Genomic DNA, 115343 nt, shown 5'->3' with positions numbered 1-115343 from the left:
GGCGCTCGAAACCGGCGCCCGCCTGCGGCTCTTCGCCCAGGACGTGCGCGCCGGGATGACCGAGCGCGAGATCGAACTCAAGGACGCGCTGGGCCTGGAGGCCGCCGAAGGGGACCTCCCCGGGCAGCGCCGGGCCGCACTCGACGCACCGCAGCCGCTCCCGCAGCAGTCACACCCCCAGAAGTCCTACAAGCAGTCGCACAAGCAGTCGTACAACCGGAAGGACAATCACTGATGGAGTCGGCAGAAATCCGCCGCCGCTGGCTGCGCTTCTTCGAGGAGCGCGGGCACACGGTCGTGCCCTCGGCGTCCCTCATCGCCGACGACCCGACGCTGCTGCTGGTCCCGGCGGGCATGGTCCCGTTCAAGCCGTACTTCCTCGGCGAGGTCAAGCCGCCCTTCGAGCGCGCCACCAGCGTGCAGAAGTGCGTGCGGACGCCCGACATCGAAGAGGTCGGCAAGACCACCCGGCACGGCACGTTCTTCCAGATGTGCGGCAACTTCTCCTTCGGCGACTACTTCAAGGAAGGCGCCATCAAGTACGCCTGGGAGCTGCTCACCAGCTCCGTGGCGGACGGCGGCTTCGGCCTGGAGCCCGAGAAGCTCTGGGTCACCGTGTACCTGGACGACGACGAGGCCGAGCGCATCTGGCGCGAGGTCGTGGGCGTCCCCGCCGAGCGGATCCAGCGCCTGGGCAAGGCCGACAACTACTGGTCCATGGGCGTCCCCGGACCGTGCGGCCCCTGCTCCGAGATCAACTACGACCGGGGCCCGGCGTTCGGCGAGGAGGGCGGCCCGGCCGTCAACGACGAGCGCTACGTGGAGATCTGGAACCTGGTCTTCATGCAGTACGAGCGCGGCCCCGGCCAGGGCAAGGACGACTTCGAGATCCTCGGCGAGCTGCCGTCGAAGAACATCGACACCGGCCTCGGCCTCGAACGCCTCGCGATGATCCTGCAGGGCGTGCAGAACATGTACGAGACCGACACCCTGCGCGTGGTGATGGACACGGCCACCGAACTCACCGGTGTCCGGTACGGCGCCGAGCACGGCACCGACGTCTCGCTGCGCGTCGTCGCCGACCACATGCGCACCTCCGTGATGCTCATCGGCGACGGGGTCACCCCCGGCAACGAGGGCCGCGGCTACGTGCTGCGCCGCATCATGCGCCGCGCCATCCGCAACATGCGGCTGATGGGCGCCACCGGGCCGGTCGTCGGCGAGCTCGTGGACACCGTCATCAAGACGATGGGCGAGCAGTACCCGGAGCTGGTCACCGACCGCAAGCGCATCGAGACCGTCGCCCTCTCCGAGGAGGTCGCCTTCCTCAAGGCGATCAGCGGCGGCACCAACATCCTGGACTCCGCCGTCAGCGAGACCAAGGCCGCCGGCGGCACCGTGCTCTCCGGCGACAAGGCGTTCCTGCTGCACGACACGTGGGGCTTCCCGATCGACCTCACCCTCGAAATGGCCTCCGAGCAGGGCCTGTCGGTGGACGAGGAGGGCTTCCGCCGGCTCATGAAGGAGCAGCGGGACCGCGCCAAGGCCGACGCCCGCGGCAAGAAGCAGGGCCACGCCGACCTCTCGGCCTACCGTGAGGTCGCCGACCGTTCCGGCACCACCGAGTTCACCGGCTACAGCGCCAACCAGAACGAGGCCACGGTCGTCGGGCTGCTCGTCGACGGTGTCCCGTCGCCGGCCGCCCACGAGGGCGACGAGGTCGAGATCGTCCTGGACCGCACCCCGTTCTACGCCGAGGGCGGCGGCCAGCTCGCCGACACCGGCCGGATCAGGATCGACACCGGCGCGATCATCGAGATCCGCGACGTGCAGCAGCCGGTGGCCGGCGTCAGCGTGCACAAGGGCGTCGTCCAGGTCGGCGAGGTCACCCTCGGCGCCGGCGCGCTCGCCCAGATCGACCTGGTGCGCCGCCGGGCCATCGCCCGCGCCCACAGCGCGACGCACCTGACGCACCAGGCGCTGCGGGACGCCCTCGGCCCCACCGCCGCCCAGGCCGGTTCCGAGAACTCCCCGGGCCGCTTCCGCTTCGACTTCGGTTCGCCCGCCGCCGTACCCGGCACGGTGCTCACCGACGTCGAGCAGAAGATCAACGAGGTGCTGGCCCGGGAGCTCGACGTGACCGCCGAGGTCATGAGCATGGAAGAGGCCAAGAAGCAGGGCGCCATCGCCGAGTTCGGCGAGAAGTACGGCGACCGGGTCCGGGTGGTCACCATCGGCGACTTCTCCAAGGAGCTGTGCGGCGGTACGCACGTCGGCAACACCGCCCAGCTCGGGCTGGTCAAGCTGCTCGGCGAGTCGTCCATCGGCTCCGGGGTGCGCCGGGTCGAGGCGCTGGTCGGAGTGGACGCGTACAAGTTCCTGGCCCGTGAGCACACGGTCGTCGCGCAGCTCACCGAGTTGGTGAAGGGCCGTCCCGAGGAGCTGCCCGACAAGATCTCGGGCATGCTCGCCAAGCTCAAGGAGGCGGAGAAGGAGATCGAGCGCTTCCGCGCCGACAAGGTCCTGCAGGCCGCGGCCGGACTGGCGCAGGGCGCCCAGGACATCAAGGGCGTGGCGCTGGTCACCGGCACCGTGCCGGAGGGCACCGGCGCCGACGACCTGCGCAAGCTCGTGCTGGACGTGCGGCAGCGCGTCGGGGGCGGCCGGGCCGCCGTCGTCGCGCTGTTCACCGTGGCCAACGGCCGCCCGCTCACCGTGATCGCCACCAACGAGGCCGCCCGCGAGCGCGGTATCAAGGCCGGCGAACTGGTCAGGTCCGCGGCCAAGACGCTCGGTGGCGGCGGCGGTGGCAAGGACGACGTCGCGCAGGGCGGCGGCCAGAACCCGGCCGCCGTGGACGAGGCCGTCGCCGCGGTCCAGCGCCTGGTCGAAGAGAAGGCCTGACGGTGCGCAGAGGCAGGCGTATCGCCGTCGATGTCGGGGATGCCCGGATCGGGGTCGCCTCGTGCGACCCCGACGGGGTCCTCGCGACACCGGTCGAGACGGTTCCGGGGCGGGACGTCCCGGCGGCGCTGCGCCGCCTCGCGGCGATCGTCGAGGAGTACGAGCCGATCGAGGTCGTCCTGGGACTGCCGCGCTCGCTGAGCGGGAACGAGGGTCCCGCGGCGGTCAAGGTCCGGGCGTTCGCGCAGGATGTGGCAAAAATCATCGCCCCCGTCCCGGTGCGGCTGGTGGACGAGCGGATGACCACGGTCACCGCCACCCAGGGCCTGCGGGCGTCGGGCGTCAAGGCCAAGAAAGGCCGTGCGGTGGTCGATCAGGCCGCCGCGATCGTCATCCTGCAGAGCGCCCTCGAGACCGAACGGGTGTCGGGGAAACCAGCCGGGGAGAGCGTCGAAGTGGGCAGCTGATCGCGGTACGGTAACGTTCCGCGCGACACGGCGGCGCCACCTGGCGCCGCCCGTTTCGCAAGGGGCGGCCAGTTCGGACGATGCGATCGCCCCGCGTCCGACGCGTACCAAGGGGATCGATGACTGACTATGGCCGGGGCTCCGGCTCCGAACCGTGGCATCCCGAGGACCCGCTCTTCGGTGACCAGGGGTACCAGCAGCAGCCGCGCCAGCCGCAGCCGCAGGACGACTGGGACCCCTACGCCACCGGGCAGCAGCCGCAGTACCCGTACAACGGTCAGCAGGCTCCCCAGCAGCAGAACCCGCAACAGCAGCAGTACCCCCAGAACCAGCAGCAGCAGTACCCGCAACAGCAGCAGTACCCCCAGAACCCGCAGCAGCAGTACCCGCAGCAGCAGCAGTACCCGCAGCAGGGGTACCCCCAGCAGCAACAGCAGTACCCGCAGCAGCAACAGCACCCCCAGCAGGGCCAGCACCAGGGCCAGCAGCAGTACAACGACTGGGACACCTCCGGGGGTTCGTCCGCCCCGTACGGTGCCAACCCCGGCGACCCCTACGGCGGCCAGCCGCCGGCCGATCCCTACGGCGCCCAGCAGCCCGACTTCTACGGCCAGGGCGGCTACCCGCCCCCGCAGCAGCCGCAGCACCGGCAGCCGCCGGAGCAGCAGCCCCAGCAGCCGATGCGGTCCGCCCCGGACAACACGGGCGACTGGGAGGCCGAGGCGGAGCCGGAGACGCACGCCTTCTTCGCCGACGACACGGACGACGAAGAGCCGGCAGAGGACACCCCGGCCGGCCGCGGCGGACGCAAGCGCGGCGGCAAGGGCGGCAAGAAAGAGGGCAAGAAGCGCCGCAGCGGCTGCGCCTGCCTGGTCGTCCTGCTGGTCCTCGGCGGCGGCGTCGGCGGAGCCGGCTACTTCGGCTACCAGTTCTACGAGAGCCACTTCGGCGCGGCGCCCGACTTTTCGGGCGAGGGCACCGGAGACGTACAGGTCGAGATCCCCAAGGGCTCGACGCTGACGGACATGGGCAACATCCTCAAGACCGCGGGCGTGGTCAAGAGCGTCGACTCCTTCACCGCGGCGGCCGGCAAGAACCCCAAGGGCAAGAGCATCCAGGCCGGCATCTTCATCCTCCACAAGGAGATGTCGGCCGCGGCGGCGGTCACGATGATGACCGACCCGTCCAAGCAGAGCGCCATAATCCTCCCCGAGGGGCTGCGGGCCACCGAGATCTATGCCGCCATCGACAAGCGGCTGAGCGTCAAGGCGGGCACCACGCAGGCCGCCGCCAAGGGCGCCGATCTGGGCCTGCCCGCCTGGGCGCAGGGCAATGTCGAGGGCTTCCTCTTCCCGTTCCGGTACAGCGTCGGCAAGGCCACCAAGCCGCTCGACCTGCTCAAGCAGATGGTCCAGCAGGCCGAGGCCGAGTACAAGAAGGACAACATCGAGGAAGAGGCGGCGAAGGTCCACAAGACGCCGCTGCAGATCATCACCATCGCCAGCCTCATCCAGGCCGAGGCGCAGGAGGACGAGGAGTTCGGCAAGGTCTCGCGGGTCATCTACAACCGCCTCGACAAGGACATGGCGCTGGGCTTCGACTCGACGATCAACTACGCCATGGGCCGCTCCACGCTGAACACGTCCACCAAGGACACCAAGTTCCCGTCGCCGTACAACACCTACCTCCACAAGGGCCTGCCGCCCGGTCCGATCGGCAACCCGGGACACCAGGCGATCGACGCGGCGCTGCACCCGACGGCGGGCAACTGGCTGTACTTCGTCACGGTCAAGAAGGGCGATACGCGCTTCACCGACAGCTACACGGAGCACCAGAAGAACGTCCAGGAGTTCAACAGGAACAAGGGCACCGGCTGATGCGGGAACCACGCCGGGCCGGAGTCCTCGGCTCGCCGATCGCCCACTCGCTCTCACCGGTGCTGCACCGGGCGGCGTACGCCGAGCTCGGTCTCACCGGCTGGCGCTACGACGCCTTCGAGGTGGACGAGGCGGCGCTGCCCGGCTTCCTGGCCGGGCTCCGGGACGGCACGGGGGAGCCCGGCAGCTGGGCCGGGCTGTCGCTGACGATGCCGCTCAAGCGCGCGGTCATCCCGCTGCTGGACGAGGTCAGCGCCACCGCGTCCTCCGTCGAGGCCGTGAACACCGTGGTCTTCACCGCGGACGGCCGGCTGACCGGCGACAACACCGACATCCCCGGGATCGCCGCCGCGCTGCGCGAACACGGAGTGACGAGCGTGGAGTCCGCGGTGGTGCTCGGCGCCGGGGCGACCGCCTCGTCCGCGCTGGCCGCACTCGCCCGGATCTGCGCCGGCGAGGTCACCGTGTACGTACGCAGCGCCGCGCGCGCCGCCGAGATGCGCGAGTGGGGCGAACGGCTGGGCGTGCGGGTGCGCACCGAGGACTGGGGCGACGCGGCGAAGGCGTTCGAGGCGCCGCTGGTGATCGCCACCACCCCGGCGGGCGCCACCGACGGCCTCGCCGAGTCCGTGCCGGAGCGGCCGGGCGCGCTCTTCGACGTGCTGTACCACCCGTGGCCGACCGCCCTCGCGGTCGCCTGGACGGCCCGCGGCGGCGAGGTCGTCGGCGGTCTCGACCTCCTGGTGCACCAGGCCGTGCTCCAGGTCGAGCGGATGACCGGCCGGACGCCGGGGCCGCTCGCCGCGATGCGCGCCGCCGGCGAAGCGGCACTGGGCGTCTGACACCGGCGGCGTCCGCCCGTTCCGAGCCCATCACACCGCCACGTCCACAACCTGGACCGGAGGCGGGACGTCCGCCCCGGCCGTGGGAGGATCGGTGGTGGCGGGCCAGGGCCGCGCACCCGGCCGTGCCGTTGAAATTCGGACGTTCGAGGCGCGAGCAAAAGGAGCACCGTTGAGCAGGTTGCGCTGGCTGACCGCGGGGGAGTCGCACGGCCCCGCACTCGTCGCGACGCTGGAGGGACTGCCCTCCGGCGTACCCGTCACCACGGCGATGGTGGCGGACGCGCTGGCGCGCCGGCGGCTGGGTTATGGCCGCGGTGCCCGGATGAAGTTCGAGCAGGACGAGGTCACCTTCCTCGGCGGCGTACGGCACGGCCTGACCATGGGCAGCCCGGTCGCGATCATGGTCGGCAACACCGAGTGGCCCAAGTGGGAACAGGTCATGGCGGCCGACCCCGTCGACCCGGAGATCCTGGCCGGTCTGGGGCGCAACGCGCCGCTGACCCGCCCGCGCCCCGGCCACGCGGACCTCGCCGGCATGCAGAAGTACGCGCTCGACGAGGCCCGGCCGATCCTGGAGCGCGCCAGCGCCCGGGAGACCGCCGCCCGCGTCGCGCTGGGCGCCGTCGCCCGCTCCTACCTCAAGGAGACGACGGGCATCGAGATCGTCAGCCACGTCGTCGAACTGGCCGCGGCCAAGGCCCCGTACGGGGTCGTGCCGGTGCCCGCCGACGAGGCCCGGCTCGACGCCGACCCGGTGCGCTGCCTGGACTCCGACGCGAGCGACGCGATGGTGGCCGAGATCGACCAGGCCCACAAGGACGGCGACACGCTCGGCGGCGTCGTCGAGGTGCTGGCGTACGGCGTTCCCGTCGGACTCGGCAGCCACGTCCACTGGGACCGCCGGCTCGACGCGCGGCTGGCCGCCGCCCTGATGGGCATCCAGGCGATCAAGGGCGTCGAGGTCGGCGACGGCTTCGGCCTGGCCCGGGTGCCGGGTTCACAGGCGCACGACGAGATCGTGCCGAGTCCCGAGGGCATCCGCCGCTCCACCGGCCGCTCCGGCGGAACCGAGGGCGGCATGAGCACGGGTGAACTGCTGCGGGTCCGGGCGGCGATGAAGCCGATCGCGACGGTGCCGCGCGCCCTGGCCACCGTCGACGTCACCACCGGTGAGGTCGCCGCGGCGCACCACCAGCGCTCGGACGTCTGCGCGGTGCCGGCCGCCGGGATCGTCGCGGAGGCCATGGTCGCGCTGGTGCTCGCCGACGCGGTCGCGGAGAAGTTCGGCGGCGACTCGGTGGGCGAGACCCGGCGCAACGTCCAGGGGTACCTCGAGAACCTGGCGATCCGTTGACCGGGCCGCTGGTCGTCCTCGTCGGCCCGCCCGGCGCGGGCAAGAGCACCGTCGGCAAGCTGCTCGCCGCCCGGCTCGGCACCACCTACCGGGACACCGACGCGGATGTCGCGCGGACCGCGGGCAAGTCGATCCCGGAGATCTTCATCAACGACGGTGAGGACCACTTCCGGCAGCTCGAACTGGCCGCGGTCACCGACGCCCTCGCCGAACACACCGGCGTACTGGCGCTCGGCGGCGGAGCGATCATGTCGCCGGTCGCCCGCAGCCTGCTGCGCGGCCGTCCGGTGGTCTTCCTGGACGTCGGAGTCAACGACGCCGTCAAGCGGGTCGGCCTGGACGCCCCGCGTCCGCTGCTCGCCGTCGCGCCGCGCCAGCAGTGGCGCGAGCTGATGGAGAAGCGCCGTCCGCTGTACACCGAGGTCGCCCGCGCGGTCGTCCCCACCGACGACCGCACCCCCGAGGACGCTGCGGAAGCGGTCCTCGACGCACTGGAATTGAAGGACGCATGAGCGAGAACCACACCCGTATCGCGATCGCCGGCACCGCGGGTACGGAACCCTACGAGGTGCTGGTCGGACGCCAGCTGCTGGCCGAGCTGCCCGCCCTCATCGGGCCGGCCGCCAAGCGCGTCGCGGTGCTGCACCCGGAGGCGCTCGCCGCCACCGGCGAGGCACTGCGCGCGGACCTCGCCGAGCAGGGCTTCGAGGCCATCGCGATCCAGCTGCCGAACGCCGAGGAGGCCAAGACCGTCGAGGTCGCCGCCTACTGCTGGAAGGCGCTGGGCCAGACCGGCTTCACCCGCACCGATGTGATCGTCGGCGTCGGCGGCGGAGCCACCACCGACGTCGCCGGCTTCGTGGCGGCGACCTGGCTGCGCGGGGTGCGCTGGATCGCCGTCCCCACCACCGTGCTGGCCATGGTGGACGCGGCGGTCGGCGGGAAGACCGGCATCAACACCGCCGAGGGCAAGAACCTGGTCGGGGCGTTCCATCCGCCGGCCGGGGTGCTCTGCGACCTCGCGGCGCTGGACTCGCTGCCGCCCAATGACTACATCAGCGGCCTCGCCGAGATCATCAAGGCCGGATTCATCGCCGACCCGGTGATCCTGGACCTGATCGAGGCCGACCCGGCCGCGGCCCGTACGCCGCAGGGCGCGCACACCGCCGAGCTGATCGTGCGCTCCATCCAGGTCAAGGCCGACGTGGTCTCCGCCGACCTCAAGGAGAGCGGCCCGCGCGAGATCCTGAACTACGGCCACACCCTCGCGCACGCCATCGAGAAGAACGAGCGCTACAACTGGCGGCACGGCGCCGCGGTCTCCATCGGCATGGTCTTCGCCGCCGAGCTGGGCCGGCTGGCCGGCCGGCTGGACGACGCGACCGCCGACCGGCACCGCACCGTCCTGGAGTCGGTGGGACTCCCGCTGACCTACCGCGGGGACCAGTGGCCGAAGCTGCTGGACGCCATGCGCGTCGACAAGAAGTCCCGCGGTGACCTGCTGCGCTTCATCGTGCTCGACGGGCTGGCCAAGCCCACCGTCCTGGAGGGCCCGGACCCGGCGGTCCTGGTGGCCGCCTACGCGGAGGTCTCCAAGTGACCGGCGTGACCCGCCGCGTGCTGGTGCTGAACGGGCCGAACCTCGGCCGGCTCGGCTCCCGGGAGCCCGACGTGTACGGCGCCACCTCGTACACCGGGCTGGTCGAGGCCTGCACCACCCTCGGCAAGGAGCTCGGCTTCGACGTCGAGGTCCGGGAGACCAACGACGAGGGCGAGCTGATCCGCTGGCTGCACGAGGCCGCCGACGGACGGATCCCGGTCGTCATCAACCCGGGCGCGTTCACCCACTACTCGTACGGGATCAGGGACGCGGCGGCGCAGCGCACCGCCCCGCTCATCGAGGTGCACATCTCGAACCCGTACGCCCGTGAGGAATTCCGCCACACCTCGGTCATCGCGGCCGTCTCCACCGGTACCGTCGCCGGCTTCGGCATCGGCTCCTACCGGCTGGCGCTGCGCGCCCTGGCGGAGGAGATCACCGGCTGACATCGTCGTCCGGGCACCTGTGCCGCTCCCCGGCCGTTCACACAAGTACCTCCGGGGACGGTACGGTTCGGTTCGAACGGCCTGTTCCCGGCCGTCACGGAAGCAGAACCTCCGGCACGAGATGGAGTGGGACGGGATGCAGCACGCTGTGGGGGCACCGCAGCCCGGCCGGCCGGGACCTCAGCCGGCCCCCAGCACCACCGGCCACTTCCCCCTGCCTGCCGCCGGCCCGGTCCAGCTGCCCGCACCTTCCGGCGGCTCGCTGCCGGGCGGCGGCTCAGGGCCCGTGGCCGTCCTGCTGATCGGCGCGGCCGGGGCCGGCAAGACCACCATCGCCCGGCACTGGGCCGACAACCGCGGGGTACCGACCGCCCACATCAGCCTCGACGACGTCCGCGAGTGGGTCCGCTCCGGTTTCGCGGACCCGCAGGCCGGCTGGAACGAGCACTCCGAGGCCCAGTACCGGCTGGCCCGCCGCACCTGCGGCTTCTCGGCCCGGAACTTCCTGGCCAACGGCATATCGTGCATCATCGACGACGCGGTCTTCCCGGACCGGCCGGTCGTCGGCCTCGGCGGCTGGAAGCGGCACGTCGGCCCCGGCCTGCTGCCCGTCGTCCTGCTCCCGGGCCTGGACGTGGTCCTGGCCCGCAACGCCGCGCGCAACGGGAACCGGCGGCTCTCCGACGAGGAGGTCGCCCGGATCCACGGCCGGATGGCCGGCTGGTACGGATCAGGGCTGCCGATCATCGACAATTCGCAGCTCGACGTGGTCGCGGCGGCCGCGGCGCTGGACCGGGTCGTGGCCCGCAGCGTCCAGGGCCCGCCCGTCTGGTAGCCGACGGGAACCGGCCGCCGCGCGGAAGACGGCCCGACCCCGGTCGGACGCGCTCGGGCGGCCCCCCGGACGGCCCGCACGTACGCTCGCGACATGTCCGACGTGCACGCAGCCCGCAGAGAACGCCTGCGCGACCGATGCGCGGCGTCAGGAGCGGCGGCGGCGCTGGTCTCCCGCCCCGCGAACGTCCGCTATCTGACCGGCTGCGCGCCGGCCGGCGCGGTCCTGCTGATCGGCCCCGGCGACCAGGACGCACTGGTCCGCAGCCGCCCCGCGGTCGGGGACCTGTCCGAGGCGCAGCCGCCGGAGGACGTACGGACGGTCGTCCTGACGAGGTCGGACGGCGATCCGGTGGTGGCGGCCGCCGGACTGGTCCTCGAACGGCGGGGCGACACGCTGGCCGTCGAGGAGCACCACCTCACGGTCAGCCGGCACCGGGCGATCGGCTCGGTCGCGCCCGGACTGCGGCTGACCGACCTCCGCGGGGCCGTGGAGCAGCTGCGGGTGGTCAAGGACGAGCAGGAGATCGCCTCGATCCGGATCGCCGCCGAGCTCGCCGACCAGGCGCTCGGCGAGCTGCTGGAGTCGATCCTGGTCGGCAGGACCGAGCGGCACCTCGCGCTGGAACTGGAGCGCCGGCTGGTCGACCACGGCGCGGACGGCCCGGCCTTCCCCACCTGCGTGGGCACCGGCCCGCACTCGGGGGCCGCGCGGCACGTCCCCACCGACCGGCGCGTCGAGGAGGGCGACTTCCTCACCGTCCGGCTCGGCGCCTGCTACCGCGGCTACCGCTGCGAGGTCGGCCGCACCTTCGTCGTGGGGACTTCTCCCGCAGACTGGCAGATCGAGCTGTACGAGCTGGTCTTCGCCGCCCAGCGGGCCGGCCGGGAGGCCCTCGCACCCGGTGTGGCCTGCCGTGATGTGGACCACGCGGCGCGCTCCGTACTGGCCGCCGCGGGCTACGGGGAGGCCCTCGGAGAGGTGACGGGACATGGCGTGGGACTCGAAATCGACGAGGACCCTCGGCTGTCACCTGCGGCCATGGGTAAACTGGACGCTTGCGTGCCGGTCACCGTCGAACCGGGGGTCCACCTTCCGGGCCGCGGCGGTGTCCGCATCGACGACACACTCGTCGTACGTCCCCCGACGGACGGCGGGCCCGAGCTACTCACCATTACGACCAAGGAGCTGCTCGCCCTGTAAAAGGGCGCGCCCCCTCGGTCTCCGAAGCTGCACTTTCAGGAGATTCCGCAACCGTGGCATCCACGAACGACCTCAAGAACGGCCTCGTGCTCAAGCTCGACGGCGGCCAGCTCTGGACCGTTGTCGAGTTCCAGCACGTCAAGCCCGGCAAGGGCCCCGCCTTCGTCCGCACGAAGCTCAAGCACGTGCTGTCCGGCAAGGTCGTCGACAAGACCTTCAACGCCGGCATCAAGGTCGAGACGGCCAACGTCGACAAGCGCGGTATGCAGTTCTCCTACAAGGACGGCACCGACTTCGTCTTCATGGACACCGACACCTTCGACCAGGTGTACATCACCCCCGAGGTCGTCGGCGACGCCGCCAACTACCTCCTCGAAGGCTTCGAGGCCGTCGTGGCGATGTACGAGGGCGCTCCGCTCTACATCGAGCTCCCGGCCTCCGTCGAGCTGGTCATCGAGTACACCGAGCCGGGTGTCCAGGGCGACCGGTCGACCGGTGGCTCCAAGCCGGCGCGGCTCGAGACCGGCTACGAGATCGGCGTTCCGCTCTTCATCACCACCGGTGAGAAGATCAAGGTCGACACCCGTTCGGGTGACTATCTCGGCCGGGTGAACAGCTAACGTGGCTGCTCGGAACAAGGCCCGCAAGCGTGCCTTCCAGATCCTCTTCGAAGCGGATCAGCGGGGTGTCGACCCGAAGACCGCCATGGCGGACTGGATCCGGCTCGCCCGGACCGACGACCGGCAGCCGCCGGTCACCGAGTACACCATGCAGCTGGTCGAGGGATACGCCGCCAACGCGCCCCGCATCGACGAGCTGCTCGCGACCTACTCGGTGGGCTGGACGCTGGACCGGATGCCGGTCGTCGACCGGAACGTCCTGCGGCTCGGCACCTATGAGCTGATCTGGGAGGACGAGACCCCGGACGCGGTCGTGCTGGACGAGGCGGTCCAGCTCGCCAAGGAGTTCTCCACCGATGAGTCGCCCGCCTTCGTCAACGGGCTGCTGGCCCGTCTGAAGGACCTCAAGCCGACTCTCCGGCGATAGCGTCACCCGCACCGACCAGGCCCGGAGCAGAAGCTGAACAATCTTCTGCTTTGGGCCTGGTGTGTTTCCCGGACGGTGGCCTAGTTTCGCTGGCATGTCCGATCAGGAGACCGATCAACAGATCATCGACCGGCTGACGGCGCTGCGGTCCCAGGACCTCCCGGTGCGCGGCGGCCGCACCATGGCCTATGTCTACGACTCCGGGCTGGACGGTCTCGACGACCTCGCGGAGCGGGCCCAGGCGGCCTTCGCCGGGGTCAACGGCCTGGACATGACGGCCTTTCCCAGCGTGGTGGCCCTGGAGAACGACATCGTCGGCCGGGCCGCGGGGCTGCTCGGCGGGGACGGCGGGACGGCCGGCACCTTCACCAGCGGCGGCACCGAGAGCTGTCTGCTCGCCGTGCTGACCGCCCGGAACCACGCCCGTCGCACCCGGGGCGTCACCGCCCCGGAACTGGTGCTGCCCGCCACCGCCCACGCGGCCTTCCGCAAGGCCGCCGCCCTCTTCGGCCTGACCGTCGTCACGGTCCCGGTGGACCCCGGGACGTTCCGCGCCCGCCCGGAGGCGATGGCGGCCGCCATGACCGACCGGACGGCCCTGGTGGTGGCCTCGGCGCCGTCCTACGCCCACGGGGTGATCGACCCGGTCACCGAGATCGCCGCCGCGGCGGCCGGGCGCGGGGTGCTGTGCCACGTCGACGCCTGCATCGGCGGCTGGTACCTGGCGCACCTGCCCCGGACGCTGCCCCGGCCGCCCGCGTTCGACCTGGCGGTGCCGGGCGTCACGTCGATCGCGGTGGACCTGCACAAGTACGCGTACACCCCCAAGGGCGCCTCGGTGCTGCTCTTCCGGGACGCCGAACTGCGCCGGCACGGCTGGTTCGCGGACGCCTCCTGGCCGGGCTACCCGGTGGTCAACGCCACGCTCCAGGGCACCAAGTCCGCCGGGCCGCTGGCCGCCGCCTGGGCGGTCCTGCGGCGGATCGGCCCCGCGGGCTACGCCGAGCTCTCCGGGCGCGTGCACGAGGCGGTACAGGCCCTCGTCGGGGGCATCGGCCGGATCGACGGGCTGCGGGTGCTGGGCATCCCGCAGGCGTCGCTGGTCGCCGTCGCCTCCGACGATCCGGGGCTCGACCCGTTCGTCGTCGCCGATGAGATGCGGCTGCGCGGCTGGTTCCTGCAGCCGCAGCCCGCCTTCGGCGGCTCCCCGCCCAACCTGCATCTGACCGTCACGGCGGCGGTGGCGTCCCCCGAACGGATCGCCCTGCTGCTGGAGGAGCTCGGCGGCGCCGTACGGCGGGCCCGCGAGCTCGGCCCGGCCGCCGTCGACGAGGGGCTCGCCGGGCTCGCCGCCCAGCTCGATCCCGACACGCTCGGCCCCGAGGAGATCGCCCTGGCCCTCCAGCTCGCCGGCATCTCCGACGACGGGGCGCTCCCGGAGCGGATGGCCCCGGTGCTGGCGGTCCTGCAGGCGCTGCCGCCCCGGCTGACCGAACGGCTGCTGCCGGAAGTCATCGGCCGGCTCTACCGGGCGCGGACTGGGCCGTACGGGTGACGGAGACCCCCGCGGGCCCGTTCCGGGCTCCGGGGCAAACGGAACCGCCCGGGGCGGTGTCCCTGCGGACACCGCCCCGGGCGGTACGTTTCTGCACTTTTGTTTGTCGGCTGTTTGTTCAGCCGTCCTCGTGCTGGACCGCGCGGCGCGCGTCCGCGTCGAGGACGCCCCAGCCGATGAGCTGCTCGGTGAGGACCGACGGCGACTGGTCGTAGATCACGGCCAGCGTGCGCAGGTCGTCCTGGCGGATCGACAGCACCTTGCCGTTGTAGTCCCCGCGCTGGCTCTGGATGGTGGCGGCGTAGCGCTGCAGCGGACCGGCCTTGTCCGGCGGGACCTGGGACAGTCGCTCCAGGTCCAGGACAAGCTTCGGCGGCGGCTCCGCGGCCCCGCCCGGCGTGGTGCCGGGCAGCAGCTCCTGGACCGGAACTCCGTAGAAGTCCGCCAGCTCGGCCAGTCGCTGTACGGTCACGGCGCGGTCGCCACGCTCGTACGAGCCGACGACGACGGCCTTCCAGCGGCCTTGGGACTTCTCCTCGACGCCGTGGAGGGAGAGACCCTGCTGCGTGCGGATGGCGCGGAGCTTGGCTCCGAGCTGTTTGGCGTAATCGCTGGACATAAGGCTCCCCGGACGGAAACTCGGTGACTCACTGTGAGGTTACGCAGCGTAATTTGACTTCGTCAAGCCGAATGGTCCGGACCGGTCTCCCTGTACTGCGCGAGCGTCCGATTCGTACCGGTGTGCCTATCGTGCGGGTGACCGCCCGAGAACGCGACCTGCGCGCCTGGTAACGTGAGGCCGTATCCCTGGCGTCCTTTAAGACCCGTCCCGTGAGGCGGGGAAGGAGAGCCCTTCATGGCTGAAGACCGCAGTACATCCGCACGCCCGGTGCTCGAAGCACCGGACATCGCACGGGTCCTGACCCGCATCGCCCACGAGATCGTCGAACGCGCCAAGGGCGCCGACGACGTGGTGCTCCTCGGCATTCCCACCCGCGGTGTCTTCCTCGCCCGCAGGCTGGCCGACAAACTCGCCGACATCACCGGCCGCAAGGTCCCGGTCGGATCGCTCGACATCACCATGTACCGCGACGACCTGCGGCTGCACCCGGCCCGCGCACTGGCCCGCACCGACATCCCCGGTGACGGCGTCGACGGCCGGCTGGTGATCCTCGTCGACGACGTGCTCTTCTCGGGCCGCACGATCCGCGCCGCCCTCGACGCGCTGAACGACATCGGCCGGCCGCGAGCCGTACAGCTCGCCGTCCTCGTCGACCGCGGCCACCGCGAACTCCCGATCCGGGCCGACTACGTCGGCAAGAACCTCCCCACCTCGCTGCGCGAGACCGTCAAGGTCCACCTCACCGAAGAGGACGGCCGTGACACGGTCCTCCTCGGCGTGCGCGAGGGCTCCCCGGCGGACGAATAGCGCAAGCACGACCCGGACCCCCGCGCGGTCCGGGCCCACGAGCATGCCCTCCGCCGCCCCAGTACCCCCTTCGGAGTGACCCGATGAAGCGCCACCTGATCTCGGCCGCCGACCTGACCCGCGACGACGCCATCCTCGTCCTCGACACCGCCGAGGAAATGGCCCGCGTGGCCGACCGGCCGATCAAGAAGCTGCCGACCCTGCGCGGCCGCACCGTCGTCAACCTCTTCTTCGAGGACTCGACCCGCACCCGCATCTCCTTCGAGGCCGCCGCCAAGCGGCTCTCCGCCGATGTCATCAACTTCTCCGCCAAGGGCTCCTCGGTCTCCAAGGGCGAGTCCCTGAAGGACACCGCGCTGACCCTGGAGGCGATGGGCGCCGACGCCGTCGTCATCCGGCACGGCTCCTCCGGCGCCCCGCACCGGCTCGCCACCTCCGGCTGGATCGGCGGCTCGGTCGTCAACGCCGGTGACGGCACCCACGAACACCCCACCCAGGCGCTGCTCGACGCCTTCACCATGCGCCGCCACCTGGCGGGCGCGAAGGACGGCGGCCCGACCTTCCACCGCGGTCCTGGCGACGGCACTGGCCGCGACCTCGCCGGCCGCCGGATCACGATCGTCGGCGACATCCTGCACAGCCGGGTCGCCCGCTCCAACGTCCACCTGCTCAACACGCTCGGCGCCCAGGTCACCCTGGTCGCCCCGCCGACCCTGCTGCCGATCGGCGTGGACAGCTGGCCCTGCGACGTCTCCTACGACCTGGACGCGGTGCTCGCCAAGTCCGACGCCGTGATGATGCTGCGGGTGCAGAGCGAACGGATGAACGCCGCGTTCTTCCCCACCGAGCGCGAGTACTCCCGCCGCTACGGCCTCGACGGCGGCCGGATGGCCGCCCTGCCGGAACACGCCATCGTGATGCACCCCGGCCCGATGAACCGCGGCATGGAGATCACCGCCGAGGTCGCCGACTCCGAGCGCTGCACCGTCGTCGAGCAGGTCGCCAACGGCGTCAGCATCCGGATGGCCGTCCTGTACCTGCTGCTCGGCGGGAACGAACCCGCCATCGCCACCGCCGCCCCCGCCGCCCGCACCGAGGAGAACGACCAGTCATGAGCAAGACCCTGATCCGAGGCGCCAAGGTGCTCGGCGGCGACCCGCAGGACGTCCTGATCGACGGTGAGACGATCGCCGCCGTCGGAACCGCGCTGGACGCCGACGGCGCCACCGTCGTCGAGGCGGACGGCATGATCCTGCTGCCGGGCCTCGTCGACCTGCACACCCATCTGCGCGAGCCGGGCCGCGAGGACTCCGAGACGGTCCTGACCGGCACCCGCGCCGCCGCCATCGGCGGCTACACCGCCGTGCACGCGATGGCCAACACCTTCCCCGTCGCGGACACCGCGGGCGTCGTCGAGCAGGTCTGGCGGCTCGGCCGCGAGTCCGGCTACTGCGACGTGCAGCCGGTCGGCGCCGTCACCGTCGGCCTGGCGGGCAAGCAGCTCGCCGAGCTCGGCGCGATGGCCGACTCCGCCGCCGGTGTGCGGGTCTTCTCCGACGACGGCAAGTGCGTCGACGACGCGGTGATCATGCGCCGCGCGCTGGAGTACGTGAAGGCCTTCGACGGAGTCGTCGCCCAGCACGCCCAGGAGCCCCGCCTCACCGAGGGCGCCCAGATGAACGAGGGCATCGTCTCCGGCGAACTGGGCCTGGTCGGCTGGCCGGCCGTCGCCGAGGAGTCGATCATCGCCCGCGACGTGCTGCTCGCCGCGCACGTCGACTCCCGCGTGCACATCTGCCATCTGTCCACGGCCGGCTCCGTCGAGATCGTCCGCTGGGCCAAGTCCAAGGGCTGGAACGTGACCGCCGAGGTCACCCCGCACCACCTGCTGCTCACCGACGAGCTGGTCCGCTCGTACAACCCGGTCTACAAGGTCAACCCGCCGCTGCGCACCGAGGCCGACGTCATGGCGCTGCGCGAGGCGCTGGCCGACGGCACCATCGACTGCGTCGCCACCGACCACGCGCCGCACCCGCACGAGGACAAGGACTGCGAGTGGGCCGCGGCCGCCATGGGCATGGTGGGCCTGGAGACCGCGCTGTCCGTCGTCCAGCAGACGATGGTCGACACCGGCCTGCTCGACTGGGCCGGCGTCGCCGACCGCATGTCGGCGCGGCCCGCCGTCATCGGCCGGCTGGCCGGCCACGGACGGCCGGTCGCCGCGGGCGAGCCCGCGAACCTCACTCTCGTCGATCCGGCTTACCGTGGAGTGGTGAATCCCGCGGGCTTCGCCTCCCGCAGCCGCAACACCCCGTACGAGGGCCGTGAGCTGCCGGGCCGGGTGATCGCCACCTTCCTGCGGGGCAGGGCGACGGTCGTGGACGGGAAACTCGCGTGACAACTCTGACTCTCCTGCTGGCGGCGGACCAGAAGTCCCAGCAGGTCACCGACTGGTCCGCACGGATCGGCTGGATCGTGGGCCTGGGCCTGTTCGTCGCGCTCGTCTACTGGCTGATGCGCGAGGGCTGGAAGTGGCGCGGCACCCTCCAGGGCGGCCTGCCCGAGCTGCCCACCGTCCCCGAGGACGGCGCCGAACCGCTGCTGACCCTCAGGGGCCGCTACCACGGCAGCACCACCGCGGGTCAGTGGCTGGACCGCATCGTCGCCCACGGCCTCGGGGTGCGCAGCATGGCCGTGCTCACTCTGACGGAGCAGGGCCTGCACGCGGAACGGACCGGCGCGCCGGACTTCTTCGTCCCCACCGCCGCACTGCGCGGCGCCCGGCTCGACAAGGGCATCGCCGGCAAGGTCCTCACCGAGGGCGGCCTGCTGGTGATCACCTGGGAGCACGGCGGCCGGCTCATCGACTCGGGTTTCCGCTCCGAGCACGCGGCCGAGCACGCCGGCTGGGTCGACGCGGTCGGCTCCATGGCATCAGCATCCGGGGCCGCCGCATCCGCGGCGGGCGCCCCCGTACCCGACCAGCACCCCGGCGACAGTGCCGTCGCCGCCCCGCTCCACCAGGAAGGCCCACGATGACGACCTCCACCCAGCGGGCAGACAGGACCCCCGCCGTACTCGTCCTGGAGGACGGCCGGATCTTCCGCGGCCGTGCCTACGGGGCGGTGGGGGAGACCGTCGGCGAGGCCGTCTTCTCCACCGGCATGTCCGGCTACCAGGAGACGCTGACCGACCCGTCGTACCACCGCCAGGTGGTCGTCATGACGGCTCCGCACATCGGCAACACCGGCGTCAACGACGAGGACCCGGAGTCGTCCCGCATCTGGGTCGCCGGCTATGTGGTCCGCGACCCCGCCCGGGTCTCGTCCAACTGGCGCGCCCGCCGCACCCTCGACGAGGAACTCGTCAACCAGGGCGTCGTCGGCATCAGCGGCATCGACACCCGCGCCCTCACCCGCCATCTGCGCGAGCGCGGCGCCATGCGGGTCGGCATCTTCTCCGGTGCCGCCATCGGCACCGACGCCGACCTGCTCGCCAAGGTCCTCCAGGCACCCCAGATGAAGGGCGCCGACCTGTCGGCCGAGGTGGCGACCAAGGAGTCGTACATCGTCCCGGCGATCGGCACCAAGCGCTTCACCGTGGCCGCGATCGACCTCGGCATCAAGGCGATGACGCCGCAGCGGATGGCCGAGCGCGGCATCGAGGTCCATGTGCTGCCCGCCACCGCGACCGTCGAGGACGTGTACGCCGTCGCGCCCGACGGGGTGTTCTTCTCCAACGGCCCCGGCGACCCGGCCACCGCCGACCACCCGGTCGCGGTGATGCGGGGGGTGCTGGAGCGGAAGACCCCGCTCTTCGGCATCTGCTTCGGCAACCAGATCCTGGGCCGCGCGCTCGGGTTCGGCACCTACAAGCTCAAGTACGGCCACCGCGGCATCAACCAGCCGGTCCAGGACCGCACCACCGGCAAGGTCGAGATCACCGCGCACAACCACGGCTTCGCCGTCGACGCGCCGCTCGACACGGTCTCGGACACGCCCTACGGCCGGGCCGAGGTCAGCCACGTCTGCCTGAACGACAACGTGGTCGAGGGACTCCACCTCCTCGACCAGCCGGCGTTCAGCGTCCAGTACCACCCCGAAGCAGCCGCCGGCCCGCACGACGCCGCGTACCTGTTCGACCGTTTCGTCGAGCTCATGCGAGACAACAACCAGCACAGCGCAGATCTGATGGAGGGCCAGCGTGCCTAAGCGCACCGATATCCAGTCCGTCCTGGTCATCGGCTCCGGCCCGATCGTCATCGGCCAGGCAGCGGAGTTCGACTACTCCGGTACCCAGGCCTGCCGGGTGCTGAAGTCCGAGGGCCTGCGGGTCATCCTCGTGAACTCCAACCCGGCCACGATCATGACCGACCCCGAGATCGCCGACGCCACCTACGTCGAGCCGATCACGCCGGAGTACGTCGAGAAGATCATCGCCAAGGAGCGCCCCGACGCGCTCCTGCCGACCCTCGGCGGCCAGACCGCGCTCAACACCGCGATCTCGCTGCACGACAACGGCGTCCTGGACAAGTACAACGTCGAGCTGATCGGCGCCAACGTCGAGGCCATCAACAAGGGCGAGGACCGCCAGCTCTTCAAGGGCGTCGTCGAGGCCGTCAACGCCAAGATCGGCTACGGCGAGTCCGCCCGGTCCGTCATCTGCCACTCGATGGACGACGTCATCTCGGGCGTGGACACCCTCGGCGGCTACCCCGTCGTCGTCCGCCCGTCCTTCACCATGGGCGGCGCCGGCTCCGGCTTCGCCCACGACGAGGAGGAGCTGCGCCGCATCGCCGGCCAGGGCCTCACGCTCTCGCCGACCACCGAGGTGCTCCTGGAGGAGTCCATCCTCGGCTGGAAGGAGTACGAGCTGGAGCTGATGCGCGACCGCAACGACAACGTCGTGGTCGTCTGCTCCATCGAGAACTTCGACCCGATGGGCGTCCACACCGGCGACTCCATCACCGTCGCCCCGGCGCTGACGCTGACCGACCGCGAGTACCAGAACCTGCGGGACGTCGGCATCGCGATCATCCGCGAGGTCGGCGTCGACACCGGCGGCTGCAACATCCAGTTCGCGATCAACCCCGAAGACGGCCGCGTCATCGTCATCGAGATGAACCCGCGGGTCTCGCGCTCCTCGGCGCTCGCCTCCAAGGCCACCGGCTTCCCGATCGCCAAGATCGCCGCCCGGCTCGCCGTCGGCTACACGCTCGACGAGATCCCGAACGACATCACCGAGAAGACCCCGGCGTCCTTCGAGCCGACGCTCGACTACGTCGTCGTCAAGGTGCCGCGCTTCGCCTTCGAGAAGTTCCCGGCGGCCGACGCGACCCTCACCACCACCATGAAGTCGGTCGGCGAGGCCATGGCGATGGGCCGCAACTTCACCGAGGCGCTGCAGAAGGCGCTGCGCTCGCTGGAGAAGAAGGGCAGCCAGTTCACCTTCACCGGCGAGCCCGGCGACAAGGACGCGCTGCTGGCCACGGCGGCCGTGCCGACCGACGGCCGGATCAACACCGTCATGCAGGCGATCCGGGCCGGCGCCACCCCGGAGGAGATCTTCGACGCGACGAAGATCGACCCGTGGTTCACCGACCAGCTCTTCCTGATCAAGGAGGTCGCCGACGACCTGGCGGCCGCCGACCGGCTCGGCCCCGAGCTGCTCGCCGACGCCAAGCGGCACGGCTTCTCCGACGTCCAGATCGGTGAGATCCGGGGTCTGCGCGAGGACGTCGTCCGCGAGGTCCGGCACGCGCTGGGGGTGCGCCCGGTCTACAAGACGGTCGACACCTGCGCCGCCGAGTTCGCCGCCAAGACCCCGTACTTCTACTCGACCTACGACGAGGAGTCCGAGGTCGCCCCGCGCGAGAAGCCCGCCGTGATCATCCTCGGCTCGGGCCCCAACCGCATCGGCCAGGGCATCGAGTTCGACTACTCCTGCGTCCACGCCTCGTTCGCGCTGCACGACGCGGGCTACGAGACCGTGATGGTCAACTGCAACCCCGAGACCGTCTCGACGGACTACGACACCTCCGACCGCCTGTACTTCGAGCCGCTGACGCTCGAGGACGTGCTGGAGATCGTGCACGCCGAGTCGCTGGCCGGCCCGATCGCGGGCGTCATCGTCCAGCTCGGCGGCCAGACCCCGCTCGGCCTGGCGCAGGCCCTCAAGGACAACGGGGTGCCGATCGTCGGCACCTCGCCCGAGGCCATCCACCTCGCCGAGGACCGCGGCGCGTTCGGCCGGGTGCTGGCCGAGGCCGGACTGCCCGCCCCCAAGCACGGCACCGCGACCACCTTCGACGAGGCCAAGGCCATCGCCGACGAGATCGGCTACCCGGTCCTGGTCCGCCCGTCGTACGTGCTCGGCGGCCGCGGCATGGAGATCGTCTACGAGGAGGCCCGGCTCTCCTCGTACATCGCCGAGTCCACCGAGATCAGCCCGACCCGCCCGGTCCTGGTCGACCGGTTCCTCGACGACGCCATCGAGATCGACGTCGACGCGCTCTACGACGGCACCGAGCTCTACCTCGGCGGCGTCATGGAGCACATCGAGGAGGCCGGTATCCACTCCGGCGACTCCGCCTGCGCACTGCCCCCGATGACGCTCGGCGGCTACGACATCAAGCGGCTGCGCGCCTCCACCGAGGCCATCGCCAAGGGTGTCGGCGTCCAGGGCCTGATCAACATCCAGTTCGCGCTGGCCGGGGACATCCTCTATGTCCTCGAGGCCAACCCGCGCGCCTCGCGCACCGTCCCCTTCACCTCGAAGGCGACCGCGGTGCCGCTGGCCAAGGCCGCCGCGCGGATCTCGCTCGGCGCGACCGTCGCCGAACTGCGCGCCGAGGGCATGCTCCCGAAGACCGGCGACGGCGGCACCCTGCCGCTGGACGCGCCGATCTCCGTCAAGGAGGCCGTCATGCCGTGGAGCCGCTTCCGCGACATCCACGGCCGCGGCGTCGACACCGTGCTGGGCCCGGAGATGCGCTCCACCGGCGAGGTCATGGGCATCGACTCGGTCTTCGGCACCGCCTACGCCAAGTCCCAGGCCGGCGCGTACGGCGCGCTGCCCACCAAGGGCACCGCGTTCATCTCGGTGGCCAACCGCGACAAGCGCAACCTGGTCTTCCCGGCCCGCGCACTCGCCGACCACGGCTTCGAACTGCTCGCCACCTCCGGCACCGCCGAAGTGCTGCGCCGCAACGGCATCCACGCCACCATCGTGCGCAAGCAGAGCGAGGGCACCGGCCCCGACGGTGAGCCGACCGTCGTCCAGCTGATCCACGACGGCAAGATCGACCTCATCGTCAACACCCCGTTCGGCACCGGTGGCCGCCTCGACGGCTACGACATCAGGACCGCCGCGGTCTCCCGCGGTGTCCCGTGCCTGACGACGGTGCAGGCGCTGGCCGCCGCCGTGCAGGGCATCGACGCGCTCAACCGCGGCGACATCGGGGTCAGATCACTGCAGGAACACGCGGAACGTCTGAACGCCGCCCGCGAGGGATAGGTCGTGTCGTCGCAGTCCCGTCTGGTCGGCGGGGCCTGGCACGACACTCCCTAGCGCCAGGAGGGGACACCGACCGGTGTCCCCCTCGCCATGTGACCGCCGCCCCGCAGAATCCCGTAGAAGGCTCCGCATGTACTCCCTCCTCTTCCGACTGCTCTTCCGGCGCATGGACCCCGAGCGGGCACACCACCTGGCGTTCGGCTGGATCCGGTTCGCCGCCCGCGTCCCGGTCCTGCGCACCCTCGTGGCGGCCGTGCTCGCGCCCCGCCACACGGCGCTGCGCACCGAGGCGCTGGGCCTGCGCATGCACGGCCCGTTCGGCCTCGCGGCCGGCTTCGACAAGAACGCCGTCGCGATCGACGGCATGGCGATGCTCGGCTTCGACCACGTCGAGATCGGCACCGTCACCGGGCAGCCGCAGTCCGGCAACCCGAAGAAGCGGCTCTTCCGGCTGGTCCAGGACCGCGCGCTGATCAACCGCATGGGCTTCAACAACGAGGGCTCAGCCGCGGTCGCCGCCCGGCTGGCGGCCCGCACGCCGGCCTTCAGGACGACCGTCGGCGTCAACATCGGCAAGACCAAGGTGGTCCCCGAGGACGAGGCCACCGCGGACTACGTGACCTCCACCGAGCGGCTCGCGGCCCACGCGGACTACCTCGTCGTCAACGTCTCATCGCCCAACACCCCGGGGCTGCGCAATCTGCAGGCCGTCGACCAGCTGCGCCCGCTGCTGACCGCGGTGCGCGAGGCCGCCGACCGCACGGTCACCACCCGCCGGGTGCCGCTGCTGGTCAAGATCGCCCCGGACCTGGCCGACGACGACATCGACGCCGTCGCCGACCTCGCCGTCGAGCTCGGCCTGGACGGCATCATCGCCACCAACACCACGATCGCCCGCGACGGCCTGGGGCTGACCTCGGACCCGGCGCTGGTCCAGGAGACCGGCGGCCTGTCCGGCGCCCCGCTGCGGACCCGCTCGCTGGAGGTGCTGAGCCGGCTGTACGCCCGGGTCGGCGACCGGATCACCCTGGTCGGGGTCGGCGGCGTCACCACCGCCGACGACGTCTGGGAGCGCATCCTGGCCGGTGCCACCCTGGTCCAGGGGTACAGCGCCTTCATCTACGAGGGCCCGTTCTGGTGCCGCGCCCTCCACCAGGGCCTCGCGGCACGGCTGGCCGCGAGCCCGTACGCCACCCTCGCCGACGCGGTCGGCGCCGAACACCGGAAGGTGAGCTCATGAGCGCGGAGAACCTGGAACCCTTCGGCGCGCGGCTGCGGCACGCGATGGACACCCGCGGTCAGCTCTGCGTCGGCATCGACCCGCACGCGGCGCTGCTGACCTCCTGGGGCCTCAACGACGACGTGGCCGGTCTGGAGCGCTTCACGCGCACCGTGGTCGACGCCCTCGCCGACCGGGTCGCCGTCCTCAAGCCGCAGAGCGCGTTCTTCGAGCGCTTCGGCTCCAGGGGCATCGCCGTGCTGGAGCGGGCCGTCGCCGACGCCCGCGCCGCCGGCGCGCTGGTGCTGATGGACGCCAAGCGCGGTGACATCGGCTCCACCATGGCCGCCTACGCCGCCACCTTCCTCGACAAGGACTCCCCGCTCTTCTCCGACGCGGTCACCGTCAGCCCGTACCTCGGCTTCGGCTCGCTGCGGCCCGCGCTGGACGCGGCGCGGATCTCCGGCGCCGGGGTCTTCGTCCTCGCCCTGACCTCCAATCCGGAGGGCGCCGAGGTCCAGCGGGCCACGGCCGCGAACGGCAGGTCGCTCGCCCAGGTGATGCTCGACCACATCGCGGCCGAGAACGCCGGCGAGCGCCCGCTCGGATCCGTCGGCGCCGTGGTCGGTGCCACCCTCAGCGAGGCCGGCGCGGACCTGGACGTCAACGGGCCGCTGCTGGCCCCCGGCATCGGCGCCCAGGGCGCGACGCCGGCCGGTCTCCCCGGGCTCTTCGGGTCCGCGGTCGGCAACGTCCTCCCGAGCGTGAGCCGCGATGTGCTGCGGCACGGCCCCGACGTGGCCGGACTGCGGGACGCCGCGGCCCGGTTCGCCGACGAGGTCCGGGCCGCCCTGGCGGGCTGAGCGCCACCGGCCCCCTCGGGACCCCCTGTCGGGAGCCGCGACGGCGTCAACCGATGCCGTTATGTCCTAAAAATCCCAGCGGATCGAGTCTGACCAGGACTTTTCGTCTGTTCTCGCTGACTTGAGCCGCCGTGACCGCTAGTCTCCGACGAGAGCGAGCACGCAAGTGCTTCGTTCGTTGCCCTGCAGGTGGGGGCGACTAGGTTCCACAACCGGTCCGTATCCGACAGTTCGATATCCGAGGTGACGTAGGCGTGGCTCTTCCGCCCCTTACCCCTGAACAGCGCGCTGCCGCGCTCGAGAAGGCCGCCGCGGCCCGCCGGGAGCGCGCCGAGGTCAAGAATCGGCTCAAGCACTCCGGCGCTTCGCTGCATGAGGTCATCAAGACGGGCCGAGAGAACGATGTCATCGGCAAGATGAAGGTCTCGGCCCTTCTTGAGTCCCTGCCCGGTGTGGGCAAGGTCCGTGCCAAGCAGATCATGGAGCGGCTCGGCATCTCCGAAAGCCGCCGGGTGCGGGGTCTCGGCTCCAACCAGATCGCATCTTTGGAGCGTGAGTTCGGCGGCGGCGCCGCCTGACGGTCCCCAGCACCTCCGGGAACCGGGATAATCGCTTCATGGCTGCAACATCCCGGGGGACGTCCCCCGTGCCCCCGGACGTACGTCCGCGGCTGACCGTGCTCTCCGGCCCCTCCGGGGTCGGCAAGAGCACGGTCGTCGCTCATATGCGCAAGGTCCACCCCGAGGTATGGCTCTCGGTGTCGGCCACCACTCGCCGGCCACGGCCGGGCGAGCAGCACGGAGTGCACTACTTCTTCGTGGACGGCGACGAGTTCGACAAGCTCGTCGCCAACGGTGAACTGCTGGAGTGGGCCGAGTTCGCGGGCAACCGCTACGGCACCCCGCGCAAGGCGGTGCTGGACCGCCTCGACGCGGGTGAGCCCGTGCTGCTGGAGATCGATCTGCAGGGCGCCCGGCTGGTCCGCCAGTCGATGCCCGAGGCGCAGCTCGTCTTCCTGGCCCCGCCGAGCTGGGACGAGCTGGTCCGCCGGCTCACCGGGCGGGGCACCGAATCGCCCGAGGTGATCGAGCGGCGGCTGGCCGCGGCCAAGGTCGAACTGGCTGCCGAATCCGAGTTCGACATGACCCTTGTCAATACCTCGGTCGAGGATGTAGCACGCGAGCTGCTAGCCTTGATGCGAGTTGTATGATCCACTTCCATTCTTTTCCACAAAGTAGGGGTAGGTAGAGAATGTCCTCTTCCATCACCACGCCCGAGGGCATCATCAACCCGCCGATCGACGAGCTGCTCGAGGCCACGGACTCGAAGTACAGCCTGGTGATCTACGCGGCCAAGCGCGCGCGCCAGATCAACGCGTACTACTCCCAGCTCGGTGAAGGCCTGCTGGAGTACGTCGGCCCCCTGGTGGACACCCACGTCCACGAGAAGCCGCTGTCGATCGCGCTGCGCGAGATCAACGCGGGACTGCTGACCTCCGAGGCCATCGAGTCGGCCGGCTAGCAGTACCCGAATCCTTGTCACCACGGGCCCGGCAGCACCGCTGCCGGGCCCGTGGTGTGTGATGGACGCAAGAGAATCCACAGCTCGGCGGGAGAGACGATGGGCCAGCCACAGGTCGTCCTGGGGGTGAGCGGCGGGATCGCCGCCTACAAGGCGTGCGAGCTGCTGCGGCGGCTCACCGAGTCCGGGCACGGCGTACGCGTGGTCCCCACCGACTCGGCGCTGCACTTCGTGGGAGAGGCCACCTGGTCGGCGCTGTCCGGCAATCCCGTCTCGACCCGGGTGTGGGACGACGTCCGGGAAGTCCCGCACGTCAGGATCGGCCAGCACGCCGACCTCGTGGTGGTCGCGCCGGCCACCGCCGACCTGCTCGCCAAGGCCGCGCACGGCCTCGCCGACGACCTGCTCACCAACACCCTGCTCACCGCACGATGTCCGGTGGTGTTCGCGCCGGCCATGCACACCGAGATGTGGGAACACCCCGCCACCCAGGAGAACGTCGCCACCCTGCGCCGCCGGGGCGCGATCGTGATCGAGCCCGCCGTCGGCCGGCTGACCGGCGTGGACACCGGCAAGGGCCGGCTGCCCGACCCCGCCGAGATCTTCGAGGTCTGCCGCCGGGTGCTCACCCGCGGCCCGCGGGGGCTCGCGACCGATCTCGCCGGGCGCCATGTGGTGATCAGCGCCGGCGGCACCCGTGAGCCGCTGGACCCGGTGCGCTACCTGGGCAACCGCTCCTCGGGAAAACAGGGCTACGCGCTGGCCCGTACGGCGGTCGCCCGCGGCGCCCGCGTCACCCTGGTGGCCGCCAACACCGACCTCGCCGACCCGGCGGGCGCCGATGTGGTGCGGGTCGGCACGGCCGTGCAACTGCGCGAGGCGGTGCTGAAGGCGGCGGCGGACGCGGATGTGGTCGTCATGGCGGCGGCCGTGGCGGACTTCCGGCCCGCGCACTACGCCGCTGGCAAGATCAAGAAGAAGGACGACCAGGAGCAGCCGCCACTGGAACTCGTCCGCAACCCCGACGTCCTCGCAGAACTCGCCACACAACGTTCACACCCCGGACAGCTCATCGTGGGCTTCGCCGCCGAAACCGACGATGTACTGGCGAACGGTCGGGCCAAACTGCTCCGCAAGGGCTGTGACCTGCTGGTTGTCAACGAGGTCGGGGACCACAAGGCCTTCGGCTCCGAGCAGAACGAGGCCGTGGTGCTGGGTGCGGACGGCAGCGAGACCCCGGTACCGTACGGTCCGAAGGAAGCCCTCGCCGACCAGGTGTGGGATCTCGCCATCGCCCGGTTGACGTGAAATCGTTCCTCCGGGTGTACCAAAACCGGAATTCTGCGGCATTCCGCCCGTGCCACGGGCGGATCGTCGTACCGGCGCCAGTGGTGTCGCAGGTCACGGCATATCCACGTACCGAGATGCCTTGTCGGTCCGGCCGAAGCGAACGATAAACTAGCCACGGAACGCCGGGCGCAGCCCCGCGCGTCCCACCCATGATCAGCCAGCAGCCGCTGCAACCCCAGGGAGCAATGTGTCCCGCCGCCTGTTTACCTCGGAGTCCGTCACCGAGGGACATCCCGACAAGATCGCTGACCAGATCAGCGACACGATCCTCGACGCCCTCCTCAAGGAGGACCCGACCTCCAGGGTCGCGGTCGAGACGCTGATCACCACCGGCCAGGTGCATGTCGCCGGTGAGGTCACCACCAAGGGATACGCGGACATCGCGACCCTGGTGCGCAACAAGATCCTCGAGATCGGCTACGACTCGTCGAAGAAGGGCTTCGACGGCGCCTCGTGCGGCGTCTCGGTGTCCATCGGCGCACAGTCGCCCGACATCGCCCAGGGTGTGGACACCGCTTACGAGCAGCGTGTCGAGGGTGACGAGGACGAGCTCGACAAGCAGGGCGCCGGCGACCAGGGCCTGATGTTCGGCTACGCCTGCGACGAGACCCCCGAGCTGATGCCGCTGCCGATCCACCTGGCACACCGGCTCGCGCGGCGGCTCTCCGAGGTCCGCAAGAACGGGACCATCCCGTACCTGCGCCCGGACGGCAAGACCCAGGTGACCATCGAGTACGACGGCGACAAGGCCGTCCGCCTCGACACCGTGGTCGTCTCCTCGCAGCACGCCTCGGACATCGACCTCGAGTCGCTGCTCGCGCCGGACATCCGCGAGTTCGTCGTCGAGCACGAGCTCAAGGCGCTGCTGGGTGACGGCATCAAGCTGGAGACCGAGGGCTACCGCCTGCTGGTGAACCCGACCGGCCGCTTCGAGATCGGCGGCCCGATGGGCGACGCCGGCCTCACCGGCCGCAAGATCATCATCGACACCTACGGCGGCATGGCCCGGCACGGCGGCGGTGCCTTCTCGGGCAAGGACCCGTCCAAGGTCGACCGGTCCGCCGCGTACGCCATGCGCTGGGTCGCCAAGAACGTCGTGGCCGCCGGCCTCGCCTCGCGCTGCGAGGTCCAGGTCGCCTACGCGATCGGCAAGGCCGAGCCGGTGGGTCTGTTCGTCGAGACCTTCGGCACCGCGTCGGTGGACGTCGAGAAGATCGAGCAGGCCATCGCGTCGGTCTTCGACCTGCGCCCGGCCGCGATCATCCGCGACCTGGACCTGCTGCGTCCGATCTACTCCCAGACCGCCGCGTACGGCCACTTCGGCCGCGCGCTGCCGGACTTCACCTGGGAGCGCACCGACCGTGTCGAGGCGCTGCGCGCCGCCGCCGGTCTGTAGGACCCGGCAGCAGACACACCCGCACCACGCGTACGGCCCCGGACCTCGCGGTCCGGGGCCGTCGCGCTGTCCGAGACGTCTGGTAGGACTGGGGCTGTGAGCAGCGAGGACGAGCGGACGAACCCACCGGCTGGGGAGCAGCTGGCGCTCATCCGCGAGTCCGTGCGCAAGGCGAAGGAACCCAAGGCCAGGCGCGGCACCTGGCGTGGCGCCGACCTCGCCGAGGGGCTGCCCGTCGCCCGCGTCCTGGTCGACAAAGGGGTGCTGCACCTCGACAAGTACTTCGACTACGCGGTGCCCGCCGCGATGGACGCCGACGCGCAGCCCGGGGTCCGGGTCCGGGTCCGGTTCGGGGCCGGGGCGCACAACGTCGTCAGCGGACGCCGTGAGGGCGGCGGGCTGATCGACGGGTTCGTCGTCGCCCGGCTCACCGAGTCCGACTACGCCGGCCCGCTCGCCGCGATCGCCCAGGTGGTGTCCCCGGAGCCGGTGCTCAGCCCGGCCCTGCTGCGGCTCTGCCGCGCGGTCGCCGACCGGTACGCGGGATCGCTCGCCGATGTGATCCAGCTCGCCGTGCCCGCCCGGCACGGCCGGGTGGAGAAGAAGCCGTCCCCGGAACCGCCCGCCACCCCCGCCCCGCCGGAGCCCGGCACCTGGTCGCGCTATCCGACCGGACCCGCCCTGCTGCGGGCGCTGGGCCGCGGCGACTCCCCGCGTGCGGTGTGGACCGCGCTGCCCGGTCCGCACTGGCCCGCCGAGCTGGCCGCGGCCATCGCCGCCACCCTCGCCTCCGGCCGCGGCGCGCTCGCCGTGCTGCCCGACGGCCGGGCCGCCGCCCGGGTCGACGCGGCACTCACCGCACTGCTCGGCGAGGGCCACCACGTCCTGCTCACCGCGGATTCCGGCCCCGAGGCGCGCTACCGGCGCTGGCTGGCGGTGAGCCGGGGCGCCGTCCGGGCCGTCGTCGGCACCCGGGCCGCGATGTTCGCCCCGGTGCAGGACCTCGGCCTGGTCGCGCTGTGGGACGACGGCGACTCCAGCCACGCCGAGCCGCACGCCCCCATGCCGCACGCCCGGGACGTGCTGCTGCTGCGGGCCACGGAGGAGCGGGCCGCCTTCCTGCTCGGCGGCCTCATCCGCACCGTCGAAGGCGCCCAGCTCGTCGAGACCCAGTGGGCGCTGCCGGTGGACGCCTCCCGCGAGGCGGTCCGGGCGGCGGCGCCGCTCGTCCGCACCATCGGCGACGGCGACCAGGCGCGGGACGGGGCGGCCCGCGCCGCCCGGCTGCCGAGCCTCGCCTGGCAGGTGGCCAGGGAGGCACTGCTGCACGGGCCCGTCCTCGTCCAGGTCCCGCGCCGCGGCTATGTGCCGCGGCTGGCCTGTGAACGCTGCCGGGAACCCGCCCGGTGCGGAAAGTGCGCGGGACCGCTGGAGCTGGCGGACGGGAACAGCGCGCCGCAGTGCGGGTGGTGCGGCCGCCCCGAGGCGGCGTGGCACTGCCAGGAGTGCGGCGGGTTCCGGCTGCGCGCCCAGGTGGTCGGCGCCCGGCGTACCGCGGACGAACTCGGCCGGGCGTTCCCGAAGGTCCCGGTCCGTACCTCAGGGCGGGACGGCATCCTCGGAGCCGTCACCGGCACACCGGCGCTGGTGATCTCCACCCCGGGCGCCGAGCCGGTCGCGGAGGGCGGCTACGCGGCCGCGCTGCTGCTGGACGGCTGGGCGCTGCTCAACCGGCCGGACCTGCGCGCGGGGGAGGAGGCGCTGCGCCGCTGGACGGGCGCGGCCGCCCTGGTCAGGCCCGCGACCGAGGGCGGCACGGTGCTGGTGCTGGCCGAGCCCACCCTGCGGCCGGTCCAGGCGCTGGTGCGCTGGGATCCCGCCGGGCACGCGGCCCGCGAACTGGCCGAGCGGGCCGAACTGGGCTTCCCGCCGGTCTCGCGGATGGCCTCCGTGACCGGCGGCCCGGCGGCGGTGGCCGCACTGGTCGAGCTGGCCCGGCTGCCCGAGGGCGCGGCCGTCCTGGGGCCGGTGCCGGTCTCCGGCGACCGGCCGGGCGGACCGCGCAGGACCGGCGACGCCCCGGCGGGGGAGCACTGGGAGCGGATGCTGATCAGGGTCCCGCCGGGCAGCGGGGCGGCGCTGGCCGCCGCTCTCAAGGCCGCCCAGGTGGCCCGTACGGCGCTCAAGCAGACCGATCAGGTCCTGGTGCGCATCGACCCGCTGGACATCGGCTGACGGTCCCCAGGGGCCGGCTCCGGCCGCGCAGCCGGCCGTCCGGCTCTCCAGCCGGTTGGTCCGGGACATGGCGCCGCCCCGGCGTCCGACCTGTCGGCGTGGCGGGCGGCGGGGCGGCTGGTCCTGCGGAAACGCACCGCGGGCGGTGCGGTGATGCGGTGGTGCGGGTGGTGCCGGGGCTCAGCCGCTGCGCGGACCGGGCAGCGCGCCGGGGAAGGCGTCCTCCCGGGCGTTCACCGGCACATGTCCGGGCGCATGTCCCGGCATCTGCTGCGGCAGCTGCGCGGGCAGTGGCCCGGACCCCTGCGAGGGCAGGTGCCCGGACAGCGGCCCGGACAGCGGCCCGGACAGCGGTGCGGACATCTGGTCCGGCATCGAGCGAGCCGCCGGCACACCGGCCATCGGGGGAGCGGACGCCGCGGCGTGCACCGCCGTGGTGTCCGGGTGCGAGGACTCGTCCTCCGTGCCGTGGACGGCATGGCGGCGCGCCCCGTACCGCCGGTGCACCGCCTGTTTCGTCACCCCGAGGGCGGAGCCCACCGCGTCCCAGGAGAACCCCAGCGAGCGGTCGAACTCCACCGCCGCCGTGACCAGGGTCTCCACACTGTCGCGGAGCTCCTGGGCGAGCCGCACGGTGGGTGCGGGAGCACGTCCGTAGACGACGAATCCGGCGGCGGGACCGCTGCGCCGCGGTCGGTACACATTGCCCAGCTGGGCGGTCAGGGTCCGTAGCGCGTCCACCTGTCGGCGGACCCTTTCGATGTCCCGCACCAGTAGGTGCAGGCTTGCCCGGGCCTGGGCGTCATGGGTTGCGTGGTCGGGCATCAACAAGCCTCTCCAACCGGCGTTGATAAGGATCGGGCCGTGTCCGTGGTGTGATGGCCCTTTTTCGGTCAATCTCTCTTGACCAACGCTCCAGCGGGCCATCGAGTCACGCATCAGGGGGCGTGCTGATGTTTCCGGGGGGCGCGTAAGACCGCGTACACCCCCGAACGGGTCGGCCCCTAGAATTGGACGGCCCCCAGCCACCGCTGGGAGGTGCCCCCACCGTCACCTCCCCCGAACTCCGTCCGGAGGTGCCCCGGGGGTGTCTCCAGATCCGTCCGACCACGGGAGCCCGCCAGCCGTGTCCGTCACGCCCATCCGCCTCTTCGGCGACCCGGTGCTGCGCATGACGGCGCAGCCAGTCACCACCTTCGACAAGGAACTCCGCATTCTCGTCCAGGATCTGACCGAGACCATGCAGGCGGCGCCGGGCGCCGGTCTCGCGGCCCCGCAACTGGGCGTCTCGCTGCGGGTCTTCACCTACTTCGTCGACGGCGAACTGGGGCACCTGGTCAACCCGGACCTGACGCTGAGCGAGGAGGAGCAGGACGGTCCCGAGGGCTGTCTGTCGCTCCCCGGTCTGACTTACGACTGCGTCCGCTCCTACGGTGTCGTCGCCAAGGGCTTCAACATGTACGGCGACCCGGTCACCATCGAGGGCACCCAGCTGCTGGCCCGCTGCATCCAGCACGAGACCGACCACCTCGACGGCATCATCTTCATCGACCGGCTCGACGCCGAGCAGCGCAAGGCGGCGATGAAGGCGATCCGGGAGGCGGAGTGGGCGGACCTGGGCGTGCCGCAGGTGAAGGTCTCCCCGCACAGCACCTTCGGCAGCACGCTGTGAGTCCGGCCGCCCGAACGGCCGCCCCCGCCACCCGACCCGCCGCCGCCCGACCCGCCGCCGCGCGAACCACCGCCCACGGCCGTCCCCCCTGCCAACGAGAGGCACAGAACCCACGATGAGGCTCGTCTTCGCAGGCACTCCCGAGGTCGCCGTCCCCGCCCTGGAGGCGCTCCTGGCGTCGGACCGGCACGAGGTCGTCGCCGTCGTCACCCGTCCCGACGCGACCGCGGGCCGCGGCCGCAAGCTGGTCTCCAGCCCGGTCGCCCAGCGGGCCGGGGAGGCGGGCATCGAGGTGCTCAAGCCCGTGAAGCCGCGGGACGAGGACTTCCTCGCCCGGCTCCGGGAGATCGCCCCGGACGCCTGCCCGGTCGTCGCGTACGGAGCGCTGCTGCCCAAGGCCGCGCTCGAGATCCCGGCGCACGGCTGGGTCAACCTGCACTTCTCGCTGCTTCCCGCCTGGCGCGGCGCGGCTCCCGTGCAGCACGCGGTGATGGCCGGTGACGAGGTCACCGGCGCCTCGACGTTCCTCATCGAGCAGGGGCTGGACTCCGGTCCGGTCTTCGGCGTCGTCACCGAGGACGTCCGGCCCACCGACACCAGCGGTGACCTGCTCACCCGGCTCGCGCACAGCGGCGCCGGGCTGCTCACCGCGACGATGGACGGCATCGAGGACGGCCGGCTGGTGCCCCGGACACAGCCCACCGAGGGCATCACCATCGCCCCCAAGATCACCGTCGAGGACGCGGCGGTGGACTGGAACGCGCCCGCGCTGCGCGTCGACCGGCTGATCCGCGGCTGCACCCCGGCGCCCGGCGCCTGGACGCTGCTCGACGGCGAACGCTTCAAGCTCGGCCCGGTGACCCCGCTGCCCGGCCGCGAGGACCTGGCGGGACTGGCGCCCGGCGAGCTCTCCGTCGCCAAGAACGCGGTGTACGCGGGCACCGGCAGCCACGCCGTGGAACTCGGCGAGGTGCAGCAGCAGGGCAAGAAGCTGATGCGCGCCGCCGACTGGGCGCGCGGCGTCCGGCTCGCCTCCGGTACCCGCCTGGGCGGGTAGCCCGGTTCGACGAGGAGCGGACGTCCCGACGAGGAGCGCCGTCCCGCCGGACGGCGGCGTCCCGAGGGCGGCCCCGATCGCCCGGGTGGGCGGTCGCCGGGCCGGCGGCCGTACGCTTTGTTCACGCCCTGTTTGCGGGAGGGGGCATCCCGCCGCCCGGGCGCAGCAGTTTTTTCCGACCGAGTCCGGAGCACATTGATCGTGAACGACCAGCCGCGCAGCCGACCGCAGGGCACCTCGCAGGGGAAGTCCCAGGGCAAGCCGAAGGGCAAGCCCTACCGCAGGCCCCAGCGGGATCCGGTCCGGATCCTCGCCTTCGAGGCGCTGCGGGCGGTCGACGAGCGCGACGCGTACGCCAACCTCGTGCTGCCCTCGCTGCTGCGCAACGCCGAGGCGGAAGCGGTCAAGAAGGGCGGCGAGTTCGACCGCCGGGACGCCGCCCTCGCCACCGAGCTGGTCTACGGCACGCTGCGCCGCCAGGGCACCTACGACGCCGTGATCGCCGCCTGTGTTGACCGGCCGCTGCGCGAGGTCGACCCGCCGGTGCTGGACGTGCTCGCGCTCGGCGCGCACCAGCTGCTCGGTACCCGCATCCCGCCGCACGCCGCCGTCTCGGCCACCGTCGAGCTGGCCCGCTGCGTGCTCGGCGACGGCCGGGCCCGGTTCGTCAACGCGGTGCTCCGCAAGATCGCCGCGCAGGACATCGACGCCTGGGTCGCCCAGGTCGCCCCGCCGTACGACGACGACCCCGAGGCGCACCTCGCCGTGGTCCACTCGCATCCGCGCTGGATCGTCTCCGCGCTGTGGGACGCGCTCGGCGGCGGCCGGGCCGGTATCGAGGATCTGCTGGAGGCCGACAACGAGCGGCCCGAGGTGACGCTGGTGGCCCGCCCCGGCCGTTCCACGGCCGAGGAGGTGGCCGCCTCGCTCCCGGAAGAGGTGACCGAGCCCGGCCGCTGGTCCCCGTACGCGGTCCGGCTCGCCGAGGGCGGCGACCCGGGCGCCGTGGACGCCGTCCGTGAGGGCCGGGCCGGGGTGCAGGACGAGGGCAGCCAGCTGGTCGCCGCCGCGGTGGCGGCGGCCCCGCTGGACGGCCGGGACGAGCGCTGGCTGGACGGCTGCGCCGGCCCCGGCGGCAAGGCCGCGCTGCTCGCCGCACTCGCGGCGCAGCGCGGGGCGCTGCTCGTCGCGTCCGAGAAGCAGCCGCACCGGGCCCGGCTGGTGGAGCGCACACTGGCCGGCAACCCCGGCCCGTACCAGGTGATCGTCGCCGACGGCACCCGTCCCGCATGGGCCGAGGGCTCCTTCGACCGGGTGCTCGTCGACGTGCCCTGCACCGGACTGGGCGCGCTCCGCCGCCGCCCGGAGGCGCGCTGGCGCCGCAAGGCCGAGGACGTCGCGGGCTTCGCGACGCTCCAGCGCGGACTGCTCACCGAGGCGCTGCGCGCCGTCCGGGTCGGCGGCGTCGTCGGCTACGCCACCTGCTCGCCGCACCCGGCGGAGACCCGCGCCGTCGTCGACGACGTGCTGCGCGGTCGCGGGGCGGACGAGCCGCTGACCGCCGAGTGGATCGACGCCCGCCCGCTGATGCCCGGTGTCCCCGCCATCGGCGACGGCCCGGACGTCCAGCTCTGGCCGCATCTGCACGGCACCGACGCCATGTACCTGGCCCTGCTGCGCCGCACCTCCTGAACCCGCGGGACAGGCGTCAGGAGCGCTGCGCCAGGTCGTCCCGCTGCTGGGCGGCGGCCTGCGGCGGGGCTCCGGGGGAGTCCAGCCTGCTGGGCCACCAGACGTGGTGGCCCAGGTCGAGGGTGATCGCGGAGACCAGGATCGACCGGACGACGAACGTGTCGAGCAGGACGCCGAAGGCGACCGCGAACCCGATCTCGGCGAAGCCGACGAGCGGCAGGGTGCCCAGGGCGGCGAACGTACCGGCCAGCACCAGGCCCGCGGAAGTGATCACGCCGCCGGTCGCGGCGAGGCCGGTGAGCGTTCCGGTACGGGTGCCGGAGTGGGCCGTCTCCTCGCGGATCCTGGTCATCAGGAAGATGTTGTAGTCGATGCCCAGCGCCACCAGGAACACGAAGACGAACAGCGGGAACGAGGTGTCCTCGCCCTCGAACCCGAACAGGTGGTGGAAGGCGAACGTGCTCACCCCGAGCGCCGCCGCGAAGGACAGCACCACGGTCGCGATGAGGATCAGCGGGGCGACCAGCGCCCGCAGCAGCAGCCCGAGGATCAGCAGCACGACGGCGAGGATCATCGGGATCAGGAGCAGGTTGTCGTGCGAGGTCGCACGGTTGGCGTCCTGGATCACCGCCGTGCCGCCGCCGACCTCGGCGTCCGCGCCCGGCACCGCGTGCAGCGTGTCACGGGCCCGGTCGACGGTCTGTTTGGCCTGCGTACTGTCGGCCGCCGACGCCAGCGTGGCCTCCAGATAGACCCGGCCGTTCTTCTCCGCGGGGACGCCCGGTGGAGTGATGACGGAGCCGGGCGCGACGCCCTGGACCGAGCCGAGGGCGGTCCGCACCTGGTCAGCGGCCCCGGCGTTCGCGATGACGACGAGCGGCTGTCCGGCGCCGGCCGGGAAGTAGCGGCCCGCGACCTGCTGGCCCACCACGGAGTCGGGGGTTCCGGTGAAGCCCTGGGCGGTCGTCAGGCCGTCCGCCTTCAGCCCGATCAGTCCGAGCGAGAGCACGCCGAGAACCACCGCAGTGGTCACCCAGACCGTCCGCGGCCCCTTGGCGATCCGCCCGCCCACCCGCGCCCACAGCCCGCTGCGGGTCGGCTCCTCGGAGCCCCTGTGCGGCACGGCGGGCCAGAACACCCAGCGGCCGACGATGACGAGCAGCGCGGGGAAGAGGGTGGTCATCGCGAGCAGGGCGATGGCGACACCGATGGCCGCGACCGGTCCGAGACCCGAGGTCGAGTTCATCTCGGCGGCCATCAGGCACAGCATGCTGACCGCGACCGTCGAGGCACTGGCCAGCACCGCGGGCCCGGCCCGGTGCAGGGCGAGGGCCATCGCCTCGTGCCGGTCCTCGTGGCGGCGCAGCTCCTCGCGGTACCGGGCGACGAGCAGCAGCGCGTAGTCCGTGCCGGCGCCGAAGACGAGGACGGTGAGGATGCCCGCGCTCTGCGCGTTGACCACCAGACCGGCGTGCTTGGCCAGCAGATAGATCACCGCCTGGGCGGTGAAGAGCGCGCCGACGACGGAGATGATCGGCAGGAAGAGCAGGCTGACGCTGCGGTAGGTGAGCAGCAGGATCACCACGACCACCGCGAGCGCGGCGAACAGCAGGGTGCCGTCGAGCCCCTTGAACGCCTCGGCGGAGTCGGAGGCGTAGCCGCCGGGGCCGGTGATGTGCACTTCAAGACCGGCGGTGTTGGCGTCGGCGGTGGTGCGGATGTCCTTCACCGCGTCGGCCAGACCGTTCCAGCCGCCCGCGTCCACGCTGACCGGGACGATGATCTGGGCCGCGCGCGGATCGCCGGTCTTCTCCAGCACCGGTCCCACGGCGCGGGCGCCGAGGATGCCGTGCCGCGTCATGGCCTTGATGGACGCCGCGTCCTGGGTGATCTTGGCGCGGTCGGTCTCGGTGAGGCCGCCCGGCCGGGCGTAGACGACGACGGCGGGAGCGGTGTCGGGGAGGAAGTCCTTCTGGAGATTGAGGACTTGGGTGGACTCGGCGCTGCCGGGAAGCCAGGTCGAGGAGTCGTTCTTCTGCTCGTCCGTCAGCTTCTGCGCCAGCGGCGAGACCACCACCAGCAGCACCAGCCACAGAACGAGCACGACCCACTTGCTGCGCCGGCCGCACACCAGGTGCGCCCACCGTCCGGTTCCGCCCACGACGAGTCTCCCCGCTTTGCGTACGCTCCGTCGGCCCTCCCGAAATCCTGGGGGGAGAGCGGTTCGTGATCCAGCATGGCACCGGTGTTCGAGATCGTTCCGGCATTTTACGGAACGGGCGCGTTCCTTGCACGGGCGGTGCTCTGGGACCCTCCGGCATCTGGTTTGCTGGACATATGAGCGTGCAGATCAACCCCAGTATTCTTTCCGCCGATTTCGCCCGGCTCGCCGACGAGGCGAAGGCCGTGGAAGGCGCCGACTGGCTCCATGTCGACGTCATGGACAACCACTTCGTGCCCAACCTGACGCTCGGTGTGCCGATCGTGGAGTCGCTGAGCAGGGCGTCGGACATCCCGCTCGACTGCCATCTGATGATCCAGGACCCGGACCGCTGGGCCCCGGCCTATGTCGAGGCGGGCGCCGGTTCCGTCACCTTCCACGTCGAGGCGGCGGCCGCGCCGGTGCGGCTGGCCCGGGAGATCCGGGCGAAGGGCGCGCGGGCGTCGATGGCACTCAAGCCCGCCACCCCGATCGAGCCGTACGAGGACCTGCTGCCCGAGCTCGACATGCTGCTGATCATGACGGTGGAGCCCGGCTTCGGCGGTCAGGCGTTCCTCGACATCATGCTGCCCAAGATCCGCCGGACCCGCGCCCTCATCGACAAGCACGGCCTGGAGCTGTGGCTGCAGATCGACGGCGGGGTGTCGGAGCGGACCATCGAACGGTGTGCCGAGGCGGGCGCTGACGTCTTCGTCGCGGGTTCGGCGGTCTACGGTGCGGACGACCCGGCGGCGGCGGTGCGGGGGCTGCGTGAGCTGGCCTCGGCGGCCTGTACCCACTGACGGTCCGGCTACGCGTCCGTAACACCGCGCCATCTGCGAGGATGAGCGCGGAGCCGATCAGATGGGCAACTGGGGAGAGCAACGTGACCACAGGCCGCACACAGGTGCGCATGGGCCCCGGCGAGATGGTCCAGGCCGCAGCGATGGCGCGCCGTTTCTACCTCGAGGGCAAGTCCAAGATCCAGATCGCCGAGGAGTTCGGCGTGAGCCGCTTCAAGGTGGCCCGGGTGCTGGAGACCGCCCTCGAACGTGACCTGGTACGGATCGAGATCCGGGTCCCGGCCGAGCTGGACGCCGAGCGCTCCGACGCGCTGCGCGCCCGCTACGGCCTGCGGCACGCGGTCGTCGTCGAGACACCGCCGGAGCAGTCGGACGCGCCCGACCCGGAGAACCTGGGCAAGGTCGCCGCCGACCTGCTGGGCGAACTGGTCACCGAGGGCGATGTGCTCGGCCTGGCCTGGGGCCGCTCCATCATCACGATGGCCAACGCCCTGGACCGGCTGCCGCCGTGCACCGTCGTCCAGCTCACCGGTGTGTACGACGTGGGCACCGCCGAGCGCGGCTCCGTCGAGGCGGTGCGGACCGCCGCCGCGGTCTCCGGCGGCGAGGCGCACCCGCTGTACGCGCCGATGGTGCTGCCGGACCCGGCGACGGCCGCCACGCTGCGCGCGCAGAGCGGAATCGCCGCCGCGATGGGGTACTTCGACAAGGTCACGGTCGCGGTGGTCTCGATCGGCTCCTGGGCGGCCGGCATCTCCACCGTCCATGACGCGCTGACCGACGCCGAGCGCGCGCACTACGCGGGGCTCGGCGTCGCCGCCGAGATGTCCTCGCACCTGTTCGACGCCGCGGGGCGCCGGGTCGGCCGGGACCTGGGCGAACGCTGCATCACCATCGAGGCGGACCGGCTCCGCCGGATCCCCGAGGTGCTGGCCATCGCGGGCGGGCTGCGCAAGGCCGCCGCGATCGACGCGGTGCTGCGCTCCGGGCTGGTCACCAGCCTGGTGACGGACACCGCCGCCGCCGACCACCTGCTGTACTCGACCGGCGCCGCCCCGCGCCCCGCCCTGGACCGCGCGGACCCCGACGGACCGTAGTCCGCCGGGGTCGCACGTGCCCGTGTCCGGCTGGGGGTAACTCCCAGCGGTAACTGTGCGGCACCTCCCAGCGGTAGCTGTGGGGGCACCTCCCAGTGGTAGCTGGGGGACTCAGCGGGTGAACCAGGGGTTCCCGCCGAGCGACCACACCGAGACCTTGGTGACGCCGAGGCCGGTGAGGACCTGCAGCTTGCGGTCCATCGACGTCTGGTCGACGTAGTCGTAGAGCTTCCCGCCCGAGGTCCAGCGGATCTCGCCGGACCCGCTGTCCCGGCGCTGCTCGATGGTGGACGCGTTGCCCGACCAGCCGGGCTTGCCGCGCATCACGCTGAACGGGATGTTGCCCTCGATGGCCGAGGTGTCGCAGGACGCGGGGGCGCTGTAGCCGTACGAGGGCAGCCCGATGACCAGCTTGTCGTGGTCGGGCACCTTGCTCCGCGCGTACTGGACGACCTGCTTCAGCCAGGCGTACGGGGTGATGGGCTTGCACTTTCCGCCGGCGGCGGAGTCGTACTCGTCGTCGTACGCCATGATCGCGAGCTCGTCGACGCCCGTCGCGACCACCGCCGCGTAGTCGTAGTAGGGCGCGTCCTCGGTCATCGCCGGGGCATCCACCTGCAGACGCTTGCCGGAGGCGTGCAGCGATGTGGCGAGCTGGGTGAGGAAGGTGCGGTAGTCGGCGAAGTCGCCGGTGGACCAGGACCAGTAGTCCTCCATGTCGACGTCGATGCCGGTCAGCCCGGCGTTGACGGTCATCGCCGTGAGCTGCTGGACGGCCTGGCCGCGCCGGGCCGAACTGCCCACCAGGGCGCGGACGGTGGGGGTGTCCATGCCCGAGACGGTCGGGTACTGGTACGTCGAATGCGCTTTGAGGTCGGCGACGTCGGCCGCGCTGTAGGCGTTGCACAGGCCCTGGGCCGCGGTCTCCAGGAGCAGGGTGCCGTTGGGCTGGACCGCCCAGTACTCGGGCTTGAGCGCGCCGCTCCTGAGCCGGTTGTCGGCGTACTCCGCCTGGCCGGCGCACTGCGGCTCACCGGCGGAGCCGGGGTAGAGCCAGCCCTGCAGCTGCACACCGGACGGCACGGCGGGGACGGCGGCGGGGGCGGCGGCGGGGGCGGCGTGGACCGGGGCGGGTGTGCGGCCCGCGGGAGAACCCAAGGCCGATCCCGCGGTGAAGGCCGCGACCGTACAGGCGGCGGCCGCGGCGGCGGCGGTGAGAAGTCGGCGATTGCGCATGGTGCTGGCCTCCGGTGACGGTGGTCGGAATCCTGACCAGTGGGGGGATGGCGCTGGGGTGATGGTGGACCAGGAACCGTCAATTGGTCAATAAGTGGTCAGTTTATTTACGCCAACCTGTCTGCTGACCTAAGCTGACGGCACAAGATTGGCCACTGTGTGCTCACTGCGCGGGAGCGGCGTACCCGATGACTGCCGGACTGAGAAAACGCGATCTGATCCGCGAGCACCTGATCTCGCTGATCGAGGCCCGCGCGGTGGGGCAGGCCATCCCGGCCGAACGGCAGCTGTGCGTCGAACTCGAGACCTCCCGGCCGACGTTGCGCGCCGTGGTGGACGAACTGGTCAAGGACGGCTGGCTGGTGCGCGAGCACGGGCGCGGGGTGTTCGTCGGCACGCCGAAGATCTCCCAGCGGATCGTGACCGCGCCGGCCGCCGATCAGTCCGGCTACCCGGCGGCCCCGGGGACGTGGACCAGCCGCGTCCTCGACCACTCGGTGATCCCGGCCGGCATGAGCATCGGGAGCCGGCTGCGCGTCGAGGCCGGCACCCCCGTGCTGCGGGTGGCCCGGCAGCGGCTGGTCGACGACGAGCCGATGGCGCTGGAGACCATCCACGTCCTCAGCGAACTGGTGCCCGGCGCCACCGCGGACGACGTCGAGAGCGGCTCCTTCTACTCCCTGCTGCGCGACCGCTACGGCATCGAGCCCTCCGCGGCCGAGCAGATCCACGAGGCGCTGTCCGCCGACACCGTGCAGGCGTCGCTGCTCGGCATCAGCGCCGGAGCGGCGGTGCTGTCCTCGGAGCGCGTCACCCGCGACCAGCACGGCCGGCTCTTCGAGTACACGCACGCCATCTACCGCGGCGACCGCTACCGGCTGGTCTCCCAGCTGGCCCTCGGCGGTCCGCCGGACGCCGCGAGTCCCCAGGTCACGCCCACGGTCTGACCGCGCGCGCCACCGTGCTCCGGCCGGGGCCGTGTGGCAGCATCGGCCGCATGCTGCTGCGGTCCGCCACGCGCGCGGCCGCCGCCGCGCTCCTGATGTGCCTCGTCGTGCTCCTCACCGGCTGTTCCCCGCCCACCGGGAGCCACACCGGGGCGGGCACCGGGACGCCCACCGGGACGACGGGTACGGGGACCGCGACGCGCTCCCCGGCGTCCCCCGGCAGTGGCTACGGACCCACCGCCACCGTTCCCGGCTGGGCCGCCGGCCGCGCGACGGTCGCCGCCGGCCGGCTGCCCGCCGAGGCGCGGAACACCCTGGCGCTGATCGACCGGGGCGGCCCGTACCCGTACCCGAAGGACGGGGCCGTGTTCAGCAACTTCGAGAAGGAGCTGCCCCGCGAGAAGGCCGGCTACTACCACGAGTACACCGTCACGACCCCGGGCTCACGCGACCGCGGCGCCCGCCGGATCATCACCGGCGAGGGCGGCGAGTTCTACTACACCGACGACCACTACCAGACCTTCAAGGCGGTGCTGCGGTGACGGCCACCGTGCTCGACCTCGCCGGTGTCACCACCCGGCACGAGTTCATGGACCGCTGCGTCCGGTCGCTGTCCCTGCCGGAGTACTTCGGCCGCAACTGGGACGCCCTGGCGGACTGCCTGACCGACCTGTCCTGGTGCCCGGCCGCCACCCGGCGCCGGCTGCGGGTCACGGGCTGGCAGGAGTATGCCGCCGCCTCGCCCCGCGAATGGCGCATCGTCACCCAGATCCTCCGGGACGCCTCCGACTTCTGGCAGCACACCGACACCCCCCTCCACGTGATCGTGGAGGAAGCCACAAACGAGGCCTGAGCCCCCTGGCGGAAGGCACAGAACGGGGGGCGCCGGTTCGCCAGAACTTGGTCGCATCGGCGATGATGGCGTAGGAGCCGCAGCCTGGACGGCGCTGGTTCGGTGCTGACTCCCCACCCGCCCCAGACGTATAACCGCAGGTGAGGCAGCCAGTATGAAATTCCTCAATGATGTGAAGCCCCCTTACGACCTGACGTACGACGATGTCTTCATGGTGCCCAGCCGCTCCGCGGTCGGGTCCCGGCAGGCGGTGGACCTCGCGTCCCCCGACGGCACCGGCACCACCATCCCGCTGGTCGTCGCGAACATGACCGCCATCGCGGGCCGCCGGATGGCCGAGACGGTCGCCCGCCGCGGCGGTCTCGTCGTGATCCCCCAGGACATCCCGATCGATGTGGTCGCGGACGTCGTGGCGTACGTCAAGAGCTGCCACCTGGTGCTCGACACCCCGATCACGCTGGCTCCCCACCAGACCGTCGCCGACGCGCTGTCGCTGCTGCCCAAGCGGGCGCACGGCGCGGGCGTCGTCGTCGAGGACGGCCGTCCGGTCGGCGTCGTCACCGACCACGACCTCACCGGCGTGGACCGCTTCACCCAGCTGTCCGAGGTGATGACGCGCGACCTGCTGCTCGTGGACGCCGACATCGACCCGCGCGAGGCCTTCAACCGCCTCGACGCCGCCAACCGCAAGCTGGCCCCGGCCGTGGACGCGGACGGCCGGCTGGTCGGCATCCTGACCCGCAAGGCCGCGCTGCGCGCCACCCTGTACACACCCGCCACCGACGCGAACGGCAGGCTGCGCATCGCCGCCGCCGTCGGCATCAACGGCGATGTCGCGGTCAAGGCCAAGCAGCTGCTCGACGCGGGCGTCGACACGCTCGTCGTCGACACCGCGCACGGCCACCAGGAGTCGATGCTCACCGCGGTCAGGGCCGTACGCGCCCTCGACCCGCAGGTGCCGATCGTGGCGGGCAACATCGTCGCCGCCGAGGGGGTGCGCGACCTCATCGAGGCCGGCGCGGACATCATCAAGGTCGGGGTGGGCCCCGGCGCGATGTGCACCACCCGCATGATGACCGGCGTGGGCCGCCCGCAGTTCTCCGCGGTCCTGGAATGCGCCGCAGAGGCGAAGAAGTACGGCAAGCACGTCTGGGCCGACGGTGGCGTCCGGCACCCGCGCGATGTCGCCATGGCGCTGGCCGCGGGCGCGTCCAACGTGATGGTCGGCTCCTGGTTCGCCGGCACCTACGAGTCCCCGGGCGACCTCCAGCAGAGCGCCGACGGGCGGCTGTACAAGGAGAGCTTCGGCATGGCCTCGGCCCGCGCGGTGCGCAACCGCACGAGCGAGGAGTCCGCGTACGACCGGGCCCGCAAGGCGCTCTTCGAGGAGGGCATCTCCACCTCGCGGATGTTCCTCGACCCGACGCGTCCGGGCGTCGAGGACCTGATCGACTCGATCATCGCGGGGGTGCGCAGCTCGTGCACCTACGCGGGCGCGGGCTCGCTCGCCGAGTTCGAGGACAAGGCCATCGTCGGCATCCAGAGCGCCGCCGGCTACGCCGAGGGCAAGGCCCTGCACGCCAGTTGGAGCTGATGACGCAGCACGCCGAGCGCCGGACCGGCTGGGACTCCAGCCGGTCCGGCGCTCTCGCGTTCACACCCTCACAAAGCGGACAACGCAACGACCTGTCGCAGCGGGGGCAATGATTCGGCGCACTCCGGCGGTTTCGCGCAACGATCATCCGCAGATGCGCAATAGACCCGCATTACCGCCACTCGTCATACCTCGTAAGGTCATGCCCTGTACGTGGAGCGGTGGCGACCCCAAGCTCGGCGGTTCCCACCGGTAGTGCGCCGGGACGCGCACTCCCGTACGGTGCCGCCGCGACCTCGCCGCCGCCGTCCGAGCCGGCACGACCAAGGAGCCCCCGCAGTGGCACGAACTGGCGCAGCGCCGTCCACCCTCGACCGGACCGGGGCGCATCCCGCCCCCGGCGGCCCCACCCCCGGCGGCGGCTTCGGCGGCAGGCTGATGCGGCGCAAGCCCGTCGACCGGCTCGTCGCCGAGGGCGGCCACGGTGACGGCGGGGAGCTGAAGCGCTCCCTCGGCATGTGGCAGCTGACGATGATCAGCATCGGAGCGACCCTCGGCACCGGCATCTTCGTGGTGCTGGGCGAGGCCGTTCCCAAGGCCGGCCCCGCGGTCGTGATCTCCTTCGTCATCGCCGGGTTCACCGCGCTCTTCTCGGCGCTCTCCTACGCCGAACTGGCGGGCAGCATCCCGGTCTCCGGGTCCTCGTACTCCTACACCTACGCCACGATGGGCGAGTTCATCGCCTGGCTCTGCGGCTGGTGCCTGATCCTGGAGTACGGGGTGTCGGTCGCCGCGGTCGCGGTCGGCTGGGGCCAGTACCTCAACGAACTGCTGGACGGCACGATCGGCGTCACCATCCCCGACGCGCTCGCCAACCCGCCGGGCGCGGGCGGCGTCGTGAACATCCCCGCGCTGCTGGTCGTGCTGCTCTCCATGGTGTTCCTGCTGCGCGGCGCCCGGGAGAGCGCCCGCGTCAACACCGTCATGGTCGTCGTGAAGATCGCCTCGCTGGTGCTGTTCTGCGCGGTCGCCTTCACCGGCATCCGGGCCGGCAACTTCCACCCGCTGATGCCGCTGGGCATGGCGGGCGTCAGCGCCGCCGGCGCCACGCTGTTCTTCTCGTACATCGGCTTCGACGCCGCCTCCACCGCCGGCGAGGAGGCCAAGAACCCCAAGCGCGACATGCCGCGCGCGATCATCCTGTCGCTGCTCATCGTCACGGTGCTGTACTGCCTGGTGGCGCTGGTCGCCGTCGGCGCCATGCCGTGGCAGCAGTTCAGCGACGCCGACGCCGCCCTCGCGCAGATCCTCCGCCAGGTCACCGGCCAGAGCTTCTGGGCGGTGCTGCTCGCCGCGGGCGCCGTCATCGCGATCGCCAGCGTGGTGCTGACGGTGCTCTACGGACAGACCCGCATCCTGTTCTCGATGTCCCGCGACGGCCTGGTGCCCAAGATCTTCTCGAAGGTCGACCCGAAGACCGGCACCCCGCGCGCCAACACCGTGATCGTCTCGCTCTTCTGCGGCATCCTGGCGGCCCTGGTGCCGCTCGGCGAGCTCGCCAACGCCACCAGCATCGGCACGCTCTTCGCCTTCGCCCTGGTCAACGTCGCGGTGATCATTCTGCGCCGCACCCGGCCGGACCTGCCGCGCACCTTCCGCGTCGCGTTCTCCCCGGTCACCCCCGCCATCGGCTTCCTGCTCTGCCTGTGGATGATGACCAGCCTCGGCGCCCAGACCTGGAAGTGGTTCGGAATCTGGATGGCCGGCGGACTCGTGCTGTACTTCACGTACGGCATGCGCCGGTCCCAGCTCGCCCGAGAAGAAGTGTGAACCACCCGCTGTGCGCCTGAATGATCTCGACGAACGCATCGTCCATGCCCTTGCCGAGGACGCCCGCCGCTCCTACGCCGACATCGGCACCCAGGTCGGGCTCTCCGCCCCCGCCGTGAAACGCCGGGTGGACCGGCTGCTGGCCTCCGGCGCCATCACCGGCTTCACCGTACGGGTGGACCCGGCGGCGCTCGGCTGGGAGACCGAGGCGTTCGTCGAGATCTACTGCCGGCGCAACACCGGCCCCGGCGACATCCTGCGCGGTCTCGCCCGCTACTCCGAGGTCGCGACCGTCTCGACCGTCACCGGCGAGGCGGACGCCCTCGTCCAGGTCTTCGCCTCCGACGTGCGGCACTTCGAGCGGGTGCTGGAACGGATCGCCGGGGAGCCGTTCGTCGAGCGGACCAAGTCCGTCCTGGTGCTGTCGCCGCTGCTGCGCCGCTACACCTCGGGCTCGCCGACCTAGTGTCGTCCCGGGCTGTGGCCTGGAACACATGCGCAACAGATCGCCGCGGGCTGGCTCCGAGACGCAACGGATCGCTGGTAGGTGCGCAAGATTCAGATCTTGTTGCGCGGGTGGCCGGAAACGTACCGTCTAGGAGACCCCGAACAGACCATCGAGCGACGAAGAGGATCCATGCCGCCGCTGCGCATCGCGCTGTACCAGGGCCCCGGCGGCGTTCCGGATTCCACCGGCGCCGCCCTGGCCGCGCTGGACCGCGCCGCCCGGCGGGCGGCGGCCTCCGGCGCCCGGCTGCTCGCCACCTCCGAGATGTACCTGACCGGGTACGCGCTCGGTGACCGGATACCCGGGCTGGCCGAGCCCGCCGACGGTCCCGGCGCGCTGCGCGTCGCGGAGATCGCCGCCGAGCACGGCATCGCGATCGTGTACGGCTATCCCGAGCGGGCGGGCACCGCGGTCTACAACGCCGCGCAGCTCATCGGCCCGGACGGCACCGCGCTGGCGAACTACCGCAAGACCCATCTGTTCGGCGGCTTCGAGCGCGAGCACTTCACCCCCGGCGACACCGCCGTGGTCCAGGCTGACCTCGACGGCACCCGGATCGGGCTGCTGATCTGCTACGACGTCGAATTCCCGGAGAACGTCCGGGCCCATGCCCTCGCGGGCACCGACCTGCTCGTCGTCCCCACGGCGCTGATGCGCCCGTACGAGTTCGTCGCACAGACCCTCGTCCCGGCCCGCGCGTACGAAAGCCAGCTGCATCTGGCCTACGCCAACCGCTGCGGCGCCGAGGGCGAGTTCCACTTCACCGGGCTCAGCTGTCTGGCCGGGCCCGACGGCACCGTCCGCGCCCGGGCCGGCACCGGCGAGGAGCTGGTGATCGCCGACGCCGACCCGGAGCTGCTGCGGGCCGCGCGGGACGAGACCCCGTATCTGCCCGACCGGCGGCCCGAGTTGTACGGCACGCTCGTCTGACGTTCGTCTGACCCCTTTTTTCGCGAGGAGACACCCCCCGATGACGTCCGTGCCCACCGCGGTCCATGACGAGCAGCACGTCCAGGCGCAGGCCGAGCCCCCGATCACGATGTTCGGGCCGGACTTCCCCTACGCCTACGACGACTACCTGGCGAGCCCGGCCGGGCTCGGCGCCGTACCGGCGACCGAGCACGGCACCGAGGTCGCGGTCATCGGCGGCGGGCTCTCCGGCATCATCACGGCCTACGAGCTGATGAAGATGGGCCTCAAGCCCGTCGTCTACGAGGCGGACCGGATCGGCGGCCGGCTGCGCACCGTCGGCTTCGAGGGCTGCGACGCCGACCTGACCGCGGAGATGGGCGCGATGCGCTTCCCGCCGTCGTCCACCGCCTTCCAGTACTACGTGGACCTGGTGGGCCTGCAGACCCGGCCGTTCCCCAACCCGCTGTCGCCCGGCACCCCCTCCACCGTCGTCGACCTCAAGGGCGAGTCGCACTACGCCACGTCCGTCGACGACCTGCCCGAGGTCTACCACCAGGTGATGCACGCCTGGAACGCGTGCCTGGAGGACGGCGCGGACTTCTCCGCGATGCAGCGCGCCCTGCGCGAGCGCGACGTCCCCGTCATCCGCGAGATCTGGTCCGCGCTGGTCGAGAAGCTCGACAACCAGACGTTCTACGGGTTCCTCTGCGACTCCCCGGCCTTCAAGTCCTTCCGGCACCGGGAGATATTCGGCCAGGTCGGCTTCGGCACCGGCGGCTGGGACACCGACTTCCCCAACTCCATCCTGGAGATCCTGCGGGTCGTCTACACCGGCGCCGACGACGACCACCACGGCATCGTCGGCGGCAGTCAGCAGCTGCCGCTGCGGCTGTGGGACCGCGAGCCGGACAAGCTCATCCACTGGGAGCGCGGCACGTCGCTGTCGTCGCTGCACGGCGGCACACCGCGCCCGGCGGTCACCCGGCTGCACCGCACCGCGGGCAACCGGATCACGGTCACCGACGCGGCGGGCGACATCCGGACGTACCCGGCGGCGGTCTTCACCGCGCAGTCCTGGATGCTGCTGTCCAAGATCGCCTGCGATGACTCGCTCTTCCCGATCGACCACTGGACGGCGATCGAGCGCACCCACTACATGGAGTCGTCCAAGCTCTTCGTGCCGGTCGACCGGCCGTTCTGGCTGGACAAGGACGAGCAGACCGGCCGTGACGTGATGAGCATGACGCTCACCGACCGGATGACCCGCGGCACGTACCTGCTCGACGACGGCCCGGACCGGCCGGCGACCATCTGCCTGTCGTACACCTGGTGCGACGACAGCCTCAAGTGGCTCCCGCTGAGCGCCAACGAGCGCATGGAGGTCATGCTGACCTCGCTCGGTGAGATCTACCCCAAGGTCGACATCCGCTCGCACATCATCGGCAACCCGGTGACCGTGTCGTGGGAGAACGAGCCCTACTTCATGGGCGCCTTCAAGGCGAACCTGCCGGGTCACTACCGCTACCAGCGGCGGCTGTTCACCCACTTCATGCAGGACGCGCTGCCGCAGGACAAGCGCGGCATCTTCCTCGCGGGCGACGACATCTCCTGGACGGCGGGCTGGGCCGAGGGCGCGGTCCAGACGGCGCTCAACGCGGTGTGGGGCGTCATGCACCACTTCGGCGGCGGCACCGACGCGACCAACCCCGGTCCTGGCGACGTGTACGAGGACATCGCGCCGGTCTTCCTCGACGAGGACTGAGCGCCGCCGGGCACCCCGTGCGGCCAGCCGGGTTGACGTCGTAACGTGACCGGGGCTTAAGGAGACGTATAGCGGGACGCCAGCCGCTCGCGGTGCAATCCTCCGAGTAAGCGGCCCGCCCCACGCGGGCCGCCGGATCCCGGAGGTAGCGCATGAGCCGTCGCCTGCCCGTAGTCCTGGCCCTTCCGGCCGCCGCCCTGATCGCCGTCGCCGGCGCCGCAGTTCCGGCGTCCGCGGCACCCGCCGACAAACCCCAGGTCCTGTCCAGCTGGACCCAGACCAGCGCCTCCAGTTACAACGCCTTCATCTCGGCACGCAACAACCAGGGTGCCTGGTCCGCCTACGGCTTCGACTGGTCCACGGACTACTGCTCGTCGTCGCCCGACAACCCGCTGGGCTTCCCGTTCAACCTGGGGTGCGCCCACCACGACTTCGGCTACCGCAACTACAAGGCGGCCGGACAGTTCAGCGCCAACAAGCCCCGGCTGGACAGCATGCTGTACGAGGACCTCAAGCGGGTCTGCGGTTCGCACGGCTACAACGTCGTGACGAAGGCCGCCTGCAACAGCCTCGCCTGGACGTACTACCAGGCCGTCAAGCAGTTCGGCTGACCCCCGGTCCCGCCCCGGTCCCGGGTCACCGGCCGGCCAGCGGAGTGAGCAGGAACCGGCCGACGAGCCCCACGCCCGCGTCGAGCCGGTCCACGCACTCCCGGTACATCTCACCGGTGTGCCGCAAGGACCAGAGCAGGCGGGACGCGGCCCAGGCCGCGTCCCGCGCCCGTTCCAGGCTCCAGGAGCCGACCAGATGGGTCAGCGGGTCGGCGACGTCCAGCAGGTCGGGCCCCGGCATGAGGTCCTCGCGGACCCGCTCCTCGATGGCCACCAGCACATCGCCGATCCGCTCGAAGTCCCGTTCCATCGCGAGGGGTTCACGGTCCAGGGCCCGGCAGGTGTCGACCAGCGCGAGCGCCAGGTCATGGCCGATGTGCGCGTTGATCCCGGCGAGTGCGAACTGCAGCGGCCGCACCCCGCGGTGCCCGCGCAGCTGCAGCAGCGGACGCCAGCAGGCGGGGGCCCGGCGCCGGGAGGACACCGCGCCGACCGCCGCCAGATAGCGGCCGGCGAAGCGGACGTCCAACTCGGCGGCGGCGTGCGGGTCGTCGAAGACCCCCGCGGACATCAGCCGCCGCATCTCCTCGGTGACGGAGAGATAGACCCGGTTGAACACCGCGACGCCGTCGTGCGGCGGGAGCGCGGCATCCAGCGCGCGCATCCGCGCCACCACTTCGTCCACGTCACCGGGGACCGTCCGCCGCACCGTCGTCATGTGCCCAGCGTCCCAGCCGGCGGGCACCGGGCACGGCCGCGCGCCGGTGCGTCCCTGAAACGGGTGATGCCGGACCGCCGGGTCACAGCGCGCCCGCGTCCCACGCGGTCCACACCGAGGGGTAGCGGGGGCCGAACCCCAGCTCGTCGCGGATGCGGGCGGTCGACACCACGCCCTCCCACGGGTCGTCCAGCGGCCGGCCCGCCATGCCGGCGGGCAGCTCCACCCCGTTGAGCTGGTGCAGCTCGACCGCGGACACCGGGGCGTCGTCGGCGATGTTGTAGACCCGCCCCGCCGCTCCCGGCGCGCGCAGCAGCCGCAGCAGCCCCTGGGCGACATCGGCGTGGTGCACCATCGTCAGCCGCCGGTGCCCGGCCCAGCCGCCCGCCCACCGCAGGGACTGCGCCAGATGCGGGTCGCCCTCCCCGTAGACGAAGGCGAGCCGGCCGATCCGCACATCGAGACCGTGCTCGCGGTGCAGCGCCAGCAGACCGCGCTCCGCCTCGGACTTCGAGGCGGGGTAGGCGCCCCACATCGGGGAGCCGGGCAGCGGCTCGTCGTCCTCCACCGCGGGGCGGCCGCGCCCCGCGCCGTACACCAGGTTCGTGCTGACCTGGACGAAGCGGCCGGCGCCCGCCTCGACGGCGCCCCGGCCCAGCTCCAGGGCGGCGTCACGGTTGACCGCCCAGGCCTCCTCGTCCGGCACACCGCGGAAGGCCGCCGCGATGTTCAGCACCGTGTCCACCCCGGCCAGCGCCTTGCGCACCGCCTCCGGGTCCCGCAGCTCGCCGACCGCGACCTGCGCCCCGAGCGCGGCGGCGGGTGCGCCGCGCTCCTCGTCCCGTACCAGCACCCGGACGGCGTCGCCGGGCGCTGTCCGCGCCAGCAGCCGGGGGACGAACCGCCGTCCGACCTCGCCCGTCGCACCCGTCACCAGAGTCAGCATGTCCCGCTCCTCGCATCTGCCGTGTCGGCCGTGCCGGCGGATCGTGCCCGCCGTGCCCCAGCGTGCGGCGGAACGCCGTGCGGCGGGAGAGACCCGTCGATCCGGGGATCAGCAGTCCCTGGATACCGTCCGGCCGCGGCCGCATGCTGGAGGGGTGGACAGAACCGAACTCGCCGACTTCCTGCGCCGCAGCCGCGCGCGCCTCAGCCCCGCGGACGTGGGCCTCACCGGGGGCGCCCGCCGCCGTACCCCGGGGCTGCGCCGCGAGGAGGTGGCGCAGCTGGCGGGGATGTCCGCCGACTACTACGCGCGCCTGGAGCAGGCCCGCGGCCCGCGGCCGTCCCGGCAGATGCTGGCCGCGCTGGCCCGCGCGCTGCGGCTGACGGAGGACGAGCGCGACCATCTGTTCCATCTGGCGGGGGAGGAGCCCTCGCCCGCCCACCGGCGGGGCGACCCGGCGTACGACCGCGAGGGCGCCGCCCATGTCAGGCCCGCGCTGCTGCTGATCCTGGACCGCCTGCACGACACCCCGGCGCAGGTGATGAGCGACTTCGGCGACGTACTGGCGCAGAACGCGCTGGCCGCCGCGCTGGTCGGCGATGTGTTCTCCGGCCCGCCGGGGCAGCGCAACATCGTCCGCCGGATGTTCACCGACCCCGCGGCGCGCGAGCTGTTCCCGGCCGAGGACCGGGACGGGCTCGCGCGCGGCCAGGTGGCGAATCTGCGGGCGGTGCTCGCGGCCCGGCCCGACGACCCCCGGCCGGCCGCCCTGGTGGCGGAACTGCGCGCCTCCAGCGCTGAGTTCGCGCGGCTGTGGGAAGCCCACGAGGTGGCCGTCCGGCGCTCCTCGTCCAAGCGGTTCCAGCATCCCGTGGTGGGGTTGCTGGAGCTGGACTGCGAGGTGCTGCTGAGCACCGAGCACGACCAGCGGCTGATCGTCTACTCGGCGCGGCCGGGCACCGACTCCTACGAGCGGCTGCGGCTGCTGCGCGTGGTCGGGCTGCAGGACCTCACGCCGAGCGGCCTCGGCTGACCGCTACGGCGCTCCAGCTCACCGCGACCTCACCGGGACCTCACCGCGACCTCACCGGGACAGCCGCTTGCGGACCTTGCGCTTGACCATTCCGGCGAGGCCGCGCCAGTTGGTGACGATCAGTTCCGCCTGGCTCTCCGGGTCGCGGGAGAGCCAGACCAGCATCGGGCGGAGGCCGGAGACGAACCGCCGGCGGCCGCCCGCGCCCGCCGGGAGCCTCGTTCCGGGGAAGCGGACGGGGAAGTCCTCGGACCGCTCGCCGTAACTCAGCCGGAGCAGTATTTTCCAGGCTCCGGGCCGCCGGACCTCGGTGCCGAGATGCGCGACGTCGAAGACGGTCCTGAAGGTCAGCGCCGACTCGTCGCCGCCCGGATCCGTGGTGGGCACGACGACCTCGTGCCCGTCGCCCACCCGCTGGAGCACGAAGTGGTGTTCCAGTTTCCCGGGGCGGCTGGCGGCCCGCAGCCGGGTGCGCAGGGTGGCCGTGAACCGCCGGTTGTCGGGCAGCCAGGCCATCTCGGTGATGTCCGCCCAATCGGACTGCTCGAACCGGGCGAGGGCGATGAGTTCATCCAGCTGACCGCCGCGGAGCAATTGGCCGCGGGTCTGGTGGAGCGGGGAGAGCGGGGCGAGGACCTCCTCAGGGATGAAGTCCTCGAGGAGTTCGGAAGCCAGCCGCACATAGGCCTTCTGCTGATCCTCCGGCCAACGCGGGAAATTACGGCCGAACTTGCCGAGAATCTCCACCTGGCCCCAGCGCAGGAGCAGGCTGTTGCGCCGGGCGCCCGGTTCGGTCTTCTCGACCACCGTCTCCAGGACCTTGCGGATGCCCGCGTAGAAGACCTCGGGATCGGGCCCCTGCTGGGTGAGATGGGGGAATCCGTCCCGCATCATCAGGTAGTAGCAGTCGTAGTCCGCGACCACCGAGATCGCCCGGGCGGCGAAATAGGCGGGCACGATGAAGATCTGCTCCTCGGCCAGCCGGACACCCTCCGCGAAGCGCAGTCCGTGCTCGGCCACCAGCGAGCGGCGGAACAGCTTGTGCGCGGTCAGGCTCCAGACCGCCTTGGTGCTGTAGATGTCGCCCCGCTCGACGTTCTGCTTGAACGGTCCTGCGGCCGCGGTCCTGCCGACCCCGCGGATACGTCCGAGCACGACATCGGATTCGTCGCGGCGGGCCGCCCCGACCAGACGCTCGAGCGCCTCGGTGCCCAGATAGTCGTCGGGATCGGCGAAGAAGAGGAACTCTCCGGTGGCGGCGTCGATGGCGCGGTTGCGCGGGCCGCCGGGAGCGCCCGAATTCTCCTGGTGCAGAACCCGGATCTCCGGATGCCGGGCGGCCCAGCTGTCGAGCAGCTCACCACTGCCGTCCGTCGATCCGTCATTGACGGCCACGACCTCGATACGGTCGATTCCGATCGTCTGGTTGACCACGGATTCCAGACATTCATCCAGAAAGTCGACGGCGTTGTAGACCGGAATGATGACGCTTACCCATTTCTCGGGCACGGTCGCGGTCGCCTCCTTGGTAATGGCCGCAGCAAAGAGAGGGGGAGTTCTGATCCGGTCGGCGATGTGGGGCACTCCGGCGCCGAGGAAGGGCAATCTAGCGTAAGCCCGGGGTGGAGGAACCTCCGCCCGGCGGTTGGTGCCCGCCCGGTGGACCTCCGCGGTAATTGATGTCATCCATGGCTTTTCTCCCCCTTCTGTTCTCATCCGTGAATCGTGTGCGGGGCGTTGTCAAGCGAGAAGGGCTGTCCTACGCTCACACGGTCGTCAGCGTGAACACAATTCATGTATGTGATTGGAGTCTTTGATGAGCGGAAGACGTTGGGGCCGGGGAGCGCTGCTCGCCACCGTGGCCGGGCTCGCCGCCCTGCTCGTGCCCATGGCATCGCCGGCGTCCGCGGCGCCCGCGCCGGCGTACACCCGGGCCGCGCCGAAGGCACCGCGGACCGTCGTGCTGGACGGTGAGCAACTGCGGCGGACGAAGGCGCGCCTGGCGAAGGGCGACCCCGCGCTGCGGCGGGCCGTCGCCGACCTGCGGACGCAGGCCGACGGCTGGCTGAGGCAGGGGCCCTGGACCGTCACCGACAAGGACCGCACGCCGCCCGGTGGAGACAAGCACGACTACCTCAGCCAGGCCCCGTACTGGTGGGCGAGCCAGCCCAGGACGGCGGACAACCCGATGGGATGCCCGTACGTCCAGAAGGACGGGCAGCGGAATCCCGAAGTTGACGAACTCACCGACCACGACGAGCGCGGTGAGGTGTTCGCGTCCGCCTACACCCTCAGCCTCGCCTGGTACTACACCGGCGACCCGGCCTACTCGCGGCACGCGGCCGAGATCCTGCGCACCTGGTTCACCGATCCGGCCACCCGCATGAACCCGAACCTGGACCACGCGCAGATCATCCCGTGCAAGTACGACGGCCGGGCGATCGGCATCATCGACTTCTCCCAGGGCTTCACCAGCGTCCTCGACGCGACCGCGATCCTCGACACCGGAGCCCCCGGCTGGACCAAGGGCGACAGCGGCGGGATGCGCACCTGGTACGAGGGCTTCCGCGGCTGGCTCGGCGGCGCCTTCGGCAAGGAGGAGGCGGCGGCCGCCAACAACCACGGCACCTTCTTCGACATGCAGCTGGCCGCACTCCAGCTCGCCACCGGTCACGACAACCTGGCCCGGCAGACGGTGCTGAAGGCCGGGGCCGGGCGGATCGACCCGCAGATCGCCGCCGACGGCAGCCAGCCGGGCGAGATCTCCCGCACCCGCAGCTGGCACTACTCCACCTTCAACCTGGTGGCGTTCACCCGGCTCGCGGCGATCGGCCGGCACGTCGGCGTGAACCTGTGGTCCTACCGGGGTCCGGCCGGGCAGCGGCTCTCCGCCGCGGTCGACTACCTGCTGCCCGCCGCGACCGGCAAGGCGCCCTGGCCGCACCCGGAACTGGACTTCCGGGCCTACGCGGCGAGCGACATCGTCCATGCCGCCGCCGACGCCGGGGACCCGAAGGCCCGCGCGGCGGTGCCCTCGCTCCAGGCCCCGCCCGGCGGCGATCTGTGGGCGCTGCGCCCCGCGGCCGAGCAACTGGACTCGATCACCGGCTGAGCCCCCGCTCATCCGCCGGACGGGGCGGCGACGGCCCGTCCGGCGGCCGGGCGCAGCACCCCCGCGCCCACCACGAGTCCCGCCGCGAGCAGCGTCACGAGGCCGAACGACGCCGTCAGGGAACTGGCGTTGGCGATGACCCCGATGGCGGCCGGGGCCACCAGCCCCGAGGTGTACGTCACGGTCGCGACACCGGCGATGGCCTGGCTGGGCACCGGGCCGGCGTGCCCGGCCGCGGCGAAGCAGAGCGGTACGACCACCGCGATGCCCACGCCGAGCAGCGCGAAGCCGGTGATGGCCAGCGGCTGCGCGTCGGCCGCGACCACCAACAGCCCGCCCACGACGGCGAGCAGACCGCCGGCCCGCACCGTCCGCACCGGGCCGAGCCGCCGGACCACCGCGTCCCCGGCGAGCCGGGTCGCGGCCATGGTGCAGGCGAAGGCCGTGTAACTGGCCGCGGCGACACCGGCCGAGGCGCCGGTGACATCGCGGAGGTAGACCGCGCACCAGTCCATGCTCGCGCCCTCCGCGAAGACCGCGCAGAAGCCGATCGCCCCGATGACCAGGGCGGAGCGCGGCGGCAGGGCGAACCGCGGCGGCGCCTCCGCCTCCAGCTCCGGGTGGATGTCGGGTGCGCCGGCGCAGGCGACGTAGCCGAGCGGTACCAGCACCACGGCCATGACCGCCAGATGCAGCCGGGCGTCGACGCCGCCGTGTGCGGCGGCCACGCCGATCGCCGAGCCGGCCAGGGTGCCGGCGCTCCACATGCCGTGCAGCCCCGACATGATCGACTTTCCCTTGCGCTGTTCGACGTCGACGCCCAGCGCGTTCATCGCCACGTCGGCCATGCCGGACGTGGCGCCGTAGACGAAGAGCAGGCCGCAGAGCCAGACCAGCCCGGGGGCCGCGGCGGGCAGCGCCAGCGCCGCGCACCACAGGGCCAACAGGCCGCGCAGCGCCGCCCGGGAGCCGAACCGGTGCATGATCCGTCCGGCCAGCGGCATCGCCAGCGACGCGCCGACGGCCGGGAAGACCAGCGCCAGGCCGAGCTGGCCGGCGCTGAGGTCCAGTTGGTCCTTGATCCAGGGAATCCGGGTGGCGAAGTTGCCGGTGACGGAGCCGTGCACGGCGAACACCGTCGCGATGGCTATGTGGGCCCGGCGGAGCCCCGGTTCGGCCTTCCGCGTCACTGCACTTGTCATGGCGCGTAAACTATCAGGGAGCCTGCCTGATAGAAATGGCTTTTCGGATGCCTGTTCCACGGCCCGTGTCTGGAAGGATCCCGGCATGACCGCCACCCGCGCGCACACCGGCCCCGTGCTCCCCGGCCCCACCGCCTCGCCGCGCACGGCCCGTGTCATCAACGACCGGCTGGCGCTGGGGCTGCTGCAGAGCGAGGGGCCGCTGACCGCCGCCCAGTTGAAGAACCTCACCGGGCTGTCCCGGCCCAGCGTCGCGGACCTGGTCGAGCGGCTCCAGGACGCCGGGCTGATCGAGGTCGTGGGCACGTCGGGGGACGACCGCCGCGGTCCCAACGCCCGGCTCTACGCGATCGTCGCCGACCGCGCGTACATCGCCGGAGTGGACATCCGCACCTACAGCATCGGCATCACCGTCGCCGATCTGCTCGGCCGCACCGTCGGCACCGCGGCCATGCCCGTCGGCCCGACCGACGACCCGCGGGAGGTGACACGGCGCGGCACCGCACTGCTGGAACGGACCGCCCGCGAGGCGGGCGCGGCAGCGCTGCACACCGTCGCCTTCGGGGCGCCCGGCCTCGTCGACCCCGCCACCGGCCAGCTCCGCGCCACCGGCGCGCTGCCCGCCTGGCACGGCGACCTGGTCACCGAGGTACGCGGCCGGCTCGGCATCCCGGTCCTGCTGGAGAACGAGTGCAACCTGGCCGCGATCGCGGAACAGCGCGTCGGCGCGGCCCTCGGCCAGCACACCTTCGTCCTGCTGTGGCTCGGCGCGGGAGTCGGGGCGGCCGTCGTCCTCGACGGACAGCTGCGGCGCGGCGCCTCGGGCGGTACCGGCGAGATCGGCTTCCTGCCGGTGCCCGGCACCTCGCGGCTGCCGTCCGTCACCGACTGCGAGGGCGGCTTCCACTCACTGGCCGGCTCCGCCGCGGTCTGCGCGCTCGCGCGCCGGCACGGCTTCCCCGACCCGGGCGACGGCGTCGACACGGCCGAGGCCGCCGTCCGCTGGGCCCGCGGACCCGGGCCGGGGGAGCGGAACGCAGTGTTCCTGGACGAGCTCGCCGACCGGATCTCGATCGGCACCGCGGCGGTCTGCGCGGTGCTCGACCCCGGCTGCGTGGTGCTGGCCGGAGAGATCGGCCGGGCGGGCGGCGACGCGCTGGCCGGGAGGGTCGCGGAGCGGCTCCCGCTGATGTCGCCGCTGAGCACCGACGTACGGGCCGGCACGGTCACCGGCAGCGCGGTGCTGCGCGGCGCCGTGCTCTCCGCCATGGACGCCGCCCAGGAGGACCTGTTCGTCCCCGCACCGTGACCCGCACCCCGGTTGCCCCCGTGGAACCCCCTCCCGGACTGTATTCCGGACCCTCTCGTGAGTCAGAGCACAGTCGCCTCTCTACCGGTGCTGTGATCGGACGTGGCAGACTGAGAGACGTATCAGTGACGTTTGCGCACTCCGGGGTCGGTGTAATTCCGAACCGGCGGTTACAGTCCGCGACCCGTCCGCAGCCAGCGGGCGGTTGACCAGGTGAAACTCCTGGACCGACGGTGAAAGTCCGGATGGGAGGCAGTGCGCGGCGGGCTATCACCGGTGCGCCGCTGCTGTCGGCTCGTCCTTCGGGCGAACCGTTTACCGGCCTCGGCGTCTCCTGGTGCATCGTCCGCTTCCTGTCCTTCGTGACAGCCCCGGAGTCCGTGCCCTATGAGGCAGGAGGACCCGGTGGCCCCAGCAGTTCCGGCCCACATCGCGGCAATGCGCCGAGCCATCGAGCTCGCCGCCCGCGGGCTCGGCTCCACCAGCCCCAACCCCGTCGTCGGCTGCGTCGTCCTGGACGCCGCGGGCCGCACCGTCGGTGAGGGCTGGCACCAGCGGGCCGGCGGCCCGCACGCCGAGGTCCACGCGCTGCGCGCGGCGGGCGAGTCGGCCCGCGGCGGCACCGCGCTGGTCACCCTCGAACCCTGCGACCACACCGGCCGGACCGGCCCCTGCTCCCAGGCCCTCATCGAGGCCGGCATCGCGCGTGTCGTCTACGCGGTCGCCGACCCGAACCCCGACGCCACGGGCGGCGCCGCGACCCTGCGCGCCGCCGGGGTCGACGTCGAGGGCGGACTGCTCGCCGCCGAGGCCGCCCGCGGCAACGAGGTGTGGCTGACCACCCTCGCCCGCCGCCGCCCGTTCGTGCTGTGGAAGTACGCGAGCACCCTCGACGGCCGGATCGCCGCCGCCGACGGCACCAGCCGCTGGATCACCTCCGCGGAGTCCCGCGCCGACGTCCACCGGCTGCGCGCCGAGGCCGACGCCGTCGTCGCCGGCTCCGGCACCCTGCGCGCCGACGACCCGCACCTCGCGGTGCGCGGCCGGGACGGCGCCACCCAGCCGCTGCGGGTCGTCGTCGACACCGCCGCCACCGTCAAACCCGGCGCCAGAGTGCTCGACGACGCCGCGCCCACCCTGATCGCGGTCGCCCAGGACACCGGAACCGCGCACCTGGACGGCCTCGCCGAGACCGTCCGGCTGCCCCGCGCGGCCGCCGGCCCAGGACTGGACATCCCCGCCCTGCTCACCGCCCTGTACGAGCGCGGGGTCCGCTCCGTGCTCCTGGAGGGCGGCCCCACCCTGGCCGGCGCCTTCGTGGCCGCGGGCGCCGTCGACAAGGTCGTCGGCTATCTCGCACCCGTCCTGCTCGGCGCCGGACCCGCCGCGCTGGCCGACGCCGGAATCACCACCATCACGCAGGCGTTGCGGCTCGATGTGACCGAGACGGTACGCATCGGTCCCGACCTCCGCATCACCGCTTATCCCCACGCCGAGGAGAACTGAGTGTTCACCGGAATCGTCGAAGAACTGGGCGAGATCACCGCAGTCGAGGAGCTGGGCGACGCGTCCCGCTTCCGGGTGCGCGGCCCTGTCGTCACCGAAGGCGCCAAGCACGGCGACTCGATCGCCGTCAACGGCGTCTGTCTCACCGTCGTGGACTTCGGGGACGGCGAGTTCACCGCCGACGTGATGGCCGAGACCCTCAGCCGCTCCAGCCTCGGCGCGCTCGCCGCCGGCTCCCGCGTCAACCTGGAGCGCCCGATGGCGCTCGGCGGCCGGCTCGGCGGCCACCTCGTCCAGGGCCATGTGGACGGCACCGGCACCATCGTCGAGCGCAAGCCCGCCGAGCACTGGGAGATCGTCAAGGTCTCGCTGCCCGCCGAGCTGACCCGCTACGTCGTCGAGAAGGGCTCGATCACCGTCGACGGCATCAGCCTCACCGTGGTCGACGCGGGCCCCGACTACTTCACCATCAGCCTCATCCCGACCACCCTCGCGCTCACCACGCTCGGCTTCAAGCAGCCCGGCGACCCGGTCAACCTCGAGGTGGACGTACTCGCCAAGTACGTCGAGCGGCTGCTCGGTGCGAACCGGACGGAGGCCACGCCATGAGTGCGCTCGACTGGCTCAACAGCGAGGCGTTCACCGCGTTCGACCAGCACATCCTCTGGTCGGACATGGCGGGGAACCTGCTCGGCCTGGGCGCCCTGGCGCTCGGCTGGCGGCGTTCGATGCTGACCTGGCCGGTACAGCTGCTCTCCGGCCTCGTGCTGGTCGCCGCCTACGCCTCCGCGCACCTCAGCGGCGGCATCGGCAAGCAGATCGTGGTCGTCACCGTCGCGGTGTGGGGCTGGGCGCAGTGGCGGCGCGGCGGCGCCACGAAGGGCCGGCTGGCCATCCGGTTCGCCACCTGGACCGAGCGGGCCTGGCTGGTGGCCGGCACCGCCGCGGGCACCGTCGCCCTGGCACTGCTCTTCACCGCCTACCCGAAGCTGTCCTGGGACCCGTGGCCCGACGCGTACATCTTCGTCGGCACGCTGACCGCCATGGTCGCCCAGGCCCGCGGCTGGGTGGAGTTCTGGTTCGCGTGGCTCGCCGTCGACGTGGTCGGCGTCCCCCTCGCCTTCAACAACGGGCTGGCCTTCTCGGGCCTGGTCTATGTCATCTACTTCGTCCTGGTCGTCCTCGGTCTGCGCGCCTGGTGGCTGCAGACCCGGACGGACAGGGCGCCGAGCGGGACCGTCCCGGATGGAGCCACAGCATGACCGCGCTGCAGAGTTGGTACGCCGACCACGACGGTGATCTCGCGCTCGACCCGGTCGAACGGGCCATCGCCGACATCGCCGCCGGCCGTCCCGTCGTCGTCGTCGACGACGAGGACCGTGAGAACGAGGGCGATCTCATCATCGCCGCCGAGAAGGCCACCCCTGAGCTGGTCGCCTTCATGATGAGCGAGTGCCGCGGGCTGATCTGCGTGCCGATGGAGGTCCCGGAGCTCGACCGGCTGGAACTGCCGCAGATGGTCGAGGCCAACACCGAGTCGATGAAGACCGCGTTCACCGTCTCGGTCGACGCGAGCGCCGCGCACGGCGTGACCACCGGCATCTCCGCCGCCGACCGGGCCACGACCATCCGGATGCTCGCCGACCCCACCTCCGTCGCGGGCGACTTCGTACGCCCCGGCCATGTCTTCCCGCTGCGCGCCCGCGCGGGCGGCGTCCTGGTCCGCAACGGCCACACCGAGGCCGGTGTCGACCTGGCGCGGCTGGCGGGACTGCGGCCGGCCGCGGCCATCGTGGAGATCGCCCGTGAGGACGGCACCATGGCCCGGCTCCCCGAGCTGGTGCCGTTCGCCCGCAAGCACGGCCTGTCGATCATCTCCATAGAGGATCTGATCGCCTACCGCCGGGCGTCCGAGCCCACCGTGCGCCGCGAGGCCGCGACCCGGCTGCCCACCGCCTTCGGCGACTTCCGGGCGTACGGCTACCGCAGCACCACCGACGGCATCGAGCACATCGCGCTCATCGCCGGCGACCTCGACGCGGACGGCGCCCTCGCCGACGGCGACGACGTCGTGGTGCGGGTGCACTCCGAATGCCTCACCGGCGACGTCTTCGGCTCGCAGCGCTGTGACTGCGGACCGCAGCTCCAGGCGTCGCTCGAAAGGGTGGCTTCCGAAGGCCGCGGTGTCGTCGTCTATCTGCGGGGCCACGAGGGCCGCGGCATCGGCCTGCTGTCGAAGCTGCGCGCGTACGAGCTCCAGGAGCGCGGCCGCGACACCCTGGACGCCAACCTGGAACTGGGCCTGCCCGCCGACGCCCGCGACTACGGCGCCGCCGCGCAGATGCTCGCCGACCTCGGGGTGCGGTCGGTGCGGCTGCTGACGAACAACCCGGAGAAGGTCGACGCGCTCACCCGCCACGGCCTGAAGGTCCTCGCCCGCGAGCCGATGGCCGTCGTGGCGGGGGAGCACAATCTGCGGTACCTGCGCACCAAGCGGGACCGGATGGGCCACGACCTGCCGTGGCTCGACCCGGTCGTGACCAGCCCCTGCGGCAACCAGTAGCCGTCGGAACACCAGCAGCACGACCCCGTACGACCCGCACCACCCCGTACGACCCGTACGACCCGTACGACGAGCACCGGAACTGAGGAGAGACGTGAGCGGTAAGGGCGCCCCCGAGCTGACCGTGAAGAACTGCGGTGACCTGCGCGTGGCAGTGATCGCGGCCCAGTGGCACGTCCAGGTCATGGACGGCCTGGTCGAGGGCGCGCTGCGCGCCCTGGCCGAGCTGGGCATCGACGAGCCGACCGTCCTGCGGGTGCCCGGCAGCTTCGAGCTGCCGGTCGTCGCCAAGGTGCTGGCGGGCCGCGGCTACGACGCGATCGTCGCCCTCGGCGTGATCATCCGCGGTGGCACCCCGCACTTCGAGTACGTCAGCCACGGTGTCACCGCCGGCCTCACCCAGGTCAGCGTGGACACCGGGGTGCCCGTCGGCTTCGGCGTGCTGACCTGCGACACCGAGGAGCAGGCGCTGGACCGGGCCGGCCTGCCCGGGTCGAACGAGGACAAGGGCCACGAAGCGGTCACCGCCGCGGTGGCCACCGCGACCATCCTGCGTTCAGTATCCGAACCCTGGCGCTGAGCGTCCGGCACTTCCGCGTAGGGTGTGAGCCACCATGGCCAAGAAGACATTCGAGGAGCTCTTCACCGAGCTCCAGCACAAGGCCGCCACCGGCGACCCCAGTACCTCCCGCACCGCCGAGCTGGTGGGCAGCGGTGTGCATGCGATCGGCAAGAAGGTGGTCGAAGAGGCCGCCGAGGTGTGGATGGCCGCCGAGTACGAGGGCGCCGACCGCACCGCCGAGGAGATCTCCCAGCTGCTCTACCACCTGCAGGTGATGATGGTCGCCCGGGGCATCTCCCTGGACGACGTCTACGCTCATCTCTGAGCCGGCACCCGCACGCACCGCCGCTCGCGTCCCGAACACCCCGAACCGCAAAGGAAGCTGCCCTCATGCTGCGCATCGCCGTTCCCAACAAGGGTTCACTCTCCGGGCCTGCGTCGGCGATGCTCCATGAGGCCGGCTACCGGCAGCGCAAGGAGTCCAAGGAGCTCGTCCTCGTCGACAGCGACAACGAGGTGGAGTTCTTCTACCTGCGGCCGCGCGACATCGCGATCTACGTCAGCTCCGGCCGGCTCGACATCGGCATCACCGGCCGTGACCTGCTGCTGGACTCGGGCGCGGACGCCGAGGAGATCCTCCAGCTCGGCTTCGCCCGCTCCACGTTCCGCTACGCCGCGGAGCCGGGTACGGCGGAGTCGGTCAAGGACCTCGGGGGCATGACGGTCGCCACCTCCTACGAGGGCGTCGTCGAGAAGCACCTCGCCGACAACGGCATCGCCGCCTCCGTCGTGCACCTGGACGGCGCCGTCGAGACCGCCATCCAGCTGGGCGTCGCCCAGGTCATCGCGGACGTCGTCGAGACCGGTACCTCGCTGCGCAACGCGGGGCTGGCGGTCTTCGGCGAGCCGATCATGGAGTCCGAGGCGGTCGTCATCAGGCGCACCGGCGTGGAGGGCGAGGACCCCAAGGTCGCGCAGTTCCTGCGCCGGCTGCAGGGCGTCCTGGTCGCCCGCCGCTACGTGATGATGGACTACGACATCCGCGTGGAGCAGGTCGAGCGGGCCGTGGCCCTCACCCCGGGCCTGGAGTCGCCGACCGTCTCGCCGCTGCACCACGAGGGCTGGGTCGCCGTCCGCGCCATGGTCCCCAGCCGCGACGCCCAGCGGATCATGGACGAGCTGTACGAGCTCGGCGCCCGGGCGATCCTCACCACCGGCATCCACGCCGCCCGCCTGTGATGTCCGGCAAACCCGGCCCGTCCGCCGCGGCGGTCCCGCCCGAGCTGCCCGTCACCTTCCGTCCGGTCCGCACCCGCGTGGTGCTGCTGACGGTCGGGGCGGGTCTGCTCGTCGTGCTCACCGTCGTCGCCCTGATGATGCCCAGCGGCGGGGCGCAGCCCTGGGGCCCGGGGGACCGGGCCACCATGATCATCACCGGCCTGCTGATCTTCGCCCTGCTGGCGGTGCTCAGCCGGCCCAAGGTGGTCGCGGACGACGACGGGATCACCGTGGTGAACCTGGTCGCCAGCCGCCGGCTGGAATGGGCCGAGGTCGTCAAGGTCAATCTGCGGACCGGCGACCCGTGGGTCTATCTCGACCTCACCGACGGCACCAGCCTGGCCGCGATGGGCATCCAGCCCGGTGGCGGCCGGGACCAGGCGGTCCGCGCCGCCCGCCAGTTGCGGGCGCTGGCCGAAGCGCGCGGCACAGGGCAGCCCGGCACCAGGTAGGGCTGCCGACCGAGCCCCGCTCTTGATTACTCTGGAGTCGGGCAGTGCTTCCGCAGACTGCCCGCGGGGCCCCACCGACCCAAGGAGTGACACCCAAACGACGATGTCCAAATCGTCTGGTAGTACCTGCGCCGCCCCTCCCTCCAGCGGAGTTCCCGTAACTTCCGGAGCGGCGGCATGAGCACCTCGTTGTTGCTGCTGTGTGCGGCATTCGTCCTGATCCTCGCCAACGGCTTCTTCGTCGCCGCCGAATTCGGTCTCGTGACCGTCGACCGGCCGGCCGCGGAACGCGCCGCCGCCGAGGGCGACCGCCGGGCCCGGAGCGTGGTGGCCGCGCTGCGGAAGCTGTCGTTCCAGCTCTCCGGCACCCAGCTCGGCATCACCATCACCTCGCTGGTGGTCGGCATGCTCGCCGAACCGGCGCTGGCCCAGCTGCTCACCGGCCCGCTCACCTCGGCCGGACTGCCCGAGCGCGCCGCCCCCGGGGTCGGCGTCGTCATCGGCATGATGCTCGCCTCGGCCGTCCAGATGGTCGTCGGCGAGCTCGTCCCCAAGAACTGGGCGGTCTCCCGCCCGCTGCAGGTGGCCCGGTTCGTGGCCGGCCCGCAGCGGGTGTTCTCCACCGCCTTCCGGCCGGTCATCGAAGTGCTCAACCGGATCGCCAACCGGCTGGTGCGGATGCTCGGCGTCGAGCCCGCCGACGAGCTGGCCTCGGCCCGCACCCCCAGCGAACTGGTCTCCCTCGCCCGGCACTCGGCGCAGGCCGGCACCCTGGAGCAGGACACCGCCGACCTGTTCGTCCGTACCCTGTCGCTCGGCGACCTGACGGCCGCCAACGTGATGACGCCACGGGTACGGGTCAGCGCGCTGGAGGACACCGCCACCGCCGCGGACGTCCTCAACCTCACCCGGGCCACCGGCCTGTCCCGCTTCCCGGTCTACCGGGAGCGGCTGGACGACATCATCGGGATGGTCCACCTCAAGAACGCCCTCGCCGTCGCCGCCCCGCTGCGCGACCGCACCCCGGTGGGCCGGATCTCGGTCTCGCCGCTGCTGGTCCCGGAGACGCTGGCGGGACGGCAGCTGCTGCAACTGCTGCGCAGCCAGCAGCCGATCGCCGTCGTCGTCGACGAGTACGGCGGCACGGCCGGTGTCGTGACCCTGGAGGACATCATCGAGGAACTCGTCGGCGAGGTGCGCGACGAGCACGACGCCGTGGACCTGCCGGAACTGGCGCAGGCCGCGGCCGAGGACGGCCTGCCGGCCTGGGACGCCGACGGCGGCTGCCGGGTGGACACGCTCGCCCGGATCGGGCTGCAGGCCCCGGAGGGCCCGTACGAGACGGTCGCCGGGCTCGTCGCCGACCTGCTGGCGCGGATCCCCGAACCCGGTGACACCGCGGTGCTGCCCGACTGGGAGCTGCGGGTCCGGGAGGTCTCCCACCACCGGGCGGAACGGGTGCGCATCGTGCGCACCGGCACCGGCGCCGGCACCCAGGACGACCAGGGGGCCGCCCGATGAGCGTCCTCCAGCTGCTCTTCGCCGTCCTGCTGGTGCTCGCCAACGGCTTCTTCGTCGGCGCGGAGTTCGCCCTGGTCTCGGTACGCCGCAGCCAGATCGAACCGCTCGCCGCGGAACACCGGCGGGCCCGTACCGTCCTGCACGGGCTGGAGAACCTGCCGCGCATGATGGCGGCGGCCCAGTTCGGCATCACCGTCTGCTCGCTCACCCTGGGCGCGGTGGCCGAGCCGACCATCTCCCATCTGCTGGAACCGCTCTTCGAGGCCGCGCAGATGCCCGAGGGGCTGGCGCACGCGGTCGGGTACGTCATGGCGCTCGCGGTGGTGGTCTCGCTGCACCTGGTGATCGGCGAGATGGTGCCGAAGAACCTGGCGATGGCCGCCCCGGAGAAGACCGCGCTGTGGCTCAGCCCCGGACTCGTGGCCTTCGCCCGGGTGTTCCGGCCGGTGATCACGGTACTGGGCAGCTGCGCGCGGCTGATCCTGAAGCTGTTCCGGGTCGAGCCCAAGGACGAGGTCGACTCCGTCTTCACCAGCGAGGAGCTGACGGTGCTCGTCGAGGACGCCCGGCGGGCCGGGCTGCTCGACCACGACGAGCAGGAACGCCTGGAGGACGCCCTGGAGCTGGGCACCCGCCCGGTCATCGAGGTGCTGCTGCGCCCCGCCGAGCTGATCACGGTGGATCCGTCGGTGACCCCGCGCCAGGTCGAGGAACTCACGGTGCACACCGGGTACTCACGGTTCCCGGTGGCCGGCCCCGACGGCGCCTATCTCGGCTATCTGCACGTCAAGGACGTCCTGGACGTCGAGGACGGCAGCCACCCGGTGCCGCAGCGGCTCTGGCGCCCGATGGCGACGCTCCGCGCCGACCTGCCGCTGGACGACGCGCTCACCCAGATGCGGCGCGCGGCGTCGCACCTCGCGGCGGTCGCGGACGCCGAGGGCCGCCCGATCGGCCTGGTCGCGCTGGAGGACGTCCTGGAGATGCTGGTCGGCGAGGTCCGCGACCCGGCGCACCGCGAGCTGCCGACGATCGCCGGACGGACCTGACGCCTGTCGCCTGCCGCCGTGGCGGACCGGTCTACTCGGCCGGTTCGCCCGGCGGCACCCCCGGGCCGCGTCCCGACAGCACCTCGCCGTAGGCCTGCATGAGGTCGGGGAGCCGCAGCGTCGACAGATCGTCGCGGTTGGGCGAGCCGGGGTAGTCCGACAGCCGCAGATCGCGGTAGGCACAGCTCTTCTCGTACAGGGTGCGCAGCAGCCGGCCGTTGCCCAGTTCGTCTATCCAGCCCTGGTCGACGACATGGGCGCTGATGGCCCGCAGTTCCTCCAGTGCCTCCTCGTCCCAGTGGTCGCCGTTGTCCGCGGCGAGGACCTCGCCGATCCTGGTCAGCTCCAGCGGCCGGTAGCTGGGGAAGTCGACCCGGGTGGTGAAGCGGGAGCTGAGCCCGGGGTTCACCGCCAGCAGCCGGTCCATGCCCTCCGGGTAGCCGGCGAGGATCACCACCAGGCGGTCGCGGTTGTCCTCGGCGCGCTTGAGGAGCACCTGGAGCGCCTCGTCGCCGTAGGCGTCGCCCTTGGAATAGCCGGAGTTGGACAGGGCGTACGCCTCGTCCACGAAGAGCACCCCGCCGAGCGCGGAATCGATCAGCTCGTTGGCCTTGACCGCGGTCTGCCCCAGGAACTCGCCCACCAGGTCGGACCGCTGGGCCTCGACGAGATGATCGCCGCCGAGCAGCCCGAGCGCGTAGAAGACCCGGCCGAGTATCCGGGCCACGGTGGTCTTGCCGGTGCCGGAGGGGCCGGAGAAGACGAAGTGACGCTTGGGGGGCTGCACGGGCAGCCCCTGGCCGGCCCGCAGCCGGGCCATCCGCAGCTGCGCCGACAGCGCCCGCACCTGCCGCTTCACCGGCTCCAGGCCGACCATGCGGTCCAGTTCGGCGAGCGCCTGGCCGAGCAGCATCGGGTCCGGCGCTGTCATCGACAGTGGCGGCGGCAGCGCCATGGACGCCACCCCGGCCTTCTCCCGTACATCGTCGTCCGGCGGGCCGAGCGTCAGCGCGGGCTCCTCCAGTTCGGTGCCGGGGCCGCGGCCGTCCATCGGCTCACCGGTCAACAGGGCGGAGTCCGGGCCGTCCAGCACATCGGGGGAGGCCTGGCCGAGGCCGGACAGCGAGACGGCCGCCAGACCGGCACCCGCGCCCTCGTCGAGCCCGTCGGACTCGTTGATCGCCGCCAGCCGGGCGGCGGTGTCCATGAACGCCGGGTCCACCCGGTGCACGGCCCGGTACAGCGGCAGCGCCGCGGCGGTGCGGCCGGTGCCCTCGTAGGCGCGGGCCAGCCAGTACCGCAGCTCCTTGCGCTGCGGCTGCTCGCTGCGGCAGCGCATCAGCGCGGCGGCCAGCAGCGGTTCGGCCTGCCCGCACAGCTCCAGCCGGACGCGGGCCATCCCGCCGAACAGACCCGCCTCGATGCCGAGCACCGGATCGCCCAGCAGCGGCTCGGTGTTGCGGACCAACTGCTCCCAGTCCTTGACCAGATAGGCCCGGCAGGCGTGCAGGAAGCGGACCTGCCGGTCGGTGTCGACGGGCGGGCACTCGGCCAGCGCCCGGTCCAGCTCGGCGACATGCCGGCCGTCCAGCCAGTGCGAGGCGTGCGCGAGCAGCAGATCGCGGTCCGACTCCAGCACCGGCTGCACCCACCAGCCGAGCCAGTACCAGGAGTTGATCGACCGGCGGTGCGCCCTTCGCTCCTCGCCGAAGCGGTCCCGGTGGCGGTACATCTGGAGCAGCGCCGTCGAGGTGTCCGCGCGCAGCGCGTGCAGGCCAAGCCAGGCGTCCGCCATGCCCGGATCGAGCCGCACGGCGGCCCGGAACTCCTCCTCGGCCTGCGCGTACGCCCCGACGGTGTAGGCGTCCACGGCGCGCAGCCAGGCGAGGCCGGCGGGGGCGCCCGAGCGCTCTGTCCCGAAGTCCATCAGGTCCCCACCAACCGTTCCCCCGCGGCTTGCTGCGTACCCCGTCCCAACCCTGAGGACCGGGACGGGAGTTGGCGCAGGGGAGTGTTGCCCCCGCCTGCCACCGCACCCCGTTCGCATCGTACCTGCGATGACGGCGGTGCCGTAGAGCGGCGCAGCGGTCCCCTCGGGCCCGCGCCGTTCGACGCACGGACTCCAGGTGGTGACAGTGGGTGAGGGAAAAAGGGCCCGACGGGCCCGCTGGACCGGGCCGGGACGCAGCGAAGCCCCCGGTCACGGGGGAACAACCGGGGGCTTCGGATCATGGGAGCGGCCCGCACTGACCGCTTATTGAGAACGTAATTCCTGTACACCCCCCCGGTCAAGCCGCTCCGGAGGGCTCCGTGGGGGCCATCGGGAAGTGGCAGCGCACCGGCGGTAATCGGTCACCGTCCGTGAGGGATCATGGTGTTCGGGAGCGCCTCCCGGGCCCCGGAAGCATCGTGTATCCCTCTGGTCTCAGCAGTACCAGATGGTCCGCGAAGGGCTGTGAGGGATCGGACACGAAGTGCGCGTCCTGCGCCCGCATCCAGGAGGACCAGAACGCGCCCATCTCCGGGCCGTCCCGCAGCTGTCCGCGGTCCCTGGCCGTCTCACGGGAGACCTCGAGCCACAGCAGGTGCGACAGCAGCGGTCGGAGGGCGGCCCGTCCGCTCCCGACGCCCTCCAGGAGGACGACGGGTGCCGGGGGTACCGCACGGACGCCGTCGAAGCGCCGCCGCGTCCAGTCGTAGACCCCGTGCCGGGCGGTCCGGCCGGCCGCCAGCGGCTCCAGGACCTGCTCCCGCAACCGCCCGGTCCACGCGAACAGTTCGTCATGGGTGGCCAGATCGTCCAGATGGACGACGGGCGCCCCGCCGAGCGCGCCGGCGAGCCGGGCGGCGTACGTGGTCTTGCCGGAGCCGGCGTGCCCGTCCACGGCGACGATCCGGACCGGGCCGCACGACGGCGGCAGCTCCCGCAGATGCGCGGCGAACTCCGCGAGCGGGTCACTCGGGGCGGGGGCGGCTTGATCGTTCATCGGGCCCAGCGTAGCGAGCCCCGGGCACGGCGCGGCCGGGGCCGCGACGCGTCCTGCCGGCCGCCCTCCGCCGGACACCAGGGGCGTCTACCGTGTGACGCGTGACCGACTCCTCAGCTTCCGCCGCCGACTCCGCCGGGCTGTATCCGGCCGAGCGCCTCGAACTCGCCCGCAAGGCCGCCGCCGGCGCGGGTCTGGACGCCCTGCTCATCTCGCCGGGCGCCGATCTGCGCTATCTCACCGGCTATCAGGCGCTGCCGCTGGAGCGGCTCACCTGCCTGGTGGTGCCCACCGAGGGCGACGCGTTCCTCGTCGTCCCCGCCCTGGAGCGGCCGGCCGCGCTGGCCTCGCCCGTCGGCGGCCTCGGCATCGACATCACCGGCTTCGCCGAGACCGACAACGCCTACGAGCTGATCGCCGGCCGGCTGCCGGCCGGCGTCCGCCGGGTCGCCGTCGACAACCACATGTGGGCCGAGAAGCTGCTCGCCTTCACCGCCGCGCTGCCGCGGGCCGAGGCGGTGCTGGCCGGCGAGGTGCTGCAGGAGCTGCGGATGCGCAAGAGCCCGGCCGAGGTGGCGGCGCTGCGGCGGGCCGGGGCCGCGATCGACCGGGTGCACCGCAGGATGGGCGAGTGGCTGCGGCCCGGCCGCACCGAACGCGAGATCGCCCGCGACATCGCGGACGCGATCCTCGCGACGGACCATGTCACCGTGGACTTCGTCATCGTCGCCTCGGGACCCAACGGCGCGAGCCCGCACCACGAGGTCTCCGACCGGGTCGTCAGGACCGGCGATCCCGTCGTGGTCGACATCGGCGGCACCACCGAGGACGGCTACTGCTCCGACTCGACACGCACCTACGCCGTCGGCGAGCCGCACCCCGACTTCCGGGAGCTGTACGACGTGCTGCAGCGCGCCCAGCACGCGCAGGTCGAGGCGGTGCGCCCGGGGATCACCGCCGAGGCGCTGGACGCGGTCGGCCGCGACATCATCGCCGGCGCCGGGTACGGCGAGCACTTCATCCACCGCACGGGGCACGGCATCGGCCTGGAGACGCACGAGGAGCCGTACATCGTAGCGGGCAGCGAGCGCCCGCTGGAGCCGGGCATGGCCTTCTCCATCGAACCCGGCATCTACCTCCCCGGCCGGTTCGGCGCCCGCATCGAGGACATCGCGGTCTGCACCGAGAACTCCGGCGAGCGGCTGAACCTGACGGGCCGTGACCTCGTGGTCCTGCCGGGATAGCGCCAGTGGTCTGATCCAATGTTGGTCGGTGGCACGCGCCGGAAACCCTGGCAGAAAGGCCGGAGGAGCCGCGATAGTAAGGCGCATCCGCCGCGTGCCCGCCGACACGGCAGGACCGACTCCGTCGTTCACAGCGAGGGGAACACCGCCATGACCAGACCCGCTCCGCGGCGCACCGTCCTGGCCGCCGCGCTCGCCGCGGTGGCCGCCACCGCGGCCGCTCCCGCGACCCGGGCGGCCGCCGCCCCGCGAGCCGCCGGGAGACCGGGAGACGCGGTGGCCGCGGACCGGGGCGCCCCCGCCCACGGCACCCCGGCCGACAGCGCGCCGGTGGACTACACCGGCTGGACCTCGTACACCGACTGGCGGTGCGGCGAACGCGGCGGCACCCGCCCGGTGCCCGGGGTACGGCCCGGCCTGGTCATCGACCGGCCCAGCGGCTCGCTGGACTACACCGACCCGCACACCGGCACCACCTCCACCTGGGACTCCGCCACCTGGACCTCCCCGGTGCACACCCTGCGGCACCCCGCGAGCGAACTGATCTCCTCGTGGAACGCCCGTACCCCGGCCGGCACCTGGCTGCAGGTCGAGCTGCTCGGCACCTACACCGACGGCACCGCCACCCCCGCCTACGTGATGGGCCGCTGGGCCTCCGGCGACGGTGACATCAAGCGCACCTCGGTCGACGACCAGACCGACGGCAGGAGCAGCATCTGGACCGACACCTTCTCCATCGACGACGCGGCGGCCGGACCGCTGCTCGCCTCGTACCGGCTGCGGGTGACCCTTTACCGCAAGCCCGGCAGCCGGCTCACCCCGACGCTCTGGCGGCTGGGCGCGATGGCCTCCACCATCCCCGACCGCTTCACCGTCCCGGCCTCGGTCCCCGGCGCGGGCGCCGGGATCGAACTCCCGGTGCCGCGCTACTCGCAGAACATCCACAAGGGCCAGTACCCGGAGTACGACAACGGCGGCGAGGCCTGGTGCAGCCCGACCTCGTCGGAGATGGTCATCGAGTACTGGGGCCGCAAGCCCTCGGCGGCCGACCTCGCGTGGGTGAACCCGGCCTTCGCCGATCCGCAGGTCGACCACGCGGCCCGCTTCACGTACGACAACCAGTACCAGGGCTGCGGCAACTGGCCGTTCAACGCCGCCTATGCCGCCACCTACCCTGACCTGCAGGGCGTCATCACCCGTCTGCACTCGCTGAACGACGTCGAACGGCTGATCCGCGCCGGCATCCCGGTGATAACGTCCCAGTCCTTCCTCGCCACCGAGCTGGACGGCGCCGGCTACGGCACCTCCGGCCACCTGATGTGCATCGCCGGCTTCACCGCGGAGGGCGACGTGGTGGCCAACGACCCGGCCAGCGCCGGCGACGACGTGGTGCGCAACGTCTACCGGCGGGCCCAGTTCGAGACGATCTGGCTGCGGACCAAGCGCTACAACGCCTCGGGCAACGTCAGCAGTGGGACCGGCGGCGTCTGCTACCTCTACTGGCCGGCCCACCCGAGCCCCGGACAGCGCCGCGCGCTGGCCGCCGTCGGCATCCGCTGATCACGGACGGGTCTCCTCCGGCAGTGCCGGCGGGGGACCCGTCCCGCCGGGTCCCCTCCGATGCGGCCGGCCGCGGTGACTACCTCTCGTGCTCCGATCCGAACGGCACGGGCCCGTTCCCGGTCACCTCGGCACGTCCCGTCTCCGGAAATACCTTGGTGATGACGCACTCTCCCTGCCGCCCGTTAGGCAGCCGCAGGTCCAGCGTCTTGCCGCGCACCGCCCACGGGCTCGGGCCCGCGCCGGTGTGGAGGCTGCCGTGCCAGGCCGAAAGGCGGCCCTTTTCCTGAATCGCGTACAGATCGGCCTCGACCGCGGTTCCGGTCCCGTCGGCGATCACTGTTGCCCAGCCCCGATAGGTGTTTCCCATGGGGCCAGGATCCGCCGCCGGACCCACAATTGCGACCCGACCTGGACGGGGGGAAGGCCGAAGGCGTCGGCCAGGGCGTCCAGGGAGGCCAGGAGCAGCGTCGACGGGCTGTGGCCCATGCCGCTGAACTGGGACGATACTTCGATACTGACCGATCCGTGCAGCTGGGACCAGGTGAGCACGGCGCCGGCGAGAGCCGTGCCCCTGCCGGCCGCCGAGGCCGCCGAGGCCGCCGAGGGCGCCGAGGGCGGCGGGTCCCAGGGCCCGGTGTGCTCCGCGAACCATCCGGCCACCGCGGGATCCCGCTCGGCCCAGGCCTCCAGCTGGCCCACCAGCGTCTCCATGGCCGGTTCCGGCCGTCCCTGGACGAAGACCTTCATGAAGGGGCCGAGCGCCGCGCGGGCGCGCAGCAGGGTGTCGGGCGGGGCGGTGTAGCCGGGCACCGGGGTGCCCGCGATCAGCAGGTAGCGGTGCGGGTCGGCGACGGCCCAGGCCCGGAACGACCCGGCCAGCGCATGCAGCCGGGCGCGCGGTGACGCGGCCTCGGAGCCGGCCGCGACGGCCTGCTCGATGGCTGTCGCCAGATCGTCGTAGGCGTCACGGATCAGGGCGCTGAGCAGATCGTCGCGGCTCGCGAAGTACCTCTCCTGGGGTTGCGTGACCCATCTTAGCAACTGTTATAGTGTGTAACGAAAGCGATTGACCGTAACAACCGGAAGAAGTGAAGGACATCATGGACATCGATCACGCGGCCCCGGCCATCGCCGACCTCACCGTCACCATCGACGCCCCGCTGGAGACGATCTGGCGGCTGCACACCGACATCGGCTCCTGGCCGCGCTGGAACCCCGGCATCACCAGCGCCCGCCTGACCACCGAACTGGAGGTGGGAGGGGTCTTCGAGTGGCAGACCGCCGGCCTCACGATCACCTCCACCATCGGCGAGCTCACCCCGATGGGCCGCATCGCCTGGGGCGGCCCGGCCCACGGCATCATCGGCATCCACGTCTGGACGTTCGAGCCGGGCGCCGGCGGCGTCGTGGTGCGGACCCGGGAGTCCTGGGACGGCGAACCCGTCCGGGCCGATCCCGACGGGATGCGGGCCGGGCTCACGGCCTCGCTCGTCGACTGGCTCGACGCCCTGAAGTCGGCGGCCGAAGCCGGAACGCCCGCCTGAACCCGGCGGTGTGGCGGGCCGGTGGCCTCCCCCCGGGCGGGCCGCCACCGGCCCGGGCCGCTCTGCGATCATGTCCCCGGCGGACCCTGGGACCGGACGGGCCAGGACCGTACGGAACGGGCGGAGGGCCCCCGCATGGTGGAGACAGGCGCGGACGACGCACGGGTGACCGCGTTCTGGCGCGGGCTGGGGCTGCCGGGGCTGATCGATGTGCACACGCACTTCATGCCGGAACGCGTACTGGACAAGGTGTGGGCGTACTTCGACGCCGCCGGGCCGCTCGTCGGCCGCCGCTGGCCCATCACCTACCGCCACCAGGAGGACGAACGGCTCGCGGTGCTGCGCGGGTTCGGCGTCCGGGCGTTCACGTCGATGGTCTACCCGCACAAGCCGGGGATGGCCGGCTGGCTGAACAGCTGGGCGGCGGACTTCGCCGCCCGGACGCCGGACTGTCTGAGCACCGCTACCTTCTTCCCGGAGGAGGGCGCCGCGGACTATGTGCGCGCGGCCGTCGAGGGCGGCGCCCGGGTCTTCAAGTCGCATGTCCAGGTGGGGGCCTACGACCCCAACGACGCCTGGCTGGAGCCGGTCTGGGGGCTGCTGGCCGAGGCGGGCATCCCGGTGGTGACTCACTGCGGGTCCGGGCCGGTGCCCGGCAAGTTCACCGGCCCCGGCCCGATGGCCCGGGTGCTGGCCCGGCATCCCCGGCTGCGGCTGGTCGTCGCGCACATGGGGATGCCCGACTACACCGCCTTCCTGGACCTGGCGGAACGCCACCCCGGGGTCCTGCTGGACACGACGATGGCGTTCACCGACTTCTCCGAGGAGTCCGCCCCGCTGCCACGAGCGGAGCTTCCGCGGCTCGCGGACCTCGGCGACCGGATCCTGTGGGGGAGCGACTTCCCCAACATCCCGTACTCCTACGCCCATGGCCTGGAGTCGCTCGAACGACTCGGCCTCGGAGACGCCTGGCTGCGCGCCGTGTGCCACGACAACGCGTCGATCGTCTTCGGAATCTGACGGCACGCCAGGTCGCAGGCCTCTAGTGGTTTAGTCCTAGGTCTAGTCCAAAGCCTTGACGAGTTCGCGTCACAGCTGGATTCTGGCTGCGTTTCCCCCCACAGGAGGTACGACGTGAAGCGCCTCAAAGCACTCTGTTCCGGGGTGGCGGCAGCCACCCTCGCGGCGGCCGGCCTCGCCGCGGCCGCCACGCTCGGCACGGGCCAGGCGTCCGGTGCCGAGACGTCGGCGGCCGCCCTGGGCAACAACTGGTACGCGGCGGCGCCGTATCTGATGCCCCGCGACAACAATCCCCCCGACGCCGGGGCGATCATGGACGCCACCGGGCTCAAGGCGTTCCAGCTCGCGTTCGTCCTCGCCCCCAACGGCGGCGGCTGCAGCCCGACCTGGGACGGCACCGCCGATGTCTCCTCCGACACCGCGGTCGCCTCGGTGATCAGCGGAATCCGCGCCAAGGGCGGTGACGTCTCCGTCTCGATCGGCGGCTACGGCGGCACCAAGCTCGGCCAGGCCTGCTCCACCTCGGCGGCGACCGCCGCCGCGTACCAGCAGGTCATCACCAAGTACCAGCTGAAGGCGATCGACTTCGACCTCGAGGAGCCGGAGTACGAGAACGCCACCGCGATCTCCCACGAGATCGGCGCCGCGAAGATCCTCCAGCAGAACAACCCCGGCCTCTACGTCTCGGTGACCACGGCCGGCACCGCCGACGGCACCGGCTGGTTCGGCAAGCAGATGCTGAACGAGGCCAAGGCCCAGGGCTTCACGCCCAACAATTTCTCGATCATGCCGTTCGACGGCGGCTTCAACGGGGCGGCGGCGCAGACCAGCGCACTCACCAACTTCAACTCGATCCTGCAGACGACGTTCGGCTGGAACGCCGCCACGGCCTACGCCCACGAGGGCTTCTCCGGAATGAACGGCCGCAGCGACACCGGCGAGTACTTCCGCCAGGCGGATTTCCAGACGGTGCTGGACTACGCGACCGGTCACGGAATGGGCCGGTTCACCTTCTGGTCACTCAACCGTGACCGTCAGTGCACCCCGCCGGACAACGGAACCACTTCCGGAGTCTGCAGCAGCGTTGCGCAGACCCCCTGGGAATTCGCCAAGTTCTCGGTGAAGTTCGCCGGCGCGACGCCGCCCACGAACCCTCCGACGACGCCCCCGACCACGCCTCCGACGAACCCGCCCGGCCAGTGCACGGTAGCGGCGTGGAGCAGTACTGCGATATACGTGAACACCAATGAGGTCTCCCACAACGGTCACAAGTGGAAGGCCAAGTGGTGGACCCAGAACGAGGAGCCCGGCACCACCGGCGAATGGGGTGTCTGGGTGGACGAAGGCGCCTGCTGACCTTTCACTGAAGCCCGGTCACGGCATACGCTGCCGGGACAGCTGACATGTGCGGGCCCACCGGCCGTCGGCCGGTGGGCCCGCACATGTGCGCGAATCCGCAGCTGCGCGTTTTGGCAGGTGCATATGCCGGGAGTTCTCGCCGAAAACGGACGGACCATTTCCGGATGATATTCCGCTTCGCCCGGGTGATCGATAGCCTCGGCTCGAGAGCAGGCCGGTATCTTGGTCAGTCCAAGATCATCTGATGAGCTGGAGACCGTGATGGAGCGTCCCGCCTGGGCACCCCAGGGTATTGACCTGTCGGTGCCGAGTGTGTCGCGTATCTACGACTACTACCTCGGTGGCTCGCACAACTTCGAGGTGGACCGCGAGGCCGCCCGCCAGGCCATGGAGATCTTTCCCGGGCTTCCCAAGATCATGCAGGCCAACCGCGCGTTCATGCGCCGGGCGGTCCGCTACGCCGTCGACCAGGGCATCACCCAGTTCCTGGACATCGGCTCCGGCATACCCACCTTCGGCAACGTGCACGAGGTCGCCCAGGCCGCCAGCCCCGGCGCCCGGGTGCTCTACGTCGACAGCGACCCGGTGGCCGTGGCGCACAGCCGGGCGGTGCTCGACGGCAACCCGACGGCCCGGATCGCCGCCGCCGACCTGCGCACCCCCAAGAACATCCTGACCAGCCCCGAGGCCACCGAACTGCTCGACTTCGACCGGCCGGTGGCGCTGCTGCTCGTCGCCGTCCTCCACTTCCTGGCCGACGAGGACGACCCGGCCGCCGCGGTGGCCGAGCTGCGGGACGCACTCGCCCCCGGCAGCCTGCTGGTACTCACCCACGCCTCGACCGAGGGCGGCCCCATCTCGCCCGAGCAGGGCGGCGGCGTCCAGGGCGTCTACCGCAAGGCCAGCTCCCCGCTGATCATGCGGACCCGCTCCGAGGTGGCCGCGTTCTTCGAGGGCTTCGAACTCATCGAACCCGGTCTGGTCTCGATGCCCGACTGGCATCCGGACACCCCGGCCGGTCACGAAGAGGACCCCGCGGCCTTCGTCGGCTTCGCCGGCGTGGGGCTCAAGGCGTGACCTCACAGCCGGCAGGGACCGGTGCCTCCGGCCTGCACCTGGCCGGAGGCACCGGGCAGGACGCCACCACCGGGGACACCGGGCTGGACGCACGGGCCGACGGCCTGCGGCGGTTCGCCACCATCTGGAGCCGTGCGATCTATCCGGCGACCGCGACGTCGATGACGCGCGCCGAGTTCGAGGAGTACCTGCTCCCGCTGGCCCGCGGCCTCGACGAGGCGCTGCGGGCCACCCCGTTCGACCCGCGCCCGGCCTTCGAGGTCGGATCCGCGCTGGTCGCCGCGCACTGCACCGACCCCGAGGTGCTGCCCAGCATCCTGCGGGTGGTCGACGCGTACCTGGTGCTCTACTGCCCGCCGGAGGAACTGCCGGCCGACGAGAGCCGGTCCCGCTGCGCCCGGCTGCAGCACGCCATCGCGGCCGGGTTCGCCCGCGCGCTGGTCGAACGCACCCGCTACGAGCAGGAGGCCATCTCCCGGGCGGCGATCGCCGCCCGCGCGGAGGCCGAGACCGCGCTCCAGGCCAGCGAGGCCCGCTTCCGCGCGGTCTTCGAGGGCGCCGCGGTCGGCATCGGGATCGCCGGCCTCGACGGCCGGATCCTGGAGCTCAACGGCGCGCTGACCCAGATGTTCGGCGGCGAGCACCACGTCCGCAACCGGAACGTCAGCGACTTCGTGCACCCGGACGACGGCGCCGACGTCTGGGGGCTGTACGGGGAACTGGTCCGCGGCGAGCGCGACGAGTACCGCATCACCAAGCCGTACTACCGCCCTGACGGCACCGCGCTGTGGACCAACCTGTCCGTGTCGCTGCTCAGGGACTCCTCCGGCGTCCCGCAGTACCAGCTGGCGCTCATGGAGGACATCACCGAGGCCCGGCTGCTGACCGAGCGGCTGCGCCACGAGGCGACCCACGACACCCTCACCGGACTCCCGAACCGGGCGCTGTTCTTCGAACGGCTGGAACAGGCCCTGTCGCCCGGGACCGGCACCGAACGCCTCGGCCTGTGCTATCTCGACCTCGACGGCTTCAAGGCGGTCAACGACAGCCTCGGCCACGCGGTCGGGGACCGGCTGCTGGTCGCGGTCGCCGAGCGGCTGCAGGCCTGTGTGACCGCCCCGGACCAGCTGGTCGCCCGCATCGGCGGCGACGAGTTCGCCGCCCTGATCGTCGATCCCGCCACCCAGGGCGAGGTCACCGACCTGGCCGACCGGATCCTGGCCGCCCTGTCCACCACGGTCCGCCTCGACGGCCGTGAACTGCCCGTCCACGGCAGCATCGGCATCGTCGAGGGCCCCACCGGCACCCGCGGCGCGGCCGACGTGCTGCGCAGCGCCGACATCACGATGTACCGGGCCAAGGCCGCCGGCGGCAACCGCTACGAGGTCGCCGACCCGGACTCCGACGCCCGCGCGATCACCCGGCACGGCCTGACGAACCGGCTGCCGACCGCCCTGGAACGCGGCGAGTTCTTCATCGAGTACCAGCCCCTCATCCGGCTGGCCGACGGCAGCGTCCAGGGCGCGGAGGCCCTGGTCAGATGGTGCCACCCGCTGCACGGCGTGCTCGGGCCCGACCAGTTCATACCGCTGGCGGAGAGCACCGGGCAGATCGTCCCGCTCGGCCGCTGGGTGCTGCAGGAGTCCGCCCGGCAGGCGCGCGAATGGCAGCGCCGGAGTGCCGACGGCCTTCCGGTCCGCGTCAACGTCAACCTGTCCCCGTGCCAGCTCTACCACCCGGGGCTCGTCGACGAGGTCGCCGCCGTGCTGGAGGAGACCGGGCTGGATCCCACCGCCCTGTGCCTGGAAGTCACCGAGAGCGCCCTGATCGGCGCCGACGAGGACGCCCTCAAGCCGCTGCGCCGGCTGGTCGACCTGGGCGTGGACATAGCGCTCGACGACTTCGGCACCGGCTACTCCAACCTGTCGTCGCTGCGCTGGCTGCCGATCAGCAACCTCAAGCTCGACCGGGCCTTCACCCGGGGCATCCGGCAGCACCCGGCCGACCCCGTCGACCTCAAGATCGTCGAGGGGATCGTCTCCCTCGCGCACACGCTCGGCCTCACCGTGACCGTCGAAGGGGTGGAGACCCGCACCCAGGCGGAGCATCTGGGTCTGCTCGGCTGCGACACCGCCCAGGGCTGGTACTACGCCCGGCCGGGGCCGCCGGACCATCTCCACACCCTGACGCTCGCCGACGCGATGAGCGCCTGACGGCGGGCCGCGAGAACGTCACGGAGGACCCACCGGTCCCGGGTCGTGCCGGCGGCGTGGTGCATGCTGGCTCCTGACCCCGCCATGCGTGCGCCCGCTGCCCGCGGCTTCGCCATGTGACCGCCGTACGTTCCCAGGAGACCGACCCTGAGCAGCACCGTCGCCGAGATCCTGTCCGTCGTCCTGCTGTTGCTGGTCCTCGGGTTCGCGGTGGCCCGCCCGCGCGGCTGGCCCGAGGCGGCCGCGGCGGTGCCGGCCGCGGTGCTGGTGACCGCGACCGGCGCGGTGCCGTGGCAGGACGCCTGGTCACAGACCAGGGAACTGCTGCCGGTCGTCGGCTTCCTCGCCGCCGTGCTGGTGCTCGCGGAACTCTGCGCCGACGCGGGGCTGTTCACCGCGGCCGGGGACGCGATGGCCCGCGCCTGCCGGGGCGAGCCCGGCCGGCTGCTGGCCGGGGTGTTCGCGGTGGCCTCGCTGATCACCGCGGTGCTCAGCCTGGACGCGACGGTGGTGCTGCTGACCCCGGTGGTCATCGTGACCGCCGCCCGCGCCGGCACCCGGTCCCGGCCGCATGTCTACGCCTGCGCCCATCTGGCGAACTCGGCGTCGCTGCTGCTGCCGGTCTCCAACCTGACCAATCTGCTGGCCTTCGCCGCGGCCGGGCTCTCCTTCACCCGCTTCGCGGCGGTGATGGCGCTGCCGTGGCTGGTGGCGATCGGCTTGGAGTACCTGGTCTTCCGCCGCTTCTTCGCCGCCGATCTGGCCGCCCCGGCGCGCGCCGCGGAACCGGTGCCACGGCCCGCGCTCCCGGTGTTCACCCTCGTCGTCGTGGCCCTGACCCTCGCGGGCTTCGCCGTCACGTCGCTGGCCGGGGTGAACCCCGCCTGGGCGGCGCTGGCCGGCGCGCTGGTACTGGGGGTGCGGGCGCTGCGCCGCGGGCGGACGACCGTACGCGGCCTGGCGAGCGCCGCGAACCCGCTGTTCTGCCTGTTCGTGCTGGCACTGGGCATCGTCGTCAAGGCGGTGGTCGACAACGGCCTGGCCGACGCGGCGGACCGGGTGCTGCCGGACGGCGCGGGACTGCCCGAGCTGCTGGCGGTGGCGGCGTTCGCCGCCGTGCTGGCCAACCTGATCAACAACCTGCCGGCGGTGCTGGCCCTGCTGCCGCTCGTCGCGACGGCCGGACCCGGCCCCGTGCTCGCCGTCCTGATCGGCGTGAACCTCGGCCCGAACCTCACCTACGCCGGCTCGTTGGCCACTCTGCTGTGGCGCCGGATCCTCAGCGACCACGGCAAGGATCCGGAGCTGGGCGTCTTCACCCGCCTCGGCCTGCTGACGGTCCCTCTGACGCTGGTGGGCGCCACGACGGCCCTGTGGGCCATGCTGCGGCTGACGGGCACCTGACGGGGCCTCACAGCCGTCCGGCGGGGCTTCCGGGGCGACCCCTGGGACGGCCGGCCCCTGAGACGGCTCCTGGGACGCGCCTCAGTCCGGGCCGCCGCCCCTGGAGACCCCTGATCTGTACCGGTACCGGGCCTCGCCCCGTGACGCGGGGCGCCCGATCGGGCATACTCCATCGCGCCACAGCCGCTGATCAAGCCGCGCCGAGACCCGGCGGGAGACGATCGGCACCTGGGCATCGCAAGACGTACGGCACCGCCACACCCTGGGCGGTCGCCGCCGCGCCTGACAGGGAGGAGCGCGCCGCCATGCCTCACAACGGCCCGCAGCCGGTAGACCGCCACTTGCCCACCGAGGAGGCCCGAGACCTGCTCGCCCTCACCCGCGAGCTGGCCCAGCGGGAGATCCTGCCCCGGGCCGCCGAGGAGGAGGACACCGGGCACTTCCCGCGGGACACGTTCGCCCTCATCGGCGAGGCGGGGCTGCTCGGCCTCCCGTATCCGGAGGAGTACGGCGGCGGGGGACAGCCCTACGAGGTCTACCTGCAGGTCCTGGAGGAGCTGGCGGCCGCCCGGCTCACCGTCGGCCTCGGAGTGAGTGTCCACACCCTCGCCTGCCACGCGGTGGCGCACTTCGGCACCAAGGAGCAGCGTGCCGAGCACCTGCCCGCCATGCTCGGCGGCGCGCTCCTCGGCGCGTACTGCCTCTCCGAGCCCGCAGCGGGCTCCGACGCCGCGTCCCTGAACACCCGCGCGGTCCTCGCCGAGGGCGACTGGACCATCGACGGCACCAAGGCGTGGATCACCCACGGCGGTGTCGCCGACTTCTACACGGTGCTGGCCCGCAGCGGTGCCGAAGGCCCGCGCGGCATCACCGCGTTCCTGGTCCCCGCGGACTCACCGGGGCTGACCGCAGCCCAGCCCGAGCGGAAGATGGGCATGAAGGGCTCGCCCACCGCGCAGGTCCACTTCGACGGTGTGACCGTCCCGGACAGCCGGCGGGTCGGCGAGGAGGGCCAGGGCTTCTCCATCGCGCTGTCCGCGCTCGACTCGGGCCGGCTCGGCATCGCGGCCTGCGCCGTCGGCGTCGCCCAGGGCGCCCTCGACGAGGCGCTGGCCTACACGCTGGCCCGCAAGCAGTTCGGCCGTCCGCTCGTGGACTTCCAGGGGCTGCGCTTCATGCTCGCCGACATGGCCACCAAGATCGAGGCCGGCCGGGCGCTCTACCTCGCCGCGGCCCGGCTGCGCGACGCCGGCCGGGACTTCTCGCGGCAGGCGGCCATGGCCAAGCTCTTCTGCACGGACGCCGCGATGCAGGTGACCACCGACGCCGTGCAACTCCTGGGCGGCTACGGCTACACGGTGGACTTCCCCGTCGAGCGGTACATGCGCGAGGCCAAGGTGCTGCAGATCGTCGAGGGCACCAACCAGATCCAGCGCATGGTCATCGCCCGGCACCTCGCCGGACCGGAGAGCAAGCCGTAGTCCGGCGAACGAGCCCTGGTCCCCTGGGCGAGCCGTGACGCCACGCCGGTGCCGCGCCCCCCGGGGACGCGGCACCGGCATCGCGGGCGGTCGCCGCCGGGTTCAGGCCGCGCGCTGGCGCGGCACCCGTACCGGACGGGACTCAGGGCCGTACGCGTGCGAGAACGGCTGGGTGCGCCAGTCGAGTCCGGCCGGCAGTGTCAGCAGGGTGGCGAGATCCTCGCCGGTGTACTCCATGCAGTCCACCTGCTGCGCGTCCCGCAACGCGCGCCCGGAACCGGCACAGACGGTGAGGCCGAACGGATTCCACGGCGTGGGGCACAGCGCGTGCTCCGGCAGCACCTCCTCGCCCTCGAACAGCGCGATCGGCCGCGCGCAGTCCGGGCAGTGCACCCGCAGGATGTCGTAGACCTCGTCGTCGAACGCCTCCTCGGCGTCCAGCGCGGCGGCTTCGAGCGCCTGGGCGCGTTCGTCGTCCTCCTCGAGTACGGGCTGCGTACGTTCGCTGCGGCTGGGCCGCACATGGGTGCGCATAGTGGGATCCCCCTTGGATGAACGCCCGTTCGACGGGCCCGCCGGGCACGACGGCCACGGCCATAGCGAGCACTTCCCGCCCGGCGCGCCCGATAACCGTGGCGGCCGCCACCATGGGGTGCATCCGGTGTGGCCTTCGTCACATCTGGTGCCGTTCCGGGCGTGCGCGCGCCGGGAGAACGCCCTCCCGCCCCGGCGTGCCCCCTGCCCGCTGTGCCGGAGGCCCTCCGGGGCAGTAAGTTGACCGCCGTGGAGGAGCTGGATCAACAGATCGTGGAACTTCTCGTCGCCGATGGGCGGATGAGCTACACCGACCTGGGCAAGGCCACCGGCCTGTCCACCTCGGCGGTGCACCAGCGGGTGCGCCGGCTGGAGCAGCGCGGGGTGATCCGCGGCTACGCCGCGATCGTCGACGCCGAAGCGGTCGGACTCTCCCTGACGGCGTTCATCTCGATCAAACCGTTCGACCCGAGCGCGCCGGACGACATCGCGGAGCGCCTCGCCGAGGTACCGGAGATCGAGGCCTGCCACAGCGTCGCGGGGGAGGAGAACTACATCCTCAAGGTCCGCGTCGCGACCCCCGGCGAGCTGGAGCACCTGCTCGCCCGGATCCGCACCCTGGCCGGGGTCTCCACCCGCACCACCGTCGTGCTGTCCACTCCGTACGAGGCCAGGCCCCCGCGCATCTGAGCGCTCCGGGCAGGGGAGAGACTGTCCCTCATGAACGAGCGCACCCCTTCCACCACCGTGCTGCTGCGCGGCGGAACCGTCTACAGCCCCGCCGACCCCTTCGCCACGGCCATGGTCGTGGAGGGCGGCACCGTCGCCTGGGTGGGATCCGAGGGCGCCGCCGACTCCTTCGTGGACGGCGTCGACGAAGTGGTCCACCTCGACGGCGCGCTCGTCACCCCCGCGTTCACCGACGCGCACGTCCACACCACCGCGACCGGACTGGCGCTCACCGGCCTCGACCTCACCGCCGCCGGCTCCCTCGCCGACGCGCTCGCCCGCACCGCCGCTTTCTCCCGCGACCGTCCCGGCGACCGGGTGCTGCTCGGCCACGGCTGGGACGAGTCGCGCTGGCCCGAGCGGCGGACCCCGTCCCGCCAGGAGCTGGACGAGGCGGTCGGCGGCCGGCCGCTCTATCTGACCCGGGTCGACGTGCACTCCGCCGTCGTCACCACCGCGCTGCTCGACCTCGTCCCCGGGGTGCGCGACCTGCCGGGGTACCACCCGGAGGGCCCGCTCACCAGCGACGCGCACCACGCCGTACGCCGCGCCGCGCACGCCGCCGTCACCCCCGCCCAGCGGCTCGCGGCGCAGCGCGCCGCACTGCGGCACGCCGCCTCGCTGGGCATCAGCGCGGTGCACGAGTGCGCCGGCCCCGACATCTCCTCCGAGGACGACCTCACCGGCCTGCTGGCGCTCGCCGCGGCGGAATCCGGTCCCCGGGTCTTCGGGTACTGGGCGGAGGCCGTGAAGGACGCCTCGGGGCTCGACCGGATCCGCGACCTGGGCGCCGTCGGCGCGGGCGGCGACCTGTTCGTCGACGGATCCCTCGGCTCCCGCACCGCCTGCCTGCACGCGCCCTACGCCGACGCCCCGCACGACGGCGTCTCCTTCATCGACACCGACACCATCGCCGCCCACGTCGCCACCTGCACCGAGGCCGGCGTCCAGGCGGGCTTCCACGCCATCGGGGACGCCGCCGTCTCCTCCGTCGTGGCCGGCGTACGGGCCGCCGCCGAACGCGTCGGCGCCGACCGGATCCGGGCGCTGCGGCACCGGGTCGAGCACGCCGAGATGATGACGCCCGACGCGATCACCGGCTTCGCCGAACTGGGGCTGATCGCCTCGGTGCAGCCGGCCTTCGACGCGGCCTGGGGCGGCGAGGAGGGCATGTACGCGGAGCGGCTCGGCGCCGAACGGGCCCGGACGCTCAACTCCTACGCGGCGATGGTGCGGGCCGGCGTGCCGCTCGTCCTCGGCTCCGACAGCCCCGTCACCCCGCTCGACCCGTGGGGCGCCGTGCGCGCCGCCGCGTTCCACCGCACCCCCGGGCACCGCATCTCGGCCCGCGCCGCCTTCAACGCCCACACCCGGGGCGGCTGGCGCGCGGTCGGCCGGGACGACACCGGCGTCCTGATGCCGGGCGCGCCCGCCGACTACGTGCTCTGGCGCGGTGGCGAACTGGTGGTGCAGGCCCCTGACGAGCGGGTCGCCAACTGGTCCACCGACCCGCGTTCGGGCACCCCGGGCCTGCCGGACGTGGCGCCGGACCGTGCCCTTCCGGTCGCGCTGCGTACCGTCGTGTCCGGTCGCACGGTCTACGCACGGCCGAACGAGTGACCCTTGGCGGCCACATGCGGCCGAACGGTGTGCCCTCGGCCTGTCGCGCCGACTCGCCGGGCCCCGCACTGACCTGCTGATTTGAAGGATCATCGCAGGTCAAGTGGCTGTTGACAGCCAACGGTCGAGGGCGAGTAGGTTCGGCCGAGTCCACCACAGGACGTCGGACCGGGGACCCTCCGCGAATCCGTCGACCGCCGCTGGGCCATGGGGTGTCGCGCCGCACGTGCACGCCGCCACTGGCAGCCAGGTCCAGCGTCAGCGGCACGGAAAGCGGCTCGCTTCACGGCGAGTGCCGCCGGACGGCAGGTGTGACCCGGGAAGGGCCCGGACGCCCAGTAGACAACGGCCTTGGCGCCGACTCGCAGCCAGCGGGTCCCAGGTCGGCCCGAAGGGCGTTCCGGGCCCGTTCCGTAGCGGGCGCTCCCGCACTGCCACGCCCCCTGCCGTGCCCCCGCGCCGTGCCCGCCCGCCCGCGTTCCCGCGCCCGAGCCTTTGCACACCCGCGACCCGCACCGGCGCGAACACGTTGTACCGTCACTGCACCAGCTCACCACCTGCAGGAAGGCCGCGACGTGCGCCCGCGACCCGACACCGCCCCGGCCGTGGATCCAGCCGCAGAACCGGCCGCGGATCCAGCCAAGGACGCGGTCGTGGACCCGGCCGCCGGTCCGGACGTGGCCCAGCCCGGGCCCGCGCGGCCCGGCCGGCGCCGCCGTGCCGCGCGGGCCGCCCGCCGCGCCGCCCCGCGCAGCGCCGCCGCCGCGCTCTGCGGACTGGCGCTCGCCGCCGCGTTCCCGCCCTACGACGTGTGGCCGCTGTCGATCGTCGCGGTCGCCGGGCTGTCCGTCCTCACCCGGGGCAGGACCGCCCGGCAGGGCGCCTGGCTCGGCTTCGCCTTCGCGCTGCCGTTCTTCCTGTGGCTGCTGCTGTGGCTGCGGGTCGTCGGCTACGACGCGGTCTTCGGGCTGTCCGTGCTGGAGGCGCTCTTCATCGCCGCGCTCGGGGCCGGCCTGGCGATCACCTCCCGGCTGCCGGGCTGGCCGCTGTGGGGCGGCTGCCTGTGGGTGGCCGAGGAACTGGCCCGGGACCGGCTGCCCTTCGGCGGCTTCCCCTGGGGCCGCCTGGCGTTCGCCAACACCGGCTCGTCCTTCACGCCGCTGGCGGCCCTCGGCGGTGCCCCGCTGGTGACCTTCGCCGTCGCGCTGACCGGCACGCTGCTGGCCGCGGCCGTGCTCGCCGCCCTGCGGCTGCGCGCCGCCGGGACCGCGCGCACCGCCCGGACGCTGCTGCCCGTCGCCGGGACCGCCGCGCTCGCGGCCGCCCTGCTCGCCGCCGGCTACGCGGTACCGGTGCCCACGAACGCCACCGACTTCGTCAAGGTGGCCATCGTGCAGGGCAACGTCCAGCAGCCCGGGATGCACTTCCTCGGCCGGCCGATGCAGATCCTGGACAACCATGTCGCGGCCACCCTCAAGCTGGCGAAGGACATCAGGGAGAAGCGCACGCCCAAGCCGGATCTGGTGATCTGGCCGGAGAACTCCTCCGACCTGGACCCGTTCAGCAACCCGCAGGCGTACGACAAGATCACCGGCGCGGTGCGGGCGGTGGGTGTCCCGGTCCTGGTCGGCGCGCTGGTCGACGGCCCGGACGCCCGGCATGTGCAGAACGAGGGCATCGTCTGGGACCCGGTCTCCGGGCCCGGCGCCTCGTACACCAAGCAGCACCCGGTGCCGTTCGGTGAGTACGTGCCCTTCCGCACCGAGCTCACCAAGGTCATCCACCGGCTCGACCAGATCCCGCGGGACTTCTACCCGGGCAGGAACACCGGCGTCCTCAAGATCGGCCCCGCCACGCTCGGCGACGTCATCTGCTTCGAGGTCGCCTACGACGAGATCGTGCACGACACCGTGAAGGCCGGGGCGCGCGCGATCATCGTCCAGACCAACAACGCGACGTACGGCCGCACCGGACAGCCCGAGCAGCAGCTCGCCATGTCGCGGCTGCGGGCCGTCGAACACGGCCGCGCCATCGTCACCGCCGCGACCAGCGGCATCAGCGCGGTGGTGGCCCCCGACGGCACCATTGAGCAGCGCACGAAGGAATTCACCCAGGATGTCCTGAGTGCCCGGATCCCGCTGCGCGACGAGCTCACCGTGGCCGACCGCGTCGGTACGGTTCCCGAGTGGACTCTCGCTATGGTGGGGATTCTGTCCTGCGCTGTCGCCATCGCGCTCGGCAGGCGCGAAGCCACAAAATCGAAGGGGCAGCAGTGAACGAGGGCGGTGGGGTTTCCCATGACGGAGTCCAGGGGAGGGACTTCGGTCCGCTCGGCACGGTTCTGGTCATCATCCCGACCTACAACGAAGCCGAGAACATCAAGCCGATCGTGGCCCGGGTCCGGTCCTCGGTACCCGGGGCGCACATCCTGGTCGCCGATGACAACAGCCCCGACGGCACCGGCAAGCTCGCCGACGAACTGGCCTCGGGTGACGATCACGTCCATGTGCTGCACCGGCAGGGCAAGGAAGGCCTCGGCGCCGCCTACCTGGCTGGCTTCCGCTGGGGCATCGACCAGGGCTACGGCGTCCTCGTCGAGATGGACGCCGACGGCTCGCACCAGCCTGAGGAGCTGCCCCGGCTGCTGACCGCCCTCAAGGGCGCGGACCTGGTCCTCGGCTCCCGGTGGATCCCCGGCGGCCGGGTCGTCAACTGGCCCAAGTCCCGCGAGTTCCTCTCGCGCGGCGGCAGCACGTACTCGCGGATCCTGCTGGACGTGCCCATCCGTGACGTCACCGGCGGCTACCGGGCCTTCCGCAAGGAGACCCTGACGGGTCTGGGCATGGACGAGGTGGCCTCGGCCGGCTACTGCTTCCAGGTCGACCTGGCCTGGCGCACGGTCAAGGCCGGCTTCCACGTCGTCGAGGTCCCCATCACCTTCGTGGAGCGCGAGCGCGGCGACAGCAAGATGAGCCGCAACATCGTGGTCGAGGCGCTGTGGCGGGTCACCGCCTGGGGTGTGGGCTCCCGGGCGAGCCGGGTCTTCGGCCGCTCGTCCCGCTGACGGTGGTCGGGTCGGGGCGTTCCGGCGGGGTGCGATCCGGTCGGGCGTGATCGGCGATGTCCGCCGGTGATCGTGGCTTTATCCGGGCCCAGGCACAATTGACCGTATGACTACCAGCACCCCGCCCCCCGTCCGTCCCCGGCGCTCGCGCGTCCGTACCTTCGCGCCGCTCGTGGTGGCGGCCTGGGCGGTCCTGGAGATCTGGCTGCTGACCGTGGTGGCCTCGGCCACCAGCGGGCTCACCGTCCTGCTGCTGCTCGTGGCCGGGTTCGTGCTCGGCGCGCTCGCGGTGAAGCGGGCCGGGCGCAGCGCCTGGCGCAGCCTGACGGTCTCCATGCAGCCCGGGGCTCCGGGGACCCCCGGCGCACCGGGGATCGCTCCGTCAGGGAGCGAGCCGACCGGGGCGGCGCTGGGCATGCTCGGCGGTCTGCTGCTGATGATCCCGGGCTTCGTCTCCGACGCGGCCGGGCTGCTGTGCCTGTTCCCGCCGACCCGCGCGCTGCTGCGCAAGGCGGCGGACCGTGCCCTCGGGCGCCGCAAGAGCTACGACTCCGGCTCGATCGGTGATCTGTTCCAGCAGGCGCGGGTGGCCAACGAGCAGATCCGGATCCACCGTCCCGACGGCAAGGTCATCCCCGGCGAGGTCATCCAGGGCGAGGTCGTGGACCCGGACCGCAAAAACCCCGGGACAGAGCGCTGATCGGCGCTCCGCCACGGGGCAGAAGTGTTGGGCGGGCCCGTGTGTCACCACGGGCCCGATGCCTGTTGGTCAGGCGCTCTTGCGGTTGTCGCGCGGATGCACCGCGATGTTCATCGCTCCGGACCTCAGGACGGCCAGCCTCTCGGCCAGCACCTCCTCGAGCTCCTCGAGCGTGCGCCGCTCCATGAGCATGTCCCAGTGCGTGCGCGCGGGCTTGGTTTCCTTCTTCTCCGGGCCCTCTCCGTCCACCAGAAGTGCGATGGTGCCGCATGCACGGCACTCCCACTCCGACGGAATCTCGGCCTCAACCGAGAACGGCATCTCAAAGCGATGTCCGTTCCGGCATGCGTACTCAACGGTCTGGCGAGGTGCCAGATCGATACCACGGTCGGTCTCGTAGCTAGTGGCCCCGAGTCGCGTACCGCGGAGAGCTCGCTCACTCATGAATCGTGCCTCCCGGGCTTTGTCGCCCACAGGACAGGTGTCGCTGTCGTCGTCATCCGGTCAACGTCCGGTCGGCGGTGAAGATTCCCGTTGAGGGACATGCGCCCGCCCGTCGCCCACCGCCACCCTTTCTCGGAGGGCGCTGCGCGCCGCGCTTTTTCCTACCGTCGTGCCGCCCCTGTTTGTACCCACCATTGACCGTTTTGTCACATCTGTTACCAGATGTCACCCGGCGCTTGGGTATCTTTGGCGCGCAGTAACGGTCAACCTGGCGGGACAACCGCGTACACTACCGGCCCGCGACCCCCAATACCTAAATTGTGTCCGGGACGCGATTTCCCGCGGCCTCCACCGCCGCGCGCACCGGCACCCGGGCCAGCAGCACGAACCCCACCGCGAAGAAGATCACCAGCGAGATGATCGCGTCACGATAGCTGCCGGTCAGCTGGTACGTGAGCCCGAAAAGCAGAGGTCCGAGCCAGCTCGTTCCCCGGTCGCTGACCTCGTACACGGAGAAGTACTCGGCCTCCTTGCCCCGCGGCACCAGGTGGGAAAAGAGCGATCGGGACAGCGCCTGACTGCCACCGAGGACCATCCCGATGGCCGCAGCGAGCGCGAAGAACCAGACAGGTTCACCCGCGGGAAGGAAATATCCGGCGCCGATGGTGACGGTCCAGGCGGCCAGCGAGGCCAGTACGGTGCGCTGGGCCCCGTAGCGGGCGGCCAGCCGGCCCAGTACCAGCGCGCCGACGACGGCCAGCACCTGAACCAGCAGGATGGCGGTGATCAGCGTGCCCTGTTCCAGGCCCAGCTCCTCCGAGCCGTACACCGACGCCTGCGAGATCACCGTCTGGATGCCGTCGTTGTAGACGAGGTACGCCAGCAGGAAGGCGAGCGTCAGCGGATAGCGGCGCATGTCCCGGGCGGTGGCCGCCAGCTGCCGCCAGCCCTGGCCGAGCGCGCCGGACCCGGCGTCGCCGGCGGACGGGCCGGCGGCGGCGCGTGGCGACGGGCGGTCCCGCAGCCGGCGCAGCGGCACCACCGTGAACACCGCCCACCACAGTCCCGCCGAGGCGAGGCAGATGCGCACCGCCGTCCCCTTGGACACGCCGAAGGCGTCGTGGCCCAGGAATAGCCCGAGGTTCGCCACCAGCATCAGCGCGCCCCCCGCGTACCCGAAGGCCCAGCCCCTCGACGACACGGCGTCCCGCTCGTGCGGCTCCGCGATCTGCGACAGGAAGGCGTTGTAGAGCACCACGGACGCCGCGTACGAGACGTTCGCCACGATCAGCAGCGCGCCGCCGAGCAGATAGCGGTCGCCGGACAGGAAGAACATCCCGGCGGTCGCCGCCGCGCCCAGATAGGCGAACGCTCCCATCAGCGGCTTCTTGCGGCCGGTACGGTCCGCGACCGCGCCCGCCAGCGGCATCACCAGCACCGACAGCAGCACCGAGGCGGAGATCGTGTACGCGAAGTACGCGCCCGCCCGCACCGGGATGCCCAGCGGGTGCACATAGCCGTCGGCGTCGGAGGCGGCCTTCGCGACCTCCGTGAGATAGGGGCCGAGGAAGACCGTGATCACACTCGTGGAGAAGACCGAGTTGGCCCAGTCGTAGAAATACCAGCCGTGCTGCTCGCGGCGCCGCTCCAGGGCGCGCTCCGCGACCGCCGTCTCCGTTACCGCCGTGTCCACCAGGTCCCCCGCTCGGACAACACCGTGCGCAGTGCCTCGATGTGATCGGTCATGATGCCATCCACTCCGAGGTCGAGGAGCGCGGTCATCCGCCGGGGGTCGTTGATCGTCCAGACATGGACCTGCAGACCCCGCCGGTGCGCGGCGTCGATGAACCTGCGGTCCGCCACCGGAACGCCCGCGACGCGCTCCGGCACCTGGACGCAGACCGCGCCGCGCCGTACCGCCGCGTCGAGCAGCCGCGCGGGCAGCCGCTCCAGCGGCCGGCCGCCGTACGAGCGCAGCCGCAGGCCCGCGACCCCCCGGGTGCCCAGCGAGGTGGCCAGCCGGGGTCCGGCGAGCGCCCGCAGCCGGGCCACCCGGGCCTCGGAGAACGATCCGGCGCACACCCGGTCCCAGGCGTCCGCCGTGCGGATCGCGTCGAGCAGCGGGCCGGCGGCGGCCTCCGCCTTCACGTCCACGTTCCACCGGGCACCGGGAAAGGCCGCCAGCAGCTCCGCGAACGTGGAGACCGGCTCACGGCCCGCGACCCGGGCCCGGGAGACCTCGCTCCAGGGCCGTCCGGCGATGGCGCCGCGCGCGTCGGTGACCCGGTCCAGGGTCGCGTCGTGGAAGGCGACCAGTACGCCGTCCGACGTCAGATGGACGTCGGTCTCCAGATAGCGGTAGCCGAGGTCGACGGCACGGCGGAAGGCCGTCAGGGTGTTCTCCAGGCCGTCCGCCGCACCTCCGCGATGGGCGAAGGCGAGGGGTGCCGGATGGTCCAGGTACGGGTGGACCGGGGGAGGGGGAGGTGCGCTCACCTACGGCAGTATGGCCGGGTCCGCGGCGGCCCCGGCCACCGGGCGGTCCCCGCAGGCCGCGACGGCCGGCGAGCGTTCCGGCTCCGGCGGGGTGACCGGAGCCGGCTCAGGCGGTGCGGCCGGCTGCGGGATCTCGAAGAAGCGCAGGAAGTACTGGGCCAGCGGCCCGATCGCCACCGCGTACAGCACGGTGCCCACCCCGACGCTGCCGCCCAGCAGGAAGCCGACGGCCAGCACCGTCAGCTCGATGCCGGTGCGGACCAGCCGGATCGACCGGCCCGTCCTGCGGTGCAGTCCGGTCATCAGCCCGTCGCGCGGGCCGGGTCCGAAGCGTGCCGTTATGTAGAGGCCGGTCGCCACTCCGTTGAGCACGATCGCCGCCACCAGCAGCGGGATCCGGACGCCGAGCGCGTGGACCTCCGGCAGCAGCCGCAGCGTGCCGTCCATGGCCAGTCCTACGATGAAGACGTTGGACACGGTGCCCAGGCCGGGCCGCTGCCGCAGCGGCCACCACAGCAGCAGCACCGCCGCCCCCACCACGATCGACACCATGCCGATGCTCAGCCCGGAATGATCGGATATCCCCTGGTGGAAGACGTCCCACGGGTCCAGGCCGAGACCGGCGCCGACCAGGAGGCCGTCGCTGGCGCCGTACAGCACCAGACCGGCGTAGAGATGGACGATGCGGCGACCGGTGTGCACGGTGACCCCCCTGGTGAAGGTGGCAAGATGCGTGGCACTCTGTGGCATGGATGTGGGTGACCGCCACAGCCAATCCGCGAAAGGTGGACTGAATTCCATGTCGCAGTGGACTGCATCGGTAGGAGCGGCGCCGCTCGCCCGGCTGCTCGAACCCCGGCCGGCCCCCGGTGCCGGTGGCCGTCGCGTACCCGCGTACCGCGGACTCGCCGACGGCGTACGGCTGCTGGTGCTCGAAGGCCGGGTACCGGTCGCCGCCCGGCTGCCCGCCGAGCGGGAGCTCGCGCTCGCGCTGGGTGTCAGCCGCACCACCGTCGCCGCCGCGTACGAGACGCTGCGCGCCGAGGGGTTCGCCCGTTCCCGGCGGGGCGCCGGCAGCTGGACCGCCATACCGGAGGGCCACGCGCTGCCGAGCCGGATCCTCGACCCGCTCCCGCCGGACTCCGCGGGCACCGTCATCGACCTCGGCTGCGCGGCCCTGCCCGCCCCCGAGCCGTGGCTGACCCGCGCGATGGAGGGCGCCCTGGCCGAACTCCCGGCCTACGCGGCCACCCACGGCGACTTCCCCGCCGGACTCCCGGTGCTGCGCGAGGCGATCGCCGACCGCTACACCGCCCGTGGGGTCCCCACCATGCCCGAGCAGATCATGGTCACCACCGGTGCCATGGGCGCCATCGCCGCGGCGGCCCGGCGGCTCGTCGGGCTCGGTGAACGGGTCGCGGTGGAGTCCCCGAGCTACGCCAACGTGCTGGAGCTGTTCCGCGAGACCGGCGCCCGGCTGGTGCCGGTGGCCATGCGCGACAACCTCGGCGGCTGGGACATCGACGCCTGGCAGCGGGTGCTGCGCGACGCGGCGCCGCGGATGGCCTACGTCATGCCCGACTTCCACAACCCGACCGGCACCCTGGTCGGCGACGAGCAGCGCCGCGCCCTGGTCGAGACGGCCCGTGCCTCGGGGACGGTGGTCGTCGCGGACGAGACGATGGCGGAGCTCGTGCTGGACCCGGACACGACCGTGCCGCGGCCGATGGCCGCGTTCGACCGGGGCGGCACGGTGATCACGGTCGGCTCCGCGAGCAAGGCGATCTGGGCGGGACTGCGGATCGGCTGGGTCCGGGCGGCGCCCGACGTCGTCCGCCGGCTGGTCTCCGCCCGCGCCTATCTGGACCTCGGATCCCCCGTCGTCGACCAGCTCGCCGTGGCCTGGCTGCTGCGTGGCGGCGGCTGGGACCAGGCCGTCGGCACCCGCCGCGCCCGCGCCGCGGGGCACCGTGACGACCTGGTGGCGGCGCTGCGCGAGCAGACCCCGGACTGGGAGTTCACCGTGCCGGCCGGCGGTATGACGATGTGGGTGCGGACCGGCGACGTGTCGGGCTCCCGGCTCGCGGTGGCGGGCGAACGCCTCGGCGTCCGTGTTCCGTCCGGGCCCCGGTTCGGTGTCGACGGGGCCTTCGAGTCCTATGTGCGGCTGCCGTTCACGGTCGGCGGGGCCACCGCCGAGGAGGCCGTCTCCCGGCTGGCCGCCGCCGCCCACATCGTCCGCTCCGGCGGCGGCTCCGACGCCGAGGGCGCCGGCCTCTTCGTGGCCTGACCGCAGGATCCGGGTCCGGCGGGCACCGGACCCGGACCTGGACCCGGACCGCTCCGGCGCGGAGCGTCAGCGCTCCAGGTCCGCCGTCCGGCGGATCAGCGGCTGCGGCAGCGGTTCCCGGCCGGGCTCCCGCTCCGGTGCGTGCTGCTCCGGTTCCTGCTCCGGTTCGTGCTCCAGGGCGTCGGCGGGGGCGTCGACCAGGGGCAGCAGGGCCAGGACGGCCTCGCGGTCGGCCTCGCCGGTCTCCTCGTCGTACGGGTCGGGGGTGGCCGGGACCTGCAGTCGCAGCACCGGGCCGGTGCCGAGCCGGGCGTAGCCGCGGCCGGCCGGGACCTCGGCCGCCGAGGTGGTGCACTGCGGGGCGCCGAGGACGGCCCGCGCGTGCTCGGGGTCGAGTGCGCCGAGCAGGACGCGGGCGCGGGTGTGGGTGATGACGGCCGGGGTCAGTACCTCGGCGGCGTCGACCTGGTCGGCGACGGCCACCGCCACGTTGGCGGTGCGTCCGTGTCGCAGCGGGACGTCCAGCAGCAGCTGCGGGTCGGGGCGGCCCTCGGCGTGGGCGAGCTGGGTGAGCGCGGTGGGCCGGTCGACGAGGATCCACAGCGGGCGGCGGGTGTCCTCCGGTGCCGGATGCCCGGCCTGGCGGGCCCGGTTGACGGCGATCAGCCGCCGTTCCGTTTCGTGCGCCGCCCATTCGAGGGTGGCGCAGGTCCCGGCCAGACCGCTCTCGACGGCCAGCACCCCCGGACGTCCGACGAGGCAGGCGTACTCACCGCTGCCGCTGCCGTCGATGACCACGACATCGCCGTGGCACAGCGCCTGCAGGGCGATCGACCGCAGCAGGCTGGTCGTGCCGGTGCCCGGCCGGCCCAGTGCCAGCAGATGCGGCTCGGTGGCGCGCGGCCCGGTCCGCCAGACGACGGCCGGGGCGTCGCGGACCTCGTCCCCGTCGGCGACCGGAACGGTGCGCTGGACGGCTTCGGAGTCGGTGAAGCCGAGGACGGTCTCGCCGGGCGCGGTGACGAAGCGCTGGGCGGTGATGCCGGTGGACAGCGGCCCCAGCGCGGTGAGGGTGAGGTGGTTCTCCTCCTCGTTCCAGTCGAAGCGGTACTCGCGGCCGCGCCCCGCCTTGGCGTGCAGCAGCTGTTCGACGCGGGACCGCGCCGTGGCCTCGCCGTCGGTGAAGTACGCCGGGTAGCGCAGATGCAGCCGGGCCAGCCGGCCCTCCTCGAAGGTGTACTCGGTGAAGGCGCTGTCCCAGCCGCCGTCGCGTGCGTACAGCGGGGCCGGGTCGTCGGGGTCGGACAGATAGGGCACCAGCGCCTCGTACAGCGCCTGGAGCTTCCCGGACTCGGCCTCGCTGGGTCCGGTCGGCGCCGGTGCGGTGCGGTCGCGGCCCATCCAGCCCGCGCAGGCCAGCAGTGCGCCCAGCGCCAGCAGCGGGCCGTAAGGCATCAGCGCGACGACGACGATCGCGGCGGCGCAGAGCAGCAGTGCCGGGCCGCGCCGGTCCTTGGGGGTGCGGGCCCACCAGCTGCGGGCCCAGCCGGCCTGCATGCGCATGCCCCGGGTGATGGTGATCAGCGGATGGAGCACGTCGGTGGCACTGTCGGCGGCGGTCCGCGCGAGTTCGCGGCTGCGCGCGAGCGACGGCCGGCTGTTCACGATGGTCGCGAACGACGGCCTGCTGCTCAGGATGCTGGGGAGGGGGCGCCTGGCCACGGATGCTCCAGTGGGTGGGTTCGCGGGAGGGTGGCGGGTCGTGGGTGACGAGATGGGGCCCGGAGCGCCGGCATGCGGCCCCGGGCCCTGGGGCTGCCGTCGTAGACGGCCCCGCTAGATCTTGATCCCGCCCAGCAGGCTCGCAAGGCTGGCTCCGCCGGCCTTGATGCTCGGGGCGATGCCGGTGCCCGCGAGGTAGAAGCCGAAGAGGGCGCAGACGAGAAGGTGGGAGACCTTCAGTCCGTCCTTGCGGAAGAACAGGAACGCGATGACGCCGAGCAGAACGACGCCTGAGATAGACAGGATCATTGGGCTTTCTCCTGGGTGATGGGGACGGTCACCATGAGTTCTTCCAGGCTCACAAAAAGTAATGGGTACTGGAAAGTGGTAAATGGGTGATTTGTAGGAAATTTCCCCCGGATGGTCGTTCCGGAAGCCCGCCGGAGCGATCTCGGCGCGATCATTGCCGGGCCCGCCGCGGGTCATGTCCGCCGTCACGCCGATGGCGCAGCCAAGTCGCCCGGACGGCCGAGTGACCCCGCCGATCCAGGGCCAGGGCGTGGCGCCGCGTATGCGACGATGCCGCCCATGCGGCTGACTCCGATCACCTGGCCCCGGCTGGCCGGGACCCTCGCCGACCGGGTGGCCGGCCTCACTCCGACGGCCGCCAGGCCGTGGCTGCGGGTGGCCGTCGACGGCGCCCCGGCCGCCGCGCCGGCCGCCCTGGCGGACGCGCTCGCCGGTGAGCTGCCCGCCCGCGGCCACCGCGTCCTGCGGGTGCGTGCCGCGGACTTCTGGCGGCCGGCCTCGCTGCGCTTCGAGTACGGCCGCGAGGACTCCGACGCGTACTACGACCTGTGGCTGGACACCGGAGCGCTGCGCCGTGAGGTCCTCGACCCGCTGGCGCCCGGCGGCAGCGGCCGGGTGCTGCCCTCGCTGTGGGACGCGGCCACCGACCGCGCGACCCGGGCCGGCTACGTCGAACTGCCGCCCGGCGGCGTCCTGCTGCTGGACGGTCAACTCCTGCTCGGCCAGGGGCTCGACCTGGACCTGACGGTCCATCTGCGGCTCTCCCCGGCGGCCCTGGCCCGGCGCACCCCGGACGAAGAGCACTGGACACTCCCCGCCTTCGGGCGGTACGCCGACGAGGTCCGTCCGGCGGAGGCCGCGGACGTCCTGGTGCACGCCGACGACCCCCGGCACCCGGCGTGGAGCGGACATCCCTTGCCGCCGGACCACGCGGACGGCTAGCGTCGCCCACCACCATGACCTTCGCGATCGCGCCGATGAGCGCCGAGCACATACCCGAGGCCGCCGCCCTGTACGACCGCTGGTCCGGACACTCCCGCAAGAGCCGGCCGCCGGGCGCCCCCACCGGTCAGGAACTGCTCGGAAGACTGCTCGCGGAACCGGACACCGAGGCCTACTTCGCCCGGGACAGCGGCGGCAGGCCCGCCGGCTATCTCGCGGCCTCCCCGCTCGACCTCGCCGAGGACACACCCGGCGCGCTCCGCAGTCACCCGCGCTCCGCGGTGGTCCGGCACGGCGGGCACGCACCCGCGCCGGGGCAGCGCGACAACGCCGCGCTGCTCGCCCTGTACGCCGAGGCGGCCGCCCGGCTCGTCGCCCAGCGGCGACTGGTCCACTACGTCGAACTGCCGGCGTCCGGGACCGCCGCGATGGACTGGTGCCAACTGGGCTTCGGCTTCGAGGAGATGTACGGGCTGATGGCGGTCAAGCCCCGCGGCCGGCAGCCGCGCGGGGTGGACGGGCTGAGCATCCGCCGGGCCGGCCCCGGCGATCTGCCGCAGATCGGCCGGATGGCCGCGGAGTCGGCCCGCTACCAGCGGGAGTCGGCCATGTTCCTGCCGCAGTCCGACGCCGCCCTCGCCGCGATGCGCACCCGCTACACCGACACGCTCTCCGACCCCCGCTGCGCGGCCTGGATCGCCGGCCGCGGCGGTGAGGAGATCGGCATGGTGCTGCTCGCCCCGTCCCCGGCCGGCCCGGTCACCCCGGACGGCTGCGTGGAGCTGGCCGAGGCGTACGTCGAGCCGTCCGCGCGGGGCGAGGGCGTCAGCCGGATTCTGCTCGCCACCGCGGCGGCCTGGGCGTACGACCACGAGTACCGGCACATCGGCGCCCGCTGGCACTCCGCTTCGCCGCTGGCGGCGGGGCACTGGCCCGCGGTGGGCTTCCGGGTCGCGGCCTACCGCCTCAGCCGCGTCCTCGACCCCCGGATCCGCCCGGGGCACGCCTCGGGGCAGTTCGCCGGGCAGGTCCAGGGGCGGGATCGGGCACCGCTCGGCACGTGACCGCGCTCACACCCGGCCCGCCGAGTGAGCGGGCTCACGCGTGTGATACGCAGAGCTGCCGCCTTCTCCACGGTGCGTTCCCGACATACGTCTTTTATTACGCCTTCAGTGTGTCGCTTCACTGAAAGTGAAGAAATCGCACACGTACAGAACGGGCGGAACGACTCAGGGTCACCGAAATGCGCGGGCGGCTCCGCACGTGATATGCGGCTCATGCCCGAATGTTGCCCTGTCGTCGGGAGTTCGCCTAGCTTCGCTCTCCTGCGGGTCAAATGCTCGCAGGATCCCACCGGGTGGAACGCCTAGTCCTGCCGCTGCCCGGTGCTTTGAACACCAAACTTCTACGGCAGGAGCGGGGGACCCAGGTAAGTGCCGTTCCCGAAGATCGGGAACGGCTTGGGGTGAAGTCGCAACAGGCCGCGCCGTCAATGGCGCATGCCGCGACCGGGCAGCTCCAGCCCGAACCCGACAGCTCACCTCGCCGGCGTAGGAGAGGAACTCCCCCATGCCCGCAAAGGGAAAGCACCGTATTGGCCGTATGAGCCGGCTCACCAGGATCTGCGTCGCGGCCGGCACCGGTGGCGCCGCGCTCGCGCTGCCGCTGGCGATGTCGTCGAACGCCTTCGCCGCTGACACGCACGTGACCGCCGCGAACGCCGCCGCCTCCGCCCCGGCGCACGCCGCCCCGGCCGCCAAGGCCGCTCCGGCGAAGACCGCCGACACGTACAAGGTGGTCGGCGGGGACAGCCTGTCGAAGATCGCCGACGTGCACCACGTCAACGGCGGCTGGCAGAAGCTGTACGCCGACAACAAGCAGACCGTCGGCGGCAACCCGGACCTGATCTTCCCGGGCCAGACCCTGGCCCTGGGCTCCAAGGCCGTGCCGTCGAACTCCGCCCCGTCCGCCGACCCGGCGCCGAAGGCGTCCCCGAAGGCGTCCACGGAGACGAAGACGGAGACGAAGAAGGCCCCGGCGAAGAAGGCCCCGGCCAAGAGCGAGTCGACCGCGAAGTCCTCGTCCTCCGCCGACAAGGCCCCCGCCGCCGCGAGCTCCTCCTCCGGCTACACCCTCCCGGTCTCGGGCGCCAGCATCGGCACCCCGTACCACCAGTCCGGTTCCAGCTGGTCCAGCGGTTACCACACCGGTGTGGACTTCGTCGTGTCGACCGGCACCACGGTGAAGGCGATCGCCGCCGGCACCGTCATCTCCGCGGGCGACGGCGGCGCGTACGGCAACCAGGTCGTCATCCAGCACAGCGACGGCAAGTACTCGCAGTACGCGCACCTGTCCTCGCTGTCCGTCTCGGCCGGCGAGACCGTCACCGAGGGCCAGCAGATCGGCCTGTCCGGCGCGACCGGCAACGTGACCGGCCCGCACCTGCACTTCGAGATCCGTACCGGTCCCGACTACGGCTCGGACATCGACCCGGTCGCGTACCTGAACGAGCACGGCGTGACCGTCTGACCCGTCCCGCGACGCCGCGCGTGAACGCGCGCGCCTCGTGAGACGCGCAGTGCCCGCCTGTCCTGGAACTGACCCGGGACGGGCGGGCACTTCCGCGTTCCGCCCCGGATCGGTACCCGTACCCGAACCGGTGCGCGGTCAGCCGGCGGGGTGGTTGTAGCCGAACACCCGCGCCCCGGTCTCGGACCGCGGTCGGTGGCTGGAGCCCTGTTCGAGCAGGACGTAGGTGCCGGGGCCGTGCCGCAGGTCGCCCTCGATGACCTCGCCCTCGGCCACGAAGTAGCCCTCGCCGACCGTCTCGTGCACATCGACGCCGGGCCACCGGGAGCCGGGTTCGAAGTCCACCACCCAGAAGGTGAACGGGGCCGGGCCGGGCAGTTCGCGCAGCAGGATGCCGGGGCCGATCTCGGTGGTGGGCACATCGTCGACGTGGAGGGCCAGCACACTTCCCGGTGTTCTCCGAGCCTGATCAGGTGCGTTCATCCGGTCAGCATCTCCCGACCTGCCCCGCTCCGGGGGCGATCACTCGAAAAGGGCGGCGAGTTCGCCGCGGGAGGCGATCCCGAGCTTCGGGTACGCCTTGTACAGGTGGTAGCCGACGGTGCGCGGGCTGAGGAACAGCCGGGCCGCGATGTCCCGGTTGGACATGCCCTGCCCGGCGAGCCGGGCGATCTGCAGCTCCTGCGGCGTCAGCCCCGCGAGCACGCCCGGCTCCCGGCTCCGCGGGGCGACCGAGCCGGCCGCCCCGAGTTCGCTGCGCGCCCGGTCAGCCCACGGCCGGGTACCCAGCCGCTCGAACACGTCGAGCGCCGCCTGCAACTGGCCGCGCGCCTCGCTCTTGCGGCGGGCACGGCGCAGCCATTCGCCGTACAGCAGCGCGGTGCGGGCGTGCTCCAGCGGACGGCGGTGCTCGTCATGGAGTTTCAGCGCGGCCGTGAAGTGCGTCTCGGCCTCGGAGTCGGCGGCGAGCAGCGCCCGGCAGCGCAGCACCAGCGCGTCGGACCAGGGCTGCCGGGAGCGGGCCGCCCAGCGTTCGAAGCGGGCGAACGGCCCGGCGGCGCGCGGGCCGAGACCCAGCCGGACGGCCGCCTCGACCAGGTCGGGGGTGCTGCGGGTGGCGCAGAAGTGGTGCCGCAGCGGCTCATGGGTGAGCCGCTCCAGCCCGTCCAGCGCCGACTGCGCGCGGCCCAGGCCCAGATCGAGCATGCCCTGCGCCCAGTACGACCAGGGCGCGCCGGGCGGCATCGCCGCGCCGGCGACGACGGCGAGCGCGTCGTCGGAGTACTTCCGGCAGCGCTCGTCGTCCCCCTCGACGGCCGCCAGATACGCCAGCACGCTGCTGAACTGGCTGGTCCACTGCTGCTGTCCGGTGTCCCCGGCGATCCGCAGCGCCTCCTCGGCGGTGGCCAGCGCGTCACGGTGCCGGCCCGCGAACACCTCCGCCTCGGCCATGAAGAAGAGCACCGTCGGCAGCCGGCCGATGCCACCCCGGTCGCGGCTCTCGGCGGTGAGCGCGGCGGCCAGTTCATGGGCCTCGTCGTCCTGCCCGACGGCCAGCCCGGCGCCGCACAGCAAAATCAGGTCGCGCGGATCACGGGACCCGGCGGCGCGGGCGGCGGTGACGGCGGCGGTCAGGTCCGGCGGGCCGCCGGCGGCCGGCGGGCCGAGAGCGGCGGTGATGAAGCGGGCCACCGGCGTCACGGGATCCGTCGCCGGCAGTACCAGCGCGTCCAGCCGCGCCACGGTGTCCGCGACGTCCTGTTCACCGAGGTACCAGGCCGTGTGGGCGGCCTGCATGAGCATCCGCGCGGCGCGCTGCGGATCGGCGGCGGCCGCGTGCCGGGCGCCGTCGGTCAGCAGCCGGTGCGCGGTGGGGAAGGAGCCGCTCAGGAAGTCCGCCAGGGCCCGGACATGGAGCAGCCGGGCCGTCAGCGCGGGATCGCCGGTCCGGCGCGCGGCCTGCTCGGCGAAGTCGCGGGCCCGGTCGAGCTCACCGGCCTCGGAGGCCGCCTCGGCCGCCAGGACGAGCCGCCGGGTCGCGGCCCCGGGGTCGGTACTGAGGCGGGCGGCCCGTTCGAAGGCGAGAGCGGCCGCTCCGTAACCGCTGCGGTCCCTGGCCCGTCCCGCGGTGTCCTCCAGCGCGGTGGCCGCCGTCTCGTCGGGGCCGGTCGCGGCGGCCGCCAGATGCCAGGCCCTGCGGTCCGCGTCCTGCGGGGCGTCCAGAATCGCGGCCAGTGCCTGATGCACGGTCAGCCGGTCGGCCAGCGGGGCGCGCTGGTAGACCGCGGCCCGGACCAGCGGATGGCGGAAGCGCAGCCGGTCGTCGTCCAGCCGGATCAGACCGCCCTCCTGGGCGGGCGGCAGATCCGCCGCGCCGGCGCCCAGCGCCCCGGCCGCCCGCAGGATCGCCCGCAGATCGCCGGTGTGCTCGGCCGCCGCGACGAGCAGCAGCAGCTGGGTGGCGGCCGGCAGATGGCTGACCCGGCCGTGGAACGCCATGTGCAGACGGCTGGTGAGCGGCAGCGCGCCCGGCCGGAAACGGCCGTCGGGGCGCTCCGCCTGGAACGCGACCGGCAGTTCCAGCAGCGCCAGCGGATTGCCCTGGGCCTCGGTGAGGACGCGGTGGCGGACGGTGGGGGACAGCTCGGCGCCGTGCAGCGCGAGCAGGGCCCCCGCCGACACCGGCGACAGCCCGCCCAGCCGCAGTTCGGGAAGGCCGGGGGCGGGGAACGTGCCCTCGCCGTCCCGCGCCGCGAAGACCAGGGCGATCCCCTCGGAGTGGAGCCGCCGGGCGGCGAACATCAGCGCGTCGGCGGACACCCGGTCCAGCCACTGCGCGTCGTCCACGACGCACAGCAGCGGCCCGTCGCCCGAGTGCGCGGAGAGCAGGGACAGCACGGCGAGCCCGACGAACATCGGGTCGGGGGCCGCCGCGACGGTCATCCCGAACGCCGCCTCCAGCGCGAGCCGTTGGGGTCCGGGCAGCGCGCCCAGCGAACCCATCGCGGGGAGCAGCAGCAACTGGAGCCCGGCGAAGGGCAGTTCGGCCTCGAACTCGATGCCGGAGCCACGGACGACGGTCATCCCGCCGGCCGCGTCGACCGTGTCGTCGAGCAGCGCCGTCTTCCCGATGCCGGCGTCGCCGCGCAGCACCAGCACCCCGCTGCGGCCCGCCCTGGCACCGGCCAGCAGCTCCCCGACCGCCGCCCGCTCCTCGGTACGCCCGTGCAACATGCCCTGAACGCTATCCAACGGTCCGGCCGCCGCCGATGCCGCGGGACCCCTCCAGGCCCCGCCGGATCGCGGTCTCCACCGGGCAGTAGGCGCCGTTGGACCGTTCCAGCTCGTAGTGGACCGCCGGAAACAGCGGGGGCTGCGCCATGAACCGGGGGCGGCTGCCGTGGTGCGGCTGGGCCGCGTGCACCAGGAAGGGATGACACAGATAGACGTCCCCGGGGCTGCCGGTGGCCAGCGCGACCGGCCGGTGCGCGCTCACCTCGTCGATCCGCGGGGCCATCTCCAGGATCGACGCTCCCTCCTCGCCGTACGGCAGCAGGACCTGCGGGACGTCCAGGTGCGAGCCGACCCGGATCCGGGTCGGCGCGTCCTCGGGGCCGGTCTCGCTGAAGAGGAACAGCATCAGCAGCGCCCGGCCCTCGGAACGGAGGTTGGCGAACGGCCACTTCTCGCCCTCGCGGTAGTAGCTGCCCTCGATGTGCCAGCCGGCGTCGTCGGGCTCCCGCGGGTGCGGGAAGCGGAGCGGGAAGGAGCCCAGCGAGGGCCGCGGAACCCAGCGGCCGGGGCCGACCAGATGATCGAACGCGTCGTGCAGGACCGGGGTGTTGGCGGCCTCCACGAAGGGGGCGTCCGACATGTCGGAGACCCAGTGCACCGGTTCCGTCCACGAGGCCGGGTCGTCCGGATCGGTGCCGGTCTTCGCCCAGAGCAGTTCCGCGCAGGCCCGCGCGGTCTCCTCGGAGAAGGCCCGTTCGATCCTGATGAAGCCGTTGTCGAGGAACTGCTCGATCGTCGTAGGGTCCACCCGACCATCCTCACCGTTACCGGGCGGCGGGAGCCAACGGGTTTCCGGCCGGAGTGATGAGCTCCTGCAGCGCGGGGGCGCAGCGCTCGACGAGGGCCGGCACGGTCATCGCGCGGACCGCCTCGCCGCGCGCGATCCCGTAGACGGCGCCGAGGCCCAGCAGCATGCCGACGGTGAGTTCGGCCCGCAGCTGGGCCTCCGGACCGGTCAGCCGCCGGGCGAGGCCGGCGATGACCTGCTCGCGGAAGTTGGCGCGCAGGATGTCGCCCTGGCCCTCGGCGGAGTGCAGCGGTGCGAAGACGATCCGCAGGATGGGGTCGATGCCGCGTTCGTTCTGGCTGGTGAGCACCTGGGTGACCATGTGCCGGCCGAGCTCGTCCAGCGGGGCGTCCAGCAGTACTTCCGCGTCGGACTCGAAGGAGATGATGCGGGCGAAGAGCTTCTCCTTGTTGCCGAAGTACTTCACGATCAGCGGCGCGCTCACCCCGGCCCGCTCCGCGATGGCCCTGAGGGTGATGTCGCCGTAGGCGCGCCGGCCCAGCATGGTGCGGGCGGCGCGCAGGATCGCGGCCTTGGTGGCGTCGGCGTCACGGCGCCGGCTGTCGGGGGCTGCTGTCGTCATGGGACTCATGCTCCCTCCAGCGCGGGGTCCGCGGCGGCTTCGGAGCGCTGCGCGGGCGGTGTCGGCGTGCCGCGCCGGCCGCCGGGGATCGACACCGCCGCGAGGAAGGCGAGGATCGCGACCCCGCCGGCCATGGTGAAGGCGATGAGATAGCCGTGCAGCGTGGGGATCTGCAGGCCGCCGATCGGCGCCGTGTGGTGGATCAGGATCGCCGCGACGGCGGCGCTGCAGGTGGCCTGGCCGACGGTGCGCATGAGGACGTTGACGCCGTTGGCGGACGCCGTCTGGCCGGCCGGGACGGCGCGCAGGATCAGCGTCGGAAGGGCGGAGTAGGCCAGCGTGGTCCCCGACGCGACGACGGAGGCGCCGACGATGATCGCCCACAGCTGCCGGCTGTCGGCGATGCGCAGCACATAGCCGAGGGTCAGCAGCACGGCTCCGGCGGCGAGGGTGAACTTCGGGCCGCGGGCCGCCGATATCCGGGCCGAGACGGGGGACAGCAGCAGCATGATGATGCCGCTGGGCAGCAGGCACAGCCCGCTCGCCACGATGGACAGCCCCAGCCCGTAGCCGGTCTCCTTGGGCGCCTGCACCAGCTGGGCGGTCACCAGCGAGTTGGCGTAGAAGGCGAAGCCCGCGAGGAGCGCGGCGATGTGCGGCAGCGCGACGCGCGGGCTGGCGGCCAGCCGCAGGTCCACCAGCGGGCTCGTGGCGCGCAGTTGCTGCCACCGCCATCCGGCGAGGATGACGACGGAGGCCACGGCAAGACCCAGCACGGCCGGGCTGGTCCAGCCCCACTGGCCGCCCTGGGAGACCGCCAGCAGCAGACAGACGAGTCCGGCCGCGAGTCCGGCGGCGCCGGTGAAGTCGAAGCGGCCGGGGGAGCGGATCGGCGACTCGCGCACGACCCACCAGGCCAGCCCGAGGCCGAGCGCGCCCAGGGCGGTGGTGGCCCAGAACATGACGTGCCAGTCGGCGTACTGCACGATCAGGGCGGCCAGCGGCAGCCCGAAGGCGGCGCCGATGCCGACGGTCGAACTCATCATCGCCACGGCGGAGCCGGTCCGGTGCGGGGGCAGTTCGTCGCGCAGGATGCTGATGGACAGCGGTACGACGGCGGCGGCGGCGCCCTGCAGGGCGCGGGCGGCGATCAGCAGCCGGATGTCGGAGGTCACGGAGCACAGCAGGGAACCGAAGGTCATCAGCCCGAGCGCGATCAGCAGCACGCGGCGCTTGCCGTACATGTCGCCGGCCCGGCCCAGAACGGGGGTGAGGACGGCTCCGGCGAGCAGGGTCGCGGTCACCATCCAGGAGACGCCGGCGGGCGAGGCGCCGGTGAGGCGCGGCAGATCGGGCAGGAGCGGCACCACGACGGTCTGCATGATCGCCATGAGGATTCCGCCGAATGCCAGGACGGGGACCATGAGCCGTTTCCGGAAGTCCACGGGGCGCGCTCCATCGGACGTGAGGGAGGTGAATAGACGTTCACCAGATTAGGTGAATTATTATTCACTGCCAAACGTCTTCCGGTCGGGTACGGCCGGAGGGAGCCGGCCGGAGTACCGCCCGGACGGTCGGCTCAGGTGTTCGGGTGTTCAGGCGCCGGGGACCGTGCGGTGGATCTGCTGGAGGAACGTGGCGTTGTCCGGGGACTGCCGCATCCGGGCGAGCAGTATTTCGAGGGTCTGCTGGGTGTCCCTGGACTGCAGGGCCCGGCGCAGGCCGCGCACGGCCGCCAGCTCGGCGCCGGGCAGCAGCAGCTCCTCGCGCCGGGTGCCGGACGGGGTCACGTCGATGGCCGGGAAGATCCGCTTCTCGGCGAGCGAGCGGTCCAGTCGCAGCTCCATGTTGCCGGTGCCCTTGAGCTCCTCGAAGAAGTAGTCGTCGGCCCGGGAGCCGGTGTCGACGAGGGCGGTCGCCAGGATGGTCAGGGAGCCGCCCTCCTCGGCGCAGCGCGCGGCGCCGAAGAGCCGCTTGGGCGCCTGCACCGCGGCGGAGTCGACACCGCCGCTGAGGGTGCGGCCGTTGCCGGGCGCCGCGTTGTTGTGGGCGCGGCACAGCCGGGTGATCGAGTCGAGGAGTATCACCACGTCCTGGCCGAGCTCGACGAGGCGCTTGGCGCGTTCGACGGCCAGTTCGGCGAGGGCGATGTGCTCCTTGGCCGGGCGGTCGAACGTCGAGGCGAGCACCTCGCCGCGCACCGACCGGCGCATGTCGGTGACCTCCTCGGGGCGTTCGTCCAGGAGGACGACCATGAGGTGGACATCGGGGTGGTTGACGGCGACGGAGTTGGCCAGGCTCTGCAGGAGCAGGGTCTTGCCGGTCTTGGGCGGGGCCACGATGAGCCCGCGCTGGCCTTTGCCGACCGGTGCGACGAGGTCGACGAGCCGGGTGGTGAGGACACCGGGCGAGGTCTCCAGCCGCAGCCGCTCGCGCGGGTGGACGGGGGTGAGATCACCGAAGTGCGGGCGGACGCCGGGAGCGCCGGCCGCACGGCCGTTGATCCGTTCGACGGTGCCGAGGGCACGCGGCCGCTCGGTGGTGCCGTCGACGAGGTCGCCCTTGCGCAGACCGTACTTGCGGATCTGAGCCGTGGTCACCTGCGGGTCGTCGGGCGCCGGGTGGTAGCCGCGAGTGCGCAGGAAGCCCTGGTTGCCGACGATGTCGAGGACGCCGGTGACCGGCGTCGGGAGGGTGGTGCGGGTGGTTCTGGCAGGGGGGTGTTCGAGTGTGGTGGTCATGCTGGGTCCTTTCACGGACATACCAAAGAAGGGTCCCGGCGGGGGCGGAGTGAGGGTGCGGACGTGTCACGCACCACTGGCTTGCCGACCCGCGAGGGAGAAGGAAGGAGATGTACTGCCGGGCGGCCGGTCCTGAAGGACGGAATTCGCCACGGCGGGGAGTGGAACAAGCACCGGCGCCGAGAAGCGGCGTACTCGAGTGCTGTTCGCACTGTAGCACGCCGCTTCGGGTGGTCGGGGAAATCCGCCGGAAATTCCGTCGGGAACAGCCCTGTGCCGCTCTTTCCGGCCGATCGCGGTCAGCGCGAGCGGAGGTACCGGCGGCGGGCGAAAACGGTACCGGCGGCGGCCGCCACCAGGGCGCCCGCGGCGCCGGACCAGGCCCAGCCGTTCCAGGCCGCGGCGGATTGCGAGGCGGGAGCGGTGGTCATCACCGGCGCCAGCGCGGCGGCCGCCGGCCGGCGCGGCGCCGAGGCGGGCACGGCGCGGGTGACGGTGTTCAGCGTGCCGACCGAGCCGTTCACCCCGGCGGCGTCGAAGCCCCAGTCCAGCAGGGCGCGGGCCTCCTTGTACACGGCCTGCGCGACGCCGGACTGCGGGTTCATCACCGTGGCGATCAGCGTGCGGTCACCGCGCTGGGCGGCGGCGATCAGCGTGTTGCCCGCGTTCGTGGTGTAGCCGTTCTTCACCCCGATGATCCCCGGGTACGTCCCCACACCGTCGGCCCCGGTCAGCAGGCGGTTGGTGTTCTGGATCTGGAACGGCGGCACCTCGCGGCCCCGGGAGTCCGTGCCGCCCGGGAACATCGCGGTGGCGGTGGAGGTGTAGCCGGCGAAGTACGGGGTGGCGAGACCGGCGCGGGCGAAGAGCGTCAGGTCGTAGGCCGACGAGACCTGGCCGGGGGCGTCGTACCCGTCGGGCGAGACCACCTCGGTGTCGTCGGCGCCGAGCATCCGCGCCTTGGCCTGCATCTGGGAGACCGTCAGGGGCACCGAACCGTTCATCCGGGCCAGTACATGGACCGCGTCGTTGCCCGAACTGAGGAACACCCCGCGCCACAGGTCGGCCACCGTGTACGTCTGGCCCGCCTGCACCCCGACCCGGCTGCTGCCCGCTCCGATGCCGGACAGCTCGTCCTCGGTCACGGTGTGCGTGGTCTCCTGCGCGAAGCGCGGCAGGACGGTGACGGCGAAGAGGGTCTTGAGGGTGCTGGCCGGCGGCAGCGCGCGGTGCGCGTCCTTGGCGGCGAGCACCTGGCCGGTGCGCGCGTCGGCCACCAGCCAGGAGAGGGCCGACAGGCCGGCGGGCAGCGCGGGCGAGCCGGACTTCGGCAGGACGTGCACCCCCGGCCGCGCCAGCGTCGCGCCGCCGATGACGGTACGGCCGGGCGCGTGGCCGTCGTCACCGTGGGCGGACGCCGGGGCGGCCGGGCAGCTGACGGTCAGACAGACGGCGGTGAGAGCCGCCGCGCGGGACCAGAGGGACGGGGTGCGGGCAGGACCGGAAACAGTCATGGGTTCACGGTAGGAACGCTTCCGCCCGTTCTGCGCGGTGACCTGCTCCATCCGGTGGAGCGAGCGGCCGGACGGCGGAACCCGTGCGGGTTACGCGCCCTCAGAAACCTGTTCGGACAGCGGATCTGACCGGTCGTCGGAGACCGTCCGGGCGCTGCGCCCCTTGGCCAGTTCGGCGTTGAAATGCGCGCCGACGAGCAGCGCGATGTGGGACACCCACAGCCAGACCAGGAACACGACGGTCCCGGCCAGCGACCCGTACAGCCGGCTGTACGTCCCGAAGACGGAGACGTAGAGGGCGAACCCCACCGAGGAGAGCAGCCACAGCACGACGGCCAGCGCGCCGCCCGGCGCCATCACGCGCAGCGGCCGGAACCTGGCGGGCCCCGAGCGGAACAGGATCAGGACCAGCACCGTCGCCAGGCACAGCAGCAGGGGCCACTTCAGCACGTTCCAGCTGGTCACCGCCGCCTCGTCCATCCCCAGCACTTGGCCGGCACGACGGGCCAGCTGACCCGTCGCCATCAGGGTGACCGCACTGCAGACCAGCAGGGTGAGCAGCACCAGCGCGGTGATGACGATGCGCGGCGCGGTCCGCCAGGCGGGCCGGTGGTCGGTCACGCCGTACATCGAGTGCAGCGCCCGCCGGAAGACGGCGAGGTAGCTGGAGGCGGACCACATCGCCGCCACCGTGCCGCTGGCCGCCAGGAACCAGGCCGCCGAGTGCTCCTGGGCCATGTCCTTCATGGTGCTCGCGACGAGCTGCCGCGACTCGGCCGGCACCACTGCCGTGACCTGGGCGATCAGATCGCTGGTCGAGGAGGTCCCGGCCAGGCCGATCACCGAGACCGTCACCAGGAGGGTGGGGAACAGGGCGAGCATGGCGTAGTACGTGAGTGCCGCGGCCCGCTCGGAGGCGTCCTCGTCCCAGGCGGCGACGGCCGCGCCGCGCAGCGCCCGCAGGACCAGCCGCCGGCGTCCGGTCGCCCGGGCGACCGCCGCGGGCTTGCCGCCGGTGGGCCCCAGGGCCAGTACGGCCTGCTCGTCGATCATTTCCGGCTCCTCGGTGAAACGGTGCGCAGCGGACGCTGCCCGGTGGAACGGTGCCCCTCGAGACGGTGCTCGCTGAACAGTACGGAGTCGGCGGTGTGCCGATTTGCCAGTCGGATACCCGGGAACCGCCGGTCCAGCCGGGCCGGCCGGACCCGCGGATCCGGACACGGTCGCCGGGCATCCGGCGGTTGAAGGGCCGAATGCGGGCAAGACGCAGGGATGACCGATCAGTTGTGGACATCGTGTGAACCTCCGGTGTGCTCGGGAGGCTCAAAAAAGCTTGGGAAAGGAAGTCCGGATGCTCGCCATCGCCGCGGCCGTCGTCTTCGCGGTCGCCTTCATCATCAACGCGACCGAAACCTCGACGGACATCGTATTCGCACCCGGCAGCCTCCAGCTCGTGGGGCTCGTGCTGGTCGCCCTCCACCTGGCGGGACTCGGCTCCGGATGGTCCGTCCCCAGCCGCCGCCGGCGCCGCCGCTGACCGGGGCCGCCGCGGACGGACGGTCATGGAACACTGAGGTGGCCACCGGCGAGTGGCCCGGCCGGAGCGGGTACAGGACTCCGGACGGGCGCCCGCCGGGCCGGCCCGCCGACTGGAGGACCGGATGAGCGACACCACCCTGGTATGGACCCTGGCGGCACTGGCCGTCGTGATCATGCTGGTCATCGCCGTACGGCTGGCCGTGCGCCTGGTCCGGGTGCGCCGGCTGCTGGTGGCCGCCCATGTCCCGCTGACCGGGAAGGCGATGTTCTGGGGAGCCATCGCCTATCTCCTCTGCCCGGTCGATCTGCTGCCCGACCCGATCCTGATCGACGACATCGGCGTGCTGTGGCTGGCCGTGCGGGCCCTGGAGAGCGCGGCCCGCCGGGCCGGCATCGGCCCCGGTGAACCGGACGGCGACCGTCCGGTGGCTCCCGCCACGCATGGAACACCGCAGCTGGGGCAGAGGGCGAAGAGAACGAGCACGTGACCGGCGAGGCAGAAGGGGCTCACCCCACATGCTGGATGTACTCACCACCGTGACGGAGCCTCTGCGGCGATCGGTCCGCTACTCGGGCAGAGACGGCACCATCGCGGCCGCCCGCGACACGGCCGCCGCGTTCCTCGACGGCCTCGCCCCGGACCGCGCCGCCCCGGTGCCCGGCGAACGTGCCGAGGAGATCCTGCTGGTCGTGAGCGAGCTGGTGACCAACGCCGGACGCTACGCCCCGGGGCCGTATGTGATGGAGCTGGGCTACTGCGGCGGCGCCGTCGAGATCACGGTCTGGGACACCAGCTCCCAGCTGCCCCGGCGCTTCGAGCCCGACCCGCTGCGGATCGGCGGTCACGGGATGGAGATCGTCGGCCGGCTGTGCCGGCAGGTCACCGCCGAGCGCGTCCACGGCGGCAAGCGCGTCACCGCCCGCCTGGACGTGGACCGGCTGGCGTGAAGTGACACGACGCGCGAGGGCCCGGCCGGCGTGGTGCTGGTTGCCGGCCGGGGCCGTCGGAGCGGGGGTCAGGAGGCGTACACCTCGAACTCGGAGAGCTGGCCCGCGGGCCATCCGGTGTTCGCCGTGAACGTCAGCCGCAGATAGCGGGTGGTGGTTCCGGCGGGCAGCGTGATGCTGGCGCTGTTGCCGCTCGCCGGGTTGAAGGTGTAGCCCGCGGAGCCCTTGAGGGTGCTCCACGAGGAGTTGTCGGCGCTGCCGAGCACGCTCAGGGTCTGCGTGCGGGTGGCCCAGGCCGACGGCGGCGGGAGCTTGAGGACGATCCGGCCGGCCGCGGTGGCCGCGCCCAGGTCGACGGTCAGCGACTGCGGGAAGGTGTTGCTCGCGCTCTCCCAGTAGCTGGTGGAGTTCCCGTCGTCGGCGTTGCGGGCCGCGTAGACGTCGTTGCTGCTGGTGGCGCTGATGTTCTTGCCCGCGGCCAGGTTGCTGTCGGCCGGCGGGGTGGTCGGGGGTGTGGTGGGCGGAGTCGTCGGCGGCGTCGTACCGGTGTGGCGGACCTCCAGCTCGGAGAGCTGGGCGGCCGGCCAGCCGGTGTTGGCCGAGACGGTCACCCGGACATAGCGCACATTCGCGGCGGTGAAGCCTGCGGTGACGGTGTTGGCGCCGCCCGGGTCGAAGGCGTACGCCTTCGGCGCGGCCAGCTGGCTGAAGTTCGATCCGTCGGCGGAGCCGAGGACCGTGATGTTCTGCGAGCGCGACTCCCAGCCCGGCGGCAGCTTGAACGTCACGCTGTCGACGCTCGTGGCCGCGCAGAGGTCGACGGTCAGCGACTGCGGGAACGCGTTGTTGTTGCTCTCCCAGTAGCTGCCGGCGTTGCCGTCGACGGCGTTCGCCGCGCTGTAGGCGCCGTTGGCGCTGGTGGCGGTGACGGGCTTGCCCTGCGCGAGGTTGCCGGTGCCCGGGACGCAGGCCGGCGGGGTGGTCGGGGGAGTGGTGGGCGGTGTCGTGGGCGGGGTGGTCGGCGGGTTCGAGGGATCCGACGGGATGCCGCCGTTGGTCCAGATCGGGGCGGGCCAGTTGCCGGTGCAGGTGGAACCGGTGTTCCAGCCGGAGTTCCCGCCGCCGTCGACGATCACGAAGCTCGGGCCGACGCAGTTGTGGATCGGGGTGGCGGCCTGGGCGATGTGCTTGGCCGTGACATTGGTGAACTTCATGTTGGCCTGCACCTGGGCCTGGATGGCATAGGTCCCGGCGCCGTCGATGTTGATGTTGGTGAAGTTCACCCCGCTGACGCCGCCCTCGATGGTCTGGATCGCCTCGTAGGAGCTGTCCAGGATGTCGGTGTCGGTGATGTTGATGACCGCGCCGCTGATCGCCTCGTTGAGGCCGTCGAACCAGATCGCGCCGACTCCGAAGTTCCAGTTGAAGTCGCTGTTGCCGGTTCTGATCAGGGTGTTGCGGGCCGCGGTGATGGTGCCCGCGACGGCGGTGCCGTTGCCCGAGCTGACCCCGGGGTAGCGGTTGGCGATGTGCAGGCCGCCGCCGTTGGAGATGGTGTCCGCCATCACGTTGTCGGAGATCGTGAAGTTCTTGCCGCCGTAGGTGACGATGTTGTTCGCCAGGATCGGCAGGATCACCGTGTTGTGGGTGAAGGAGTCGCCGACGTTCGGGACCCGCTCCGGCCAGGACGCCAGCCCGTCGTCACCGAGGTTGCGCAGGAAGGTGTTGGTGACCGTGGAGTTGGTCACCCCGGTGTGGAAGTTCACGCCGTCCGCGGTCTGGTCCAGGATGCGGCTGTTCTTGATGGTGAAGTTGTCCATCGGGCCGTCCATCCAGGCGCCGACCTTGGTGTGCTGGATCCACAGGTCGTCGACCACGGAGTTGGACATCGCGCCGCCGAGGCCGTTGACCTGGTCGTCGTCCGAGCGCTCGCGGATGTCGCCGATGATGGCGAAGTCCTTGAGGGTGACGTTCCGGCTCGGCCCGTTGGCCTCCTGCGGCCGGACCCCGCCGGTGTAGCCGCCACCGGGGACGTACTTGCCGTAGATGCCCGCGGCGCGGTTGCGGTTCACCGGGTCGCGCCCGCCGAGCACGCTGTACCACGGCCCCGCGCCGGCCAGGGTGACGCCGTCGACGACCACATGGTCGTAGAGCGTGAAGTTGCCCTGCGGGATGTAGACGGTCTTCCCCTGGGCCTGGCCGGCGTTGACCGCCGCCTGGAACTTGGCGGTGGAGTCGGCGGCGCCGGTCGGGTCCGCGCCGAAGTCGGCGACCACGTCGAGCGCGCCGGCCGGCTTGGCTATCGGGGCCGCGACCTGCTCGAAGTCGGCCAGGTCGATGGTGAAGGTGGGGGAGGCGGCGGTCGAGGCCACCTGCAGCCGGATCTTCGTCCCGGCCGGCAGCGTCGAGCCGAGCAGGGTCCGGGTCTCGTCGTAGAAGTGGTGCGGGTTGGTGTCGCCCGGGTTGTTGTTGAACGGATAGCCGCCGTAGTACCAGCTGTACTTGGAGGTCACCGGCACGCTCTTCAGCGTGGAGCCGTTGACCTTCAGGTCGATGGCCGCGTCGCGCCCGGCACCGTTCGACGTGTCGGGCAGGCTGTAGCGGAACGACATGGCGTTCGCGGGGGCGCTCAGCGTGAACTCGACGTACTGCCCGACCGCGTTCAGCGTGACGGCCTGCCGGCCCTGCGCCTCGGACGGCAGGTTGCCGTACAGCCGGTCCGGCCCGATCACCGTGCCGTTGGTGGCGGCGTACTCCGCCTCCTGCTCCTTGAACGGCACGACCGCGCCACGGTTCGGAACATCCAGGGGGGACAGCGCGGCGACGCCCGCCGCGTGCGCGGCGGGCGCGGTGGCGAGGCCCACTCCGGTGAGTGCGGCGGCCGCGCTGACGACGAGCGAGACGATCGCGGTGGTACTGCGCCTGAGGCGGGGACTTGGGGGTGCATGCATCACAGAGGCACGTCCTTGCAGGTCGAAGG

The 115343-nt window shown here is 72.3% G+C and carries 104 protein-coding genes and 2 riboswitches (1 of these 106 only partly in view); of the genes, 76 read left to right on the top strand and 28 right to left on the bottom strand.

Going from position 1 to position 115343, the window contains the following annotated elements; all coding sequences use genetic code 11:
• From LNW72_RS09330 to LNW72_RS09265, 14 genes are all read left to right on the top strand, one after another.
• A protein-coding gene (locus tag LNW72_RS09330) for a DUF6167 family protein (RefSeq protein WP_250974982.1) crosses the window boundary here: on the top strand, positions 1-235 show its 3' portion. The gene continues 122 nt to the left of window position 1, outside the view; 235 of the gene's 357 nt are visible here — the last part of the coding sequence; its start codon lies off the left edge, out of view; its stop codon occupies positions 233-235.
• A complete protein-coding gene (gene alaS / locus LNW72_RS09325; protein ID WP_250974981.1) occupies positions 235-2904 on the top strand; it encodes an alanine--tRNA ligase in 2670 nt (889 codons plus the stop codon). The genes LNW72_RS09330 and alaS overlap by 1 nt, the downstream gene beginning before the upstream one ends.
• A gap of 2 nt (positions 2905-2906) precedes the next feature.
• Complete coding sequence (gene ruvX / locus LNW72_RS09320; RefSeq protein ID WP_250974980.1) at positions 2907-3371, top strand: Holliday junction resolvase RuvX; 465 nt, start codon at positions 2907-2909, stop codon at positions 3369-3371.
• A 119-nt stretch (positions 3372-3490) separates the two neighbouring features.
• Positions 3491-5248, top strand: coding sequence for an endolytic transglycosylase MltG (mltG, locus tag LNW72_RS09315; RefSeq protein WP_250974979.1), 1758 nt, complete (start codon positions 3491-3493; stop codon positions 5246-5248).
• Positions 5248-6090 carry a shikimate dehydrogenase gene (locus tag LNW72_RS09310; protein ID WP_250974978.1) on the top strand — a complete coding sequence of 281 codons (843 nt, stop codon included), beginning with the start codon at positions 5248-5250 and terminating at the stop codon, positions 6088-6090. Before mltG ends, LNW72_RS09310 begins: the two co-directional genes overlap by 1 nt.
• A gap of 172 nt (positions 6091-6262) precedes the next feature.
• Positions 6263-7447, top strand: a complete 1185-nt coding sequence (aroC, locus tag LNW72_RS09305; protein WP_138352610.1) for a chorismate synthase — start codon at positions 6263-6265, stop codon at positions 7445-7447.
• A complete protein-coding gene (locus LNW72_RS09300) occupies positions 7444-7959 on the top strand; it encodes a shikimate kinase (protein ID WP_250974977.1) in 516 nt (171 codons plus the stop codon). The genes aroC and LNW72_RS09300 overlap by 4 nt, the downstream gene beginning before the upstream one ends.
• Entirely contained in the window at positions 7956-9047 is a 1092-nt protein-coding gene (gene aroB, locus LNW72_RS09295; RefSeq protein WP_250974976.1) for a 3-dehydroquinate synthase, read from the top strand. Before LNW72_RS09300 ends, aroB begins: the two co-directional genes overlap by 4 nt.
• Positions 9048-9052: 5 nt before the next feature.
• Positions 9053-9493, top strand: a complete 441-nt coding sequence (gene aroQ / locus LNW72_RS09290; protein ID WP_250980075.1) for a type II 3-dehydroquinate dehydratase — start codon at positions 9053-9055, stop codon at positions 9491-9493.
• A gap of 136 nt (positions 9494-9629) precedes the next feature.
• Positions 9630-10328 (top strand): AAA family ATPase, encoded by a 699-nt coding sequence (locus LNW72_RS09285; protein ID WP_250974975.1) that lies wholly within the window; start codon positions 9630-9632, stop codon positions 10326-10328.
• A 93-nt stretch (positions 10329-10421) separates the two neighbouring features.
• A complete protein-coding gene (locus LNW72_RS09280) occupies positions 10422-11531 on the top strand; it encodes an aminopeptidase P family protein (protein WP_250974974.1) in 1110 nt (369 codons plus the stop codon).
• A 53-nt stretch (positions 11532-11584) separates the two neighbouring features.
• The gene (gene efp, locus LNW72_RS09275) at positions 11585-12151 is read left to right on the top strand and encodes an elongation factor P (protein WP_138352605.1); all 567 of its coding nucleotides are present in this window, start codon (positions 11585-11587) and stop codon (positions 12149-12151) included.
• 1 nt (position 12152) lies between these two features.
• Positions 12153-12578, top strand: coding sequence for a transcription antitermination factor NusB (gene nusB, locus LNW72_RS09270; protein WP_138352604.1), 426 nt, complete (start codon positions 12153-12155; stop codon positions 12576-12578).
• Between the two features lie 94 nt (positions 12579-12672).
• A complete protein-coding gene (locus tag LNW72_RS09265) occupies positions 12673-14133 on the top strand; it encodes an aminotransferase class V-fold PLP-dependent enzyme (protein WP_250974973.1) in 1461 nt (486 codons plus the stop codon).
• 118 nt (positions 14134-14251) lie between these two features.
• Here LNW72_RS09265 and bldD read toward each other — a convergent pair whose 3' ends face one another.
• On the bottom strand, positions 14252-14752 hold the full coding sequence (gene bldD / locus LNW72_RS09260) for a transcriptional regulator BldD (protein WP_138352602.1): 501 nt from the start codon (positions 14750-14752) through the stop codon (positions 14252-14254).
• Positions 14753-14989: 237 nt separating this feature from the next.
• Here bldD and pyrR point away from each other — a divergent pair, with 237 nt between their 5' ends.
• From pyrR to LNW72_RS09190, 14 genes are all read left to right on the top strand, one after another.
• Positions 14990-15562 (top strand): bifunctional pyr operon transcriptional regulator/uracil phosphoribosyltransferase PyrR, encoded by a 573-nt coding sequence (gene pyrR / locus LNW72_RS09255; RefSeq protein ID WP_250974972.1) that lies wholly within the window; start codon positions 14990-14992, stop codon positions 15560-15562.
• Between the two features lie 83 nt (positions 15563-15645).
• Positions 15646-16677 carry an aspartate carbamoyltransferase catalytic subunit gene (locus LNW72_RS09250; protein WP_250974971.1) on the top strand — a complete coding sequence of 344 codons (1032 nt, stop codon included), beginning with the start codon at positions 15646-15648 and terminating at the stop codon, positions 16675-16677.
• Positions 16674-17960, top strand: coding sequence for a dihydroorotase (locus tag LNW72_RS09245; protein WP_250974970.1), 1287 nt, complete (start codon positions 16674-16676; stop codon positions 17958-17960). The genes LNW72_RS09250 and LNW72_RS09245 overlap by 4 nt, the downstream gene beginning before the upstream one ends.
• Positions 17957-18601, top strand: coding sequence for a hypothetical protein (locus tag LNW72_RS09240; protein ID WP_250974969.1), 645 nt, complete (start codon positions 17957-17959; stop codon positions 18599-18601). Before LNW72_RS09245 ends, LNW72_RS09240 begins: the two co-directional genes overlap by 4 nt.
• Positions 18598-19773: a glutamine-hydrolyzing carbamoyl-phosphate synthase small subunit gene (gene carA, locus LNW72_RS09235; protein WP_250974968.1), complete on the top strand. Its 1176-nt coding sequence runs from the start codon at positions 18598-18600 to the stop codon at positions 19771-19773. The genes LNW72_RS09240 and carA overlap by 4 nt, the downstream gene beginning before the upstream one ends.
• Positions 19766-23077, top strand: coding sequence for a carbamoyl-phosphate synthase large subunit (gene carB, locus LNW72_RS09230; protein WP_250974967.1), 3312 nt, complete (start codon positions 19766-19768; stop codon positions 23075-23077). Before carA ends, carB begins: the two co-directional genes overlap by 8 nt.
• A 130-nt stretch (positions 23078-23207) precedes the next feature.
• Complete coding sequence (locus LNW72_RS09225) at positions 23208-24317, top strand: quinone-dependent dihydroorotate dehydrogenase (RefSeq protein WP_250974966.1); 1110 nt, start codon at positions 23208-23210, stop codon at positions 24315-24317.
• Entirely contained in the window at positions 24314-25159 is an 846-nt protein-coding gene (gene pyrF / locus LNW72_RS09220; RefSeq protein ID WP_250974965.1) for an orotidine-5'-phosphate decarboxylase, read from the top strand. The genes LNW72_RS09225 and pyrF overlap by 4 nt, the downstream gene beginning before the upstream one ends.
• Positions 25160-25413: 254 nt before the next feature.
• Positions 25414-25737 (top strand): integration host factor, encoded by a 324-nt coding sequence (locus LNW72_RS09215; protein ID WP_250974964.1) that lies wholly within the window; start codon positions 25414-25416, stop codon positions 25735-25737.
• A 38-nt stretch (positions 25738-25775) separates the two neighbouring features.
• Positions 25776-26369 carry a guanylate kinase gene (gene gmk / locus LNW72_RS09210; RefSeq protein WP_250974963.1) on the top strand — a complete coding sequence of 198 codons (594 nt, stop codon included), beginning with the start codon at positions 25776-25778 and terminating at the stop codon, positions 26367-26369.
• 41 nt (positions 26370-26410) lie between these two features.
• Positions 26411-26680: a DNA-directed RNA polymerase subunit omega gene (rpoZ, locus tag LNW72_RS09205; protein WP_138352592.1), complete on the top strand. Its 270-nt coding sequence runs from the start codon at positions 26411-26413 to the stop codon at positions 26678-26680.
• 99 nt (positions 26681-26779) lie between these two features.
• Positions 26780-27988 carry a bifunctional phosphopantothenoylcysteine decarboxylase/phosphopantothenate--cysteine ligase CoaBC gene (coaBC, locus tag LNW72_RS09200; protein ID WP_250974962.1) on the top strand — a complete coding sequence of 403 codons (1209 nt, stop codon included), beginning with the start codon at positions 26780-26782 and terminating at the stop codon, positions 27986-27988.
• 229 nt (positions 27989-28217) lie between these two features.
• Positions 28218-29426, top strand: a complete 1209-nt coding sequence (gene metK, locus LNW72_RS09195) for a methionine adenosyltransferase (protein WP_138352590.1) — start codon at positions 28218-28220, stop codon at positions 29424-29426.
• Positions 29427-29522: 96 nt separating this feature from the next.
• Positions 29523-31661, top strand: a complete 2139-nt coding sequence (locus LNW72_RS09190; protein ID WP_250974961.1) for a primosomal protein N' — start codon at positions 29523-29525, stop codon at positions 31659-31661.
• Between the two features lie 180 nt (positions 31662-31841).
• Here LNW72_RS09190 and LNW72_RS09185 read toward each other — a convergent pair whose 3' ends face one another.
• Entirely contained in the window at positions 31842-32486 is a 645-nt protein-coding gene (locus LNW72_RS09185) for a hypothetical protein (protein WP_250974960.1), read from the bottom strand.
• A 301-nt stretch (positions 32487-32787) separates the two neighbouring features.
• Between LNW72_RS09185 and def the strand changes: the two genes are divergently transcribed.
• From def to LNW72_RS09170, 3 genes are all read left to right on the top strand, one after another.
• Positions 32788-33333 (top strand): peptide deformylase, encoded by a 546-nt coding sequence (def, locus tag LNW72_RS09180; RefSeq protein ID WP_250974959.1) that lies wholly within the window; start codon positions 32788-32790, stop codon positions 33331-33333.
• A gap of 115 nt (positions 33334-33448) precedes the next feature.
• A complete protein-coding gene (fmt, locus tag LNW72_RS09175) occupies positions 33449-34390 on the top strand; it encodes a methionyl-tRNA formyltransferase (protein WP_250974958.1) in 942 nt (313 codons plus the stop codon).
• Between the two features lie 201 nt (positions 34391-34591).
• Positions 34592-36082: an RsmB/NOP family class I SAM-dependent RNA methyltransferase gene (locus tag LNW72_RS09170; protein ID WP_374117191.1), complete on the top strand. Its 1491-nt coding sequence runs from the start codon at positions 34592-34594 to the stop codon at positions 36080-36082.
• A 16-nt stretch (positions 36083-36098) separates the two neighbouring features.
• Here LNW72_RS09170 and LNW72_RS09165 read toward each other — a convergent pair whose 3' ends face one another.
• The gene (locus LNW72_RS09165; protein WP_250974957.1) at positions 36099-38243 is read right to left on the bottom strand and encodes an MMPL family transporter; all 2145 of its coding nucleotides are present in this window, start codon (positions 38241-38243) and stop codon (positions 36099-36101) included.
• Positions 38244-38419: 176 nt separating this feature from the next.
• Here LNW72_RS09165 and rpe point away from each other — a divergent pair, with 176 nt between their 5' ends.
• Together rpe and LNW72_RS09155 are read left to right on the top strand one after the other, a co-directional pair.
• Complete coding sequence (gene rpe / locus LNW72_RS09160) at positions 38420-39085, top strand: ribulose-phosphate 3-epimerase (protein ID WP_250974956.1); 666 nt, start codon at positions 38420-38422, stop codon at positions 39083-39085.
• Between the two features lie 110 nt (positions 39086-39195).
• On the top strand, positions 39196-40182 hold the full coding sequence (locus tag LNW72_RS09155) for a sugar-binding domain-containing protein (RefSeq protein WP_250980073.1): 987 nt from the start codon (positions 39196-39198) through the stop codon (positions 40180-40182).
• 111 nt (positions 40183-40293) lie between these two features.
• Here LNW72_RS09155 and LNW72_RS09150 read toward each other — a convergent pair whose 3' ends face one another.
• Positions 40294-41418: a glycosyl hydrolase family 18 protein gene (locus LNW72_RS09150; protein ID WP_250974955.1), complete on the bottom strand. Its 1125-nt coding sequence runs from the start codon at positions 41416-41418 to the stop codon at positions 40294-40296.
• A gap of 188 nt (positions 41419-41606) precedes the next feature.
• Between LNW72_RS09150 and LNW72_RS09145 the strand changes: the two genes are divergently transcribed.
• From LNW72_RS09145 to LNW72_RS09105, 9 genes are all read left to right on the top strand, one after another.
• On the top strand, positions 41607-42365 hold the full coding sequence (locus LNW72_RS09145; protein ID WP_250974954.1) for a GntR family transcriptional regulator: 759 nt from the start codon (positions 41607-41609) through the stop codon (positions 42363-42365).
• A 50-nt stretch (positions 42366-42415) separates the two neighbouring features.
• Complete coding sequence (locus tag LNW72_RS09140) at positions 42416-42907, top strand: ribonuclease domain-containing protein (protein WP_250974953.1); 492 nt, start codon at positions 42416-42418, stop codon at positions 42905-42907.
• Positions 42904-43218 (top strand): barstar family protein, encoded by a 315-nt coding sequence (locus LNW72_RS09135; protein ID WP_250974952.1) that lies wholly within the window; start codon positions 42904-42906, stop codon positions 43216-43218. Before LNW72_RS09140 ends, LNW72_RS09135 begins: the two co-directional genes overlap by 4 nt.
• Positions 43219-43372: 154 nt before the next feature.
• On the top strand, positions 43373-44812 hold the full coding sequence (locus LNW72_RS09130) for a GuaB1 family IMP dehydrogenase-related protein (protein WP_250974951.1): 1440 nt from the start codon (positions 43373-43375) through the stop codon (positions 44810-44812).
• A 339-nt stretch (positions 44813-45151) separates the two neighbouring features.
• Positions 45152-46642 carry an amino acid permease gene (locus LNW72_RS09125; RefSeq protein ID WP_250974950.1) on the top strand — a complete coding sequence of 497 codons (1491 nt, stop codon included), beginning with the start codon at positions 45152-45154 and terminating at the stop codon, positions 46640-46642.
• Between the two features lie 10 nt (positions 46643-46652).
• Entirely contained in the window at positions 46653-47108 is a 456-nt protein-coding gene (locus tag LNW72_RS09120; RefSeq protein ID WP_250974949.1) for an Lrp/AsnC family transcriptional regulator, read from the top strand.
• Positions 47109-47279: 171 nt separating this feature from the next.
• On the top strand, positions 47280-48080 hold the full coding sequence (locus LNW72_RS09115; protein ID WP_250974948.1) for a carbon-nitrogen hydrolase family protein: 801 nt from the start codon (positions 47280-47282) through the stop codon (positions 48078-48080).
• Between the two features lie 40 nt (positions 48081-48120).
• Complete coding sequence (locus LNW72_RS09110; RefSeq protein ID WP_250974947.1) at positions 48121-49824, top strand: NAD(P)/FAD-dependent oxidoreductase; 1704 nt, start codon at positions 48121-48123, stop codon at positions 49822-49824.
• A 152-nt stretch (positions 49825-49976) separates the two neighbouring features.
• Positions 49977-50435, top strand: a complete 459-nt coding sequence (locus LNW72_RS09105; protein ID WP_138353013.1) for a phospholipase — start codon at positions 49977-49979, stop codon at positions 50433-50435.
• Between the two features lie 25 nt (positions 50436-50460).
• Here LNW72_RS09105 and LNW72_RS09100 read toward each other — a convergent pair whose 3' ends face one another.
• On the bottom strand, positions 50461-51153 hold the full coding sequence (locus tag LNW72_RS09100; protein ID WP_250974946.1) for a DUF5995 family protein: 693 nt from the start codon (positions 51151-51153) through the stop codon (positions 50461-50463).
• Positions 51154-51235: 82 nt separating this feature from the next.
• The gene (locus tag LNW72_RS09095; RefSeq protein WP_250974945.1) at positions 51236-52099 is read right to left on the bottom strand and encodes an NAD-dependent epimerase/dehydratase family protein; all 864 of its coding nucleotides are present in this window, start codon (positions 52097-52099) and stop codon (positions 51236-51238) included.
• 154 nt (positions 52100-52253) lie between these two features.
• On the opposite strand from LNW72_RS09095, the gene LNW72_RS09090 reads away from it, so the two are divergent.
• Positions 52254-53132: a helix-turn-helix transcriptional regulator gene (locus tag LNW72_RS09090; RefSeq protein WP_250974944.1), complete on the top strand. Its 879-nt coding sequence runs from the start codon at positions 52254-52256 to the stop codon at positions 53130-53132.
• Between the two features lie 51 nt (positions 53133-53183).
• Here the strand turns inward: LNW72_RS09090 and LNW72_RS09085 are convergent, their stop codons facing one another.
• Entirely contained in the window at positions 53184-54641 is a 1458-nt protein-coding gene (locus LNW72_RS09085) for a glycosyltransferase family 2 protein (RefSeq protein WP_250974943.1), read from the bottom strand.
• A 307-nt stretch (positions 54642-54948) separates the two neighbouring features.
• Here LNW72_RS09085 and LNW72_RS09080 point away from each other — a divergent pair, with 307 nt between their 5' ends.
• The gene (locus tag LNW72_RS09080) at positions 54949-56244 is read left to right on the top strand and encodes an alginate lyase family protein (RefSeq protein WP_250974942.1); all 1296 of its coding nucleotides are present in this window, start codon (positions 54949-54951) and stop codon (positions 56242-56244) included.
• Between the two features lie 8 nt (positions 56245-56252).
• Here LNW72_RS09080 and LNW72_RS09075 read toward each other — a convergent pair whose 3' ends face one another.
• Positions 56253-57446, bottom strand: a complete 1194-nt coding sequence (locus tag LNW72_RS09075) for an MFS transporter (protein WP_250974941.1) — start codon at positions 57444-57446, stop codon at positions 56253-56255.
• 85 nt (positions 57447-57531) lie between these two features.
• Between LNW72_RS09075 and LNW72_RS09070 the strand changes: the two genes are divergently transcribed.
• From LNW72_RS09070 to LNW72_RS09020, 11 genes are all read left to right on the top strand, one after another.
• Positions 57532-58755: an ROK family transcriptional regulator gene (locus tag LNW72_RS09070; protein ID WP_250974940.1), complete on the top strand. Its 1224-nt coding sequence runs from the start codon at positions 57532-57534 to the stop codon at positions 58753-58755.
• Between the two features lie 132 nt (positions 58756-58887).
• Positions 58888-59018: riboswitch (FMN riboswitch) on the top strand.
• Positions 59019-59142: 124 nt separating this feature from the next.
• Positions 59143-60261 carry a bifunctional diaminohydroxyphosphoribosylaminopyrimidine deaminase/5-amino-6-(5-phosphoribosylamino)uracil reductase RibD gene (gene ribD / locus LNW72_RS09065; protein ID WP_250974939.1) on the top strand — a complete coding sequence of 373 codons (1119 nt, stop codon included), beginning with the start codon at positions 59143-59145 and terminating at the stop codon, positions 60259-60261.
• Positions 60262-60870 carry a riboflavin synthase gene (locus LNW72_RS09060; RefSeq protein ID WP_250974938.1) on the top strand — a complete coding sequence of 203 codons (609 nt, stop codon included), beginning with the start codon at positions 60262-60264 and terminating at the stop codon, positions 60868-60870. It begins immediately after the preceding gene.
• Positions 60867-61523, top strand: a complete 657-nt coding sequence (locus tag LNW72_RS09055) for a nicotinamide mononucleotide transporter family protein (RefSeq protein ID WP_250974937.1) — start codon at positions 60867-60869, stop codon at positions 61521-61523. Before LNW72_RS09060 ends, LNW72_RS09055 begins: the two co-directional genes overlap by 4 nt.
• Positions 61520-62824 carry a bifunctional 3,4-dihydroxy-2-butanone-4-phosphate synthase/GTP cyclohydrolase II gene (locus LNW72_RS09050; protein ID WP_250974936.1) on the top strand — a complete coding sequence of 435 codons (1305 nt, stop codon included), beginning with the start codon at positions 61520-61522 and terminating at the stop codon, positions 62822-62824. The genes LNW72_RS09055 and LNW72_RS09050 overlap by 4 nt, the downstream gene beginning before the upstream one ends.
• A 94-nt stretch (positions 62825-62918) precedes the next feature.
• The gene (ribH, locus tag LNW72_RS09045) at positions 62919-63404 is read left to right on the top strand and encodes a 6,7-dimethyl-8-ribityllumazine synthase (protein ID WP_138353025.1); all 486 of its coding nucleotides are present in this window, start codon (positions 62919-62921) and stop codon (positions 63402-63404) included.
• 34 nt (positions 63405-63438) lie between these two features.
• Entirely contained in the window at positions 63439-63711 is a 273-nt protein-coding gene (locus LNW72_RS09040; protein ID WP_138353026.1) for a phosphoribosyl-ATP diphosphatase, read from the top strand.
• A gap of 65 nt (positions 63712-63776) precedes the next feature.
• Positions 63777-64625 carry an ATP phosphoribosyltransferase gene (gene hisG, locus LNW72_RS09035; RefSeq protein WP_250974935.1) on the top strand — a complete coding sequence of 283 codons (849 nt, stop codon included), beginning with the start codon at positions 63777-63779 and terminating at the stop codon, positions 64623-64625.
• Positions 64625-65116, top strand: coding sequence for a PH domain-containing protein (locus LNW72_RS09030; RefSeq protein ID WP_250974934.1), 492 nt, complete (start codon positions 64625-64627; stop codon positions 65114-65116). Before hisG ends, LNW72_RS09030 begins: the two co-directional genes overlap by 1 nt.
• Positions 65117-65293: 177 nt before the next feature.
• A complete protein-coding gene (locus LNW72_RS09025; protein ID WP_250974933.1) occupies positions 65294-66637 on the top strand; it encodes a hemolysin family protein in 1344 nt (447 codons plus the stop codon).
• Complete coding sequence (locus LNW72_RS09020; protein WP_250974932.1) at positions 66634-67686, top strand: hemolysin family protein; 1053 nt, start codon at positions 66634-66636, stop codon at positions 67684-67686. Before LNW72_RS09025 ends, LNW72_RS09020 begins: the two co-directional genes overlap by 4 nt.
• A 31-nt stretch (positions 67687-67717) precedes the next feature.
• Here the strand turns inward: LNW72_RS09020 and LNW72_RS09015 are convergent, their stop codons facing one another.
• Positions 67718-69613 carry an AAA family ATPase gene (locus LNW72_RS09015; protein WP_138353031.1) on the bottom strand — a complete coding sequence of 632 codons (1896 nt, stop codon included), beginning with the start codon at positions 69611-69613 and terminating at the stop codon, positions 67718-67720.
• A 442-nt stretch (positions 69614-70055) separates the two neighbouring features.
• Positions 70056-70673 (bottom strand): hypothetical protein, encoded by a 618-nt coding sequence (locus LNW72_RS09010; protein ID WP_250974931.1) that lies wholly within the window; start codon positions 70671-70673, stop codon positions 70056-70058.
• A 101-nt stretch (positions 70674-70774) separates the two neighbouring features.
• On the opposite strand from LNW72_RS09010, the gene LNW72_RS09005 reads away from it, so the two are divergent.
• Both LNW72_RS09005 and LNW72_RS09000 read left to right on the top strand, forming a co-directional pair.
• Positions 70775-71917 (top strand): Xaa-Pro peptidase family protein, encoded by a 1143-nt coding sequence (locus LNW72_RS09005; protein ID WP_250974930.1) that lies wholly within the window; start codon positions 70775-70777, stop codon positions 71915-71917.
• Between the two features lie 150 nt (positions 71918-72067).
• Entirely contained in the window at positions 72068-73477 is a 1410-nt protein-coding gene (locus LNW72_RS09000) for a peptidase C39 family protein (protein WP_250974929.1), read from the top strand.
• Positions 73478-73556: 79 nt separating this feature from the next.
• Here LNW72_RS09000 and LNW72_RS08995 read toward each other — a convergent pair whose 3' ends face one another.
• Together LNW72_RS08995 and LNW72_RS08990 are read right to left on the bottom strand one after the other, a co-directional pair.
• Positions 73557-73847 (bottom strand): hypothetical protein, encoded by a 291-nt coding sequence (locus tag LNW72_RS08995; RefSeq protein ID WP_250974928.1) that lies wholly within the window; start codon positions 73845-73847, stop codon positions 73557-73559.
• A complete protein-coding gene (locus tag LNW72_RS08990) occupies positions 73814-74521 on the bottom strand; it encodes a TetR-like C-terminal domain-containing protein (protein ID WP_250974927.1) in 708 nt (235 codons plus the stop codon). The genes LNW72_RS08995 and LNW72_RS08990 overlap by 34 nt, the downstream gene beginning before the upstream one ends.
• 59 nt (positions 74522-74580) lie before the next feature.
• Here LNW72_RS08990 and LNW72_RS08985 point away from each other — a divergent pair, with 59 nt between their 5' ends.
• From LNW72_RS08985 to LNW72_RS08955, 7 genes are all read left to right on the top strand, one after another.
• The gene (locus tag LNW72_RS08985; protein ID WP_250974926.1) at positions 74581-75024 is read left to right on the top strand and encodes an SRPBCC family protein; all 444 of its coding nucleotides are present in this window, start codon (positions 74581-74583) and stop codon (positions 75022-75024) included.
• 135 nt (positions 75025-75159) lie between these two features.
• A complete protein-coding gene (locus tag LNW72_RS08980; protein ID WP_250974925.1) occupies positions 75160-76044 on the top strand; it encodes an amidohydrolase family protein in 885 nt (294 codons plus the stop codon).
• Between the two features lie 114 nt (positions 76045-76158).
• The gene (locus tag LNW72_RS08975; RefSeq protein WP_250974924.1) at positions 76159-77400 is read left to right on the top strand and encodes a carbohydrate-binding protein; all 1242 of its coding nucleotides are present in this window, start codon (positions 76159-76161) and stop codon (positions 77398-77400) included.
• A 264-nt stretch (positions 77401-77664) separates the two neighbouring features.
• Complete coding sequence (locus LNW72_RS08970) at positions 77665-78480, top strand: SAM-dependent methyltransferase (protein ID WP_250974923.1); 816 nt, start codon at positions 77665-77667, stop codon at positions 78478-78480.
• A gap of 83 nt (positions 78481-78563) precedes the next feature.
• Complete coding sequence (locus tag LNW72_RS08965; protein ID WP_250980072.1) at positions 78564-80693, top strand: EAL domain-containing protein; 2130 nt, start codon at positions 78564-78566, stop codon at positions 80691-80693.
• 147 nt (positions 80694-80840) lie between these two features.
• Positions 80841-82097 (top strand): SLC13 family permease, encoded by a 1257-nt coding sequence (locus LNW72_RS08960; protein ID WP_250980071.1) that lies wholly within the window; start codon positions 80841-80843, stop codon positions 82095-82097.
• A 305-nt stretch (positions 82098-82402) separates the two neighbouring features.
• Positions 82403-83578, top strand: a complete 1176-nt coding sequence (locus tag LNW72_RS08955) for an acyl-CoA dehydrogenase family protein (protein WP_250974922.1) — start codon at positions 82403-82405, stop codon at positions 83576-83578.
• A 102-nt stretch (positions 83579-83680) separates the two neighbouring features.
• Here the strand turns inward: LNW72_RS08955 and LNW72_RS08950 are convergent, their stop codons facing one another.
• A complete protein-coding gene (locus LNW72_RS08950; protein ID WP_250974921.1) occupies positions 83681-84112 on the bottom strand; it encodes a hypothetical protein in 432 nt (143 codons plus the stop codon).
• Positions 84113-84361: 249 nt separating this feature from the next.
• Here LNW72_RS08950 and LNW72_RS08945 point away from each other — a divergent pair, with 249 nt between their 5' ends.
• From LNW72_RS08945 to fxsA, 5 genes are all read left to right on the top strand, one after another.
• The gene (locus tag LNW72_RS08945; RefSeq protein ID WP_138353046.1) at positions 84362-84802 is read left to right on the top strand and encodes an Lrp/AsnC family transcriptional regulator; all 441 of its coding nucleotides are present in this window, start codon (positions 84362-84364) and stop codon (positions 84800-84802) included.
• Positions 84803-84832: 30 nt separating this feature from the next.
• Complete coding sequence (locus LNW72_RS08940; protein WP_250974920.1) at positions 84833-86461, top strand: amidohydrolase; 1629 nt, start codon at positions 84833-84835, stop codon at positions 86459-86461.
• Positions 86462-87066: 605 nt separating this feature from the next.
• Positions 87067-88737, top strand: coding sequence for an apolipoprotein N-acyltransferase (gene lnt, locus LNW72_RS08935; RefSeq protein ID WP_374117188.1), 1671 nt, complete (start codon positions 87067-87069; stop codon positions 88735-88737).
• Positions 88734-89525, top strand: coding sequence for a polyprenol monophosphomannose synthase (locus tag LNW72_RS08930; RefSeq protein ID WP_250974919.1), 792 nt, complete (start codon positions 88734-88736; stop codon positions 89523-89525). Before lnt ends, LNW72_RS08930 begins: the two co-directional genes overlap by 4 nt.
• Before the next feature lie 106 nt (positions 89526-89631).
• The gene (gene fxsA, locus LNW72_RS08925) at positions 89632-90225 is read left to right on the top strand and encodes an FxsA family membrane protein (protein ID WP_250974918.1); all 594 of its coding nucleotides are present in this window, start codon (positions 89632-89634) and stop codon (positions 90223-90225) included.
• Positions 90226-90294: 69 nt separating this feature from the next.
• On the opposite strand, the gene LNW72_RS08920 is transcribed toward fxsA, so the two are convergent.
• From LNW72_RS08920 to LNW72_RS08905, 4 genes are all read right to left on the bottom strand, one after another.
• A complete protein-coding gene (locus LNW72_RS08920) occupies positions 90295-90669 on the bottom strand; it encodes an RNA polymerase-binding protein RbpA (RefSeq protein ID WP_138353051.1) in 375 nt (124 codons plus the stop codon).
• 313 nt (positions 90670-90982) lie between these two features.
• The gene (locus tag LNW72_RS08915; RefSeq protein ID WP_250974917.1) at positions 90983-92362 is read right to left on the bottom strand and encodes an MFS transporter; all 1380 of its coding nucleotides are present in this window, start codon (positions 92360-92362) and stop codon (positions 90983-90985) included.
• The gene (locus LNW72_RS08910; protein ID WP_250974916.1) at positions 92347-93165 is read right to left on the bottom strand and encodes a glycerophosphodiester phosphodiesterase; all 819 of its coding nucleotides are present in this window, start codon (positions 93163-93165) and stop codon (positions 92347-92349) included. Before LNW72_RS08910 ends, LNW72_RS08915 begins: the two co-directional genes overlap by 16 nt.
• Positions 93166-93915, bottom strand: a complete 750-nt coding sequence (locus tag LNW72_RS08905) for a hypothetical protein (protein ID WP_250974915.1) — start codon at positions 93913-93915, stop codon at positions 93166-93168.
• A 49-nt stretch (positions 93916-93964) separates the two neighbouring features.
• Here LNW72_RS08905 and LNW72_RS08900 point away from each other — a divergent pair, with 49 nt between their 5' ends.
• Positions 93965-95455 carry a PLP-dependent aminotransferase family protein gene (locus LNW72_RS08900; RefSeq protein ID WP_250974914.1) on the top strand — a complete coding sequence of 497 codons (1491 nt, stop codon included), beginning with the start codon at positions 93965-93967 and terminating at the stop codon, positions 95453-95455.
• A 66-nt stretch (positions 95456-95521) separates the two neighbouring features.
• Here LNW72_RS08900 and LNW72_RS08895 read toward each other — a convergent pair whose 3' ends face one another.
• Together LNW72_RS08895 and LNW72_RS08890 are read right to left on the bottom strand one after the other, a co-directional pair.
• Positions 95522-97177 carry a hypothetical protein gene (locus LNW72_RS08895; protein WP_374117187.1) on the bottom strand — a complete coding sequence of 552 codons (1656 nt, stop codon included), beginning with the start codon at positions 97175-97177 and terminating at the stop codon, positions 95522-95524.
• A 114-nt stretch (positions 97178-97291) separates the two neighbouring features.
• On the bottom strand, positions 97292-97486 hold the full coding sequence (locus tag LNW72_RS08890; RefSeq protein ID WP_250974913.1) for a hypothetical protein: 195 nt from the start codon (positions 97484-97486) through the stop codon (positions 97292-97294).
• Between the two features lie 279 nt (positions 97487-97765).
• Between LNW72_RS08890 and LNW72_RS08885 the strand changes: the two genes are divergently transcribed.
• From LNW72_RS08885 to LNW72_RS08875, 3 genes are all read left to right on the top strand, one after another.
• On the top strand, positions 97766-98428 hold the full coding sequence (locus LNW72_RS08885; RefSeq protein ID WP_250974912.1) for a uridine kinase: 663 nt from the start codon (positions 97766-97768) through the stop codon (positions 98426-98428).
• 14 nt (positions 98429-98442) lie between these two features.
• Positions 98443-99492, top strand: a complete 1050-nt coding sequence (locus LNW72_RS08880) for a GNAT family N-acetyltransferase (RefSeq protein ID WP_250974911.1) — start codon at positions 98443-98445, stop codon at positions 99490-99492.
• A 321-nt stretch (positions 99493-99813) separates the two neighbouring features.
• A riboswitch (cyclic di-AMP (ydaO/yuaA leader) is annotated at positions 99814-99992 on the top strand.
• Positions 99993-99997: 5 nt separating this feature from the next.
• Positions 99998-100957, top strand: coding sequence for a LysM peptidoglycan-binding domain-containing M23 family metallopeptidase (locus tag LNW72_RS08875; RefSeq protein WP_250974910.1), 960 nt, complete (start codon positions 99998-100000; stop codon positions 100955-100957).
• 138 nt (positions 100958-101095) lie between these two features.
• On the opposite strand, the gene LNW72_RS08870 is transcribed toward LNW72_RS08875, so the two are convergent.
• The 8 genes from LNW72_RS08870 to LNW72_RS08835 all read right to left on the bottom strand — a co-directional run bounded on the left by LNW72_RS08870 (position 101096) and on the right by LNW72_RS08835 (position 110929).
• Complete coding sequence (locus LNW72_RS08870) at positions 101096-101401, bottom strand: cupin domain-containing protein (protein ID WP_250974909.1); 306 nt, start codon at positions 101399-101401, stop codon at positions 101096-101098.
• A 78-nt stretch (positions 101402-101479) separates the two neighbouring features.
• Positions 101480-104191: a helix-turn-helix transcriptional regulator gene (locus LNW72_RS08865; RefSeq protein WP_250974908.1), complete on the bottom strand. Its 2712-nt coding sequence runs from the start codon at positions 104189-104191 to the stop codon at positions 101480-101482.
• A 10-nt stretch (positions 104192-104201) separates the two neighbouring features.
• Positions 104202-104999 (bottom strand): phytanoyl-CoA dioxygenase family protein, encoded by a 798-nt coding sequence (locus tag LNW72_RS08860; RefSeq protein ID WP_250974907.1) that lies wholly within the window; start codon positions 104997-104999, stop codon positions 104202-104204.
• Between the two features lie 16 nt (positions 105000-105015).
• On the bottom strand, positions 105016-105630 hold the full coding sequence (locus tag LNW72_RS08855) for a TetR family transcriptional regulator (protein WP_374117186.1): 615 nt from the start codon (positions 105628-105630) through the stop codon (positions 105016-105018).
• Positions 105627-107045, bottom strand: a complete 1419-nt coding sequence (locus LNW72_RS08850) for an MFS transporter (RefSeq protein WP_250980068.1) — start codon at positions 107043-107045, stop codon at positions 105627-105629. Before LNW72_RS08850 ends, LNW72_RS08855 begins: the two co-directional genes overlap by 4 nt.
• A gap of 171 nt (positions 107046-107216) precedes the next feature.
• Positions 107217-108362, bottom strand: coding sequence for a transcription termination factor Rho (rho, locus tag LNW72_RS08845; protein WP_250974905.1), 1146 nt, complete (start codon positions 108360-108362; stop codon positions 107217-107219).
• A gap of 299 nt (positions 108363-108661) precedes the next feature.
• On the bottom strand, positions 108662-109876 hold the full coding sequence (locus LNW72_RS08840; RefSeq protein ID WP_250974904.1) for a D-alanyl-D-alanine carboxypeptidase family protein: 1215 nt from the start codon (positions 109874-109876) through the stop codon (positions 108662-108664).
• 90 nt (positions 109877-109966) lie between these two features.
• Positions 109967-110929 carry a YihY/virulence factor BrkB family protein gene (locus LNW72_RS08835; protein WP_250974903.1) on the bottom strand — a complete coding sequence of 321 codons (963 nt, stop codon included), beginning with the start codon at positions 110927-110929 and terminating at the stop codon, positions 109967-109969.
• A gap of 298 nt (positions 110930-111227) precedes the next feature.
• On the opposite strand from LNW72_RS08835, the gene LNW72_RS08830 reads away from it, so the two are divergent.
• The 3 genes from LNW72_RS08830 (at position 111228) to LNW72_RS08820 (ending at position 112363) form a co-directional block, all read left to right on the top strand.
• The gene (locus LNW72_RS08830) at positions 111228-111413 is read left to right on the top strand and encodes a hypothetical protein (protein ID WP_138353066.1); all 186 of its coding nucleotides are present in this window, start codon (positions 111228-111230) and stop codon (positions 111411-111413) included.
• A 124-nt stretch (positions 111414-111537) separates the two neighbouring features.
• Positions 111538-111903, top strand: a complete 366-nt coding sequence (locus LNW72_RS08825) for a YkvA family protein (protein ID WP_250974902.1) — start codon at positions 111538-111540, stop codon at positions 111901-111903.
• A gap of 49 nt (positions 111904-111952) precedes the next feature.
• Positions 111953-112363 (top strand): ATP-binding protein, encoded by a 411-nt coding sequence (locus tag LNW72_RS08820; protein WP_250974901.1) that lies wholly within the window; start codon positions 111953-111955, stop codon positions 112361-112363.
• 68 nt (positions 112364-112431) lie between these two features.
• On the opposite strand, the gene LNW72_RS08815 is transcribed toward LNW72_RS08820, so the two are convergent.
• Complete coding sequence (locus tag LNW72_RS08815; RefSeq protein WP_250974900.1) at positions 112432-115314, bottom strand: discoidin domain-containing protein; 2883 nt, start codon at positions 115312-115314, stop codon at positions 112432-112434.
• Positions 115315-115343: the final 29 nt, after the last annotated feature.

The organism is Streptomyces sp. RKAG293 (assembly GCF_023701745.1).
GTDB lineage: Bacteria > Actinomycetota > Actinomycetes > Streptomycetales > Streptomycetaceae > Actinacidiphila.
Note: the sequence above shows the minus strand (reverse complement) of the source record. Positions and strands in the feature narration are given on the sequence as shown.

What these genes read in the sequence shown, in the direction of transcription:
- alaS (WP_250974981.1), top strand. Translation starts at nt 235, where the DNA reads ATGGAGTCGGCAGAAATCCGCCGCCGCTGGCTGCGCTTCTTCGAGGAG.
- mltG (WP_250974979.1), top strand. Translation starts at nt 3,491, where the DNA reads ATGACTGACTATGGCCGGGGCTCCGGCTCCGAACCGTGGCATCCCGAG.
- LNW72_RS09310 (WP_250974978.1), top strand. Translation starts at nt 5,248, where the DNA reads ATGCGGGAACCACGCCGGGCCGGAGTCCTCGGCTCGCCGATCGCCCAC.
- aroB (WP_250974976.1), top strand. Translation starts at nt 7,956, where the DNA reads ATGAGCGAGAACCACACCCGTATCGCGATCGCCGGCACCGCGGGTACG.
- LNW72_RS09285 (WP_250974975.1), top strand. Translation starts at nt 9,630, where the DNA reads ATGCAGCACGCTGTGGGGGCACCGCAGCCCGGCCGGCCGGGACCTCAG.
- LNW72_RS09280 (WP_250974974.1), top strand. Translation starts at nt 10,422, where the DNA reads ATGTCCGACGTGCACGCAGCCCGCAGAGAACGCCTGCGCGACCGATGC.
- LNW72_RS09265 (WP_250974973.1), top strand. Translation starts at nt 12,673, where the DNA reads ATGTCCGATCAGGAGACCGATCAACAGATCATCGACCGGCTGACGGCG.
- bldD (WP_138352602.1), bottom strand. Translation starts at nt 14,752, where the DNA reads ATGTCCAGCGATTACGCCAAACAGCTCGGAGCCAAGCTCCGCGCCATC.
- pyrR (WP_250974972.1), top strand. Translation starts at nt 14,990, where the DNA reads ATGGCTGAAGACCGCAGTACATCCGCACGCCCGGTGCTCGAAGCACCG.
- LNW72_RS09250 (WP_250974971.1), top strand. Translation starts at nt 15,646, where the DNA reads ATGAAGCGCCACCTGATCTCGGCCGCCGACCTGACCCGCGACGACGCC.
- LNW72_RS09245 (WP_250974970.1), top strand. Translation starts at nt 16,674, where the DNA reads ATGAGCAAGACCCTGATCCGAGGCGCCAAGGTGCTCGGCGGCGACCCG.
- carA (WP_250974968.1), top strand. Translation starts at nt 18,598, where the DNA reads ATGACGACCTCCACCCAGCGGGCAGACAGGACCCCCGCCGTACTCGTC.
- LNW72_RS09225 (WP_250974966.1), top strand. Translation starts at nt 23,208, where the DNA reads ATGTACTCCCTCCTCTTCCGACTGCTCTTCCGGCGCATGGACCCCGAG.
- pyrF (WP_250974965.1), top strand. Translation starts at nt 24,314, where the DNA reads ATGAGCGCGGAGAACCTGGAACCCTTCGGCGCGCGGCTGCGGCACGCG.
- gmk (WP_250974963.1), top strand. Translation starts at nt 25,776, where the DNA reads ATGGCTGCAACATCCCGGGGGACGTCCCCCGTGCCCCCGGACGTACGT.
- rpoZ (WP_138352592.1), top strand. Translation starts at nt 26,411, where the DNA reads ATGTCCTCTTCCATCACCACGCCCGAGGGCATCATCAACCCGCCGATC.
- coaBC (WP_250974962.1), top strand. Translation starts at nt 26,780, where the DNA reads ATGGGCCAGCCACAGGTCGTCCTGGGGGTGAGCGGCGGGATCGCCGCC.
- LNW72_RS09185 (WP_250974960.1), bottom strand. Translation starts at nt 32,486, where the DNA reads ATGCCCGACCACGCAACCCATGACGCCCAGGCCCGGGCAAGCCTGCAC.
- fmt (WP_250974958.1), top strand. Translation starts at nt 33,449, where the DNA reads ATGAGGCTCGTCTTCGCAGGCACTCCCGAGGTCGCCGTCCCCGCCCTG.
- rpe (WP_250974956.1), top strand. Translation starts at nt 38,420, where the DNA reads ATGAGCGTGCAGATCAACCCCAGTATTCTTTCCGCCGATTTCGCCCGG.
- LNW72_RS09155 (WP_250980073.1), top strand. Translation starts at nt 39,196, where the DNA reads ATGGGCCCCGGCGAGATGGTCCAGGCCGCAGCGATGGCGCGCCGTTTC.
- LNW72_RS09150 (WP_250974955.1), bottom strand. Translation starts at nt 41,418, where the DNA reads ATGCGCAATCGCCGACTTCTCACCGCCGCCGCCGCGGCCGCCGCCTGT.
- LNW72_RS09145 (WP_250974954.1), top strand. Translation starts at nt 41,607, where the DNA reads ATGACTGCCGGACTGAGAAAACGCGATCTGATCCGCGAGCACCTGATC.
- LNW72_RS09140 (WP_250974953.1), top strand. Translation starts at nt 42,416, where the DNA reads ATGCTGCTGCGGTCCGCCACGCGCGCGGCCGCCGCCGCGCTCCTGATG.
- LNW72_RS09130 (WP_250974951.1), top strand. Translation starts at nt 43,373, where the DNA reads ATGAAATTCCTCAATGATGTGAAGCCCCCTTACGACCTGACGTACGAC.
- LNW72_RS09115 (WP_250974948.1), top strand. Translation starts at nt 47,280, where the DNA reads ATGCCGCCGCTGCGCATCGCGCTGTACCAGGGCCCCGGCGGCGTTCCG.
- LNW72_RS09110 (WP_250974947.1), top strand. Translation starts at nt 48,121, where the DNA reads ATGACGTCCGTGCCCACCGCGGTCCATGACGAGCAGCACGTCCAGGCG.
- LNW72_RS09105 (WP_138353013.1), top strand. Translation starts at nt 49,977, where the DNA reads ATGAGCCGTCGCCTGCCCGTAGTCCTGGCCCTTCCGGCCGCCGCCCTG.
- LNW72_RS09100 (WP_250974946.1), bottom strand. Translation starts at nt 51,153, where the DNA reads ATGACGACGGTGCGGCGGACGGTCCCCGGTGACGTGGACGAAGTGGTG.
- LNW72_RS09095 (WP_250974945.1), bottom strand. Translation starts at nt 52,099, where the DNA reads ATGCTGACTCTGGTGACGGGTGCGACGGGCGAGGTCGGACGGCGGTTC.
- LNW72_RS09080 (WP_250974942.1), top strand. Translation starts at nt 54,949, where the DNA reads ATGAGCGGAAGACGTTGGGGCCGGGGAGCGCTGCTCGCCACCGTGGCC.
- LNW72_RS09075 (WP_250974941.1), bottom strand. Translation starts at nt 57,446, where the DNA reads ATGACAAGTGCAGTGACGCGGAAGGCCGAACCGGGGCTCCGCCGGGCC.
- LNW72_RS09070 (WP_250974940.1), top strand. Translation starts at nt 57,532, where the DNA reads ATGACCGCCACCCGCGCGCACACCGGCCCCGTGCTCCCCGGCCCCACC.
- ribD (WP_250974939.1), top strand. Translation starts at nt 59,143, where the DNA reads ATGAGGCAGGAGGACCCGGTGGCCCCAGCAGTTCCGGCCCACATCGCG.
- LNW72_RS09055 (WP_250974937.1), top strand. Translation starts at nt 60,867, where the DNA reads ATGAGTGCGCTCGACTGGCTCAACAGCGAGGCGTTCACCGCGTTCGAC.
- LNW72_RS09050 (WP_250974936.1), top strand. Translation starts at nt 61,520, where the DNA reads ATGACCGCGCTGCAGAGTTGGTACGCCGACCACGACGGTGATCTCGCG.
- LNW72_RS09040 (WP_138353026.1), top strand. Translation starts at nt 63,439, where the DNA reads ATGGCCAAGAAGACATTCGAGGAGCTCTTCACCGAGCTCCAGCACAAG.
- hisG (WP_250974935.1), top strand. Translation starts at nt 63,777, where the DNA reads ATGCTGCGCATCGCCGTTCCCAACAAGGGTTCACTCTCCGGGCCTGCG.
- LNW72_RS09030 (WP_250974934.1), top strand. Translation starts at nt 64,625, where the DNA reads ATGTCCGGCAAACCCGGCCCGTCCGCCGCGGCGGTCCCGCCCGAGCTG.
- LNW72_RS09025 (WP_250974933.1), top strand. Translation starts at nt 65,294, where the DNA reads ATGAGCACCTCGTTGTTGCTGCTGTGTGCGGCATTCGTCCTGATCCTC.
- LNW72_RS09020 (WP_250974932.1), top strand. Translation starts at nt 66,634, where the DNA reads ATGAGCGTCCTCCAGCTGCTCTTCGCCGTCCTGCTGGTGCTCGCCAAC.
- LNW72_RS09015 (WP_138353031.1), bottom strand. Translation starts at nt 69,613, where the DNA reads ATGGACTTCGGGACAGAGCGCTCGGGCGCCCCCGCCGGCCTCGCCTGG.
- LNW72_RS09010 (WP_250974931.1), bottom strand. Translation starts at nt 70,673, where the DNA reads ATGAACGATCAAGCCGCCCCCGCCCCGAGTGACCCGCTCGCGGAGTTC.
- LNW72_RS09000 (WP_250974929.1), top strand. Translation starts at nt 72,068, where the DNA reads ATGACCAGACCCGCTCCGCGGCGCACCGTCCTGGCCGCCGCGCTCGCC.
- LNW72_RS08995 (WP_250974928.1), bottom strand. Translation starts at nt 73,847, where the DNA reads ATGGGAAACACCTATCGGGGCTGGGCAACAGTGATCGCCGACGGGACC.
- LNW72_RS08985 (WP_250974926.1), top strand. Translation starts at nt 74,581, where the DNA reads ATGGACATCGATCACGCGGCCCCGGCCATCGCCGACCTCACCGTCACC.
- LNW72_RS08980 (WP_250974925.1), top strand. Translation starts at nt 75,160, where the DNA reads ATGGTGGAGACAGGCGCGGACGACGCACGGGTGACCGCGTTCTGGCGC.
- LNW72_RS08970 (WP_250974923.1), top strand. Translation starts at nt 77,665, where the DNA reads ATGGAGCGTCCCGCCTGGGCACCCCAGGGTATTGACCTGTCGGTGCCG.
- LNW72_RS08955 (WP_250974922.1), top strand. Translation starts at nt 82,403, where the DNA reads ATGCCTCACAACGGCCCGCAGCCGGTAGACCGCCACTTGCCCACCGAG.
- LNW72_RS08950 (WP_250974921.1), bottom strand. Translation starts at nt 84,112, where the DNA reads ATGCGCACCCATGTGCGGCCCAGCCGCAGCGAACGTACGCAGCCCGTA.
- LNW72_RS08940 (WP_250974920.1), top strand. Translation starts at nt 84,833, where the DNA reads ATGAACGAGCGCACCCCTTCCACCACCGTGCTGCTGCGCGGCGGAACC.
- fxsA (WP_250974918.1), top strand. Translation starts at nt 89,632, where the DNA reads ATGACTACCAGCACCCCGCCCCCCGTCCGTCCCCGGCGCTCGCGCGTC.
- LNW72_RS08920 (WP_138353051.1), bottom strand. Translation starts at nt 90,669, where the DNA reads ATGAGTGAGCGAGCTCTCCGCGGTACGCGACTCGGGGCCACTAGCTAC.
- LNW72_RS08905 (WP_250974915.1), bottom strand. Translation starts at nt 93,915, where the DNA reads ATGCCACAGAGTGCCACGCATCTTGCCACCTTCACCAGGGGGGTCACC.
- LNW72_RS08900 (WP_250974914.1), top strand. Translation starts at nt 93,965, where the DNA reads ATGTCGCAGTGGACTGCATCGGTAGGAGCGGCGCCGCTCGCCCGGCTG.
- LNW72_RS08890 (WP_250974913.1), bottom strand. Translation starts at nt 97,486, where the DNA reads ATGATCCTGTCTATCTCAGGCGTCGTTCTGCTCGGCGTCATCGCGTTC.
- LNW72_RS08885 (WP_250974912.1), top strand. Translation starts at nt 97,766, where the DNA reads ATGCGGCTGACTCCGATCACCTGGCCCCGGCTGGCCGGGACCCTCGCC.
- LNW72_RS08880 (WP_250974911.1), top strand. Translation starts at nt 98,443, where the DNA reads ATGACCTTCGCGATCGCGCCGATGAGCGCCGAGCACATACCCGAGGCC.
- LNW72_RS08875 (WP_250974910.1), top strand. Translation starts at nt 99,998, where the DNA reads ATGCCCGCAAAGGGAAAGCACCGTATTGGCCGTATGAGCCGGCTCACC.
- LNW72_RS08865 (WP_250974908.1), bottom strand. Translation starts at nt 104,191, where the DNA reads ATGTTGCACGGGCGTACCGAGGAGCGGGCGGCGGTCGGGGAGCTGCTG.
- LNW72_RS08855 (WP_374117186.1), bottom strand. Translation starts at nt 105,630, where the DNA reads ATGAGTCCCATGACGACAGCAGCCCCCGACAGCCGGCGCCGTGACGCC.
- LNW72_RS08850 (WP_250980068.1), bottom strand. Translation starts at nt 107,045, where the DNA reads ATGGTCCCCGTCCTGGCATTCGGCGGAATCCTCATGGCGATCATGCAG.
- rho (WP_250974905.1), bottom strand. Translation starts at nt 108,362, where the DNA reads ATGACCACCACACTCGAACACCCCCCTGCCAGAACCACCCGCACCACC.
- LNW72_RS08840 (WP_250974904.1), bottom strand. Translation starts at nt 109,876, where the DNA reads ATGACTGTTTCCGGTCCTGCCCGCACCCCGTCCCTCTGGTCCCGCGCG.
- LNW72_RS08835 (WP_250974903.1), bottom strand. Translation starts at nt 110,929, where the DNA reads ATGATCGACGAGCAGGCCGTACTGGCCCTGGGGCCCACCGGCGGCAAG.
- LNW72_RS08830 (WP_138353066.1), top strand. Translation starts at nt 111,228, where the DNA reads ATGCTCGCCATCGCCGCGGCCGTCGTCTTCGCGGTCGCCTTCATCATC.
- LNW72_RS08825 (WP_250974902.1), top strand. Translation starts at nt 111,538, where the DNA reads ATGAGCGACACCACCCTGGTATGGACCCTGGCGGCACTGGCCGTCGTG.
- LNW72_RS08815 (WP_250974900.1), bottom strand. Translation starts at nt 115,314, where the DNA reads ATGCATGCACCCCCAAGTCCCCGCCTCAGGCGCAGTACCACCGCGATC.